Source organism: Streptomyces sp. NPDC025618 (assembly GCF_055558795.1).
In genome coordinates this window covers 1-115,343 of record NZ_JBVHLW010000012.1, presented here as the reverse complement: position 1 = coordinate 115,343, position 115,343 = coordinate 1, and the positions used below count along the sequence as shown (strand labels likewise).

The following is a 115,343-nucleotide window of genomic DNA, read 5'->3' as shown; positions in this document are numbered from 1 at the left end:
GCCACCAAGGGCGTGGCCGCCGCCGTCCCCCTGCTCCTGCACCAGCGCGGCCTGGTCGACCTGGACGCGCCCGTCGGCACGTACTGGCCCGAGTTCAAGGCGGAGGGCAAGGAGCGCGTCCTCGTCCGCCACCTCCTCTCGCACCGTGCCGGCCTGCCCGTCCTCGACACCCCGCTCACCCCGGCCCAGGCCATCGACGGCGTCAGCGGCCCGGCCTCCCTCGCCGCGCAGGCGCCCGCCTGGGAGCCCGGCACCGCGCACGGCTACCACGCGCAGACGTACAGCTGGCTGCTCGGCGAGCTCGTGCTGCGGGTCACCGGCAGGACCGTCGGCGCCTGGGTCGCCGAGGAGATAGCCGCGCCCCTCGGCGCCGGCCTGTGGATCGGCCTGCCCGCCTCCGAGCAGGCGCGCGCCGGGCGGATCGCCGACGTCGAGCCGCCCGCCGACCCCGCCACGGCGGGCCTGCGGATGCGCCCCAAGAAGGCCGTGTCCGACGCCTACGGCGACCCGGCCTCGCTCACCCGCCGCGCGTTCGGGGCCATCGAGCCGCAGGCCGACGAGAACGACCCGGCCTACCGCGCCGCCGAGCTCCCCGCCTCCGCGGGCGTCGCCACCGCCGACGGCCTGGCCCGCTTCTACGCCTCGCTGCTCGGCGACCTCGACGGCACGCGGCGGCTGTTCGCCCCGGCGACGCTGACCCTGGCCCGTACGGAGGAGTCGGCCGGCCCGGACCGCGTCCTGGTCGTGGGCACCCGCTTCGGCCTGGGCTACATGCTGCACGGCGCGGCCTCCCCGCTGCTGGCCCCCGGCTCCTTCGGCCACCCCGGCCGCGGCGGCTCCCTCGGCTTCGCCGACCCCGAGTCGGGGATCTCCTTCGGCTACGTCACCAACGGCATGCAGAAGAACGTCACCGCCGACCCGCGCGCCCAGGCGCTCGTCCGCGCGGTGGCGCTGAGCCTGGATTCCGGACCGCGGGCCGATTAGCGGGCCGAGGCGCGGGCTGTGGCCTTGAGGCTGTGGGCGGGGGCGGAGCCTCAGACCGCCGCCCGGCGGAAGCGAATGCCGCGACCCCCAGCGGGTAGCGATCCCGCATGGCAGCAGCACGCTTCGACGGCTACGCCGTACTGATCACCGGCGCGGGCCGCGGCATCGGCGCGGCGACCGCGCGCCGGTTCGCGGGCGAGGGCGCGCGGGTCCTCGTCACCGACCTGGACGGCGAGCGCGCCGCGAAGGCGGCCGCCGCCCTGCGCGCGGACGGGCTGGCCGCCGAGTCCACCCCCTGCGACGTCGCCGACCGGGCGGCGGTCGAGGCCGCCGTCGCCACCGCCATCGACCGCTTCGGCCGGCTCGACGTCCTCGTCAACAACGCCCTGTCCTGCCACCCCGACGAGCGGTACGTCGAGGACACCTGTGACGAGGACTGGTTCCGCGACCTCGACATCACGCTGACCGGCGCCTTCCGCTGCGTACGTGCCGCGATGCCGCACCTCGCGGCGGCGGGCGGGCGCGGCTGCGTCGTCGGCATCGGCTCGGTCAACGCCGAGCGGGACTTCGGCAACCACGCCTACAGCGCCGCCAAGGCGGGCCTCGCGAGCCTCACCCGCACCCTGGCCGGGCACTGCGCGGCGCGCGGCGTACGCGTCAACCTCGTCGCACCGGGCACCGTCCACACCCCCAACTGGGACGGCCGCGAGGACGTGCTGGAGCGCGCCGCCGCGCACTATCCGCTGGGCCGCGTCGGCCGCCCCGAGGACATCGCCGCCGCCGTCGCCTTCCTCGCCTCGCCCGACGCGTCCTGGATCACGGGCGTCACCCTGCCGGTGGACGGCGGCCTGCTCGCGGCCGACCCGGGCCTGAAGCGGGCGATGCGCGGCGAATAGGCCGCTGCTACGGCATCAGCCAGGGCGCCTTCGGGAGCGGCCGCCCGGTCTCCAGGAACGTCTTCAGATTGGACAGCACCGCCGCCCAGCCCCTGGCGGCCTCGGCGCGCTCGGCCTCGTCCGCGAGGTTCTCGCGGGTCACGGTGAGCCGGGCGATCTCGCCGTACTCCTCGATCCCGAACGTCACCCTGGACGGCCCCTGCGGTGGCTCCCCGCCGGGCAGCGCCCAGGTGCTCACCAGGCGCGTCGGCGGCGTCGCCTCCAGGACCGTGCCGACGACGTACGGCGTGCGTGCCGTCCGCCCGCCGGTGCTCCCAGGCGGAGCCGGGCTACCAGTCGGAGACATTGCCGTGCCCCCAGTACGCGGCCGTCCGCTCGGGCGTGACATGGTCCTCCGCCGCCCCCGCCAGCTTCAGGGCCTTCATGTAATAACGCTGCCCGAGGCCGTGCTCGCGCTCGTACATCGCCATCCAGCCCGTCAGGTACACAAGGTCCGAGGCGGCGGACAGCATGTTCTTGCGGACCTTCTCCGGGGCGGACGCGCTGAGGTACGGAGCGACGGTGTTGACCAGGAACGCCGCCGCCATCGGACGGGCATGGCCGCCGCCGAGCTCGTCGAGGATGTCGGCGATCTTTTCCGTCATGGTGCTGACCGTGGTGACGTCGCTCTCGCCGATGCGTACGGTCCGGCCGGTGGCCGCGCGCCCCGCGCGCCCCGCGAGATCGGGGAAGAGGGGAACCGCCAGAGCCGCCGAGTACACCCCCGCCGTGAGGACGCCCCTCCGAGAAGGGTCCATGTCGGCCCGTCCGGCATCGATGAGATCTTCGAGGTCGCTCCCCTCGTTACCCGCCACGGGGCCTGGGAACCCGGCTTCGGCATGGGTGACCGGCCGCTTCAGGCGCCGGGCCAGGGCTTCGAGGACGACGGGCCTGACCTCGGCTCGTGGTGTCGTGCCGGAAAGCCAGTGGGAGACGGCCGACGGGTCGTAGCGCAGCGTCAGCCCGGCCTCGGCTCCGATGCGGTTCACCGCCCTCGCGAACTGGGTTTGCGACCACTTCGCCTGGCCGAGCAGGCTCGCCAGTCCGGTGTTCGAGGTGCGTGGGCTTGTCGCCATGCTCCAACTCCCCTCGGCCTTGGGGGCTTTCACGTTCACGCCTCCCTCTCACGGTACCGGTCGGGCCTCTTCCCGTAGACACATCGGCCCCGGCTCCGAACCTCGCCCCCGCTCACCAGGCTCGTGCCGCGCCCGCGCGGCCGGCTGCGGTGCCACCGTCGTCCAGGGCGACGGTGAGCTCCGTCACCTGCCCGCCTCCGTGCTGCGCGTCCCCTGTGGGTGGAGTGGAGGCGTCCCTGCGCCCCGTCGAGCTCGGTGACCCCATGTGCCGTACTGCCTCGGAAGCGGGGAAGGAGCCTGACGGCGGCCTTTCCCGGAGGTCCCCCCAAACCCCCCGCGCGCCGTCCCCAGCACTCCCACAGGCCCGTTCCCTACGATGGCGCGGTGACCAGTGACACCGCTACCCAAGCCCGGCAGGGCCCGACCGCAGACGAGTGGCAGCCTCCGTGGCAGCGCAGACTCGGGCGGTTCGGCTATGCGCGCGGGCCGCAGCCGGACGTGCGGGAGCGGCTCGTGCCGGCGTTCCCCGAGCCCGGTACGCGGGTGTGGGAGCGGCTCGGCGCGGGGCCGGGGAAGGCGCGGCTGCTCGCGCGCTGGTCGGGGTGGACCGGGCCGCTGGTCGTCGCCCTGTTCGCCGGAATCCTCCGCTTCTGGAACCTCGGCAGCCCCAAGGCGGTGATATTCGACGAGACGTACTACGCGAAGGACGCCTGGGCCCTGTGGAAGTACGGCTACGAGGCGAAGTGGCCGGACAACATCAACGACCGGATCATCGCCGGTCACGACCAGATCGCCGACGCCCCCGGCTATGTCGTGCACCCGCCGATGGGCAAGTGGGTCATCGGCGTCGGTGAGTGGCTGTACGGGCTGAACCCTTTCGGCTGGCGTTTCATGGTCGCGGTGCTCGGCACGCTGTCGGTGCTGATGCTGTGCCGCATCGGACGCCGCCTCTTCCGCTCCACCTTCCTCGGCTGCCTCGCGGGCGCCCTGCTCGCCGTCGACGGCCTGCACTTCGTGATGAGCCGCACCTCGCTGCTCGACTCGGTGCTGATGTTCTTCGTGCTGGCGGCCTTCGGCTGCGTCCTGGTGGACCGCGACAAGGCGCGGGCCCGCCTCGCCGCCGCGCTGCCCGTGGACGAGGACGGGCTCGCCCGCCCGGACCCCGCCGTCGGCGGCGGCCTGCGGCTCGGCCTGCGGCCATGGCGGATCGCCGCCGGCGTCTGCCTCGGGCTGGCCTGCGCCACGAAGTGGAACGGCGCCGTCTATCTGGCCGCCTTCGGCCTGCTGACCGTGCTCTGGGACATGGGGTCGCGCCGCCTCGCCGGCGCCCGCCACCCCGCCCTGGCCGCGCTCCGGCGCGACACCCCGTGGGCGTTCCTGGCGACCGTGCCGGTGGCCCTGGCTGTCTACCTCGCGTCGTGGACCGGCTGGTTCGCGGGCAGCGGCACGTACAGCGAGCGGGAGGGCTGGCAGCACAGCGGCTACTACCGGCACTGGGCGGAGACCAGCGGCGGCTACAGCACGGACGGCTTCCTGGCCGGTGTCCTCAACCCGCTGCGCAGCCTGTGGTACTACGAGCACGAGGTGTGGAGGTTCAACACCAACCTCTCCTCGCCGCACACCTATCAGTCCAACCCCTGGAGCTGGCTCGTCCAGTCCCGCCCCGTGTCGTACTTCTACGAGTCCCCGGCGCCCGGCACCGACGGCTGCCCCAAGGACGCGGCCGACAAGTGCGCCCGCGAGGTGCTCGCGCTGGGCACGCCGCTGCTGTGGTGGGCGGCCTGCTTCGCGCTGCTGTATCTGATCTACCGGTGGGGGTTCCGGCGCGACTGGCGCGCGGGCGCGGTGCTGTGCGCGGTCGCGGCGGGCTATCTGCCGTGGTTCATGTGGCAGGAACGCACGATCTTCGTCTTCTACGCCGTCGTCTTCGTGCCGTTCCTGTGCCTGGCCCTCGCGATGATGATCGGGGCGATCCTCGGACCGCCGGGCTCCACGGAGCGGCGCCGGGTCCTCGGCGCGATCGGCGCGGGCACGCTGGTCCTGCTCATCGCCTGGAACTTCGTCTACTTCTACCCCCTCTACACCGGCCGCCCCATCCCCATCGAGGCATGGCGCAACCGGATGTGGTTCGACTCCTGGATCTGACGGCGGTCCGACAGCGATCCGACAGCGATCCGGTAGTGACCTGACGGCGCCGTACATGACGGAGTGCCAGACACGGAGCGGTGGATTCCGGCCATCTCCGCCCCTCCTGTCACCGCAGTCCCGTAGAGTCCCCACGCAGAGGTTTTAATCACCTGATTAAAACCGTGGGTGGGGACCTGTAGGGGGATGGGACATGCGTAAGGGAGCGAAGGCCGCGATCGGGGTCGTGGCCGCGGCCATGGCGGGGGCCGCCGGGCTCGGCGCGTACAACGTCGTGAACGCGGTCACGGACACCTCGGGCGGCCAGGCCGAGGCGGCGCCCGTCAAGACCGGGCCGCCCACGGACGCGGAGGTCGGCAGAACCGCGCGCGACTTCCTCGCGGCCTGGGAGTCGGGCGACGCGAGCAAGGCCGCGGCCCTGACCGACAACGCCGCGGCGGCCACCACCGCCCTCACGGGCTACCGCGAGGCCGCCCACATCGAGAAGGTCAGCTTCAGGCAGGGCAGCGCGACGGGCACCAAGGTGCCCTTCTCCGTCACCGCCGAGGTCGTCCACGGCAAACAGCGCTCCACCTGGACCTACGACTCCTCGCTCGCCGTCGTCCGCGGCAGGTCCACCGGAGCCCCCCTCGTCGACTGGCAGCCCGCGGTCGTCCACCCGCAGCTCGCCCAGGGCGAGTCGCTCGCCACGGAGGCGAGCTCCGCCCCGCAGATCACCGCCGTCGACCGCGACGGCGCGACGCTGGACGCCAAGGACTACCCCTCGCTCACCTCCGTGCTGCCGGAGCTGAGCAGGCGGTACGGGCAGAAGGCCGGCGGCGAACCGGGCGTCGAGGTACGCGCCGTGGGCCCCGCCGGCTCCCACGCCGCCCCCAAGACCCTGCACGTCGTCTCCAAGGGCAAGCCCGCGCAGCTGCGTACGACCATCGACGCGGCCGCCCAGCGCGCCGCCGAGAGTGCCGTCGGCCGGCAGACCGACGCCTCGGTCGTCGCCGTCAAGCCCAGCACCGGCGAGATCCTGGCCATCGCCAACTCGAAGAAGACCGAGTTCAACGCCGCCCTCATGGGCCAGACGCCGCCCGGCTCCACGATGAAGATCATCACCGCGGCGATGCTGCTGGAACAGGGCAAGGCCACCCCGGACAAGCCGGTGCCCTGCCCGAAGTACGCCACCTACGGCATGAAGTTCCACAACGTCGAGGAGAGCGAGAACCCCGGCGCCACCTTCGCCCAGGACTTCGCCGCCTCCTGCAACACCGCCTTCATCTCCTTCGCGGGCGAGGTCCCCGACGGCGCCCTCAGCGCCGAGGCCAGGGATGTCTTCGGCCTCGGCCAGGAGTGGAAGACGGGTCTGCCCAGCTACGACGGCAGCGTCCCCGCCGACCCCGACTCCGGCAAGGCGGCGGCGATGATCGGGCAGGGCCGGGTGCAGATGTCACCGCTGAACATGGCCTCGGTCGCCGCGACCGTACGCGCCGGATCCTTCCACCAGCCCTACGTCGTCGCGCCTTCTCTCGACGACCGCCGGCTCGCGAAGGCGTCCCGTGCGCTGCCCGCGTCCGTCGCCCAGCAGTTGCGCTCGATGATGCGGCTCACCGCCGTCTCCGGGACGGGCAGCCGGGCGATGTCGGGGCTGGGCGACGACATCGGGGCGAAGACGGGGTCGGCGGAGATCGATGGCCAGCCGAAGCCGAATGGGTGGTTCGCGGGGTATCGGGGGGATGTGGCCGCGGCGGCGGTCGTCCCGCAGGGTGGCCATGGCGGGGATTCGGCCGGGCCGATCGTGGCGGCGGTGCTCAGGGCTCGTTGATCTTTTGTTTTCGGCTCTTCCGCCTGCGGCGGGCTTTTCCCCAGCCCCGCCCCTTCCCGAAACTGGGGCGCGTGCCCCAGACCCCAGCAACACGCTTCGCGCGTTGTCCTCAATCGCCGGACGGGCTGGATGTGCGGACCGTAGCCAGCACACTCAGCCCGTCCGGCGATTGAGGACGCGGCCGCAGGCCGCTCCCGCCGCTGGGGGCACCTCTGGGGGCGCCCCCGGACGGAGTCTGGGGGAGGTAGCTGGGGGAGGCAACGGACCGGCAGCCGGGGGCCTGGGGCACGCGCCCCGGTTCGGGAAGGGGCGGGCAGGGGAAAAAGCCCACCGCAGGCGCCCCCCACCGTGATCAGGACAACAGCGGCACCCCCACCCACCCCACTACCGTCCCCCACATGAACCCCCCGCCACAAACAACCGCATGACCCCCGCCGTAGCCACAGCAGTCCTCATCGCGGCGATCACACACGCCAGTTGGAACGCCATAGCCCACGGCATCCGACAGCAACTCCTCGCCTTCACCCTCGTAGGCACCGGCGGCGCCGTCTGCGGCCTCGCGATGCTCCCCTTCGTGCCGGCGCCCGCCGCGGCCGCGTGGCCGTACCTCGCCGCGTCCGCCGTACTGCACGTCGTCTACCAACTCCTGCTCATGCGGTCCTTCACACTCGGCGACTTCGGGCAGATGTACCCGATCGCCCGCGGCAGCGCCCCGCTCGCCGTCACCGTGCTCGCGGCGGCCTTCGCCGGTGAGGTGCCCGGCGGGTGGCAGCTCGCCGGGGTCGCCGTGGCCTCGGCGGGGCTGGTGGGGGTCGCCCTGTGGGGCATCCGCGGCAGCGGTACGCGGCCGCGCTGGCCGGCGATCACCGCGGCCCTCGCCACGGGCCTGGCGATCGCCTCGTACACGGTCGTCGACGGCCTCGGCGTCCGCGCCTCCGGCTCGTCCCTGGGCTACATCGCCTGGCTGATGATCCTCGAAGGGCTCGCGATCCCCGCCTACGCGCTGTACGCCCGCCGCGACCTGCTCACCGCCCTCCGCCCTTACGCGGTACGGGGGTTGCTCGGCGGCCTGCTGTCCGTCTTCGCGTACGGCCTGGTGCTCTGGGCCCAGACCCGCGCCGAACTCGCCCCCATCGCCGCCCTCCGCGAATCCTCGATCATCGTGGGCGCGGCCATCGGCACGATCTTCCTCAAGGAACGCTTCGGAGCGCCGAGAATCGCGGCGGCGGGCTTGATGGTCCTGGGCATCGGCTTGATGCTGACGGGCTAGCCCTTTCAGCCCGTCCGGCGTTCGAGGAGGACGCGCGAAGCGTGTCGCGGGGGTCCGGGGCGCGTAGCCCAGGTTCCGGGAAGGGGCGGGGCTGGGGAAAAAGCCCGTCGCAGGCGCCACCCACGCACCCCCCGCCGCGGATGCCCGCCGCCACCCCGCCCCACCCCTGAGAGGATGGAGGCGTGACCGGAACGCTCGTACTCGCAGGTACCCCCATCGGTGACGTCACAGACGCACCCCCCCGCCTCGCCCAGGAACTCCTCGCCGCCGAAGTGATCGCCGCCGAGGACACCCGCCGGCTGCGCCGCCTCACCCAGGCGCTCGGCGTGCACACCACCGGCCGCGTGGTGTCGTACTTCGAGGGCAACGAGTCGGCCCGCACCCCCGAGCTCGTCGAGGCGCTGGCCGGTGGCGCGCGGGTGCTGCTGGTGACCGACGCGGGGATGCCCTCCGTCTCCGACCCCGGCTATCGCCTGGTCGCCGCCGCCGTGGAGCGGGACATCAAGGTCACGGCCGTGCCGGGGCCCTCCGCGGTGCTGACGGCGCTCGCGGTGAGCGGGCTGCCGGTGGACCGGTTCTGCTTCGAGGGATTCCTGCCCCGCAAGGCGGGCGAGCGGCTCGGACGGCTGCGCGAGGTCGCGGACGAGCGCCGGACGCTGGTGTATTTCGAGGCGCCGCACCGGCTGGACGACACTCTGGCCGCCATGGCCGAGGCGCTGGGCGCCGACCGCCGCGCCGCGGTGTGCCGCGAGCTGACGAAGACCTATGAGGAGGTCAAGCGCGGCCCCCTGAAGGAGCTCGCCGCCTGGGCCGCCGAGGGCGTGCGCGGCGAGATCACCATCGTGGTCGAGGGCGCCGCCGAGCCCGGCCCGCAGGATCTCGACGCGACCGAGCTGGTGCGCAGGGTGCGGGTGCGGGAGGAGGCGGGGGAGCGACGCAAGGAGGCCATTGCGGCCGTGGCTGCGGAAGCAGGCCTACCCAAGCGAGAGGTGTTCGATGCCGTCGTGGCGGCAAAAAATGCCGCCCAGCCGGGCCCATCGGCGGGTAAAGGACTATCGTGAAAAGCAAAGCTTAGGCCGCGTGGCCAGGCACTTTGGATAGTGCGCCGCCAAGTTTGCCCCAATTCGGGACAGGGCTGCTGCGTTACCGCCGGGATAGGCGTTCCCTGTACGTGGGACGTCCGATCCCGGAGATAACTTGTCCTCAGGACAAGAGGAGCTGCCATGAGCGAGATCGCAGGAACCTCGAACGGTGTCCGGCCGATAGCCACCCGGCCCCCGGTGCCCGCGCAGGGTGCAGTCGAGCCTGCCCACGAGTCGTACTCCTTCGCGTGCATGCGATGCGGGCACGGCTGGGAGCAGTCGTACGAGATCCAGCACCACACCGACGCCGAGGGCCGGCCCTTCGTGGTCTATTACGCGGACGGCGCGCGCGTTCCGTCGCCGCTGACCAACCCCACCTGCGAGAACTGCGGCGAGCACGTCGTGCGCATCATGCGCTCCGGCCGGGTGTCCAAGATCGCCGATGTGCTGCACGCCCCGGCGAAGTCCGCCGTGCCGGCCACAGGCCAGGCCCCCGCGGGCCCGCTCGCGGCCGCGCCGGGTGAGCCCTCCGGGACGCCGGAGCACGGGCACGAGCACCACTGGCACCTGTCGGACCTGCTGCACCCCTTCCACCACCGGAAGTGAGCCCTCCCCGCCGCGATCTCTAGAATCGCGTGCATGGCGGCGACAGCATCGAACAGCGGCAACTCCGGCGGCAAGCGGAACCAGAACGACAAGGACGTCCCTCCGCCGCTCCCGGAGCCGCTGGCGGTGCCCGTCGCCGACTCCCACACCCACTTGGACATGCAGCAGGGCACGGTCGAAGAAGCCCTGGCCAAAGCCGCGTCGGTGGGCGTGACCACGGTCATCCAGGTCGGGTGCGACGTGGCGGGCTCCACGTGGGCGGCCGAGACGGCCGCCGCGCACGAGAGCGTCTGGGCCGCGGTGGCCCTGCACCCCAACGAAGCCCCCCGGATCGTGCTCGGCGACCCCGACGGCTGGTCCCGGCAGGGTGCCCGCGCGCCCGGCGGCGACGCCGCCCTGGACGCGGCCCTGGAGCGGATAGACGCCCTGGCCGCGCTGCCGCACGTGCGCGGCGTGGGCGAGACGGGCCTCGATTATTTCCGCACCGGCCCCGAGGGCATGGCCGCCCAGGAGCGCTCCTTCCGCCGCCACATCGACATCGCCAAGCGGCACGGCAAGGCCCTGGTCATCCACGACCGCGAGGCCCATGACGACGTCCTGCGGGTGCTGCGCGAGGAGGGCGCGCCCGAGACGGTCGTCTTCCACTGCTACTCCGGCGACGCCGAGATGGCCAAGGTCTGCGCCGAGGCGGGCTACTACCTCTCGTTCGCCGGGAACGTCACCTTCAAGAACGCCCAGCACCTCCGTGACGCACTCGCCGTGGCCCCGCTCGACCGGATCCTGGTGGAGACCGACGCGCCCTTCCTGACCCCGATGCCGTATCGCGGACGGCCCAACGCGCCGTACCTCATTCCGGTCACTTTGCGCGCGATGGCCGGCTACCGCGGCATCGCGGAGGACGCCCTGGCCACGGCGGTCGCCGAGAACACCGCAAGGGTGTTCGGATACTGACGCATGAGTGTGCGACACAGTGTGACGATCTGACTTTGGAGAGTGACCCTCCCTCCGCTACAGTCCCGGGCCGATAGCTCGACCCAGGGGAGTGTCGCGTGACTCATGCACCGGGCAGCCCCCGTGCCGCACGTCGCGGTGCGCCGGAAGCACCGCCGCTTTACGACCTGTACAACCCGTACGAGTCCGCCATGCCGTACGGCACCTACGCCCCGTACGTGCCCTACGACGTGCCCGACGACGACCGCTACGGGATATACGAGCCGCCGGTCACCGGCCCCTACGACCCCTTCCTGCCCGAACCCCGGGAGGCCGGGCCGTACGAGCCGCAGGACCTCCACGACGTCCACGACCTGCCGCACCTGCCCCGCCAGCCGCTCGCCCCGCAGGCCCCCGACGAGCCCGCGGCCGACGCCCAGGAGGCCCCAGAGGCCCCCGAGGCCCCCGTGGGCTCCGCGCCCTCCCGCGGGGCTTCCCGGCGGGCCGCCGGGCGCCGCAAGCGGACCGGTGAGCGCCCCGACGCCCTGCGCAAGCTGCTCCCGCAGGCCCTCGTGGTGGCCTTCCTCGCCGGCGGCACGTCCTCCTTCATCGCCGCCGACAAGACCGTCCGGCTCGACGTCGAGGGCAAGACCCGCACGCTGCACACCTTCGCCGACAACGTCGACGAGCTCCTCGCCGACCAGCACGTCCCCCTCGGCGAACACGACGCCGTCACCCCCGGCCACGGCCACGGCCTCACCGGCGGCGACGAGATCTCCGTCCGCTACGGCCGCCCCGTCGCCCTCACCCTCGACGGCCAGCACCACCAGGTGTGGACCCACGCCCGCACCGTCGACGGCGCCCTGCGCGAGCTCGGCGTACGGGCGGAGGGCGCCTATCTCTCCACCCCTCGCACCGCCCCCATCTCCCGCCACGGCCTCGACCTCGACGTGCGCACCGAGCGCACCGTCACCTTCATGGCCGACGGCCGCGAGCGCACCATCCGCACCAACGCCGCCACCGTCCACGAGGCCGTCGAGGCCGCCGGCATCACCCTGCACGGCCAGGACACCACCTCCGTGGACCCCGACAGCTTCCCCCGCGAGGGTCAGACGATCTCCGTCATGCGGATCACCGGCACCGAGGAGGTCCGCGAGACCCCCATCGACTTCGACACCGAGCGGCACGACGACGCCACGCTCTACAAGGGCACCGAGGTCGTCTCCCAGCGCGGTGAGAAGGGCGTCCAGCGCACCACCTACGCCCTGCGCATCGTCAACGGCGTCAAGCAGAAGCCCACCAAGCTCTCCTCCGAGACCGTCCGCGAACCCCGCACCGAGATCATCAGGGTCGGCACCAAGCCCCGCCCCACCAGCGTCCAGGGCGCCGACGGGCTCAACTGGAGCGGCCTCGCCCAGTGCGAGGCCGGCGGGCGGCCTGACGCCGTCGACCCCTCGGGCACCTACGGCGGCCTCTATCAGTTCGACGTCCGCACCTGGCAGTCCCTCGGCGGCAACGGCCGCCCCCAGGACGCGCCCGCCTCCGAGCAGACCCTCCGGGCCAAGAAGCTGTACGTCAGCCGGGGGGCGACCCCGTGGCCCGTGTGCGGCCGTAAACTTCACGGGTGAGCTCCAGCCCCAGCACAGACGACTCCGGCGCCCTGCTCGGCCCCGCAGACATCCGCGAGCTGGCCGCAGCCTTGGGGGTACGCCCCACCAAGCAGCGCGGCCAGAACTTCGTGATCGACGCCAACACCGTCCGGCGCATCGTCCGGACCGCCGAGGTGCGGCCCGACGACGTCGTCGTCGAGGTCGGCCCCGGACTCGGGTCCCTGACCCTCGCCCTGCTGGAGGCCGCCGACCGGGTCACCGCCGTCGAGATCGACGACGTCCTCGCCGCCGCCCTCCCCGCGACCATCGCCGCTCGGCTGCCCGCCCGTGCCGACCACTTCGCACTCGTGCACAGCGACGCCATGCACGTCACCGAACTCCCCGGGCCCGCGCCCACGGCCCTCGTCGCCAACCTGCCGTACAACGTCGCCGTGCCCGTCCTGCTCCACATGCTCGCCCAGTTCCCCACCATCGAGCGCACCCTCGTCATGGTCCAGGCCGAGGTCGCCGACCGCCTCGCCGCGGCCCCCGGCTCCAAGGTCTACGGCGTGCCGTCCGTGAAGGCCGCCTGGTACGCCCATGTGAAGCGGGCCGGGTCCATCGGGCGCAATGTCTTCTGGCCGGCGCCCAATGTCGACTCCGGGCTTGTGTCCTTGGTGCGGCGCGAGAAGCCGATCGAGACGACGGCGAGCCGGGCCGAGGTCTTCGCGGTGGTGGACGCGGCGTTCGCGCAGCGGCGCAAGACGCTGCGGGCGGCTCTGTCCGGTTGGGCGGGGTCCGCGGCGGCGGCGGAGGCGGCGTTGGTCGCGGCCGGGGTCTCGCCGCAGGCGCGGGGGGAGTCGTTGACGGTGGATGAGTTCGTGGCGATTGCTGAGCACAAGGTGTAGCGGTTTTTGTCTGCGGGTGCGTTGCTGGTTGCGGTTCGGGTGGCCTCAATCGCCGGCCGGGCTTTGGTTGTGGTGGGGTTCGCCGTTGTCCGGTGCGGGTCCGCTCCCGCCGCAGGCGGCGAACCGGCCCGCAGCCGGGGGCCTGGGGCGCGAGCCCCAGTCAGGAACCCGTCGATAACATCGACTCCCACACCGACCCGAGGAGCCAGCCGAAGTGACCGCCGTCACCGTCCGCGTACCCGCCAAGGTCAACGTCCAGCTCGCAGTGGGCGGCGCCCGCCCGGACGGATTCCACGGCCTGGCCAACGTCTTCCTCGCCGTCGGCCTCCACGACGAGATCACCGTCGAGGAAGCCGACACCCTGAAGATCACCTGCGCGGGACCGGACGCGGCGCAGGTCCCCCTGGACGCCACCAACCTCGCGGCGCGCGCGGCGCTCGCACTCGGCGCGCGATATGGACGCGAGCCCCGGGTCCACATCCACATCGCCAAGGACATCCCCGTCGCGGGCGGCATGGCCGGCGGCAGTGCCGACGGCGCGGGCGCGCTGCTCGCCTGCGACGCGCTGTGGGGTACGGGCGCCTCCCGCGAGGAGCTGCTCGACATCTGCGCCGAGCTCGGCAGCGACGTCCCCTTCAGCCTCGTCGGCGGGGCCGCGCTCGGGCGTGGCCGGGGCGAGATCCTCACGCCGCTGCCCGTCGGCGGCACGTTCCACTGGGTCTTCGCCGTCGCCGACGGCGGGCTCTCCACGCCCGCCGTCTACGCCGAGTGCGACCGGCTGCGCGTCGCCTCCGGTACGGGCGCCACCTCCGCCGACGTACCCGAACCCGAGCCCACGCCCGCCCTCCTCGAAGCCCTCCGCACCGGCGATCCGCTCGCCCTCGCCGCCTCGGTCTCCAACGACCTCCAGGCCGCCGCCCTCTCCCTCCGCCCCTCCCTCTCCGCCACCCTCGCGGCCGGTACGGACGCGGGCGCCCTGGCCGCCATGGTCTCCGGCTCCGGCCCCACCACCGCGTTCCTGGTACAGGACGCCGAATCCGCCGAGAAGGTCGCCGACGCCCTCCGCGCCTCCGGTACGTGCCGCGCCGTACGCGTGACCTCCGGCCCGGTCCCGGGTGCGACCGTGCTGTAGCCCGTTCACCCGTGCGGGCAGAATTCCTTCGAATTGGTCCTGTATGCGGCTTGCCCGTGCCTAGCCTCCGTTGGTACCGACGAGGTACGAAGGGCAAGGGTGCTGGCATGGGTGATCACTCGCAGCCGCCGATGGCATGGCGGCTGTCCGGAAACCAGGTCAAGCTGTGGCGGGTCGAAGCGAACATCTCCCGTGAGGAGTTGGCGGAAGAATCCGGCTACGGCGCCGAAACCATCAAGTCCATGGAGCAGGGGAGGCGGCGGCCTACCCAGCATCTCCTGGAGATCGCCGACGAGTTGTGCCGCGCGAAGGGGAAGCTGGCGGCTGTTCACCCGTATCTGGAGCCGGAGCAATTCGTCAGCCGTGTACGTGAGTACATGGAGATCGAGGCCGAGGCGATCGCCTTCCACTGGTACGAGGTGCTGCTGATCCCCGGTCTTTTGCAGACCGAGGAGTACGCGCGGGCGCTCATGGCCGGTCACTGCCCTCCTGTGGATGACGAGACGGTGGAAGCGCGAGTGGTGGCTCGTATGCAGCGCCAGGAACTGCTGAAGAGGGCGACCACCCTGTTCGGTTTCGTGATCCACGAGGCCGCCCTGCGGGGGCTGGTGGGTGGGCCCGGGGTGATGAAGCGACAGCTCGAACATCTGCTGGTGGTGGCGGAGTTGCGCAACGTATCCATCCAGGTGCTGCCCCTCGGTCAAGATACCGGCCCGGGGATCGGTGGTTCGTTCACAGTGATGGAGACCCCGGGGCACAAGATCTACGGCTATCAAGAGGCGCAGGGAGCCAGCACTCTGCACGCAGACCCGGCAAGGACGAGCGATCTCATGAAGCGTCATGTCCTGATCCGCATGCAGGCTCTGAGTACCGAGGATTCGGTGCAGTTCATCGGAAGGGTGGCAGCGGAGCTGTGAGCGCATGGTTCAAGTCCAGCTACAGCGACGAAGAAGGCGCGCAATGCGTCGAAGTCGCCGCCCTCCCCGACACCATCCACATACGGGACTCCAAGCGCAAAGAAGGCCCCAGAATCACCATAGGCACCCACGCCTGGGCAACCTTCGTCACCTACGCCGCCACGAGTGAGCGGTAGGGCTAACCCCACCCCCACTCACCCGCTGTTCCCATGGGCCGGAACCCCGCCGCTCCCTAGCGTGGATCCGTAACCAGGACAGTGAGCAAAAAGGGGCGTGGCCGTCGATGATGGGGAAGCTCGCAGCGAGATCGCTGCGGTATCGAATAGGCGGATTCACCGCCACCTTCCTCGCTCTCTTCATCGGCGCCACGCTCGTCATGGCCTGCGGCGGGCTGATGGAGACCGGTCTCCGGAACAACGTCCCGCCGCAGCGCCTCGCGGGCGCGGACCTGCTCGTCACCGGTGACCGTACGCACGAGGTGCGGACGAGCAAGAAGCACACGAAGAAGACGACGCTTCCCGAACGGGTCGAGATCCCGGCCGAGTTGGCCGAAAGGGTACGGGCTGTGCCCGGGGTCCGTACGGCGGTCGGGGAGCGGACCTTCGACACGGCGGTGCTCGGCAAGGAGGCCCCCGCGAAAGCGGAGGCGCACGGGTGGGAGTCGGCGGCGCTCACCCCGTACGCGCTGACCTCCGGCAGCGCGCCGGCCGAGAACGAGGTCGTCCTCGACGCGGCGCTCGCGCGGCGGGCGGGGGCCGGAGTGGGGGACCGGGTACGGATCGCGGCGCACGGCGGCTCCGCCGCGTACCGCGTGAGCGGTGTGGCCGCCGCGCGGGACGTGCCCCGGGCCACGCTGTTCTTCTCCGCGTCCGACGCGGTGACGCTCTCCGGGCGGCCGGACACGGTCGCCGACATCGCGGTGACCCTCGCGCCGGGCGCGGACCGGGGCGCCGTGCGCAAGGGCGTCGCCGAGGCCCTCGCGGGGCAGGGCGTCAGCCTGTTCACCGGCGACGACCGCGGCGCGGTCGAGCACCCTGAGGTGCTCCAGGGCGGCGAGGACCTGGTCGCGCTCTCGGGGCCGGTCGGCGGGCTGGTCGTGCTGGTGGCGATGTTCGTCGTGGCCGGTACGGTCTCGCTCTCCGCGCAGCAGCGCGGCCGCGAACTCGCCCTGCTGCGGGCGATCGGCACGACCCCGCGCCAGCTGCGGCGCATGCTGCTGGGCGAGACCCTGATGGTCATGCTGCTCGCCGCGGCGGCGGCCTGGCCCGCGGGGCCGGTGGTGGGGCGGTGGCTCTACGGGGCGCTGGTCGACAGCGGCATGATCGCGGACACGGTCGAGTTCAGCCAGGGCTGGATCCCGGCGATGCCGGCGTACGGGGCGCTGCTGCTGACGGCCGTGGCCGGCAGCCTGCTCGGCAGCGCGCGGGCGGTCAAGGCCAGGCCCGTGGAGGCGCTGGGCGAGGCGGCCGCGCCGAAGGACCGGCTGCATCCCGTACGCATCGCCGCGGGGCTGCTGTTCCTCGCCGGTACGGTCGCGCTGGTACTGGTCACCGCGCTCGTCCTGCGCGGCCCGATGGCCGCGAGCACGGCGGGCCCGACGGTGATGTGCTGCGCGATCGGGCTGGCGCTGCTGGGACCGTGGTTCACCAAGGCGGTCACCGTCCTGCTCCACTGGCCCGTACGCCTCCTCGCCGGCGCCTCCGGCAGGCTGGCCGTCCTCAACTGCCGCGCCCGCGCGGCCAGGACGGCGGCGATCGCGACCCCGGTCATGCTGGCCAGCGGCATCGCGACCGGCATGCTCTACCTCCAGACGACCACGGCGGCCGCGACGGACAAGGCGTTCACCGAGAACCTGCGGGCCGACGCGGTGATCACGACCGCGGCGGGCGGCGTGGACCCGGGGCTCCTCGCCCGCGTACGCGCCCTGCCGGGCGTCACGGCCGCCGGGGCGTACGTCACGAGCACCGGCTACACCGGCGGCGACCCCAAGGGCCTGCCCTTGCAGGGCGTCAGCGCGGACGCCGTCACCCGGACCCTCGCGACCGAGGCGACGGCGGGCAGCCTGCGCGACCTGCGCGGCGCGGCGGTCGCGCTCCCCGAGAGCGTCGCGCGCCACCTCCACCGCGCGGTGGGCGACAGCATGCGGCTGCGACTCGGCGACGGCTCCGTGGCGGACGTGCGCGTCGCCGCCCTCTTCAAGCCCCGCGAGGGCTTCGAGACGCTCCTCACCAGCGCGGAACTCCTCGCTCCGCATACGACGGCGGGCCTGCCCTCCCAGATCCTGGTCCGCACCGCTCCGGGCACGGACCTCTCCGCTGTCGCGGGCCCCGGTGTGAAGATCAGCGGCCGCGACGCCGTACTGGCCGCGCACGCGCGCGGCGGCCGGACGCAGGCGTCGGTCAACTACCTGGTCATCGCGATGCTCGTCGGCTACACGGCGCTGTCCGTGGTGAACACCAACGCTGTCTCCGTGGGCAACCGACGGGGTGAGCTGGCGCTCCAGCGGCTTGTGGGGGCCACGAGGTTCCAGGTGCTTCGGGTGATGGCGGTGGAGGCGTTGTTCGTGGCGGGGGTGGGGCTGGTGCTGGGGGGTGTCGCGGCGGCGACGGCGCTTCTTCCCTTCGGGGCGGCGGTCTCCTGTGGGGTGGCCGGGCCGGCGGCGATCTGGCTCGCGGTGGTGGGCGGGGGGTTCGGGGTGACCCTGCTTTCCGTTCTCGGGCCGACGGTGTGGGTGCTGCGGTCCCGGCCGGTGGAGGCGGTGGGGTAAGGGGAGGGGGCTTGGGTGCGGGTCCGTTGCCGCCTGCGGCGGGAGCACCACAGACCACTCCGACTACCCTGGAAAGCCGATCACCCAAAGGAGCGGAATGGCCACCAACCTCGTCAATCTGGAAGCCGTCGAAAAGGTGTACGGCACACGTGCCCTCCTCGACGGCGTCTCCCTCGGAGTCAACGAGGGTGACCGGATCGGCGTCGTCGGCCGTAACGGCGACGGCAAGACCACGCTCATCCGCATCCTCGCCAAGCTGGAGACGGCCGACAAGGGCCGGGTCACCCACGCCGGCCACCTGCGCCTCGGCGTGCTCACGCAGCACGACTCGCTCGACCCTAAGGCCACGGTCCGGCACGAGGTCATCGGCGACATGGCCGATCACGAGTGGGCGGGCGACGCCAAGATCCGGGACGTGCTGACGGGCCTGTTCGGCGGCCTGGACCTGCCCGGGTTCGAGGGCGGTCTGGACACGGTCATCGGCCCGCTGTCGGGCGGTGAGCGGCGCCGCATCGCGCTCGCGAAGCTGCTGATCGCGGAGCAGGACATGATCGTCCTGGACGAGCCCACCAACCACCTCGACGTGGAGGGCATCTCCTGGCTGGCGGCCCACCTGCGGGCGCGCCGCTCGGCGCTGGTGTGCGTGACGCACGACCGCTGGTTCCTGGACCAGGTCTGCACCCGCATGTGGGACGTGCAGCGCGGCGACGTGCACGACTACGAGGGCGGCTACAGCGACTACGTCTTCGCCCGGGCCGAGCGGGAGCGGATCGCCGCGACCGAGGAGGCCAAGCGGCAGAACCTGATGCGCAAGGAGCTCGCCTGGCTGCGGCGCGGCGCCCCGGCGCGTACGAGCAAGCCGCGGTTCCGCATCGAGGCGGCCAACGAGCTGATCGCGGACGTGCCGCCGCCGCGCGACACCGCGGAGCTGATGAAGTTCGCGAACAGCCGGCTCGGCAAGACGGTCTTCGAGCTGGAGAACGTCTCCGTGCAGGCCGGCCCCAAGGAACTGATCAAGCACCTGACCTGGCAGCTCGGTCCGGGCGACCGCATCGGTCTGGTCGGCGTGAACGGCGCGGGCAAGACATCACTGCTGCGCGCGCTCGCCGAGGCGGCCCGTACGCAGGGCGAGAAGCAGCCGGCGGCCGGGAAGATCGTCGTCGGCAAGACGGTCAAGCTCGCGTACCTCTCGCAGGAGGTCGGCGAACTCGACCCCACGAAGCGGGTCCTGGAGGCCGTCCAGCAGGTGCGGGACCGGGTCGACCTCGGCAAGGGCCGGGAGATGACCGCCGGGCAGCTCTGCGAGAAGTTCGGCTTCACCAAGGAGAAGCAGTGGACGCCCGTCGGTGACCTCTCCGGCGGTGAGCGCCGCAGGCTCCAGATCCTGCGCCTGCTGATGGACGAGCCCAACGTCCTCTTCCTCGACGAGCCGACCAACGACCTCGACATCGAGACCCTGACCCAGCTGGAGGACCTCCTCGACGGCTGGCCCGGCTCCATGATCGTCATCAGCCACGACCGCTACTTCATCGAGCGCACCACCGACCGCGTCTACGCCCTCCTCGGCGACAAGGCCCTGCGGATGCTGCCGCGTGGCCTCGACGAATACCTCGAGCGGCGGCAGCGGGTCATCGAGGCTGCCGTACCCGCTGCCGCTCCGGCCGCTGCGGCTCCCGCGAAGTCCGTGAAGTCCGCGGGGGATGCGCGGGCGGCGAAGAAGGAGCTTCAGAAGATCGAGCGGCGGCTCGACCGGATCTCGGACCAGGAGACGAAGCTGCACGCTTCGATCGCGGAGCGGGCCACTGATTTCGCTGCTGTGGCGAAGCTTGACGCGGAGCTGCGGGAGTTGGCGGGGGAGCGGGAGGAATTGGAGCTGCGCTGGCTGGAGTTGGCGGAGGACGCGTAGCGTTGCTTGTTCCTGGGGTGGGCGTGGCCTGCGGGTGCGTTGCCGCCTGCGGCGGGGGCGCCGTTGTCTGGTGCGGGTTTCGTTGCCGCCTGCGGCGGGAGCGCCGTTGCCTTGTGCGGGTTCGTTGCCGCCTGCGGGTCCGTTGCGCCTGCGGCGGGCGGCCTCAAGCGCCGGCCGGGCTGGGTTGTGGGGTTCGCCGTTGTTTGGTGCGGGGGCACGCCCTGCGGGCGTGGCCTCAATCGCCGGCCGGGCTTGGGTGTGTGGTGGGTGCCGGGGGTGGGTCTTCCGGGCTGAGGACCTGGAACGCGGTGCGCTGCGGGTCTCCCGCACTGAGTGCCCCGAATTCGCACCGCGTTCCAGAACCCCACCCTCCAGCCCCACCCCCTCCCACCGGAGGGCACGTGCGGGACGTGTCCGCTTCGGGGTTCGTATTCAGCCCGTCCGGGGTGCTCATTCCGGCCCGGATACGCCGGTCTTTTTCTTTTCAGCCCGTCCGGCGTTTGAGGACGCGGCCGCAGGCCGCTCCCGCCGCAGGCGGCAATGGATCTGCACACGGGGGTCTGGGGCACGCGCCCCAGTTTCGGGAAGGGGCGGGGCTGGGGAACAAGCCCGCCGCAGGCGACAGCAGGCCCGCACCCAGAAGCGGGGAGCCCGCCGCACGGCGCCTGGCCGGAAACCGCCCCGGCGGAAAACCTCGCAACGGTCTCGTCACGGCAAGCCCCCCAACCCCAGTAACCGCACCTGACACCCCGGAATCGGGTGATACAAAAGACATCCGCTCGCCTGCCGCCCGACTGGCGGGATGCGCGCCCGATTCGCTCCTTCCCGGTGGAATTTCGGTCGTTTTCGGCCATGGTCACCGGGAGCGCGGGGGAGAACGGACGGGTGCCGCACCCGCGTAAAGAGGAAGCTGATGTCACAGCCGCCCCAGCCGCCCAACCAGCCGCCAGGGGTCCCCCCGGCGCAGCCAGGCGGAGGCTTCGGAGCGCCGAACCCCTCGTACGGCTACCCGCCGGCGCCGCCGCAGGGCGGGCCGGGCTACGGCTACCCGCCCCCGGCCGCCCCACAGGGCCCGCCGCAGACACCTCCGCCCCCGGCACTCCAGAAGCCCCAGACACCTCCGCCCCCGCCGCCGAGCGCCCCGCAGGGACCGCCGCCGGCCGGCTACGGCTACCCCGGCCAGCCCGGACCGCCGCCCGGTGCGCCGCAGGGATTCGGCGCTCCCCAGCCGCCGCAGGGATTCGGCCAACCGGGCACGGGGCAGGGCTTCGGCGCGTACCCTCCCGGCCCTCCCAGCCCCGGCAACGGCAATGGCGACGGCAACGGCCGCGGAAAGCAGCGCCTGGCGGTCATCGTCTCCGCCGCCGTCGCGCTGGCACTCGTCGTCGGCGGTGGCATCTGGTACGCCGCTTCCGGCAGTGGCGGCAAGGACGATCAGGCCAAGAAGAGCAGCGACAGCTCCCACCCGGGCGGTGACGACAGCAGCGGGTCCAAGCCCAAGGCCGTCGACGGGAAGCTGCTGTTCAGCGTGCCGTCGCAGGACGTCAAGGACATGGTCCACGCCCAGGGCATGTGGGCCACCGACCAGGTCGTCGCCAAGGCGGACGTCTACAAGGTCACCGGCTACGGCCTGTCGGGCGGCAAGAAGTGGGAGATCCCGGTCGACGGCGCGATCTGCTGGGCCAATCCGCAGGCCACGGCCGACGGCAAGGCCGTCATCCTGGTCAGCGACGGCAAGCAGACCGATGACAAGCCCTACGGCGGGCCCTGCACGCAGGTCGTCGCCCTCGACCTGAACAAGGGCACCAAGCTCTGGCAGAAGACCGCCAAGACCGGCGACAAGGACATGACCTTCAGCGAGGTCACCATCGGCGGTGGCACCGTCGCCGCGGGCGGTCCCACCGGTGGCGCCGCCTGGACGCTGGACGGGGGCAAGGAGCTGTGGAAGCCCAAGGACGGTGACGACTGCAAGGACGCCGGCTACGGCGGCGGCGACAAGCTCGTGGCCGTACGCCGCTGCGGCGACTACCAGCGGCCGCAGCTGAGCATCCAGACCCTCGACCCCAAGTCGGGCGGGGTCAAGTCCGAGTTCAAGATGCCGATGGGCCTGAACTACCCGCACATCGCGTCCACCGACCCGCTGGTCGTGGCCGTCTCCGCGGGTGACTCCACCGGCAACGGCGCCTCGGACTTCATGGCGATCGACGACAGCGCCAAGGAAGGCAAGCTGAAGTCGAAGATCTCCACGGGCAACGGCGAATACGAGCCCAAGTGCCCGGCCACGGAGGTGGAGGGCTGCACGAAGATCTCCGTCGTCAAGGACACGCTCTACCTCCCGACCAAGCAGCACTCCTCGGGCGACTCCGACCAGCCCGGCCAGGTCAACGAGATCATCGCCTTCGACCTGAACTCCGGCCAGACCAAGGGCAAGACCGAGGGCGTCCCCGGTGCCCAGCTGATGCCGCTCGGTGTCGACAAGGACGGCTACGCGATCGCCTATCAGAACGCGACCTACAAGGGTGGCGGGCAGGTGCTGCGCATCGACCCCAAGACGTACAAGGCCGATGTGCTGCTGAAGAACGGCGACGATTCGGCCAAGGTCGAGCAGGACCTCTCCCCGCAGTTCAAGCAGGGGATCTGGGCGCAGGGCCGGCTCTTCCTCGGCTCGGACTTCGTCCACAAGCCGACCCCCGGCCTGGACCGCGAGAACCTGATGGCGGTCTTCGGCGGAAGCTGATCCCACCGGGCGGAACGGCCGGTACCGGAAGTTGACGCCGGGGCCGGCCGTACCTCCTGGCGTAGCGCCCGTGCCGTAGTCGTTTCCGATCGCTTGACGCACGATGAAGCACGCTGAAAGTCGTATCCCTGCCCGTCACGCCTCCGTGCCTGAACGATCCGTTTCAGTCTCGAAGTACACGTGATTGGCAGGGATTTCGGCATTCCGGGGGACTTCTCACCGGTAAGGGGCGCGGAACGTCGAACAAGCGTGTAGCTTCCGGGGGACAAGAGGGCCGACGAGAGACGTACGCGGGCGACAGGGGGCAAGCGCATGGGCGTGCGGCTCATGGTGGTCGACGACCACCGACTGCTGGCCGAGGCGCTCGCCTCGGCCCTGAAGCTGCGCGGACACCGGGTGCTGGCCGCGGCGGCACCGAGCGCGGGCGCGGCCGACCTGGTGGTCAGCCGCGCGCCTGAGGTATGCCTGCTGGGCACCGCAGCGCCCGCCGAGCCGGGGGCCTTCGACCCGGTCGTGCGGATCAAGCGCGAGCGGCCGCAGGTGGCCGTCGTGGTGCTCGGCCCGGTGCCGAGCCCGCTGGGCATCGCCGCCGCCTTCGCCGCGGGCGCCTCCGGCTACGTCCGGCACAACGAGCGCATCGAGGGCGTCGAGCGGGCCATGATGAAGGCCCGCGCGGGCGAGGCCGCGGTCGACCCGCAGCTGCTCCAGGGCGCCTTCGCCGAGCTCCTCAACCCCGCCGCCCAGCCCGACGACGAGGGCGCCCGGCTGCTCCAGCTGCTCACCCCGCGCGAGGTCGAGGTGCTCGTGCGGGTCGCCGAGGGCGAGGACACCCGGCTGATCGCGGCGGGCATGGGAATAGCTCCCAGCACCGCGCGCACGCATGTGCAGCGCGTCCTGATGAAGCTGGGCGTGGGCTCCCGGCTGGAGGCGGCGGCCCTCGCGGCCCGTACGGGTCTCCTGGACCGCGCGGCGGGCGCCACCGCCACCGCCGCTGCCGCCCCCGGGGTCACGGGCCGCGTCATCGCTCCGCGTCCTCCGGCGGGGCCGCAGGGCGGAGCCTGAACCACACCAGGAAGAAGACCCCGAGCGCCAGCATGCCCAGGCCCGCCCAGAGGTTGATGTTGATGCCCTGGGCCTTGTCCAGGTCCGCGTCCGAGGCGGCGAGCCCGGCGCCGGTGACGATCACGCCGTACACCGCGAACAGGGCCCCGATGATCAGCCGCAGGTCGAACAGCCGTTGTTTGCGCTTCACGACAACTCCTCGGGCGGGTCAGAAGGAGAACGGGACGTAGCAGGCGGCGGCGAGGACGACGGCGCCCCAGCCGAGCAGGGCGGGCCTGCGGTACCACGCGTCGTCGCCCTCGGCGGGCGGCTCGGGCACGCCGGGCGCGGTCGTGCCGTAGACGAACCCCGCGAGTGACGCGAGGGGCGCGGGCTTCGTGGCGTACGAGACGGCCACCGTCACCACCGCGCCGACCGCGAACGCGACGATCGCGGAGACGAAGTTGGCGCCCTGGTCGGAGGGGATCGGGACGACGCCCCGCTTGTACAGCCAGAAGTAGTTGACCATCGCGGCGACCGTGCCGGACAGCAGCCCCCAGAAGCCCGCCGCGGCGGTGGCCCGCTTCCAGAACATGCCGATGATGAAGACGCAGAACAGCGGCACGTTGAAGAACGAGAAGAGGGTCTGGAGGTAGTTCATGATGTTGCTGAACGACGAGGCGATGAACGCCGTCCCCATGCCCGCCAGCACCCCGATCGCGGTCACCCACCGGCCGGTCGCCAGATAGTGCGCGTCGGGGCGGTCCTTGCGGAGGTAGGCGGCCCAGATGTCGTTGGTGAAGACGGTGTTGAAGGACGAGACGTTGGCCGCCATGCCCGCCATGAAGGCCGCGAGCAGCCCGGTGACCGCGAGCCCCAGCACGCCGTTCGGCAGCAGGTCGCGCATCAGCACGGGGATCGCGTCGTTGTAGCTCAGGTCGCCGCCGGGGCGGCCCAGGGCCGGCTCCATGGCCGCGGCTATCAGGCCCGGCAGCACCACGGCGAGCGGGATGAGGAGCTTGGGGAAGGCGGCGATGAGCGGGGTGCGCCGGGCGGCGCCGAGGTTCTTCGCGGACAGCGCGCGCTGCACCTCGGCGAAGTTGGTCGTCCAGTAGCCGAAGCTGAGCACGAAGCCCAGACCCAGCACGATGGTCAGCCAGTTGGCGCCCAGCGGATTGGAATGGCCGATTCCCGTACCGCCCCAGGCGCTCAGATAGTCGTCGCCGTGGCCGGCCTCGAGCGTGTGGGACAACCCGTGCCAGCCGCCGACCCGGCGCAGGCCCACGACCGTGAGCGGGATCAGCGCGGCGAGGATGACGAAGAACTGGAGCACCTCGTTGTAGATCGCCGAGGAGAGCCCGCCCAGCGTGATGTACGCCAGCACGAACAGGCCCGCGACCACGATCGCCACCCACTGCGGCCAGCCCAGCAGCGCCTGGAGCACCAGCGCCAGCGCGTAGAGGTTGACCCCGGCGATCAGCACCGACGACACCGCGAAGATCACGGACGACAGCAGGTGCGAGGACGGCCCGAAGCGGTGCAGCAGGAACTCCGGTACGGAGCGCACCTTCGAGCCGTAATAGAAGGGCATCATCACCAGGCCCAGGAAAACCATGGCCGGTATCGCGCCGATCCAGTACCAGTGGACCGTGTACGCGCCGTACTGTGCGCCGTTGGCGGCCATGCCCAGGATCTCCGTAGCGCCGAGGTTGGCGGCGACGAAGGCCAGGCCGGTCACCCAGGCGGGCAGCGAGCGGCCCGAGAGGAAGAAGTCCAGGCTGGTGCGGACCGAGCGGCGGGCCGCGAAGCCGATGCCCAGGACCACGGCGAAGTACAGGGCGAGGATCGTGTAGTCGAGTCCGTTGACGGAAAGGCGCAGCCCTTCGGCCAGTTCGCGCATGGGTCACCTCAATCGCTCGCTGTTGACGGCGTTGTTGGGTCATGCTTCCTTGTGTTGAGTTGTGTGTGAAGGTGTTCGGACTGTTCGGTGAGAGAGGTTCCGGATGAAGCGGACGGCCACCCGGCTCGCGGACGGGCGCGAGCTCTTCTACTACGACCTCCGCGACGACACCGTGCGCGACGCCCCCGACCGGCGCCGCCTCGACCCCGTCGCCACCGCCTCCGAGGTCCGCCGCGACCCGCTCCTCGGCGACAGCGTCGTCATCGCCTCCCACCGTCAGGGCCGCACCCACCACCCGCCGCCCGACGCCTGCCCGCTGTGCCCCTCGCGCGAGGGCCGCGACACCGAGATCCCCGCCGCCGACTACGACGTCGTCGTCTTCGAGAACCGCTTCCCCTCCCTCGCCGGGGACTCCGGCCGCTGCGAGGTCGTCTGCTTCACCCCCGACCATCACGCCTCCTTCGCCGGCCTCGACGACGAACGGGCCGCGCTCGTCCTCGCCGCCTGGACCGACCGCACCGCCGACCTCGCCGAACTCCCCTCCGTCGCCCAGGTCTTCTGCTTCGAGAACCGCGGCCGCGAGATCGGCGTGACCCTCGGCCACCCGCACGGCCAGATCTACGGCTATCCCTTCACCACCCCGCGCACCGAGCGCGTGCTCGCCTCCGTGGCCCGGCACCACGAGGAGACCGGCGGGCAGAACCTCTTCGACGCCACCCTGGCCGCCGAGCGCGCCGACGGCCGCCGGATCGTCCTGGACACCGAGCACTGGACGGCCTACGTGCCGTACGCCGCCCACTGGCCGTACGAGGTCCACCTCCACCCCCGCCGCCGCGTCCCCGACCTGCGCTTCCTCGACGACGGGGCGCGCACAGAGTTCCCACAGGTCTATCTGGAACTGTTGCGGCGCTTCGACCGGATCTTCGCCGGGCGGGAAGGCGGGGAGAGCACGGCGCAGGAGCCCACGCCGTACATCTCCGCCTGGCACCAGGCGCCGTTCCGCCATCCCCACCGGAGTGAATTCGCGCTGCATCTGGAGCTCTTCACCGTCCGCCGGGCTCCCGGCAAGCTGAAATTCCTCGCCGGTTCCGAATCCGGCATGAGTGTGTTCATCAACGACGTGCCGCCCGAGGCCGCGGCCGAGCGACTGCGAGAGGTAGCGAGCACATGAGCACATACCTGGTCACGGGCGGCGCCGGATACGTCGGCAGCGTGGTCACCGCCCACCTGCTGGCCGCCGGCCACGGCGTGACCGTCCTCGACGACCTCTCCACCGGCCACCGCGCGAGCGTCCCCGACGGCGCCCGCTTCATCGAGGGCCGCGTGCAGGACGCCGGGCAGTGGCTGGACAGCTCCTACGAGGCGGTGCTGCACTTCGCCGCGTACTCCCAGGTCGGCCAGTCCGTCGCCGACCCCGAGCCGTACTGGCGCAACAACGTCGGCGGCACCGCCGACCTCCTCGCCGCCATGCGCGACGCGGGCGTGCGCACCCTCGTCTTCTCCTCCACCGCCGCGGCCTACGGCGAGCCCGCGGCCGTCCCGATCACCGAGGACGCCCCCACCGCCCCCACCAACCCCTACGGCGCCACCAAGCTCGCCGTCGACCACATGATCAGCGGCGAGTGCGCGGCCCACGGTCTGGCCGCCGTCTCCCTGCGCTACTTCAACGTCGCGGGCGCCCACGGCCACCACGGCGAGCGGCACACGCCCGAGACCCACCTCATCCCGATCGTCCTCCAGGTCGCCCTCGGCGAGCGCGAGTCCGTGGCCGTCTACGGCGACGACTACCCCACCCCCGACGGCACCTGCGTCCGCGACTACATCCACGTGGCCGACCTCGCCGAGGCCCACCTCCTCGCCCTCTCCGCCGCCCGCGACGGCGAGCACCTGATCTGCAACCTCGGCAACGGCAGCGGCTTCTCCGTCCACGAGGTCATCGAGACCGCCCGCAAGGTCACCGGCCACCCCGTCCCGCAGACCGCCGCCGCGCGCCGCCCCGGCGACCCCGCCGTCCTCGTCGCCTCCGCCGAACGGGCCGCCGAGACCCTCGGCTGGCGCCCACGCCGCACGGAACTGGCCGAAATCATCAAGGACGCCTGGGAGTTCGCCCGGCGGGCGGCCGCCGAATGAGCGCCCACGCCACGGCCGCGGCCTTCGAGCGGGCCTTCACCCACCCGCCCGCCGGGATCTGGGCCGCCCCCGGCCGGGTCAACCTCATCGGTGAATACACCGACATCAACGAGGGGTTCGTGCTCCCGCTCGCCCTCCCGCACACCGTACGGGCCGCCGCCTCCCCCCGCGCCGACGGCCGGCTGCGCCTCCACCGGGGCGACGACCCCCGCGCCGGCTGGGCCGAACTCGCCCTCGATGAGCTGGAACCGGGCCGCACCACCGGCTGGGCCGCCTACCCCGCCGGGGTGCTGTGGGCGCTGCGCGAGGCCGGACACGAACTCGGCGGCGCCGACGTCCAGATCGACGGCGACGTCCCGCAGGGCGCCGGCCTCTCCTCCTCGGCGGCCCTGGAGTGCGCCGCCGCGCTCGCCCTCGCGGGGACGGCCGGGATCACCCTCACCCGGCAGGAGACCGCCCGGATCTGCCAGCGGGCGGAGAACGCCTTCGTCGGCGTCCCCTGCGGGATCATGGACCAGACCGCGTCCGTGAGCTGCGTCGCCGGGCACGCCCTCCACCTGGACACCCGCGACCTCACCCACCGCCAGGTGCCCCTCGACCCGGAGGCCGCCGGACTGCGGCTGCTCGTCGTCGACACCCGGGTGAAGCACGCGTTGGCCGACGGCGCGTACGCGAAGCGGCGCGCCGGTTGTGAGGCGGGGGCCCGCGCGCTGGGCGTACGCGCGTTGCGCGATGTGCCCCACGACCGTCTGAAGGACGCCCTGGACCGGCTGCCGGACCCGGGGATACGGGCGCTGGTGCGCCACGTCGTCACCGAGAACGAGCGTGTCCGGCAGGTCGTCGCGCACCTCGACGCGGGCGACGTCCGGGCCGTCGGACCGCTCCTCGACGCCGGGCACGCCTCGCTGCGCGACGACTTCCGGGTCTCGTGCCCGGAGCTGGACCTGGCGGTCGCGGTTGCGAATTCCGCGGGCGCGCTTGGCGCGCGGATGACCGGCGCGGGGTTCGGCGGATCGGTGGTGGCGCTGGCGCCGGCGGAGCGCGCGGCGGATGTGGAACGCGCCGTTCTGGATGCCTTCGCGCGGGCGGACCACGCCCGGCCGCGGGTGTTTGCGGTGGTCGCGGGGGCGGGCGCCCGCCGCCTGGCGTAGGCCGGAGTGCGAAAACCGGCGGGTACATGGACAACATCGAGTCGTTCCATGTCGTTCGCTGTCCCAATACTGAACAGAAAGCTCACCATAAACACGCGGGTCAGGCAGTTTTGCCAATCGGCTTCCGTCGCCGGACCCCCGCCGTACGCTGATGCACAGCGCCGGTGGGGGCCGACGCTGATCAGGGGGCGAGACAGTCAGGTACGACGCCCGGGGGCGGGGTAGTAGCCATGGCACGGCGGCGGCCGTGCGCGCGTGGCGACCCCGGCACCGGGCGCCGTACCCGCACTGCCCGCCTACCCGGGACATGGGGGTGGCTGTGGCACGAATTCGGGTTCTGGTGGTCGACGACCACCGCATCTTCGCCGAGTCGCTGGCCGCTGCCCTCGCGGCCGAGCAGGATGTGGACGTCTCGGCGGCCGGCAGCGGTCCGGCGGCGATGCGCGCCCTGGAGCGCGCGGCGGGCGAGGGGCGTCGCTTCGACGTGCTCCTGATCGACGCCGATCTGGGCACGGTGGCGGCGGACGGCGTGCCGGGGCAGCGCGTGCCCGGCCAGGAGGGCACGCCCACGGAAGGCGCCGTCGACGGGATCTCCCTGGTGGCGGGCGTCCGCAGCGGCCAGCCCGCCGTGCGGACGGTGGTGCTCGCCGAGCGGGACGACCCCAGACGGGCCGCCGCCGCGCTCCAGGCGGGCGCGGGCGGCTGGGTGGCCAAGGACTGCTCGCTGTCCCGGCTGCTGGCCGTCATCAGGGGCGTCCTGCGCGACGAGACGCACCTGCCGCCGGCCCTGCTCACCGGGGTGCTGCGGGAGCTCACGGCCGCGCGCAAGCACCGCACCGAGAGCGAGCGGCTCGTGGAGTCGCTGACCCCGCGCGAGCGCGAGGTGCTGCGCTGCATGGTCGCGGGGCTGGGCCGCAAGGCCGTGGCCGAGCGGCTCTATCTCTCCCCGCACACGGTGCGCACGCACATGCAGAACGTGCTGGGGAAGCTGGGCGTGCACTCCACGCTCGCGGCGGTGGCGCTGGCCCGGCGGGCCGGGGTAGGCCCGGTCGACCTAGCCGGGCACATTGTCGAACGGGGCGGTCAACTGACGTAGCAGATCGGCCAGTTCGCGGCGCTGCCCGCCGGGCAGCCGGGCGAGGATGGCGCGCTCCTGGGCGAGCAGCCCGGCGAGCGCCTCGTCGGCGCGGTCGCGCCCCTCGGCGGTGAGCCGCACCAGCACGCCCCGGCGGTCGTTGGGATCGGGCAGCCGCTCGACGAGGCCGCGCTTGGCGAGCCGGTCGATGCGGTTGGTCATGGTGCCGGAGGTGACCAGCGTCTGGGTGAGCAGCTGGCCGGGGGAGAGCTGATAGGGGTCGCCCGCGCGGCGCAGGGAGGTGAGCACGTCGAACTCCCACGGCTCGAGCTGGTGCTCCGCGAAGACCAGTCGCCGGGCCCGGTCGAGGTGACGGGCGAGCCTGCTGACGCGGCTGAGCACCTCGAGCGGTTCCACGTCGAGGTCCGGGCGCTCGCGGCGCCACGCTGACACAAGTCGATCGACCTCGTCCTCCATGACGATCAGTGTAGTTGGTCTGTCGACATGAAGTCTCTTGACATCAAGAGATCTCGGGGCGGATGCTGGATTCATCGGCGTACGGAACCCGTACGTACGAGGCGCCTCGCGCCCCCTGCCCCGTACGCGCGCCCCGCTCCGGAGGCTTCACCCATGACCAGCGCACCCACCTGGGACCCGCGGCAGTACCTCCGCCACGCGGGTCACCGCACCCGCCCCGTCCATGACCTCCTCGCCCGCGTCCCCGAGCTGCCCGGCGACCCCGCCCGCATCGTGGACCTCGGCTGCGGCCCCGGCACCGTCACCGCCCTGCTCGCGGAACGCTGGCCCGGCGCCCGGATCACCGGGCTCGACAGCTCCGCGGAGATGCTCGCCGAGGCGGAGCGCGTCGCCGGCGGCGGCCGCGTCGGCTTCGCCCGCGTGGATCTCGCCGACTGGGCCCCTTCCGGGCCCTACGACCTGATCTTCTCCAGCGCGACCCTCCAGTGGCTCCCGGGCCACGCGGACCTCTTCCCCGCCTGGGCAGGCGCCCTCGCTCCCGGCGGCACTTTCGCCTTCACCGTCCCCGGCAACTTCACGGCCCCCAGCCACGTCCTGCTCCACGAACTCTGCGAAAGCCCACGCTGGCGCGACCGGTTGGGCGGCCTCCACCGCGCGGGCCACATCCTGGAACCGGGCGCATACCTGGACCGCCTCGCGGGCCTCGGCCTGTCCGTGGACGCGTGGGAGACGACATACGTCCAGCTCCTGTCCGGCCCGGACCCCGTCCTCGACTGGACGAAGGGCACGGCGCTGCGGCCGGTCCTGACGGCGCTGGGCGACGACGCGGAGGCGGTGGAGGAATTCCTCACCTCGTACGGCGCGCTGCTGCGCGAGGCGTATCCGGCGGGGGAGCGGGGCACGGTCTTCCCGTTCCGGCGCGTCTTCGTGGTGGGGCGGCGGGAGGGCTGAGGCGCGGGCCCTGGCTGCGGGTGGGCGGCGCCTGCGGCGGGCTTTTTCCCCTACCCGCCCCTTCCCGGAACTGAGGGTGATCCCCCAGGCCCCCTGCCACACGGCTTCGCCGCGTTGTCCTCAATCGCCGGACGGGCTGGATATGGCTGAGCTCAGCCATATCCAGCCCGTTGGGGGCACCTCCCAGCGGTAGCTGGGGGAGATTGAGGACGCTCCCCCAGACTTCGTCCGGGGGGACCCCCAAGGGCGCTCCCGCCGCAGGCGGCAACGCGCCCGCAGGCGAAAGCCGAGCTACGCCCGACGATGCCCCACAAGCCGAGGCTTGGGCTCCAGCCCGTCCAAGCCGTGCCACGCCAGATTCACCAGATGCGCCGCCACCTCCGCCTTCTTCGGCTTGCGCACGTCCAGCCACCACTGACCCGTGAGGGCGACCATGCCCACCAGAGCCTGGGCATAGAGCGGCGCCAGCTTCGCATCGAAGCCGCGGGCCTTGAACTCCAGGCCGAGGATGTCCTCGACCTGGGTGGCGATGTCGCTGATCAGGGAGGCGAAGGTGCCCGTGGACTGCGCGACGGGCGAGTCGCGGACGAGGATGCGGAAGCCGTCCGTATAGGTCTCGATGTAGTCCAGCAGGGCGAAGGCCGCCTGCTCCAGCAGCTCCCGCGGGTGCCCGGCCGTCAGCGCGCCCGTCACCATGTCGAGCAGCTGCCGCATCTCGCGGTCCACCACCACCGCGTACAGCCCCTCCTTGCCGCCGAAGTGCTCGTAGACCACCGGCTTGGAGACCCCGGCCTTCGCCGCGATCTCCTCCACCGAGGTGCCCTCGAACCCCCGCTCGGCGAAGAGTGCGCGACCGATGTCCAGCAGCTGCTCACGGCGCTCCGCGCCGGTCATCCGCACCCGGCGGGTGCGCCGGGCCCCCGGAGCAGGGGTCCGGGTCTTGCCACTGGTGGAATTGCTGGAATCGCTGTCGGTCGCCACGCTGTCAATCATGCCGCGTGAACGGCGCTTTCCTTCCGCCGGGAGTCGATGCGGTCCGCGTCGGGCCAGCGCACGTCGTACGCCCAGCCCGCCTTCTCCAGCCAGCGGATGATGCGGGCGCTCGAATCCAGCTGGCCCTTCAGCACGCCGTGGCGGGCCGAGGTCGGGTCGGCGTGGTGCAGGTTGTGCCAGGACTCACCGCAGGAGAGCACCGCCAGCCACCACACATTGCCCGACCGGTCACGCGACTTGAAGGGGCGCTTGCCCACCGCGTGACAGATGGAGTTGATCGACCACGTCACATGGTGCAACAGCGCCACCCGCACCAGTGAACCCCAGAAGAACGCCGTCAGCGCGCCCTGCCATGACCACGTCACCAACCCGCCGACCAGCGGCGGGATCAGCAGCGACACCGCCGTCCACAGCACGAACTGCCGCGACACCCGCCGGATCGCCGGATCCTTGATCAGATCCGGCGCGTACTTCTGCTGCGGTGTCTGCTCCTCGTCGAACATCCAGCCGACATGCGCCCACCACAGACCCTTCAGCAGCGCCGGCACGCTCTCACCGAACCGCCACGGCGAATGCGGATCGCCCTCGGCATCCGAGAAACGGTGATGTCTGCGGTGATCCGCCACCCAGCGCACCACCGGACCCTCCACCGCCATCGACCCCATGATCGCCAGGGCGATCTTCAGCGGCCGCCTCGCCTTGAACGCCCCGTGCGTGAAATGCCGGTGAAAACCGATCGTGATGCCATGGCACCCGATGTAATACATCACCACCATCAGCCCGAGATCGAGCCAGCTCACCCCCCAGCCCCATGCCAGCGGGACGGCGGCCACCAGGGCCACGAACGGAACGGTGATGAACAGCAACAGCGCGATCTGCTCCACCGAGCGCTTGCTGTCACTGCCGAGAGTGGCGGACGGGAGCGGCGTTTCCTGGGCCTTCGGCGCGTTTTCGATCACGTCGGGGCTTGCGGTCATCAGATCCCTTAAGGGGGCTCGGGGCAAGGCTACGGGTCCGTAACCTACGGCTACGTAAGTATCGCAGGGCAGGGCCCTGGAGCAAGAGGGCTGTGGACAACCGCGCGTCGGGCGGCGACCTATGCTGGTCACCGTCGGACAGCGCGGTCCGCAAACCCTCCAGACGTGCCAGAAACTCTGCAAGGAGCCGCACCTGTGAGCAGTGCCGACCCCACCAGCCTCGCCGCTGAGGAAACCCCGCGGAACGACGCCGAAGCACAGCGCAGCGCCGCCCTGCGCGCCGACATCCGGCGCCTCGGCGACCTCCTCGGCGAAACCCTGGTCCGCCAGGAGGGCGAAGACCTCCTCGACCTCGTCGAGCGCGTCAGGGCCCTCACCCGCACCGACGGCGAAGCCGCCGCCCGGCTCCTCGGCGACACCGATCTGGAGACCGCGGCCAAGCTGGTCCGCGCCTTCTCCACCTACTTCCACCTCGCCAACGTCACCGAGCAGGTGCACCGCGGCCGCGAGCTCCAGGCCAAGCGCGACGCCGAGGGCTCGATACTCGCCCGCACCGCCGACCAGCTCAAGGACGCCGACCCCGAGCACCTCCGGCAGACCGTCGACCACCTCGGCGTACGCCCCGTCTTCACCGCCCACCCCACCGAGGCCGCCCGCCGCAGCGTCCTCAACAAGCTCCGCCGCATCGCCGAACTGCTCGACACCCCCGCCGGCGCCACCGGCGACAAGCGCCGCACCGACCTGCGCCTCGCCGAGAACATCGACCTGCTCTGGCAGACCGACGAACTCCGCGTCGCCCGCCCGGAGCCCACCGACGAGGCCCGCAACGCCATCTACTACCTCGACGAGCTCCACGCGGGCGCCGTCGGCGACGTCCTGGAGGACCTCGCCGCCGAGCTCGACCGCGTCGGCCTCGCCCTGCCCGCCACCACCCGCCCCCTCACCTTCGGCACCTGGATCGGCGGCGACCGCGACGGCAACCCCAACGTCACCCCCCAGGTCACCTGGGACGTCCTGATCCTCCAGCACGAGCACGGCATCACCGACGCCCTCGAACTCGTCGACCTCCTCCGCAGCGCCCTCTCCAACTCCATCCGCAACAGCGGCGCCACCGAGGAACTCCTCTCCTCCCTCCAGCGCGACCTCGAACTCCTCCCCGAGATCAGCCCCCGCTACAAGCGCCTCAACGCCGAGGAGCCCTACCGCCTCAAGGCCACCTGCGTCCGCCAGAAGCTCATCAACACCCGCGAACGCCTCGCCCGCGACACCCCCCACCAGGAAGGCCGCGACTACCTCGGCACCGGCGAACTCCTCGCCGACCTCCAGCTCATCCAGGACTCCCTGCGCGCCCACCGCGGCGGCCTCATCGCCGACGGCCGCCTCGAACGCGCCCTGCGCACCCTCGCCGCCTTCGGCCTGCACCTGGCCACCATGGACGTCCGCGAACACGCCGACGCCCACCACCACGCCCTCGGCCAGCTCTTCGACCGGCTCGGCGAGGAGTCCTGGCGCTACGCCGACATGCCCCGCGACTACCGCCGCAAGCTCCTCGCCAAGGAACTCCGCTCGCGCCGCCCGCTCGCCCCCACACCCGCACCCCTGGACGCCGGCGGCCAGAAGACCCTCGACGTCTTCCGCACGATCAAGAAGGCCCTGGAAGGCTTCGGCCCCGAGGTCGTCGAGTCCTACATCATCTCCATGTGCCAGGGCGCCGACGACGTCTTCGCCGCCGCCGTCCTCGCCCGCGAGGCCGGACTCCTCGACCTCCACGCCGGCTGGGCCAAGATCGGCATCGTCCCGCTCCTGGAGACCACCGACGAGCTCAAGGAAGCCGACCGCATCCTCGACGAGATGCTCGCCGACCCCTCCTACCGGCGCCTCGTCGCCCTGCGCGGCGACGTCCAGGAGGTCATGCTCGGCTACTCCGACTCCTCCAAGTTCGGCGGCATCACCACCTCCCAGTGGGAGATCCACCGCGCCCAGCGCCGCCTCCGCGACGTCGCCCACCGCTACGGCGTACGGCTGCGCCTCTTCCACGGCCGCGGCGGCACCGTCGGCCGCGGCGGCGGCCCCACCCACGACGCGATCCTCGCCCAGCCCTGGGGCACCCTCGAAGGCGAGATCAAGGTCACCGAGCAGGGCGAGGTCATCTCCGACAAGTACCTCATCCCCGCCCTCGCCCGCGAGAACCTGGAACTGACCGTCGCGGCCACCCTCCAGGCATCCGCCCTGCACACCTCACCGCGCCAGTCCGACGAGGCACTCGCCCGCTGGGACGCCGCCATGGACACCGTCTCCGACGCCGCCCACGGCGCCTACCGCCGCCTGGTCGAGGACCCCGACCTGCCGGCCTACTTCTTCGCCTCCACACCCGTCGACCAGCTCGCCGAGCTCCACCTCGGCTCCCGGCCCTCCCGCCGCCCCGACTCCGGCGCCGGCCTCGACGGCCTGCGCGCCATCCCCTGGGTCTTCGGCTGGACCCAGTCCCGCCAGATCGTCCCCGGCTGGTTCGGCGTCGGCTCCGGCCTCAAGGCCGCCCGCGAGGCCGGACTCGACAACGTCCTGGAAGAAATGCACGAACACTGGCACTTCTTCCAGAACTTCCTCTCCAACGTCGAGATGACCCTCGCCAAGACCGACCTGCGCATCGCCCAGCACTACGTCGACACGCTCGTCCCCGACGAGCTCAAGCACGTCTTCGACACGATCCGCGCGGAGCACGAGCTGACGGTGCAGGAAGTCCTGCGCATCACCGGGGAACGGGAACTGCTCGACTCCAGCCCGGTGTTGAGGCAGACCTTCCACATCCGCGACGCGTATCTCGACCCGATCTCCTACCTTCAGGTCACGCTGCTGCACCGGCAGCGGCTCGCCGCGGAACGGGGGGAACCGGCGGATCCGACGCTGGCGCGGGCGCTGCTTCTCACTGTGAACGGGGTGGCGGCGGGGCTGCGCAACACGGGCTGAGGGGGCGGGGGTTTCCCCCGGCCGCGGGTTCCGTTGCCGCCTGCGGTGGGAGCGCCCTGCGGCCGAGGGGGGGGGGGGGGGGGGGGGGGGGGGGGGGGGGGGGGAGGGGGGGGGAGGGGGGGGGGGGGGGGGGGGGGGGGGGGGGGGGAGGGGGGATGGGAGGCCGACAAAAACGGGGGGGGGGGGGGGGGTTTCCCCCCCCCCCAGGCTTCCTGTGGCCCCCTGCGACCAGCCCGCCCGGCGTCTGAGGACAACGCGGCGAAGCCGTGTCGCGGGGGGCGCGACCCCAGGCAAAAGAGCCCCGCTACGAGTTGTACGTCCCCTGCGCCCGCTCCAGACCGTCGACGATCAGCGTCTCTACCGCATCCGCCGCCCGATCCACCTCGAACGCCAACTCCTTGCGCTCAGGCGACGAGAAATCCTTCAGCACGAAATCCGCCACCTGCATACGACCCGGCGGCCGCCCGATGCCGAACCGGACCCGGCAGTAATCAGGGCCCATCGCCTTCGTGATCGACTTCAGGCCGTTGTGGCCGTTGTCGCCACCACCCAGCTTCAGCCGCAGCTGGCCGAAATCGATGTCCAGCTCGTCGTGGACCGCGACGATCCGCTCCACCGGCACCTTGTAGAAGTCCCGCAGCGCCGCCGTCGGCCCGCCCGACAGATTCATGAACGACATCGGCTTCGCGATGACCACCCGGCGGCTCGACGGCCCCGGCGCACCGAGCCGGCCCTCGAGCACCTGCGCCCGCGACTTGTGCGCCTTGAACTTCGCCCCCAGCCGCTCCGCCAGCAGGTCGGCCACCATGAAGCCGACGTTGTGGCGGTTCGCCGCGTACTCGGGGCCCGGGTTGCCCAGCCCCACGATCAGCCAAGGGCTCGTGTCGTCCGTCATCCGAACATTCTCCTCCACAGCCGACCGCCGCCCCACTCGGCAGGAGTGGGACGGCGGCGGGAAAACGGGGGAAGGGCCTGGATCAGGCCTCGTCGCCCGCAGCCTCGGCCGGGGCCTCGGTCTGGGCGGCCAGCACCTGGAGGACGACGGTGTCGCCGTCGACGGCCAGGGAGGTACCGGCCGGCAGGACGACGTCCTTCGCCAGCACGGAGGCACCGGCCTCGAGGCCCGCGATGTTCGCGACGACGGCCTCGGGGAGGTGGGTGGCCTCGGCCTCGACGGGCAGGGTGTTCAGGACGTGCTCGAGCAGGTTGCCGCCCGGGGCCAGCTCGCCCTCGGTGTGGACCGGAACCTCGACCGTGACCTTCTCGCCCTTGGCGACGACCAGCAGGTCGACGTGGACCAGGAAGCCCTTGAGCGCGTCACGCTGGACGGCCTTGGGGATGACCAGCTCGGTGCGGCCCTCGATGTCCAGGGAGAGCAGGACGTTCGGGGTCTTGAGCGCCATCATCATGTCGTGGCCCGGCAGGGTCACGTGAACCGGCTCGCCACCGTGACCGTAGACAACAGCCGGAACCTGACCGGCGACACGGGCGCGGCGGGCGAAGCCCTTGCCGAACTCGCGGCGGATCTGTGCGGGGATCTTGACCTCGGACATGCGCACTCCTCGTAGAAAAGTAAAAGGATCTGACGGCCGTTACCCGGCCCACGACAGACCTGCTACGAAGAGCGCGTCGATAACGGACCGCCGCACCCAGAAAAAGTGCGGCCTCCCTCGCCGAGCAACTTGTGCAGTGTACCCGGCGGGGAGGCCGCCCAGAAATCGATCAGTCAGCGCGTGACTTACGCCTGCTCCTCGAAGAGGCTCGTCACCGAACCGTCCTCGAAGACCTCACGCACCGCGCGCGCGATCGTCGGCGCGATCGACAGCACCGTGATCTTGTCCAGCTCCAGCTCACCCGGCGTCGGCAGGGTGTTGGTGAAGACGAACTCGCTCACCTTGGAGTTCTTCAGACGGTCCGCGGCCGGACCCGACAGCACACCGTGCGTCGCGGTCACGATGACATCCTCCGCACCGTTCGCGAACAGCGCGTCCGCGGCGGCGCAGATCGTGCCACCCGTGTCGATCATGTCGTCGACCAGGACACACACCCGGCCCTTCACATCACCGACGACCTCGTGCACCGTGACCTGATTGGCGACATCCTTGTCACGGCGCTTGTGCACGATCGCCAGCGGCGCGCCCAGCCGGTCGCACCAGCGGTCCGCCACGCGCACCCGGCCGGCGTCCGGGGAGACGACCGTCAGCTTGTCGCGGTCGACCTTGGCGCCCACGTAGTCCGCGAGGATCGGCAGCGCGAACAGGTGGTCCACCGGGCCGTCGAAGAAGCCCTGGATCTGATCCGTGTGCAGGTCGACCGTCAGGATCCGGTCCGCACCCGCCGTCTTGAACAGATCGGCCACCAGACGCGCCGAGATCGGCTCACGGCCGCGGTGCTTCTTGTCCTGACGCGCGTAACCGTAGAACGGCACGACCACGGTGATGCTCCGGGCCGAGGCCCGCTTCAGAGCGTCGATCATGATCAGCTGTTCCATGATCCACTTGTTGATGGGAGCCGTGTGGCTCTGCATCAGGAAGCAGTCGGCGCCACGCGCCGACTCCTGGAAGCGGACGTAGATCTCGCCGTTGGCGAAGTCGAATGCCTTGGTCGGGACCAGGCCGACGCCCAGCTGGTGCGCGACCTCCTCGGCAAGCTCGGGGTGGGCGCGGCCGGAGAAGAGCATCAGCTTCTTCTCGCCGGTCGTCTTGATCCCGGTCACAGCACAGTCTCCTTGGATGTCGCTTTGTGTGCGCTTATCACGGTACGCCCCGCACGACGCGCCCGTGTCACGGTCACTGTTCGGCGTCGGTCTCCCGACCGTCCTGCTGAGCGGCGGAAGCGGCCTGTGCGGCTGCGCTTCCCGGGCGCTTACGAGCCACCCAGCCCTCGATATTCCGCTGCTGTCCACGTGCGACAGCCAGCGAACCCGGGGGCACATCCTTGGTGATGACCGAGCCGGCCGCGGTGTACGCGCCGTCCCCGATCGTGACCGGAGCCACAAACATATTGTCCGAGCCGGTCCGGCAGTGCGAGCCGATCGTCGTGTGGTGCTTGTTCACACCGTCGTAGTTCACGAAGACGCTCGCCGCGCCGATGTTGGTGAACTCACCGATCGTGGCGTCCCCGACGTAGGAGAGGTGCGGCACCTTGGTGCCCTCGCCGATCACGGCGTTCTTCATCTCCACGTACGCCCCCGCCTTGGACTTCGTCCCCAGCCGGGTGCCCGGACGCAAGTACGCGTACGGGCCGACGCTCGCGCCCTCGCCGATCTCCGCGCCGTCCGCCACCGTGTTGTCCACGACCGCGCCCGCACCCACCGCGGTGTCCTTCAGCCGGGAGTTCGGGCCGACCTCCGCACCCGTGGCGACATGCGTCGCGCCCAGCAGCTGGGTGCCCGGGTGCACGACCGCGTCACGCTCGAAGGTCACCGTCACGTCGACCAGCGTCGACGCCGGATCCACGACCGTCACGCCGTCCATCATCGCCACGTGCAGCAGCCGCTCGTTGAGCAGCTTGCGCGCCTCGGCGAGCTGGACGCGGTTGTTGATCCCCAGGATCTCCCGGTGGTCACCCGCCACGGCCGCGCCCACCCGGTGCCCGGCCTCGCGCAGGATGCCCAGGACGTCCGTCAGATACTCCTCGCCCTGGCTGTTGTCCGTACGGACCTTGCCCAGGGCGTCCGTCAGGAGCTGCGCGTCGAACGCGAACACACCGGAGTTGATCTCCCGGATCGCGCGCTGCTCCTCGGTGGCGTCCTTGTGCTCGACGATCGCGGTCACGGCGCCGGTGGCGGCGTCGCGCACGATGCGGCCGTAGCCGGTGGAGTCCGGGACCTCGGCGGTCAGCACGGTGACGGCGTTGCCGTCGGCGGCGTGGGTGCCGGAGAGGCGCCGCAGGGTCTCACCGGTCAGCAGCGGGGTGTCGCCGCAGACGACCACGACGGTGCCGTCGAGGGCGATGCCGCTGTTCGACAGCTCCTCCAGGCCCATGCGCACGGCGTGGCCGGTGCCGTTCTGCTCGTGCTGCACGGCGGTGCGTACGGCGGGGTCGATCTCGGCCAGGTGCGCCGACACCTTCTCGCGCTCGTGCCCCACGATCACCACGAGGTGCTCGGGGTCCAGCTCGCGGGAGGCGGCGACGACGTGCCCGACGAGGGAGCGGCCGCAGATGGCATGGAGGACCTTGGGGGTCGCCGACTTCATGCGGGTGCCCTCACCCGCTGCGAGGACGACGACGGCTGCCGGGCGGTTGGCGCTCACGGGTGTGCCCTTCGGCTTCGGGTGGTGGACATCCGAAGGATACCGGTGTGTTTGAAGGCCGAAACGCGGGCGGGTCCTGACCTGGGGGTCAGGACCCGATGTCGTCCAACTTGTGAGCTCCCGGGGAAGGAATCGAACCCTCATTCAATGGACCAAAACCATTTGTCCTGCCATTAGACGACCCGGGATGGTTCGTCCGTTATGTCCGATCCTCTGGATCGGGCACACGCGCAGCCACCACTATGCCGTACCACCAGCCTTCGATGCGACGGTATAGGTCAGCACTTCCCAGCACGCGGACCGCGAGGCATCCCCGGTAGTCCTCCCCGACGTTCTTGCGGACGGTCTTCGGGTTGTGCTTTTTGAGGGTCGTTTTGCCGAAGGTTCCGACGCCGTTGCCGACGCGCTCGGCCCAGAAGTGCTCCGTGCCTGTGATGTCGGCCGACTCGTGGACCATCACGTGGAACCGGAGGCGGTCGTCGTCGACGCCGAGCAGGCGAAGCCAGGCCAGGTAGAGGTCGATCATGTCGGGGTCGCTGTTGACGAAGGTGACGCGCTCGCTCGGTGGGTCTTTCGCTTGGAGCCCTCGGCCCAGTAGAGGCCGACGCCGATCAGGAAGAGCTCGCGATCCGAGAGTCTGCCTATCTCGCCCCTCGCGGCGTTCTGGGTCCCTTGGCGTTCCAGGTCCCGGGCCTGGCGGATCGGCCCCCACCGTACTTCGGCCATCGCGCGGCAGTGCTCCTGCACTCGCCGCGTCGGCTTCGGCAGATCCCTCACCCAGAGCGACACCGAGCTCTTCGCCACCCCCAGCTCCGCGACGATCTCGTCGTACGTCCGGCCCGCCAGGCGTAGCTCGCGGGCGCGGGCCTGCAGTTCCTTCTTCGGTTGCGTCATGCACCCAGCGTCATCGTCCATACGCGCACATAGAGCGAAAATGCGTCCCATTCAGCAGTTCGAGGGAAACCTGTGCCTTTCGCCTTCGATCGCGCGCCCCCCGTGCTCCCGCGCGGGCAGGAAAACCGGTGGCGGGCGCCCGTAGTCTGGGTGGTATGACCACAACGGGGGCAATCGCGGAGGCGGGCGCGCGGGGCGCGCCCAGGGGGCCGTGGTGGTGGGAGCGGCGTCGGGGTTTTGTGCTGGACGTGACGCTCGCGCTGTTGTCGGCGCTGGAGTGCGCGCTGGAAGGGATCGTCTTCGCGAACGACGCGGGGCTGCCCGCGCTGGCCGGCTTCGTCGTCGGTGCGCCGACCGGGGCGGTGCTGCTGCTGCGGCGCCGGTGGCCGATAGCCGTGGTGCTGGTGTCGATCGCGATCACACCGGCCGAGATGGGTTTCCTGCTGAGCATCGTGGGGCTCTACACCCTGGCGGCGTCCGACGTGGCGCGGCGGCTGACGGTGGTGCTGGCCGGGGCGTCGGTGGTGGGCACGTTCGCGGTGACGTTCGTGCGGTTCGACCAGGACATGTCGCAGGACGGCTACCACCCGGGCATGTGGCTGACGGTGTTCTTCTCGGCGCTGATGGCGCTGGGGCTGTCCGCGCCGCCCGTGCTGCTGGGGCTGTACGTGGGGGCGCGCCGCCGGCTGGTCGAGAGTCTGCGGGAGCGGGCCGACGGTCTGGAGCGGGAGCTGGCGCTGCTGGCGGACCGGGCGGAGGAGCGGGCGGTGTGGGCCCGTAACGAGGAGCGCACGCGGATCGCGCGGGAGATGCACGACGTGGTGGCGCACCGGGTGTCGCTGATGGTGGTGCACGCGGCGGCGTTGCAGGCGGTGGCGCTGAAGGATCCGGAGAAGGCGTCGAAGAACGCGGGTCTGGTCGGTGACATGGGCCGGCAGGCGCTGACGGAGCTGCGGGAGATGCTGGGGGTCTTGCGGACGTCGTCGGACGGTTCGGTGGTCGCGCAGTCGGCGGCGGCGGATTCGCAGCGGTTGGCGGAGGTCGCCGCGGTGGCTTCGGCGCGGGTGTCGGAGAGTGTGGCGGTCGCCGGGGCGGTGGAGGAGGCCGTGGCCGGTGACGGTCCGTGTCTGGACGGGCTCGAGGATCTGGTGGGTCTGTCGAGGGCTGCGGGCATGGTGGTGGAGCTGTGTGTGGAGGGTGAGGAGCGTTCGCACGGCGCGCGGGTGGAGAGCACGGCCTATCGCGTGGTGCAGGAGGCGCTGACGAATGTGCACAAGCACGCGCCGGGGGCGAAGGCGGTCGTGCGGCTCGCGCACCGGGAGGGTGAGGTGGCGCTCCAGGTGGAGAACGGGCCTTCGGACGGTGGCGCGGATGTGGGTCTGCCGAGTGGTGGCAATGGCCTGGTGGGGATGCGCGAGAGGGTGTCGGCGCTTGGTGGGGTCTTTGTGGCTGGTGTGACGGATGTGGGTGGTTTCCGGGTCTCGGCGGTGATCCCGTCGGGGGAGGGCCGGATGGCGGCCTGAATTAGGCCGGATACCGCCCTGCTTTTGGCTGGTTCTCGACCGTGACGGGGGCGGTGTGCCGGGTGCTACGCGCGCGGTCCCGCCGACAGGCGGGAGGGGCGGGCGCCGGTGACGAGGGTGCCGATGGCGCGGTCGATGTCCGGGCCGAGGTACCAGTCGCCGCTGTGGTCGAGGCTGTAGACCCGCCCGTGGGTGTCGATGGCGAGCAGCGCCTGCCCGTCCGCCTCCTGGCCGAGGGGGCACACCTCGGCACCCAGCGCGCGGCCGAGGTCGGCGACGGTGCGGGCGAGGTGGAGGCCGTGCAGGGGGTCGATGTGGAAGGGCGTCGGCGCGATGTGGCGGCCGGGTCCGGGGGCGGTGATGTGCAGCCCGCCGAATTCGGCCCACGCCTCGACGGCCGCGGGGAAGACAGTGTGCCGGTGGCCGGCCGGGGAGGTGTGGGCGCGCAGCGCGTCGGCCCAGTTCTCGGCGGCCTTGATGTCCCAGCGGCCGGGCTGCCAGCCGGCCTCGCGGAGGGCGGCGTCGACGGCGACGGGGAAGCGGGTGGCGGCGGTGCGTTCGAAGGCGCGCATGGGGTCAGCCCTTGCCGTTGGTCGGGGCGGCGGGGTCCACACTCCGTACGCCGAAGTGGGCGAGGAGGGCCGTGCAGGAGCGGCAGGGGGCGGCGTAGCCGCCGTGCCGGGGGTCGCCGTCCTCGCGGATGTGGCGGGCGGTGAGCTTGGCGTGTTTCAGGGCGCGTTTCGCCTCGCTGTGGGTGAGCGGTTTGCGGGCGGCACGTTTGCTCCGGCCCGCTTCGAAGACGCCGAGGTAGCGGGTGAGGAGCACGGCCTCGGGGCAGCGGCCGGTGAAGCGTTCACGGCGGTCGCTGGTGAGCGTGTCGAGGAAGTCCTGGACGAGCGGGTGGAGCGTCGGCGGCTGGTCGGCCTTGCCCGCGGTGCAGGTCAGGGTCTCGCCGCGGACGGAGAGCGCGGCGGCGACGGCGGGCAGGATGCCGTCCCGGCGGTGGAGCAGCGCCGGCGGTCTGTCCGCGTCGTCGGTGGCGCTCCAGCTGAGCCGGGGGTCTCCGGGTGCGGAGGCGCGTTCGTCCACGGGCTGGCGGTCCTGAGTCGTGTGCATGGTGGTTCTTCCCTCCCGTGCAATCCCCCTGTTGCGGGGATCAGCCTGCCAAATGGGATGGCGGGTGTGGAAGTCAGGTCGGGGTTGGGTGCGTGCCGTGTGGTGTTCATGTGTCGTGTGATCACTATGGGATGCGGTGCCGGGGGACGGCCGCCGGGGCGGGGGCGGCGTGGCGCGGTGCGTGCGGTCGCTGCGCGGTGCCCGCCTTGCCGCAGCGCATAGGCTGTGCCGAACGGGGTGTTCTCGGCCATGGGGACACCGACCGGCCGGGCCGCCCCGTGGCGCGGCCGGTGGCCCGGTGGCCCGCGGTGTCCGCCGCACGTGTCCTGGGCGTCAGGTGACAGAGTCAGCAGGGGGCATCCGCCATGACGACAGGTCGGCTCGGGCAGCACGCCGCGCCACCGAACACGGCCTATGCCGGGCAGGTCGTGCACTTCCCGGATCCGGTCCGTGCCGCGCGCTATCCCAAGGGCGTGCGGGTGGACGAGGACGGTTTCCCGGATTTCTCGCCGTACGCGCGTGCGGCCGCGGAGATCGCGGAGCCGCCGGAGGGCTTCGGCGTCGACGAACTGCGGCTGACGGACTATGTGTCGGCGAACGCCGCGCAGCACGCGGCCGGGCACGAGTTGTGGGCGAGTCTGCCGAGCGTGGCGACGCCGCACGGCTGGACGTGGCACCACGTGGCGGGCACGCGGCGGCTGGAGCTTGTTCCGGTCGAGGTGAAGGCGCTGTTGCGGCATCACGCGGGGCTGGCGACGGCGGCGGTGGACCAGGACAAGCGGGGCACGCGGCCGTTGCAGGAGACGCGTCCGGTGCACTTCGCGCTGCCGCAGCGGGATCTGGCGGTGACGGAGGAGCAGGTCCAGGGTGTCGAGGAGGATCTCGGTTACCGGCTGCCGGGGGCGTACCGCGCCTTTTTGAAGGCGGCGGGCGGCTGTGCGCCGGTGGGTGCCGCGCTGGACGCGGAGCTGGGGCTCCTGATCGACCAGCCGTTCTTCACGGTGCGCGACGACGCGGCCGTCAATGACCTGGTCTATGTGAACAAGTGTCTGCGTGACCACTTCACCAAGGACTATCTGGGCGTCGCCTTCGTGCAGGGCGGTGTCCTCGCGGTGAAGGTGAAGGGCGAGTCGCTCGGCACGGTGTGGTTCTGTCCGTTCGACGATGCCCGTGACCGGGACGGCTGGACGGTGCGGGAGCGGGTGGAGCGGTTGCTGCTGCCTTGTGGTGAGGACTTCGACGCGTTTCTCTCCCGGCTGGCCGGTGGCCCGCCGGAGCTGGAGACGGTGGCGAACCTGATGGTCGACGGTGGCTTCGCGTACGCCGTCCCGGTGGAGGGGTGAGCGCGGGATGGTGACGTTCGCGCAAGCACAGGAGCGCGCGGAGCGCTGGGTCAACGGCGATGTGCCGGCGTATCAGCACCGTGAGGTGCGGGTGCGGGAGTTCGATCTGGGCTTCGTGGTGTGGGCGGAGGACCGCGAGGACGGCCCGACGTCGGACGGCGGCCGGGCCCGTCTGGTCATAGCCCGGGACAGCGGCGAGACGACGCTGTGGCCGGGGCTGCCGGTGGGTGAGGTGATCCGCCGGTACGAGGAGGAGTACGGGGCCGTGGACGAACAACTGCCGCCGCCGGACGGGGCGCCGCCGAAGCGGCTGGACCTGGAGGCGACGTCCTTCCTGCTGAGCCCGCCGCAGTGGCTCCAGGACGCGGCGGACGCGATCGGCATCCCGGACCGGCGGTCGTCGGGTTCGGGTTCGGGTTCGGCGTCCGGTACGCGGGGCGACCGGCCGGCCTCCGCCTGGTCGGACGCGACGTCGGCGCCGGGGACGGATTCGTCCGAGGGCAGGGGAGTGCCGTCGGGGGCCGCGGGTGCGCCTGCGGGTGCGCCTGCGGCGGGCCAGGGTGGTGCTGCTGTGGCGCCGGGTTCGCCGGATGGGGTCGCGCCTGCTGCGGCTGCGACGGATGAGCCCGGTGCTTCGGGCGCGGGTGCGAACGGCGCTGCTGCGATGGCGGGTTCCGGTGGGTCGGCTTGGCCGGATGCTTCTGCCGAGTCAAGGGCGGGTGCGCCTGCGGCGGGTACGGCCGGCACGTCGGGCACGGGCGGTGGCGCCGCGGGTGCGGCTGCCGGGCCGGGTGCCGGTGCGGCAGCGGTGGCCGCCGCGGGTGCGGACGGTGCCGGCAGGGCCGGTGGGTCGGCTTGGCCGGATGCTTCTGCCGAGTCAAGGGCGGGTGCGCCTGCGGTAGGTACGGCCGGCACGTCGGGCACGGGCGGTGGTGCCGCGGGCGCGGACGGTGCCGGCAGGGCCGGTGCGTCCGCCTGGCCGGATGCTCCCTCCGCGCCGGGTGCGGCTGCTTCGGGTCCGGAGCGTGGGGCTACGGGCAGCGCGTCCGCTTGGCCCGACGCTCCCTCCGCGTCGGAGACGGATTCCGCTTCTGTCTGGCCGGACGCGGGCGCGTCCTCGGCCACGAGCGGGGCCGCCGACGCCTCGGCGACTCCCTGGGCCGACGCGAACGCGGACGAGGACGACGGGGACCGTTCCGTCGGGCTGCCCGCCACGGTGCTCGCCCCCGCCCTGTCGGGTGCGGACGAGGACGACTTCCCGGCCCCCGCGGTCGGGCCCGAGGCCAAGACGGCGCTGATGCCGGCGGGCAGCGCGCTGCCGCGTACGGCGATCGCCCCGGCGCTCGAGGACCCGGCGGGTCCGGGGGCGTCGGCCGCGCATGGGCCGGCTCCGGCCGCCCCGCCGGTTCCGGACGCGGGTCCGCGGCCTCCGGGCGCGCCCGGCGTGCCCGGCCAGCCGCCGAACGCCCCGGGTGCGCCGGGTGCTCCGGGCGCCGGTGGGCCCGTACCGCCCGGTCCTCCTGGTGTGCCCAACGCCCCGGGTACGCCGGGTGCTCCGGGCACCAGTGGATCCGTACCGCCCGGACCTCCCGGTGCGCCCGGTGCCGGAGCGGCGCACGCGGCGGCCACGATGCTGGCCGAGCCTGGTGTGCCCGGTGCTCCGGGGGTGCCTGGTGCTCCCGCTGCTCCGGGTGTTCCGGCAGCCCCTGGTGCCCCTGGTGCCCCTGGTGCCCCTGGTGCTTCGGGGCGGTCGGGTGCGCGTGGGGCGCATGTGCCGCACGCTCCTGGCGCTCCCGGTGTTCCGGGGCAGCCTCCTGGGCCGCCTCGGGCTCCCGGTGCCCCGGGTTCCGCTCAGGGCCCGGCCGCCCCGCAGCCTCCGGGTGCCCCCGGAGCTCCCCAGCCCCCGGGCGCCCCGCAGGGCCCCGGCGCCGCGTACGCCGCGACGATGCTGGCCGGTCCGGGCACTCCCGGCATGCCCGCCGCCCCGGGTGCTCCCGGTGTTCCGGCGGCGCCCGGCGCCCCGCAGGCGCCCGGCGCGCCCCAGCCTCCCGGCGCCCCGCAGGGGCCGCCGCAGGGGCCCGGTGGGGTGCACCACGCGGCCACGATGCTCGCCGGGCCCGGTACGCCGGGCGTCGGCGTACCGCACGCTCCCGGCGCCCCGGGCGTTCCCGGGCAGCCGCCCGGTGCGCCCGGCGCGCCGGTGCACCACGCGGCGACGATGCTCGCGAGCCCCGGCACTCCCGGTGCCCCGCAGGGTTACGGCTATCCGCCGCAGCCCGCCGGGGCGCCCACCGTGGGGCCCGGCTATATGGCCGTACTGCGCTACCGCGCCGCCGACGGTTCGGAGCAGCAGCTGATCCGGCGCAGCGCGCCGGGGACGCCGCACCCCGAGTGGCAGATCCTGCACGAGCTGCGGGCGATGAACGTACCGCCGCAGCAGGTGCTGGAGCTGCACACGGAGCTGGAGTCCTGTGATCTGCCGGGCGGTTACTGCGCGCGCATGGTGCGGGAGACCTGGCCGCAGGTGCGGATCAGCCACACCGCCGCGTACGGCCGGGACCTGCCGACGCGGCAGCAGGGCATGCGGCATCTGATTGAGCATCAGGGCGAGCTGCACCAGGTGGCCGACGGCCCGGCGCGGCCGGCGCCGAACCGGGTGCCGCTGTCGGGCTCGGCCCAACTGCCGCCGGTCGGGCCGGATGTCATCGCCCGGGAGCTGGCGGAGTCGTTCGGTCCGCAGGGTGTGTTCCGGTTCGAGCAGCGCGCGGTGTCGCGGCAGGGCGTGCCGGACGTCGTGGCGCAGACGCTCGTGTGGGCGGGTCTGCCGGTGGACCTCGGACCGTTCTTCTGGGGCCAGGCCCAGCCCGGCCGGCCGGTGCCGACGCTGGCGGAGCTGGCGGCGGAGCGCGGGGTGCGCCCGGCGCCGGACGCGGGCTCGTATCTGGTGATGGGCAGTGACTACGGCCGTCAGCTGTGTGTGCAGTACGGCACGGCGCACATCGTGGCCGTGCCGATGGAGGCGGGGGCGGACGGCGGTTCCGTGGCGCCGCAGTTCGTCAACACGAGCCTCCCTCAGTTCGTTCGCTCTTTGGCGCTGCTCGGCAAGATGTGGCGCTGGCGCTACGGTCTGACGCCGGAACAGGCCGGCCGCTGGACCGTGGACTTCCAGGAGCAGTTGGCGGCGCTCGACCCGGCCGCCCTGGCGGCGCCGGAGAATTGGTGGGCGGTGCTGGTGGAGCAGATGTGGGACGGTCTCTTCTAGGGGCCGGCCGATGTGTCGACGACGCGGGGCGTTCGACCCTTGGACGAAGGGGCGGGCGCCCCGCGCCGTCGGTCGGCACAACCTTGCGGGAGGAAGCGGGCGGAGTGTCGGGTTCTGGGCACTCGCGCCGTACGGGAATGATGTGCGCCGGACCGCGTCATTCGGTTGTCCGGGATATGAGGGGCTTCGAGGATGAGTTCATCGGTATCTCCTGACGGTTTCACCGTGGTACGGGGCCGTGGTTACCGCCCTGAACAGGTGGACCGTGCCCTCGTCGAGTGCGAGCGGCGCCGTGACGAGGCGTGGGAGCGCGCGGCGCGGCTGACGGTGCTCGCGCGCGAGATGGAGGACGAGGTCGCGCGGCTGCGGCAGTTGGTGCAGCAGTTGCCGCCGCAGACGTACGAGTCGCTGGGCCACCGCGCGCAGGGCCTGCTGTTCACGGCGCAGGCCGAGGCGGCGGGGCTGCGCGAGCGGGCGGAGGCGGAGGCGACGTCCCTGATGGACGCCGCCGACGCGCACGGGCGGGCGGTGCGGGACGCCGCGCACGCCTACGCGACCGAGGTCCGCGCGGAGGCGGAGGACTGGGCGCGGCAGGCCGGGCTGGCCGCGCTGTCCGTCGCCGACGACGTGCGCGCCGTCGCCCAGCGCGAGGCGAAGGCGCGCCGTGTCGAGGCGGTGACCTCGCTGAAGGAGATGCGCGAGCGCACCGCCGACGCTCTCGCCGAGCAGGAGAAGGACCACGCGGAGCGCTGGGACGCGGCGGGCCACGAGATCGCCGAGCACGAGGCCGCGCTCGACGTCCGCGTCGCCGCCATGGAGGAGTACGGCCGCAACGCCCTCGCCGAGGCCCAGCGCCGCTACGCGGAGGCGGAGGAGGCGGCCCGCCATGGGCAGGAGGACGCGGACGCCCAGGCCGCCGCTCTGATCGCGCAGGCCCGTGTCCGCGAGGAGCGGATCGTCCGTGACACGGAGCGGGTGCTGCGTGAGCATGAGGAACGGCGGGAGGAGTTGCGATCGCACATGGCGCATGTGCGGCATTCTTTGGCGGCGCTCACGGGGAAGCCGGTGGCTGACCCGGCGGATTGAGTTTGGGTGCGGGTTGTTTGTGGCGGGGTGGCTTTCGGGCTCGCCGTTGCCGGGTGCGGGTTGCGTTGCCGCCTGCGGCGGGAGCGCCGCCTTCGGGTTCGCCGTTGTCTGGTGCGGGTTTCGTTGCCGCCTGCGGCGGGAGCGCCCTGCGGGCGCGGCCTCAATCGCCGGCCGGGCTTGGGTTGTGGTGGGTGCCGGGGGTGGGTCTTCCGGGCTGAGGACCTGGAACGCGGTGCGGTGCGGGTCATGCGCATTGGGTGCCCTGAAATCGCACCGCGTTCCAGAACCCCACCCTCCAGCCCCACCCCCTCCCGCCGGAGGGCACGTGCGGGACGTGTCTGCTTCAGGTTCGCCTTCAGCCCGTTGGGGGCACCTCTGGGGGCACCCCCGGACGGAGTCTGGGGGAGGTAGCTGGGGGAGTTTGAGGACAACGCGCGAAGCGTGTTGCGGGGTCTGGGGCGCAGCCCCAGTTTCGGAGCGCGCAACGTTGTGGGGGGCTGGGGGCTCGCCCCCAGTTTCGGGAAGGGGCGGGTAGGGGAAAAGGCCCGCCGCAGGCGCCGACCCACCCGCGCCCGGGGCCTGGGGCACGCCCCCCACGCGGCGGAGCCGCAGATCAGACGCAGCCGGGAAGGGGCGGGTAGGGGAAAAGGCCCGCCGCAGGCGCCGACGCAGCCGGGAAGGGGCGGGGCTGGGAAAAAGCCCGCCGCAGGCGCCGGTCCGGCCGCCGTCGGGGGACCTGGGGCGCGTGCCCCAGGTCGAGGCGGCGGGTGGGAGGCACCCGCCGCCGAGCAGCGACCGGCACCGCCTACGGCTTCGGCACCTCCACCCGCACATCGAGCAGCAGCACCTGCCCGTCCGCCGTCGCGATCTTCAGCCGGTAGGACCCGACCTTCGCGTCCGCGAACATGTCCGGCACGGACGCGATTCCCTTCTCGTCCGTCGGGGCGAGAGCGATCGTCCGTACCTCCTTGCCGTCCTTCTTGAAGTGCGGCCCGCCGGCCGGAGGCGTCGCGTCGTCGGCCGACAGAACCGTGGCCGTCATGCCACCGACACCCGCCAGCGGCTTCCCGTCCTTGCCCAGCGTCTGGACCTGGATCGGGCCGAAGGCGCCGGAAGGCGCGGCCACGACCCGCTCGTTGCCCACGCGCACCACCGACCCCACAGGCGCCGGCTTGACCGTGGCCGCGAAGTCGACCGGTGTGATGTCCCGGCCCTCGACCGTCGCGCGCACCGTGAACGGGCCGGCCTTGTCCTTGGCGAGGACCGCCGGTGCGGTGGCGGTGCCGTCCTTGCCCGCGGTGGTGGTGAAGACCGTGCCGGTTCCGGGGAAGCGGGCCTTGGTGTCGCCGAGGATCTCGAAGCGCACGCGCGTCCCCGCCACCGGCTTTCCGCCGTCGGTGAGAGCCCGTACGCTCGCCTGCTCCTTGAACGTCTCGCCCACCGTCGCCGACCACTGCGCGTCCCCGACCCGCTCCAGCCGGGCGGTCGTGGGCGCCGGAGGCGTCGGCTTCGACGGCTCGGAGGGCTCCGTCGGCTTCGACGGCTTGCTCGGCTCGGACGGCTTCGGCTTGCTCGGGGTGCTGGGAGTGCTCGGCTTCTGGCTGTGCTGCGGCGAGGGCCGCGACGTGCCAGGAGTGCTGGGCGCGCTCGGCGAACTCGGCGTGCCGGGAGCGTTGCCTGTCGGGATCCGCGGAGCGGACGGGCTGCCGGAGCCGTCCGGCAGTGCCGCGACATCGCCGTTCTGGTACGCGCGCATCCACGCGACGACGCTCTTGACGTACGCGCGTGACGGGTTGTAGCTGAGGATCGCCTTGTCGAGATCCCCCGGCTTGTTCAAGTCCCGGCCGCCCGCGCACAGATAGCGGGCGGTGCCGAGGGCGGCGTCGTAGATGTTGTTGGGGTTCTTGTAGCCGCCGTTGCCGTCCGCGCCGATGTGCTTCCAGGTGGACGGTATGAACTGCATGGGGCCGACGGCGTGGTCGTACTGCGTGTCGCCGTCCCAGAAGCCGCCGTCGGTGTCCCGGACCAGGGCGAATTCGCGACCCGTGAGCGCGGGGCCGAGGATCGGCTTGTCGGTGGTGCCGTCGGGGAGGAGGTGGGTGCCGTAGATGGTGCCGTGCTCGGACTCGACCTTGCCGATGCCGGCGATGAGCTGCCAGGGGATGTGGCAGTCGGGCAGCTCGGTGCGGGCCTGGGCCTCGGCCTTCTTGTAGGCGTCGAGGGCGGTCGCGGGGATGCCGGTGGTGCCGTCGGGTTTGTCGCCGCCCGCGCCGGGCGTGCCGGGGAGGCCGCCGGGGGAGTGGGGTCTGAGGTCGGGCAGCGTGAGGTTGGGGGTGCCGTGGGGCAGCGACTGGGGGTTGTCGGGGCCCGGGGTCGGCTCGTCGGCGTCGGCGGTGTGGTGCGGGGGGCTGACGCCGACCGCGGCGGTCAGGCTGGCGACGAGCAGGGCCGTGCACAGGCCCTGCCGGGAGACGCTCGCGGCGCGCGTGGGAAGAATCTTCACGGGCTGCTTCCTTCGAAAGACCGGCGGCCGGTTCGAAGGGGTGGCACGTCGCCCCCCTCGACCATCAAAGCCGAACACTAATTCCCTCTGACCGCAATTGTCTTGCCGCGGGCCAGGCTTCACGCATTCTCCGCGCTTCGTTTCCCCTCGGTGATCTCCCGATGAGCGAAACTGCCCGCATTCCGTACGCTTCGTCCGCTTATATGCAGTTGTCGACCCTGAGGGCGGGGGCGGGCGCAATGGCCCGACCCCTAGGGGATGTTCCCGCACGCCTCCTCCTCGCCCCCGCCCCTCGGTCGTACCGCAGCAGGAGGAACGTCTCCAGATCGCTCCCTAGCCTTTTTCATGACGGCCGGAGCGCGACGGTGGGGCAGGCCCCACCGCGAAGACACCTACAGCCACCAAGGTGGCCGTGGCCGGATTCCAGCAGGCTGAGTACGTACCTCAGTGACGCGCGCACCAGGGCGCAGCGGACACCGCAGACATAGGAGATCCACCGTGACAACCGCCGTATCGATTCCCAGGACCGGGGGCAGTGGAGGGCATGCGGCCGTCGCGGCGAGGGCCCGTCAGGTCGTCAAGGCGTACGGCGCGGGGGAGACCCGGGTCGTGGCGCTGGACCATGTCGACGTGGACATCGCCCGTGGGCAGTTCACCGCGATCATGGGCCCGTCCGGCTCGGGCAAGTCGACCCTGATGCACTGCCTGGCCGGTCTCGACACCGTCACTTCCGGCGAGATCTTCCTCGACGAGACCCAGATAGTGGGGCTCAAGGACAAGAAGCTCACGCAACTGCGCCGGGACCGGATCGGCTTCATCTTCCAGGCGTTCAACCTGCTGCCGACCCTGACGGCGCTGGAGAACATCACGCTGCCCATGGACATCGCGGGCCGCAAGCCGGACCGCGCGTGGCTGGACCGGGTCGTCGAGACCGTGGGTCTGGCGGGGCGTCTGAAGCACCGGCCCAACCAGCTCTCCGGCGGTCAGCAGCAGCGCGTGGCCGTGGCGCGTGCCCTCGCGGCCCGCCCGGAGATCATCTTCGGTGACGAGCCGACCGGGAACCTCGACTCGCGGGCCGGTGCCGAGGTGCTCGGCTTCCTGCGTCAGTCGGTGGACGAGCTCGGCCAGACCATCGTCATGGTCACCCACGACCCGGTCGCCGCCTCCTACGCGGACCGGGTGCTGTATCTGGCCGACGGCCGGATCGTCGACGAGATGTACAGCCCGACCGCCGACGCGGTCCTGGAGCGCATGAAGCACTTCGACGCCCGCGGACGGGTGTCGTGACCATCTTCAAGACCTCCGTGCGCAACTTCCTCGCGCACAAGGGACGCATGGCGCTGTCCGCCGTCGCCGTCCTGCTGTCGGTGGCGTTCGTGTGCGGCACGCTCGTCTTCACCGACACCATGAACGCCACGTTCGACAAGCTCTTCGCCTCGACCGCCTCGGACGTCTCGGTCAGCCCCGAGAAGAACGACGACGCGCAGCAGACCGGCAAGCCGCAGACCCTGCCGGCCTCGCTCCTGGGGAAGCTCTCCAGGGTCGACGGTGTGGCCGGGGTCGAGCCGCACGTCACCAGTCAGCAGATCACCGTCGCGGACCGCGACAACGAGAGCCTGAGCCCCAGCTCCGGCGCCCCCACCGTGGGCACCAACTGGGACGAGGGCCAGAAGAAGTCCGTCGAGATCACCAGCGGCCATGAGCCGCGCGGCGCGGGCGAGGCCGTCCTCGACTCCGACACCGCCGACAAGCACAAGGTCAGCACCGGTGACACGCTCCGAGTGATCGCCGCCCCGGGCGACTTCACGGTCAAGGTCGTCGGCATCGCCACGTACAGGTCGACCAACCCCGGTGCCGCGGTCCTCTACTTCGACACCGCGTCCGCCCAGGCCCGGCTGCTGGGCAGCACCACCGCGTACAGCGGCTACGGCCTGACCGCCGCCTCCGGCGTCAGCGACGAGCAGCTCAAGGAGCGCGTCACGGCGGCCATCGGCACGGGCTACACCGTGCACACCGCCGCGGAGACCAAGGAGGAGAACAAGAAGGACATCGGGTCCGTCCTCGACGTGCTGAAGTACGCGCTGCTCGGCTTCGCCGGCATCGCCGTCCTCGTCGGCGTCTTCTTGATCGTCAACACCTTCTCCATGCTGGTCGCCCAGCGCACCCGGGAGATCGGCCTGATGCGGGCCATCGGCTCCGGCCGCGGGCAGGTCCTGCGGTCCGTGCTGGCCGAGGCGCTGCTGCTCGGTGTCGTCGGTTCCGTCCTGGGCATCGGCGGTGGCATCGCGCTGGCCGTCGGGCTGATGGAGCTCATGGGTTCCCTGGGCATGAAGCTCGACATGGGCGAGCTGACCGTCAAGGCCACGACGCCGGTGGTGGGCCTCGCGCTCGGTGTGATCGTGACCGTGCTGGCCGCCTTCCTGCCCGCCCGCCGGGCCGGGAAGATCTCCCCGATGTCCGCCCTGCGTGACGCGGGCACCCCGGCCGACGGCAAGGCGGGCAAGGTGCGGGCCGCCATCGGCCTGGCCCTGACCGGCCTCGGGGCGCTCGCGCTCGTCGCCGCGGCGAACGCGGACAAGGCGACCGCCGGCGGCGGCCTCATCGCCCTCGGCATCCCGCTCACCCTGATCGGCTTCGTGGTCGTGGCCCCGCTGCTGGCCGGGCTGGTCGTCCGCGTGATCAGCGCGGTCGTGCTGCGGGTCTTCGGCCCCGTCGGCCGGCTCGCCGAGCGCAACGCGCTGCGCAACCCGCGCCGTACGGGCGCCACCGCCTCCGCCCTGATGATCGGCCTCGCGCTGGTCGCCGCCCTGTCGGTCGTCGGCTCCTCGATGGTCGCCTCGGCCACGGACCAGCTCGACAAGTCGGTCGGCGCGGACTTCATCATCCAGGACCAGGGCGGCAACCCGATCACCCCGGCGACGGAGAAGGCCGTCACCTCGGCCGGTCACGTCGACCACTTCACCCGCTACGTCGGTGTGGTCGCCAAGATCACCACGCCCGACGGGAAGACCGGCACCGAGCGGCTCAACGCGACCGACCCGACCTATCCGGACGACCTCCGCTCGGAGATCGTCCAGGGCAGGCTGAAGGACGCGTACGCCAAGGACGCCATGTCCGTGCCCGAGGGCTACGCCAAGGACCACGGCATCAAGCTCGGCGACCGGCTGACCGTCGTCATGACCGGCGGCCGGCCCGCCGAGCTGAAGGTCCGCGCGATCACCTCGGACGACACCAGCATCGACAAGGGCGCGATGTACCTCGACATCGCCACCGCGAAGAGCTACCTGCCCGCCGACAGGATGCCGCTGACCGGCATGATCCTCGCCAAGGCCGCCGACGGGCAGACGAAGGAGGCCGCCGCCTCCCTCAAGGCCGCGGTCGAGGGCTACCCGCAGATCAAGGTCCGCGACCAGTCCGACTACAAGAAGCTCATCAAGGACCAGATCGGCCAGCTGCTCAACATGATCTACGGGCTCCTCGCCCTCGCGATCATCGTGGCCGTCCTGGGCGTCGTGAACACCCTCGCCCTGTCGGTCGTCGAGCGGACCCGGGAGATCGGCCTGATGCGCGCCATCGGCCTCTCCCGCCGCCAGATGCGCCGCATGATCCGCCTGGAGTCGGTGGTCATCGCCCTCTTCGGCGCCCTCCTCGGGCTCGGCCTGGGCATGGCCTGGGGCACCGTCGCCCAGAAGCTCCTGGCCCTGGAGGGCCTCGGGGTGCTGGACATCCCCTGGCCCACGATCATCACCGTCTTCGTCGGCTCCGCGGTGGTGGGCCTGCTGGCCGCGCTCGTCCCGGCGTTCCGGGCGGGCCGGATGAACGTCCTGAACGCGATCGCGACGGACTGACCGACGGGCAGAGCACTGCCCCTTCCACCGGGCCCGGCCCGGACGCGCCACGGGGGTGCGCGTCCGGGCCGGGCCCACCTTTTTCGAGCTTTTTCGAGGGGGGACAAGCTCACAAGTACCCGCCCCAGCAGGGCGATTCGCGCTCAGAAGGGTCAATCGGCGGCGCGGGAGCCGCTAGGGACGTCGACAAGCGCACCGCGGTGCGCTCCCCTCCACGAGGAGTCCCCTTTGAGTCTCGGGCTTCTCGTCCAGGGGGCCCGATCCGGGTCTCCTCCGGAGCGGCCACCGGCAACGGCCGCACCTGTAGGAGGGGAGCGTCCATGGGACGCCACCGCAAGAAGCCTCTGTACGAGCGGATCACCGCGATGATCCGGGAACTGTGGAGGTGGATGCGGGGCCGGTGACCGTCTGGATCAGCCCGCCCCCAGATGTACTAGGGGCGGACTGACGGTTCCCGACTCGGTCCTCGTCCGCGGACTTGCCCTCCGTGGGCGGGGATCACTCCACAGTAGCGCTCCGCGCTCCTCCGCGTCAGCCCACCGGCCCGGGTGGGAACCACGCGTCCCCTAGGGAAGACCTCGTCCCGCGGGCCGAGGCCCCGGCTGTGCTGTCGCGTCGACAATGGGCTTCTTCACCTGATCGTGTCTCAGTAGAAGTCCCAGCAGAAGGAGCCCCCAACCGCCATGGCCCGCCGCCTCGTTCCCCTCGTCGTCCTCTCCTGCGCGGCAGCGGCCGCGCTGACCGCCGGCTGCTCGGTGATCGACGGGCCGACGAAGAGGGCCGAGCGGACGTACACGCTCGACGGCGAGGTCAAGGTCGTCGACGCCGCGACCAACGGCGGGAACATCACCGTCGTCCCCATGGAGGGGAACGGGCCGGCGCGGGTGACGGAGAAGTACGAGTACAGCAGCCGGAAGCCCGACCCCCGGCACAGCCTGAAGGACGGCCGGTTCACGCTGGAGCGCGACGACTGCGGCGGGTCGAACCACCGGTGCACCGTGCACGTCGAGGTGCTCGTGCCCCGCACGGTCGCCGTCGACCTGCGCACCAGCGGCGGGAACATCACCGTGCGCGGCACGTCCGGCGAGATCGCCGCGCACACCAGCGGCGGTGACGTGACCATCGAGGACTCCGCGGCGCGGAAGGCGACGGCGCGGACGAGCGGGGGGAACGTCACGGCGGCCTTCACCCGCGTGCCGGACTCCGTGGACGGCCGCACGCAGGGCGGCGACGTCACGATCCACGTGCCCAGGGACTCCTACGCGGTGGAAGCCTCGACGCAGGGCGGCACGCGCAAGGTCACGGTCCCCACGGACGACCGCTCCGCGCACGGGATCAAGGCGCACACGCAGGGCGGGGACATCACGGTCTCGCCGTCGTGAAAGGAGCCCCGCCGCTCGGAACCGGAAGATCGACTTGAGGTCGGTCCCCACATGCCACCTCCCGCACAGTCGCCGTGATCCGGCCTGGCGGCGAGGCGTCCCGGCAGAATCGTTCAGACGGTGGCTGTCAGCCCCCCGTCGTACGCTGGGAGCCAGCCCCGGCCCGTCATCCACGCGTCGGGCCGTTCGCGTTGCCCACCCCCGGGACGGAAGCCCTTCATGAGTCTGCACGGTCTGCTCGACGCCGTCGTCAATGATCCGGCGCTCGCCGAAGCGGTGAAGGCCGCCTCCGACGGCCACCGGCCGCACGTCGATCTGGTCGGTCCGCCCGCCGCGCGGGTCTTCGCCATCGCCGCGCTCGCGCGGGAGGCCCAGCGGCCCGTGCTGGCGGTGACCGCCACCGGGCGGGAGGCGGAGGATCTGGCGGCGGCCCTGCGCTCGCTGCTGCCGCCGGACGGCATCGCGGAGTATCCGGCCTGGGAGACGCTGCCGCACGAGCGGCTCTCGCCCCGTTCGGACACGGTCGGCCGGCGGCTCGCCGTGCTGCGCCGGCTGGCGCACCCGAGCGCGGACGACCCGGCGGCCGGCCCGGTCAGCGTGGTCGTGGCACCCGTGCGCTCCGTGCTCCAGCCGCAGGTCAAGGGGCTCGGCGACCTGGTGCCCGTCGCGCTGCGCACCGGGCAGAGCGCCGACCTCGGCGAGGTGACCGAGGCGCTGGCCGCCGCCGCGTACGCCCGGGTCGAACTGGTCGAGAAGCGCGGCGAGTTCGCGGTCCGCGGCGGCATCCTGGATGTCTTCCCGCCGACGGAGGAGCACCCGCTGCGGGTGGAGTTCTGGGGCGACGACGTCGAGGAGATCCGCTATTTCAAGGTCGCGGACCAGCGGTCCCTGGAGGCCGCCGAGCACGGCCTGTGGGCGCCGCCCTGCCGTGAGCTGCTGCTGACCGACAGCGTGCGCGAGCGGGCAGCCGCGCTCGCGGAGGAGCACCCGGAGCTGGGCGAGCTCCTCGGCAAGATCGCCGAGGGCATCGCCGTGGAGGGCATGGAGTCCCTCGCCCCCGTCCTGGTGGACGACATGGAGCTGCTGCTGGACGTCCTCCCGGCGGGCAGCATGGCCGTCGTCTGCGACCCGGAGCGCGTACGCACCCGGGCGGCCGACCTCGTGGCCACCAGCCAGGAGTTCCTCCAGGCGTCCTGGGCGGCGACGGCGGGCGGCGGCGAGGCGCCGATCGATGTGGACGCGGCCTCCCTGTGGGGCATCGCCGACGTCCGCGACCGCGCCCGCGAGCTCGGCATGATGTGGTGGTCGGTCAGCCCCTTCGCGGCCGACGAGGAGGGCGACGGCGACACGCTCAAGCTGGGCATGCACGCTCCCGAGAGCTATCGCGGCGACACCGCCCGGGCCCTCGCGGACACCAAGGGCTGGCTGGCCGACGGCTGGCGCACGGTCTTCGTCACGGAGGGCCACGGCCCGGCCGCCCGTACGGTCGAGGTGCTGGGCGGCGAGGGCATCGCGGCCCGGCTCGACGCCGACGTCGACGGCCTCTCGCCGTCCGTCGTGCACGTCTCCTGCGGCAGCCTCGACAACGGCTTCGTCGACCCCGGCCTGAAGATCGCCGTGCTCACCGAGACGGACCTCTCCGGCCAGAAGTCCGTGAGCAAGGACCTGGGCCGGATGCCGGTCCGCCGCCGGAAGACCATCGACCCGCTGACGCTCCAGGCCGGTGACTACATCGTCCACGAGTCGCACGGCGTCGGCCGCTACGTCGAGATGGTGCAGCGCACGGTCCAGGGCGCCACCCGTGAGTATCTGCTGGTGGAGTACGCCCCGGCCAAGCGCGGCCAGCCCGGTGACCGGCTCTACATCCCCACCGACCAGCTGGAGCAGGTCACGAAGTACGTCGGCGGGGAGGCGCCCACCCTGCACCGCCTCGGCGGCGCGGACTGGACGAAGACGAAGGCGCGCGCGAAGAAGGCGGTCAAGGAGATCGCCGCCGACCTGATCAAGCTGTATTCGGCGCGCATGGCCGCCCCCGGCCACACCTTCGCCCCGGACACCCCCTGGCAGCGCGAGCTGGAGGACGCCTTCCCGTACGCGGAGACGCCCGACCAGCTCACGACGATCGCCGAGGTCAAGGAGGACATGGAGAAGTCCGTCCCCATGGACCGCCTGATCTGCGGCGACGTCGGCTACGGCAAGACGGAGATCGCGGTCCGCGCGGCCTTCAAGGCGGTGCAGGACGGCAAGCAGGTGGCGGTGCTGGTGCCCACCACGCTGCTGGTGCAGCAGCACTTCGGGACGTTCTCCGAGCGCTATGCCCAGTTCCCGGTCAACGTCCGCGCCCTGTCCCGCTTCCAGACGGACACCGAGGCGAAGGCGGTGCTGGAGGGCCTTCGGGACGGCTCGGTCGACGTCGTCATCGGCACGCACCGGCTGTTCTCCTCGGAGACGAAGTTCAAGGACCTGGGCCTGGTCATCGTCGACGAGGAGCAGCGCTTCGGCGTCGAGCACAAGGAGCAGCTGAAGAAGCTGCGCGCCAACGTGGATGTGCTGACGATGTCGGCGACGCCCATTCCCCGCACGCTGGAGATGGCCGTCACCGGCATCCGGGAGATGTCGACGATCACGACGCCGCCGGAGGAGCGGCACCCGGTGCTGACCTTCGTCGGGCCGTACGACCAGAAGCAGATCGGCGCGGCCATCCGGCGCGAGCTGCTGCGCGAGGGCCAGGTCTTCTACATCCACAATCGTGTGGAGTCCATCGACCGGGCGGCCGCGCGGCTGCGGGAGATCGTGCCGGAGGCCCGGATCCAGACGGCGCACGGGCAGATGGGGGAGAGCGCGCTGGAGCAGGTGGTGGTCGACTTCTGGGAGAAGAAGTTCGACGTGCTGGTCTCCACGACGATCGTGGAGTCGGGCATCGACATCTCCAACGCCAACACCCTGATCGTGGAGCGCGGTGACAACTTCGGCCTGTCGCAGCTGCACCAGCTGCGCGGGCGGGTGGGCCGCAGCCGTGAGCGGGGTTACGCCTATTTCCTGTATCCGCCGGAGAAGCCGCTCACCGAGACCGCGCACGAGCGGCTGGCCACCATCGCCCAGCACACGGAGATGGGCGCGGGCATGTATGTGGCGATGAAGGACCTGGAGATCCGCGGCGCGGGCAATCTGCTGGGCGGTGAGCAGTCGGGTCACATCGCGGGCGTGGGCTTCGACCTCTACATCCGCATGGTCGGCGAGGCGGTGGCGGATTACCGCGCGTCGCTGGAGGGCGGCGTGGAGGAGGAGGCGCCGCTGGAGGTGAAGATCGAGCTGCCGGTCGACGCGCACGTCCCGCACGACTACGCGCCGGGTGAGCGGCTGCGCCTCCAGGCGTACCGGGCGATCGCCTCGGCCAACAGCGAGGAGGACATCCGCGCGGTTCGCGAGGAGCTCACCGACCGCTACGGCAAGCTGCCGGAGCCGGTGGAGAATCTGCTGCTGGTCGCGGGCCTGCGGATGCTGGCGCGCGCGTGCGGCGTCGCGGACATCACCCTCCAGGGCGCGAACGTGCGCTTCGGCCCGGTGGAGCTGCGGGAGTCGCAGGAGCTGCGGCTGAAGCGGCTCTATCCGCGTACGGTCATGAAGCCGGCGACGCAGCAAATCCTGGTGCCGCGCCCGGCGACCCGCCCGATCGGCGGCAAGCCGCTGGTGGGCCGGGAACTGCTGGCGTGGACGGGCGAGTTCCTGACGACGATCCTCGGGTCGTGACCCGGGCCGCGAGCGGCGCGGGCGGCTACACGCGCTGGAGCACGGCGTAGCCGCCGTCGCTGCCGAGGAGGGCGTAGCGGGCGCCGGGGTGCAGTTTCTCGGCGTCGGCCACGAGGTCGGCGGGCGGTCTGCCGTCGAGGACGTGCTGGGCGACGTAGTCGGGGGTGATGCCGCGGGTGTCGCCGATCCAGAAGACGCGGCAGCGGCCCGCGAGCCGGCTTATGGGGCCGACGTCGGACTCGACGGTGGCATCGTCGGGTATGCGGGCGAGGAGCTTCTCGGCGGCGTGCACGCTCTCGGGCACGCGGTAGGTCTCGCCCTGGGTGAGGGAGTAGAGGGGCAGCGAGGCGGTGAGCGCGAGGGCCGCGGCGAGGACGGCGCCGGGCAGGTGGTGCGCGTAGGAGCGCAGCCAGGGCCGCCGGTCGCGGTGCGCGCCGGTGAGCGCGTCGGTGAGGGCGATGAAGACGACGGGCATGAGGACGGCGCTGTAGTGCCAGTCGGTGTTCCAGTAGTGATCGTCGTGGGAGACGAACCGCCAGCCCAGGGTGGGCAGGGCGACGATCAGCACGGGTGAGCGCAGGGCGAGCAGCCCGGTGGTGGGCAGCAGGGTCCACAGCAGGGTGCGGACCGCGGAGTCGAGGGGAATGACGGGGGCGGGGCCGCCGTCGCCCTTGAGTTTGTTCCAGTAGTCGTACGCGCCGCCGCTGTTGAAGGCCGGGATGATCACGCCGAGGGTGAGGGCGGTGGCGGCGAGCCCGAAGGCGAGCAGGCCCGCGGCGAGGGCGGTCGCGCGGGTGTCGCGGGCGTTGCCGGTGCGCTTGCGGTCGCCGCGCAGCCGGATGAGGACGAGGGCGCCGATGGCGGCGGCGGTGATGCCGAGGTCCTCCTTGACGAGGACGAGCGGCGCGGCCCACCACACCGCGGCCCGCCAGCGCTTGCGGACGACGGCTTCGAGGGAGAACGCCAGCAGCGGCATGGCGAACGCGATCTCGTGGAAGTCGAAGTCGACGGCCCGCTGGACGCCCCAGGAGAGTCCGTACGCGATGCCGATGGCCAGCCCCCGCTTGCGGCCGAGCAGCCCGGCGGCGAGCCGGGTGACGGGTATCGCGGAGAGGGCGAACAGCGCGGCCTGGACGACGAGCAGGGTGACGGGGGAGGGGAAGAGCCGGTAGAAGGGGGCCACGAGCGCGGTGACCGGGCTGAAGTGGTCGCCGAGGATGTTGGTGCCGGGGCCCTTGAGGTCGGCTATGGGCGCCTGGAGGTGGGCGTAGCCGCGTATGGCCTGTTCGAAGATGCCCAGGTCCCAGGACATGGTGAGCATCCTGCGGTGCCGGCACACGGACAGCGCGGTGAAGAGGACGAAGAGGGTGCCGGCCAGCCAGTACGGGTCGAGCCGGGGTGTGCGCAGGCCGGTGGCGCGGGGCCGGGCGGCGGGTGCTTCCTCGGCCGCGCGCCGGGCGGGTGCCGGTCCGGTGGCGGCTGCGGCCGGGTCCATGCGCGTTCCCTCTTCTTCTCCGGTGGTTTCCTCCCCGGACGTCCCGGGGCCTCAGTGAAGTGTCCAGGATGCCGCGCGCGCCTGTGGCGGCTGCCGGAAATCTCCGTGCGGGGACCGCCGGGGGCGGGCCGTCCTCCTGGGAAGGACGAGGGGCCGCCGCGTGCGGTTCGGCCCGATCCGGCCGGTCTCGGTGCGGCCTCGCCCGCCGTCAGGCGGTCTTCTTCCAGTCGGCGCAGCCGCTGGTCTTGAAGTACGCGTCCTGGGGGGTGATCGTCACGATGCCGCTGCCGGTGACGTTCTCGTTGGCCTCGATGGAGTCCGTGCCGTGCAGGGCGTCCTTGTCGCGCTCCCAGTAGCAGCCGGACTTGTTGCCGTCGGCCTTGTAGGTGCCGGGGGCGATGTCGACGCCGACGCGGTACATGCCGTTGCCGGGGACCTCGCTCTTCGGAGTGCCGGTCTTCTCGTCGGTGACGAGGTTCCAGCCCTTGCAGCCGCGGGTCTTGAAGACCTTGTCGTCGGCGCCGAGGGTCACATAGCTGGAGCCCACGACGTTGTCGTTGGCGAGGATCGAGTCCAGTTCGCCCTTGGAGTCCCTGGCCCGCTCCCAGTAGCAGCCGAGCTTGTTGCCGGTGGAGCGGTAGGTGCCGGGCTTGACGTCCTTGCCGACCTGGTAGGTGCCGCTGCCGGACATGTCGGCCTTCTTCTTCGCCTTGTCGCCGCCCTTGTCCGCGGTCTTGTCCGTGGCCGTCCCGGTGGCGGCGGTCTTGTCGTCCCCGTCGCTCCCTCCGGCCGCCGCGCTGCCGATCGCGACGACGGCGACGATCGCGCCCGCGGCGGTGAGCACCTTGTGCCGGGCGAACCAGTTGCGCTGCTTCTGAGGGTGGGCGTGGTGAGCCATGACTGACACCTTTCGGCGTGGAGAAGTTCGTGAACCGATGGGTCAATGACAACAGAAGCTGTGAACCGAGTCAACAAGATTCACATTGATGGGTCGGTTCACGACTGTGAAGGGGGTCCGTCCGGGGTCGCGGGTATGCTCGACGCCACAGCGAATGGCTCGCAGACGATGGGGAGGAGCCCGGTGCCGGACAGCGCAGCCGAGGTGACCGCGGCCGGAATCGCCCGGCTGGCCGGAGTGGGCCGGGCGGCGGTCAGCAACTGGCGGCGCCGCCACGCCGACTTCCCGCAGCCCGTCGGCGGCACCGAGACCAGCCCCGCCTTCGCCCTCGCCGAGGTCGAGAACTGGCTGCGCCGCCAGGGCAAGCTCGCCGAGGTCTCCCCGGACGAGCGGACCTGGCAGCAGCTCACCGGCCACCCCGCCGGAGCGGCCACCGCCCTCCGGCACGCGGGCGCCGTCCTCCTCCTCGTCCGCGACCGGCCCACCACCTGGCTCGGACTGGCCGCTCTCGGTGACGCCGCGCTGGCCGAGGAACTGCCCGCCGCGCTGGACGCCGTGCTCACCGCCCGGCTGGGCGAGGACCACCCCGTCGCCCTGCCCACCGCCGCCGAACTGGCCGTCTCCACCGCCCTCGTACGCGGCGCCGCCGAACTCGCCGCGCAGCGCGGCGCCGGCGGCGTCTACGAGTTCCTGCTCGGCCGTCACCTCGACGCCAACCCCCGGCAGTACACCCTCACCCCGCAGGGCCCGGCCGAGCTGATGGCCGCCCTCGCTCTGGGCGCCGGCCACCAGGGGCGGAGCGGCACCGTCCTCGACCCGGCCTGCGGCACCGGCGGCCTGCTGCACGCGGCGGCCGACGCCTTCGGGGCCACGGCCGTCCACGGCCAGGAGCTCGACCCCGACCTCGCCGCGCTCACCGCGCTCCGCCTCGCCCTGCACACCGACGCTCCCGTGCGCGTCCACGCCGGCGACAGCCTGCGCGCCGACGCCTTCACCGGGACCGCCGCCGACGCCGTCCTGTGCCACCCGCCCTTCAACGAGCGCAACTGGGGCCACGAGGAACTGGCCTACGACCCCCGCTGGGAGTACGGCTTCCCCGCCCGCACCGAGTCCGAGCTCGCCTGGGTCCAGCACGCCCTCGCCCGGCTGCGCGACGGCGGCACCGCCGTCCTGCTGATGCCCCCGGCCGCCGCCTCCCGCCGCTCCGGCCGCCGCATCCGCGCCGACCTGCTGCGCCGCGGCGCCCTCCGCGCCGTCGTCGCCCTGCCCGCGGGTGCCGCCCCGCCCTACGGCATCCCCCTGCACCTGTGGGTGCTGCGCCGCCCCGACGCCCGGCAGTCGCCCGCCCCGCACGTCCTGCTCGTCGACACCGCGGGCGCCGCGCCCGCGCCCGCCGCCGCAGCGGGCCGCGACAAACTGCCCTGGCAGGCGGTGCGGAGCGCCGTGCTCGACGCCTGGGCGGACTTCGACCGCGACGGCACCCTCCCCGAACAGCCCGGCCGCTGCCGCTCCCTGCCCGTCATCGACCTCCTCGACGACGACGTGGACCTCGCCCCCGCCCGCCACCTCCCGCCGCCCGCGCCCGGCGGCGGCACCGCCGAACTCGCCGACGTCCACGACCGGCTCACCCTCGCCCTGCGCCGCACCGCCGAACTCGCCCCCGGCCGGCCCGCCGACCCCGCCGGCCCGGCCCGCTGGCCCACCACCACCGTCGGCGAACTCGCCCGCGCCGGAGCCCTGGTGCTGCGCGCGGGCGGCCCCGGCACCGCGCCCGGCCCCGGCGAGGCGGCCCCGCCCGTCCTCACCGACCACGACGTGAAATACGGAGGCGCACCCTCCGGCACGCTCCCCGAGGGCCCGGCCGAGGAGCCCGTCCTCCTCCGGCGCGACGACGTCGTCGTGCCCGTACTCGGCGACGTCACCGCCGCCCGCGTCGTCGACGAGGCCACCGCCGGGGCCGCCCTCGGGCGCGGGCTGTTCCTACTGCGCCCCGACCCGGCCGCCCTCGACCCCTGGTTCCTCGCCGGATTCCTGCGCGGCACCGCGGGCCGCCGCCAGGCCAGCAGCTACGCCTCCACCGCCACCCGCCTCGACGTCCGCCGCCTCCAGGTGCCCCGCATGCCCCCGGCGGACCAGGTCCGCTACGGCGAGCGCTTCCGCGCGGTCGCCGCCTTCGAAGAGGCCCTGCGCCAGGCCGAACGGCTCGGCGAGCACCTCGTCCAGGGGCTCTACGACGGGCTGGCGGACGGCACCGTCCGGCCGGAGTGATCTGTTACACCGTCCGATCCGTACAACTGGGGTGCCCTCGCCGGAGTCGTAGATAGGCTCAGGTACAACCAGGACCCCAGGAGCAGAGCAATGAACGGCCCAGGCCCCACGCCGCCTCGGCGCCCCAGCAGGGCGACAGCGATCACCATCCGGGTGGTCGTCGTCGTGCTCACCGTGTGCACCGTGGGAGTCCTGTGCTGGGTCCCGGTGCTCCGGCTGGCCATCATGCGCCGACGGGCCCAGGACTGGGCGCTGTTCTGGGCCGTGCTGGCAGCGTCCGTCGGGCTGTTCTCGCTGATGCGCAAGTCGCTGTCCGGCACCGGCTGGGACAGCGTCGGGCTGGCCGGGCTGATGCTCCTCGCCGCCGCCACGCTCACCCTCTACATCCGCGCCGACGTCAGGATCCAGCGGGAAGCGGGCGCCGGGCCGGTCGGCCACGGGCACTCCCAGCAGCCCTACGCCCCCTACGTCCACCAGCAGCTGACGCGGCCTCAGTACGTGATGCCTCCTCAGCCGGTGGCCGCCCCGCGGAACATGGACGAACCGCGCTACGCCGCTCCCCAGCCCCCGCCCCCGCCCCGCCCCCGGCACGCGCGCCCGCGGCCCACGCCCGAGTCGGCGCAGGCCGCGACCGTGGACCAGGCGCCCCCGGTGCCCCGGCGGCCCGGCCCGCCGCAGCCCCCGCCGCGGCCGTACCGGCCCCAGCGCATCGACCAGGTGCGCGCCGAGCTGGACGAACTCAGCGATCTGCTCCGCAGGGAGCCCCGGGACCGCAGGGAGCGCGAGCGGTGAACGGCCGGGTCATCGCCGGACGCTACGAACTGTCCACCGTCATCGGCCAGGGCGGCATGGGCCAGGTCTGGACCGCCTACGACCGCCGCCTCGACCGCCGCGTCGCCGTGAAGCTGCTGCGCCCCGACCGGATGGCCGGGACCGAGGGCGCCGACGAGATGCGCCGCCGCTTCGTCCGCGAGTGCCGCGTCACCGCGCAGGTCGACCACCGCGGTCTCGTCACCGTCCACGACGCGGGCAGCGACGGCGAGGAGCTCTATCTCGTCATGCAGTACGCCCCGGGCGCCGACCTCGCCGACCACCTCGCCGAGCACGACCCCTATCCCTGGCAGTGGGCCGTCTCGGTGGCCGCGCAGCTGTGCTCGGTGCTCTCCGCCGTGCACGCCGTGCCCATCGTCCACCGCGACCTCAAGCCCCGGAACGTCATGGTCCGCCCGGACGGCTCCGTGCTCGTCCTCGACCTCGGCGTCGCGGCCGTGCTGGACACCGACACCACCCGCCTGACCCGCACCGGCTCACCCATCGGCAGCCCCGCCTACATGGCCCCCGAACAGGCCATGGGCGGCGCGGTCGGCCCGTACACCGACCTCTACGCGCTGGGCGTGCTGCTGCACGAACTCCTCAGCGGGGAGGTGCCGTTCGCCGGGTCCACCGCCCTCGGCGTGCTGCACCGCCACCTCTACGAACCGCCCGTACCCGTGCGCAGGCTCCGCCCCGAGGTGCCGCAGGCGCTCGAAGACCTCGTCCTGCGGCTGCTCGCGAAGGACCCGCTGCACCGGCTCGCCGACGCCCAGGAGGTCTACCGCGCCCTCGCCCCGCTGCTGCCCGTGCCGGGCGCGGCCGTCGGCCCGCCGTCCGGGCCGATGGACCCCACCCGCCCCTTCCTCCTGCCGCACGCGCCCTGGCCCGAGCGGGCCCCCGCCGCCTTCGCCCCCGCGCGGCCCGCCGCGACCGCGCTCGCCGGCCCGCCGCCCCCGGCCGCCGGCGGGCCCGACGTCGCCGAGGCCGTGGAAGAGGTCAAGCGCCTGCTCGACCAGGGCGGCATCACCCAGGCCGTCGACCTCCTCGGCGCGATCCTCCCGGCCGCCGCGGCGGAGCACGGCGAGCGCTCCACGGTCGTGCGGACCCTGCGCAAGCAGTACGCGGCCACCTTGATGGACGACGGTCAGTACCGCCGCGCCCTGCCCGAACTGCGGCTGCTCGCCCAGGAGTACGCCCAGGACAGCGGCCCGCAGGCAGACCGGCAGGTGCTGCGCTTCCAGTACGAGGCCGCCCAGTGCCTGGAACAACTCGGCGAGGCCGTCGCCGCCCTGACGGAGTACCGCGCGCTGCTCCCGCTCTTCGAGAACCACCCCGACGACCCCGCCACCCCGCTGGAGATCCGCCGCCGGACAGGCCATCTGCTGCTGTCCCTCGGCGACCGGCAGGCCGCGCACGACACGCTCGCCGCCCTCCTCCACGACGCGGAACGGCTGCACGGACCGCACCACCCGCTGCCCGCCGAGATCCGGCACACCCTCCGGTGGCTGGGCCAGGTGAGGGCCTGAAGCGGCGGCCGAACACCTCAACCACCCGCGAATCGTTGGTCGTACGGGTGGCCCGGATCACAGGGACTCCTTACCATCGATCACCACCAGGTCCAGGTACCGAACGATCTCTGCCGGGAGGCTCCATGATCCGCCGAAGGACCGCGCTCTCCGTCTCCGTCGTCGCCCTCCTCGCCGCGGCCCCCGCCCTCACCGCCTGCGGCTCCGCCCCGCACCCGGGCGCCGCGGCCGTCGTCGGCAAGGACCGGATCACCGTCACCCAGCTCCAGAGCCAGGTCTCGGACGTACGCGACGCGCAGCGGTCCTCCCCGCAGGGGCAGCAGCTCACGGCCAACAGCGCCCGGCTCGGCCAGGACACCCTCATCCGGCTCATCCAGTACCGCATCGTCGCGCGCGCCGGCGCCGACAACGGCATCGACGTGAGCCGCCGCGAGCTCCAGGAACAGCGCGCGGCCGTCGAGCGCGCGAACGGCGGTGCCGACGCGGTACGCAGCCGCTTCCTGACCCTCGGCATCGCCCCCGACCAGATCGACCAGGCCCTGACGATGGACCTCACGCGCGCGAAACTCGACGCGAAGTTCGGGACGGCGCGCACGAACGACATCCTCATGCGGACGTCCGACGCGATGCGGGTCGATGTCAACCCGCGCTACGGCGTCTGGGACGCGAAGCGGGGGACGGCGCAGCCGCTGCAGGAACCGTGGCTGAAGCCGCAGCCGCAGGCTGTTCCTCCGGCGTAGTTCTCCGCGGGTTGTGTGTGGTTTCGGTTCGGGTGGCCTCAATCGCCGGCCGGGCTTGGGTGTGTGGTGGGTGCCGGGGGTGGGTCTTCCGGGCTGAGGACCTGGAACGCGGTGCGCTGCGGGTCTCCCGCATTGAGTGCCCCGGATTCGCACCGCGTTCCAGAACCCCACCCTCCAGCCCCACCCCCTCCCACAGGAGGGCACCTGCGGGTTTCGGGGCGCGCCTGTCTTTTCTTTTCAGCCCGTCCGGCGCTTGAGGACGCGGCCGCAGGCCGCTCCCGCCGCAGGCGGCAACGGACCGGCAGCCGGGGGTCTGGGGCACGTGCGCCCCAGTTTCGGGAAGGGGCGGGGTGGGGAAAAAGCGCTGCAGGCCAACCGACCCGCAGCCGGGGGCCTGGGGCAGCGCCCCCCCACGCGGCGGAGCCGCACATCAGATGCAGCCGGGAAGGGGCGGGGCTGGGGGAAGAAGCCCGCCGCAGGCGGCAACGGCGCCCCGGCCCCGAAGAACCGCACCCAGCGGAAAGCGTACGCTCGACCCGTGAACGACTCCGGCCGCATCATCCTGCTCACGACCAGCCACCGCGTAGCCCCCGGCCTCCTCTCCTGGCCCGCCTGGGAAGCCCTGCGCCAAGCCGGTCGCGTGCTCTGCGCCGACCCCGCCCACCCCCAGCTCCCGTACCTCAGGGAGGCCGGCGTCGACGTGGAGCACGCCACCGCCACCGCCCGCGAGCTCGTGGACCACTGCGTGGCGGGCGGCGGCCGGGACGTCGTCGTCCTCACCACCGCCGAGGGCGACTCCGCGCTCACCGACGGCCTGGCCCGGCTCGCCGGCTCGGGGCGCGAGGACATGCCGGCGCTGGAGCTGCTGCCCGGCGCGTACGACCTGCCCGGCGCCCGCCTCCTCGACCTCGTGCAGGTCATGGACCGGATCCGCGCGGCCTGCCCGTGGACCGGCATCCGCACCCACGAGGACCTCGCGAAGTACGGGCTGGAGGAGATGTACGAGCTCCTGGAGGCCATCGAGACCGGCGACCGGGAAGCGCTGCGCGAGGAGCTCGGCGACGTACTGCTCCAGGTCGTCTTCCACGCCCGGATCGCCCAGGACGACCCCGACGAGCCGTTCTCCGTCGACGACGTGGCGGGCACGATCGTCGACAAGCTCATCCACCGCCACCCGCACGTCTTCGGCGAGGAGAGCGCTGAGACCCCGGAGGACGTCAAGGCGCACTGGCTGCGGACGAAGGCGGACGAGAAGCGCCGCGACTCGGTCACCGAGGGCGTCCCGCTGGGGCAGCCCGCCCTCGCCCTCGCCGCGAAGCTGGCCTCCCGGGTCCGTACGGAGGGCATCGACGTCGCCCTCCCGGCCGGCGAAGGCGTCGGCTACGAACTGCTGGCCCTGGCGGCCCGGGCCGAAGCGGACGGTGTGGACCCGGAGACGGCGCTGCGCGCGGCGGCCCGCACCTACCGCGACGCGATCCGCGCGGCGGAGCGCGCGGGGTAGCGCCGGGCCCGGCGGTGTGAAACACCCGTTCGGCCTAGATGTCGACTTGTCCTGGGGGTCGGGGGGTACCCGAGTTCCATGCGTATCGAGTACACCGACCTCGCCGCCCCCGACTGGCTCGGGGGCATCGTCCAGTTCATCGTCGGCATCTGCGTCGTCGCGCTGCTGATCCTGGCGGTCGTCTACGGCTTCCGGAAGCGCGACAAGGAGCCGCCCCCGCCGTCCCAGCCCCAGCGGCGCCAGGGTGCCTGGCAGACCCGCCAGGAATACGACACGGGCCCGGAGTCGCCCGATCACGGTCCGGGGCACAACGACGAGAACGGTGTGATCGGGTACGTCACCGAGCACCGTGAATCCGACGAGCTCCACCCCGAGGCGGAGGGGGAGCGCGTCCTCCCGCACGAGGTCAGGAACCCCGGCAGCCACCCGGAGGAACTCACCGAGGAGCGCAAGAAGTGGAACCCGGGCGGCAGCGGTGGCTTCGGCAGCGGCGGGGGCGGCCACACGTAGGCCCCGCCGGGCGGGCCGGGACCGGTGGGCCGAGCCTGGCCCCGGGCCCGTCCTTCCGGCCTCCCGGCCGCTGCCGGGAGGGTGACCCGGGCGGGCTTCGATGCCCGTCGGCGTCGGCCGGATCCAGCGCGCCCGGTGGGTGAGGACACCGCCGCGCGGCGGTGGCGCACGCGATGCCACCCGCGCACCGGCCGCCCCGGCCCCAGGTAGCGTCAGTGGACGTGCACGACATCACCCCCGCCACCGTCCCCCCGCTCTTCACCTGGGAATTCGCCGCCGACCCGTACCCCACGTACGCCTGGCTCCGCGAGAACGCCCCCGTCCACCGCACCGCGCTCCCCAGCGGCGTGGACGCCTGGCTGGTGACCCGCTACGCCGACGCCCGGCAGGCGCTCGCCGACCAGCGGCTGTCGAAGAACCCCGTGCACCACAGCGAGTCCGCGCACGGCAAGGGGAAGGTCGGCATCCCGGGCGAGCGCAGCGCCAATCTGATGACGCACCTGCTCAACATCGACCCGCCGGACCACACCCGGCTGCGCAGGCTCGTGTCCAAGGCGTTCACGCCGGGGCGCGTCGCCGAGTTCGCGCCGCGCGTCCAGGAGCTGACCGACGGGCTCATCGACGACTTCTGCGCGCGGGGGAGCGCCGACCTCATCCACGAGTTCGCCTTCCCCCTCCCCATCTATGCCATCTGCGACCTGCTCGGCGTGCCGGCCGAGGACCAGGACGACTTCCGCGACTGGGCGGGCATGATGATCCGCCACGGCGGCGGCCCGCGCGGCGGCGTCGCCCGCGCGGTGAAGAAGATGCGCACCTATCTCGCGGAACTGATCCACCGAAAGCGGGAGAACCCCGGCGAGGATCTGATTTCCGGTCTTATCCGGGCAAGCGACCACGGCGAGCACCTCACCGAGAACGAGGCCGCGGCGATGGCCTTCATCTTGCTTTTCGCCGGTTTCGAAACAACTGTGAACCTGATCGGTAACGGTCTGCACGCCCTCCTGCGCAATCCCGGGCAGCGCGAGCGGCTCCAACTGGCGCTCGCCGAAGGGGACGAGAGCCTGCTCGCGACGGGCGTGGAGGAACTGCTGCGGTACGACGGCCCGGTGGAGCTCGCCACCTGGCGGTTCGCCAAGCAGGAGCTGGTGATCGGCGGTCAGCGCATCGCCGAGGGGGACCCCGTGCTCGTGGTCCTCGCGGCCGCCGACCGGGACCCGGAGCGCTTCACGGAGCCCGACACCCTCGACCTCTCCCGGGCCGACAACCAGCACCTCGGATACGGGCACGGCATCCACTACTGCCTGGGGGCCCCGCTGGCCCGGCTGGAGGGCAGGACCGCGCTCGCGACGCTGCTGCGCCGCCTCCCTGACCTGCGGCTTTCTGTCGATCCGGAGGAATTGCGGTGGCGCGGCGGGCTCATCATGCGCGGACTGCGCACCCTGCCGGTCGAGTTCGGGGCGCACGCCGGATGACCCTGCGTCAACTGACGTGACCACCGCGTGACCTGCGCTACACCGGCTTGTGACTGATGGGGCCGGTGGCTATGTTCGACCACCATATTCGCCGTCACACGAGAGGCCATCACATGCGCTCCGGGAACGGTCGACATCGTCGCCCCCGTCAGGTACCCGCCGTCGTGGTCGCAGCGGGGGTGACGGGGTCGGCCCTCGCCATGCCGCTGCTCGCGGCCACCGGCGCCAGTGCCGCCGACGCCCCCACGTGGGACCGCGTCGCCCAGTGCGAGAGCGGCGGGACGTGGAGCACCAACTCCGGCAACGGCTCCTACGGCGGGCTGCAGATGACCCAGGAGCTGTGGGAGCGGTACGGCGGCCGCGCGTACGCCCCGCGCCCCGACCTCGCCAGCCGTCAGCAGCAGATCGCCGTCGCCGAGGAGGTGCTGAACGCCGGCGCGAGCACCTGGCAGGCGTGCGGCTCCGCCGCCGGCCTCACCAAGGACGGCAAGGCCCCCGAAGTGACGCCCGGCAGCACCAAGGCGCCGACGAACGACGCACCCGCGCCTCGTGCACCGGAGCGCACTCCCTCCGCACCCGCGACGGGCGGCTCCGCGCCGTCGGACTCCACCGCTTCCCCGGCTGCCCCGGCCTCACCGTCCGCAAACCCGGACGCGAAGCCTTCCTCCGGGACCCCTTCGCCCTCCGCGAGCGACAAGGGCGGCAAGCCCGAGAGCGGCAAGCACCGCAAGGACCCGGGCAGCCCGACGACGGGACCGACGGCCGGGCCCACGGGCGACCCCACCGAAATCCCCACGTCGGGCGCGCCGTCCACGCCGAAGCCGGCCGACCCGTCCACCGGCACGCCGGGATCCGCGGACTCCGCGTCCCCGCACGCGCCGTCCACCGGCGGCCCGGCGGAAGGCTCCGGTCCGGACTCCGGTCCGGCTTCCGGTTCGGGCCCGGGCAAGCACCGTGCCGAGCCGCCGCGTTCGGACGACGAGGGCCGCGCCTCGCGCGGCGGGGACGACGCCCGTACGGACAGGCCGGCCGCCGGGGATTACACGGTGCGGCCGGGTGACAACCTGTCAGTCATCGCGGAGGCCCACTCCGTTCACGGTGGATGGCAAACGCTGTACCAGCGGAACGAGAAAGTTGTCGGTTCCGATCCCGATTTGATACTTCCTGGTCAGCGGCTTGAGGTCGGCAAATAGACCGATAGTTCGGGGGGAATGTCCGTTCCAGTCGAAAGTGAGACATGGGTCTCGTTGAACTTCCGCGGAACGGCCCCCTCCAAAACTTGACACACCCGCTCCCACCTGCGGAAATGTCAGGTTTCTATGGGTAACAAGAGGCAACTGTGGCTGGAAAGAGGGGTTTGAACCCGTCGGCCCGGAGTGCTTACCGTCATGACCGCTCGCCAAAGCGAGCACCACGGTCGCCACGCCGAATCCTGCCGGCGACCGGCGGAGTCGTCGCGCAAGCGCCGTAGGCAGGAGCGGGGGAACCAAGGTAGGCGCCGGAACGAATCCACCGGTCGGTGACCGGAGGGTCCGGGACGGCTTGGGGTGAAGCCGAGTGTGCTCGCACACGAGGCCGGGCGAACTCACAGCCCGAACCCGACAGCTCACCTCGTAGGCGTCGGTGAGGAAACGACTCATGTCCAAGGGCAAGCACCGTCGTCCGTCCAAGGCCGTCCGCATCGTCACGCTCGCCGGTGTCACCGGCGCCGCGGTCGCGGCCCCGCTGATGATCGCGACCTCCGCGAACGCCGCCTCCGTCTCCACCTGGGACAAGGTCGCCCAGTGCGAGTCCGGCGGTAACTGGTCCATCAACACCGGCAACGGCTACTACGGCGGCCTGCAGTTCTCGCAGTCCTCCTGGAACGCCGCCGGCGGCCAGAGCTACGCCGACCGAGCCGACCACGCCAGCAAGTCCCAGCAGATCGCCGTCGCCGAGAAGCTCCTCGCCATGCAGGGCCCGGGCGCCTGGGGCTGCGCCGTGTCCGGCATGACCCCCGGTGGCTCGGGTGCCGGCGCGGACACCTCCGGCTCGGAGAAGGCCGACCGCGGCACCTCCACGAAGTCGCACGCCGACCGCAGCGAGCGCCAGGCCGCGCCGAAGAAGACCACCCCGAAGCACGCCGCTCCGCAGGCGCAGAGCTCCGACGAGGACGAGTCCGAGGCCGCCCCGGCCCCGAAGCAGACCGCGCCGAAGCACGCCGCCCCGAAGCCCGTGCAGAAGGGTGACGGCGAGTACGAGGTCAAGGAAGGCGACACCCTCGGCAAGATCGCCGACGCCAACAAGGTCAAGGGCGGCTGGGAGAAGCTCTACGACCTGAACAAGGACGTCGTCGCCAACGCCGATCTGATCTTCCCGGGCCAGCAGCTGCATCTCAGCTGATCCGGTGGGTGCGGCGGTTCTCACCGCCGCACCCGATCGCTCACCGCGACACCGCCCCGCTCCGCCGCGAACCCCGAGCCGCGTTGGAGCGGGGCTTCGCCGTTCGCTCCCGGGGCTGGGGGCAAGCCCCCAGCCCCCTGCAACACGGCTTCGCCGCGTTGTCCTCAAGCGCCGGACGGGCCGAATGGCGCACTCAGATCAGCCAGAACCAGCCCGTCCGGCGCTTGAGGACGCGGCCGCAGGCCGCTCCCGCCGCAGGCGGCAACGGACCGCACCCAGAAGACCAGAAGCGAGCCGCAGGCTTCACCGTTCAGCGAAACATTGCCGCCATTCGCCCCGCGATCACCGCGTTTGTGCCATTTTTCGGCGCATGAGGCGTCCCGACGGCAGAGCGACCCCCCGCCGCCCGTTAGGCTCGTGCTCGCAGAACTCCAGACACACACGAAGGAGACCCTCGTGCCGTCCATCGACGTCGTCGTAGCTCGCGAGATCCTCGACTCGCGAGGCAACCCCACGGTCGAGGTCGAGGTCGGCCTCGACGACGGCTCCACGGGCCGTGCCGCCGTGCCGTCCGGTGCCTCGACCGGTGCCTTCGAGGCCATCGAGCTCCGTGACGGTGACAAGAACCGTTACCTCGGCAAGGGCGTCGAGAAGGCCGTGCTGGCCGTCATCGAGCAGATCGGCCCGGAGCTCGTCGGCTATGACGCCACCGAGCAGCGCCTGATCGACCAGGCGATGTTCGACCTGGACGCCACCGACAACAAGGGCTCGCTCGGCGCCAACGCCATCCTCGGCGTCTCCCTCGCCGTCGCGCACGCCGCGTCCGAGGCATCCGACCTGCCGCTCTTCCGCTACCTGGGCGGCCCGAACGCGCACCTGCTGCCCGTTCCGATGATGAACATCCTCAACGGTGGGTCGCACGCCGACTCCAACGTGGACATCCAGGAGTTCATGATCGCCCCGATCGGCGCGGAGTCCTTCTCCGAGGCCCTGCGCTGGGGCGCCGAGGTCTACCACACCCTCAAGGCCGTGCTGAAGGCCAAGGGCCTGTCCACCGGCCTCGGCGACGAGGGCGGCTTCGCCCCGAACCTGGGCTCCAACCGCGAGGCCCTCGACCTCATCCTCGAGGCCGTCAAGCAGGCCGGTTACACCCCCGGCCAGGACATCGCGCTCGCGCTGGACGTCGCCGCCTCCGAGTTCTACAAGGACGGCTCGTACCACTTCGAGGGCAAGTCCCGCTCGGCCTCCGAGATGACGGACTACTACGCCGAGCTCGTCGCCGCGTACCCGCTGGTCTCCATCGAGGACCCGCTGTTCGAGGACGACTGGGACGGCTGGAAGACCCTCACCGAGCGCCTCGGCGACAAGGTGCAGATCGTCGGCGACGACCTGTTCGTCACCAACCCCGAGCGCCTCGGCCGCGGCATCGAGGAGGGCGCCGCCAACGCCCTGCTGGTCAAGGTCAACCAGATCGGTTCGCTGACCGAGACCCTCGACGCCGTCGAGCTGGCCCAGCGCAACGGCTTCAAGTGCATGATGTCGCACCGCTCCGGCGAGACCGAGGACGTCACCATCGCCGACCTCGCCGTCGCCACCAACTGCGGCCAGATCAAGACCGGCGCCCCGGCCCGCTCCGAGCGCGTCGCGAAGTACAACCAGCTGCTGCGCATCGAGGAGATCCTCGACGACGCCGCGGTCTACGCCGGCCGCAGCGCCTTCCCGCGCTTCAAGGGCTGACACCCGCCGGGGGACGGAAACGAAACCCCCGGGCGATATCCACAGCCTCACCACGTCCCCGGCCACGGTCCCGTACCGTGGCCGGGGACGTACGTTCGCAGGCGAGGCTGTCGAGGGACCACGGGGAGGCGAAGTGGCGGGCGACCGGTTCTCGACCGCGGCCAGACTCAAGGCGCTGGTGCGGGGCCCGCGGGCCCGGGTCTACCGCGCGCGGACCCGCCGCCGGGGCAGGCTCACCGGGCGCGCGGCGCTGCTGGCGCTCGTCGTCTGCTCCCTGGTCGTCGCCCTCGCCTACCCCATGCGCCAATGGGTCACCCAGCGCTCGGACATCGCCGGTCAGCGGCAGCGCACCGAGCAGGCCCGCAAGCAGGTGCAGCGGCTGCTGGACGAGAAGGCCCGCCTGGAGGACCCGGCGTATGTCGAGCAGCAGGCCCGCGAGCACCTGCACTACCTCCGCCCCGGCGAGACCGGCTACAGCGTGGTCGACGGCAGCGGCGCCGCCCGCCGCCCAAAGGACCAAGGCGCCGCCGACCGCCCCTGGTACAGCAATCTCTGGGACGGCGTGGACCAGGCCGACGCCTCGGACGCCCCGGGCGCCGGCCGCTGACCGTACCCCCGGCCCCCCGGGCACCCCCCCCGCACCGAGCTTCACCGAGACCTCCGTCGAGACCGAGTACGAGCGAGCACATGGACACCCCTCCTCCGAAGACCGAGCCCACCGAGCCCACCGACGCGGACATCGCGGCGTTCAAGGAGCAGCTGGGCCGCCCGCCGCGCGGGCTGCGCGCCATCGCCCACCGCTGCCCGTGCGGCAACCCCGACGTCGTCGAGACCCAGCCGCGGCTGGAGGACGGCACGCCCTTCCCGACGCTCTTCTATCTGACCTGCCCGCGCGCGGCCTCCGCGATCGGCACGCTGGAGGCGGACGGCGTCATGAAGGAGATGACGGAGCGTCTGAAGACCGACCCGGAGCTCGCCGCGGCCTATGAGAAGGCGCACGAGGACTACCTCACGCGCCGTGACGCGATCGAGGTCCTGGAGGGCTTCCCCAGCGCGGGCGGCATGCCGGACCGCGTCAAGTGCCTGCACGTGCTCGTGGGCCACTCGCTGGCCGCCGGCCCGGGCGTCAACCCGCTGGGCGACGAGGCGATCGCCATGCTGCCCGAGTGGTGGGCCAAGGGCCCGTGCGTCAACCCGTGCGGAGGCGAGGAGAAGTGACCCGCGTAGCCGCTGTCGACTGCGGCACGAACTCCATCCGGCTGCTCGTCGCCGACCTCGACCCGGCGACCGGTGAGCTCACCGAGCTGGACCGGCGGATGCGGATCGTCCGGCTCGGCCAGGGCGTGGACCGCACGGGCCGGCTGGCGGACGAGGCGCTGGAGCGCACGTTCGCCGCGTGCCGGGAGTACGCGGAGGTGATCCGCGATCTGAAGGCCGAGCGGACCCGCTTCGTGGCGACCTCCGCGTCCCGTGACGCGGAGAACCGCGAGGAGTTCGTGCGCGGGATCGTGGCGATCCTGGGCGTGGAGCCCGAGGTGATCAGCGGTGACCAGGAGGCGGAGTTCTCCTTCACCGGCGCGACCAGGGAGCTCACCGGCCGCGACGACCTGGACAAGCCGTTCCTGGTCGTGGACATCGGCGGCGGCTCCACGGAGTTCGTCGTCGGCGACGGCCACGTCCGGGCGGCGCGCAGCGTGGACGTCGGCTGCGTCCGGATGACCGAGCGTCACCTCGCGGCGGACGGCGTGGTCGTCGACCCCCCGTCGGCCGCCGGGCTCGCCGCGATGCGGGCCGACATCGACGCGGCGCTGGACCTCGCGGAGGAGTCGGTGCCGCTGCGCGAGGCGCGCACCCTCGTCGGCCTGGCCGGCTCGGTCACCACGGTCGCGGCCATCGCGCTGGGGCTGACGGAGTACGACTCGGCGGCGATCCACCACGCGCGGATCCCCCTGGAGAAGGTCCGGGAGATCACGGACATGCTGCTGGCGTCGACGCACGAGCGGCGCGCGGCGATCCCGGTGATCCACCCGGGCCGCGTCGACGTGATCGCGGCGGGCGCGCTGGTGCTCCGCAGCGTGATGGAGCGGGCGGGCGCCGAGGAGGTCGTGGTGAGCGAGCACGACATCCTGGACGGCATTGCCTGGAGCATCGCCTAGAGAGGTCGCCGAAGGGTCGCGCAGGGGCTCCTGAGGGCCCCTGCGGGGCCTTTCGAAGCCTCCGCGGAAGCCCCTCCGGAGGAAAGTTCGTGAAATCCTTCACATGAAAAAACGGGGCGTCGGGCAAGCCGGAGCGCCGTTGTGCCCCGTTTGGGTCGTTCCAAACGTTCGGCAGCCGGATACCGGGCGGTATCTGTCGAGTTAAAGAGACGCTTATGCGAGCCGCCGTACGGCAGTGGTCTACCCCTCGACAGAGCCGCAAGGCCAGTTCAGCGGGGGTCTTCAACGCGCGTGTCCACACCGTGGTTCCCTCTGGGCGCTATGGCATGGGTCACGGGGGCGGCGGAGTGTAGCAGACCCCTCCCCACTCCTTGTGAAGGGGCTCACGAGCACCCCCGTCCGGAGTGCTGGATACTCGAAACATGAGCACCACGGAGCGTCCACGGATCCTCGTAGTAGGCGGTGGGTACGTCGGCCTGTACGCGGCGCGCCGCATCCTTAAGAAGATGCGGTACGGCGAGGCGACCGTCACGGTCGTCGACCCGCGCTCGTACATGACGTACCAGCCCTTCCTCCCCGAAGCAGCTGCCGGCAGTATCTCCCCCCGCCACGTCGTGGTGCCGCTGCGACGCGTGCTCCCCAAGGCGGAGGTCCTCACCGGCCGCGTCACGACCATCGACCAGGACCGCAAGGTAGCCACGATCGCGCCGCTCGTCGGCGAGGCGTACGAGCTGCCCTTCGACTACCTGGTCGTCGCGCTCGGCGCCGTCTCCCGTACCTTCCCGATCCCCGGCCTCGCCGAGAACGGCATCGGCATGAAGGGCATCGAGGAGGCCATCGGCCTGCGCAACCACGTCCTCGAGCAGCTCGACAAGGCCGACTCGACCACCGACGAGGAGATCCGCCGCAAGGCGCTCACCTTCGTCTTCATCGGCGGCGGCTTCGCCGGCGCGGAGACGGTCGGCGAGGTCGAGGACATGGCCCGCGACGCCGCGAAGTACTACCCGAACGTCAAGCGCGAGGACATGCGCTTCGTTCTGGTCGACGCCGCCGACAAGATCCTCCCCGAGGTCGGCCCGAAGCTCGGCGCCTACGGCAAGCAGCACCTCGAGAGCCGCGGCGTGGAGATCCACCTCTCCACCTCGATGGACTCCTGCGTCGACGGCCACGTCGTGCTGAAGAACGGCCTCGAGGTCGACTCCAACACGATCGTGTGGACCGCGGGCGTCAAGCCCAACCCGGCGCTGGCCCGCTTCGGCCTGCCGCTCGGTCCGCGCGGCCACGTCGACACCTCCGAGACCCTCCAGGTCCAGGGCACCGACTACATCTGGGCCGCGGGCGACAACGCCCAGGTCCCGGACATGGTCGGCCGCAAGGCGGGCAACGAGAACGCCTGGTGCCCGCCGAACGCCCAGCACGCGCTGCGCCAGGCCAAGGTCCTCGGCGACAACGTGGTCTCGGGCATGCGGGGCTTCCCGCAGAAGACGTACGAGCACGCCAACAAGGGTGCGGTGGCGGGTCTCGGCCTCCACAAGGGCGTCGCGATGATCGTCATGGGCAAGATGAAGATCAAGCTCAAGGGTCGTCTCGCCTGGTACATGCACCGTGGTTACCACGGCATGGCCATGCCGACCTTCAACCGCAAGATCCGCGTCTTCGCGGACTGGACCCTGGGCATGTTCCTCAAGCGCGAGGTCGTCTCGCTCGGTGCCATGGAGAACCCCCGCGAGGAGTTCTACGAGGCCGCCAAGCCCGCCCCGCAGCTCAAGAAGGACGCTCCGGCCGACAGCACGAAGGCCAAGGCTTCCTGACCTCGGGTCACCGCCGCGCGCGCCGCGGTCAATACGCCGAAGGGCGTCCACCAATCCGTGGGGTGGACGCCCTTCGGCGTATCCGGTGACACAGTGCCGTTCTAATCTGACGGAACGGGACTACCGGCCCTGCTCTTGATGTTTAGGTGTCAGTTGAACGTTTCTCCTGACCTTGCATCATGGAGGTGTGCGACATGGCCGACGCCGCTCGACGGCTCACCACGCTCGTGGAAGACGTACTGGGAGCACCGCTCCCCGTCCGGATCCGCGCCTGGGACCGCAGCGAGTACGGCCCGCCGGGCACCCCCGCCCTTGTCATCCGCCACCGCCGCGCCCTGCGCCGACTGCTCTGGAAGCCCGGCGAGCTGGGCCTGGCCCGCGCCTGGGTCGCGGGTGAGATCGACGTCGAGGGCGATCTCTACGAGGCGCTCGACCTGCTCGCCGGCACGCTCTGGGAGCGCGGCGAGGACTCCGGCCGCAAGAGCGGCCCGGCCGCCCTGCTGACCGCCGTGCGCGACCCGCGCCTGCGGGCCGCGGCCGCCACGCTGGCCAAGCTCGGCGGCCCCGGCCTCCCGCCCCGCCCGCCGCGCGAGGAGGCCCCGAGGACCGGCGGCCGCCTGCACACCCCGCGCCGCGACAAAGAGGCCATCAGTCACCACTACGACGTGGGCAACGCCTTCTACGAGAAGGTCCTCGGCCCCTCCATGGTCTACTCCTGCGCCTACTGGGAGAGCCCGGAGGGCACTCTCGAGGACGCCCAGCGGGCCAAGCTCGACCTGGTCTGCCGCAAGCTCGATCTCCAGCCCGGACAGCGGCTGCTGGACGTCGGCTGCGGCTGGGGCTCGATGGTGCTGCACGCGGCCCGGGAGTACGGCGTCAGCGCGGTCGGCATCACCCTCTCCGAGGAGCAGGCCGCGTACGGCCGCAAGCGCGTCGCCGAGGCCGGGCTCGCGGACCGCGTCGAGATCCGGGTGCAGGACTACCGCGAGATCGCCGACGGCCCCTTCGACGCCATCTCCTCCATCGGCATGGCCGAGCACGTCGGCTCCGTGCGCTACGCGGAGTACGCCGCCGACGTCCACGCCCTCATCAAGCCGGGCGGCCGGCTGCTCAACCACCAGATCGCGCGCCGCCCGCTGAGGGACGAAGAGGGCTACGAGACGGACGAGTTCATAGACCGCTATGTCTTCCCCGACGGCGAGCTGGCCCCGGTGGGCCGGACCGTCGCGCAGCTGGAGGAGGCCGGCTTCGAGGTGCGCGACGTGGAGGCGATCCGCGAGCACTACGCGCTGACGCTGCGTCAGTGGGTGCGGAACCTGGAGGCCCACTGGGACGAGGCGGTGCGCCTGACCTCGCCGGGCCGGGCGCGGGTCTGGCGTCTCTACATGGCGGCCTCCGCCCTCTCCTTCGAGCGCAACCGCATCGGGGTGAACCAGGTCCTGGCCGTCCGCACGCCGGAGTCGGGAGCGTCCGGCATGCCGCTGCGCGCGCGGGACTGGCGTCGGTAGGCCCGTAACCGGTAGGCCCGTGACCGGTCTCCTGGAAACGCCCGACGGGCCGGGTTTTGGGTTGGTGTGGCCGCGGAGAAGGCCCTCGGGGGGTTTTTTTGGGGGGGCGGAAACACCCCCCCCTTCGCGCCAACAAAAGAGTCCGCCCCCCCCCCCCCCCCCCCCCCCCCCCCCCCCCCCCCCCCTCCTCTCCCCCCCCCCCCCCCCCCCCCCCCCCCCCCCGTCGGGGTCTTTCGGGGGCCGCCCGGAACTACTCCGCCTTGATGGCCGAGAGCATGTTCAGCCGCGCCGCCCGCCGCGCGGGCCAGAGCGCCGCCAGGACGCCGACCAGCGCCGCCATCAGCAGGAAGACGGTCATCCGGCCCCAGGGCAGGACCATCTCGTAGGTGCCGAGGCTCTTGCCGATCAGCTCACCGGCCGCCCAGCCGAAGAACACGCCGAGGCCGATGCCGAGCACGCCGCCGAAGAGCGAGATGACCAGCGACTCCAGCCGGACCATGCGCTTGATGCCCTTGCGGTCCAGGCCGATGGCGCGCAGCATGCCGATCTCCTGCGACCGCTCGAAGACGGACATCGCGAGGGTGTTGACGACGCCGAGGACGGCGACGATCACGGCCATGGCGAGCAGCCCGTAGAGCATGTTGAGCAGCAGGCTTATGGCCTTGGCGATCTCGTTGGAGATGTCCTTCTTGTCCTGGATCTGGATGGCCGGGTTGTCGCCGAGGGCCGTGCGCAGGGAGTCCTTGGCCGACTCGCTCGCGCCGGCCTTCGTCTTGACCATGACCTGCTGGTCGTTGACGACGCTCTGGTGCGGGGCGAGGGTCTTGGTGTCGACCATGATGCCGCGCATCAGCTCGTTGCCCTTGTAGACGCCCGAGACGGTGAGCTTGCCCCGCTTGCCGTCCTCGAAGGTGGCGTCGACCGTGGAGCCGAGCTTCCAGCCGTGGGACGTGGCGGTGCTCTCGTCGACGACCGCCTTGCCGGCGGTGAGGCCGTCGAAGGAACCGGCGGTGAAGTCGAGCCGGGTGAGCTCCTCGATGCTCTTGCCGTCGACGCCGGTCAGCTGCTCGTGGTCGCCGTCGATCCGGGAGGCGGACATCCGCAGCGGGCTGCTGGCGGTGACGCCGGGGGCGGTCGCGAGCTTCTTGGCGACCTCGGGGGAGAGCGGGGTGTGGGAGGCCATGGAGACGACGTAGTCGGCCTTGATGGCGGAGGTGGCCATCTTGTCGATGGCCTGCTGGACGCTGCCCGCGATGACCGTCAGGCCGGTGATCAGGGTGAGGCCGATCATCAGCGCGGAGGCGGTCGCGGCGGTGCGGCGCGGGTTGCGGACCGCGTTCTGCCGGGCGAGCTTGCCGGAGATGCCGAAGAGGCGCAGGACGGGCGCCGCGGCGGCGATCAGCGGGCGGGAGAGCAGCGGGGTGAGCACGAAGACGCCGATGAGCAGCAGGCCCGCGCCGAGGCCCATGACGGCCTTGCCGTCGCTCATGCCGGTGGAGGCGAGGACGGCGGCGATGCCCGCGCCGGACAGCAGCGCGCCGATGGTGTTGCGCACGACCAGGGAGCGGGTGGTGGCGACGGCGTGCACGCTGTTCATCGCGGCGACCGGCGGGATCTTCGCGGCGCGGCGGCCGGGCAGCCAGGCGGCGAGCATGGTCACGACGATGCCGACGACCAGGGAGGTGACGACCGTGCCGGGGGAGATGACGAGCGGGCCGTCGGGGACGGTGGCCCCGGCGCCGTTCATCAGGGAGCGCAGGCCCGCGCCGATGCCGATGCCCGCGAGCAGGCCGGTGACGGCGGCGACCGCGCCGACGAGGAACGCCTCGATGAGCACCGAGCGGGTGACCTGGCCGCGGCTGGCGCCGACGGCGCGCATCAGGGCCAGTTCCTTGGTGCGCTGGGCGACCAGCATGGTGAAGGTGTTGGCGATGATGAAGATGCCGACGAAGAGCGAGATGCCGGCGAAGGCCAGCATGCCGGTCTTCATGCCGCTCATGCCCTGGGCGATCACCTTCGCCTGGTCGTCGGCGAGCTGCCGGCCGGTGGCGGCCTCGGCGTCCTTCGGCAGGACCTTGCCGAGGGCGTCCTTCAGGGCGTTCTGCGAGGTGCCGGGGGCTGCCTTGACGTCGATCTCGCTGAACTCGCCGGGCTGGGCGTAGAGCTTCTGCGCGGTGGCGGTGTCGAAGAGGGCGAGGCTGCCGCCCGCGGAGACGTTGCCGTCGTCGGTGGTGAAGACGCCGGTGAGCTTCTTCTCCAGGACCGGGCCGTCGACCGAGAGGCGGACGGTGTCGCCGACCTTGTAGCCGCCGCGGTCGGCGGTCTTGGCGTCGAGGACGAGCTCGTTCGCGTTCCGCGGGGCGCGGCCGTCCTTCAGGGGGTAGCGGGGGTCCTTGCCGTCGGCGCCGGGGTAGTAGTTGGCGCCGGCGGAGTTGAAGCCCTCGCCGACGAGCTTGCCGTGCTTGTCGGCCACCGCGGCGAAGCCGGTGACGGTGCCGGTCGCGGAGGCGGCGCCGGGCACCTTGCCCGCCTGGTCGAGCAGGTGCTGGGTGAGCTTGGGGGCCTCACCGGGGTTGCTCCTGTCGCGGTCCGCCGTGTGGGGCTGGATCGCGACGTCGACGTGGTCGAAGCCCTTCTGGGAGCTCTTCTGGAAGGCGTCCGAGATGGTGTTGGTGAAGACCAGGGTGCCGGAGACGAAGGCCACGCCGAGCAGCACGGCGAGTACGGTCATCAGCAGCCTGGCCTTGTGCGCGAGCACATTGCGCAAGGCGGTACGGAACATGGTCAGTCAGTCCTGTGGGGAAGCCCCTCGCCACCGTGGGGCGGGCCGGGGGAAGCTGGGGTGGGCCGGAGCGGGAGCGGGGCGCTCAGCTCGTACGGCCCTTGGCGTCGAAGCGCTTCATGCGGTCGAGGACGGTGTCGGCGGTCGGGCCGTACAGCTCGTCGACGATGCGGCCGTCCGCGAGGAAGACGACGCGGTCGGCGTAGGAGGCGGCGACGGGGTCGTGGGTGACCATGACGACGGTCTGGCCGAGCTCGCGGACGGAGTTGCGCAGGAAGCCGAGGACCTCGGCGCCGGAGCGGGAGTCGAGGTTTCCGGTCGGCTCGTCGGCGAACATGATCTCGGGCTTGCCGGCCAGCGCGCGGGCCACGGCGACGCGCTGCTGCTGGCCGCCTGAGAGCTGGTTGGGCCGGTGCTTCAGGCGCCCGGAGAGGCCGACGGTGTCGACGACCATGTCCAGCCACTTCTGGTCGGGCTTGCGGCCGGCGATGTCCATGGGGAGCGTGATGTTCTCCAGGGCGGTCAGGGTCGGCAGCAGGTTGAACGCCTGGAAGATGAAGCCGATCTTGTCGCGCCGGAGTCGGGTGAGCTTCTTGTCGCCCAGCGAGGTCAGCTCGGTGTCACCGATGCGGGCGGAGCCGCGGGAGACGGTGTCGAGGCCGGCCATGCAGTGCATCAGCGTGGACTTGCCGGAGCCGGAGGGGCCCATGATCGCGGTGAACTCGGCCTGGCGGAACTCCACGGAGACCGAGTCCAGCGCGACCACCTGGGTCTCGCCGTGGCCGTAGACCTTGGTGAGATCCGTGGCGTGGGCCGCCACCGCGGTGGGGCGGGCGGCGGTCTGGACGCCGAGGGGGGAGCTGGAGGGTCGCACGGTGGAGCGCTCCGATCGGGACGGGGTGCGGGGGACTTATCCCATCGTCCGATGCGGATCGGCCCCGGGGATCAGCCCCAGCTCCCGTTCCCGGGACAGACCACGGAGGTATCCGGGAGCGGCCGTCTCCTCCTTGGGTATGACGAGGACCCTGGCCGGACGGCGGCGAGATTGCGACAATTCCGGTCGATGCCGGGGGTGCGGCACGGAGCAGGGGGTATCGGCCCGTGGCATGTGCCTTTGACGTGGTTCTTGCGCTGATGCTCCCTCAGTTGCCAATAAAATAAGACAACCTCGGGTCCTCGTTCCGCTGTTTGGGGGGCGCTCCCGGGCTAGGCTCATCCTGCTCTCCTTGTACAGAGAGGCTCGCGCGCCTACCCGCTCGCACGCCCGAGAGCCCTGCCCGGATGGTGGAATGCAGACACGGCGAGCTTAAACCTCGCTGGCCCTTCGGGCCGTGCCGGTTCAAGTCCGGCTCCGGGCACTCTTCTGCTTCATGGCGCCCACTCTCCGTAGGGAACCGACTGCCCCCGGTTCTCGTTCTCCTCCTGTGGCAGGGGAGAAAAGATCGTCCCCCGGTACGAGCTCATTCCTTTGCCTACCCATTACCCTGGTTCGCAAGGCCGCGCACGGTGGCCATGGAGGAGTGAGATGAGGAGCAGCAACCCGGTCTTCTCGCGAGGGTTCCGCGACAACAACGGCTACGCGGGCTTCACCGCCGGGCCGCAGGCCGGGACCGCGGCCCAGGGCAGCCCCTACGCGAGCAACCCCTACGCGCAGCCCACCAACCCCTACGCCCAGGGCGGCCCGGACCTCCGGCAGGGCGCCCCCGCGCAGCCCGGCCGGATGACGATGGACGACGTCGTCATGCGCACGGGCATGACGCTCGGCCTGGTCATCCTCGGCGCCGCCTTCGGCTGGGCCACCGACCTGTCGCCGGTGATCGGCTTCGGCGCCGCCATCGTCGCCGCGGTGCTCGCCATCGTCCAGACGTTCAAGGCCAAGCCCTCCCCGGCGCTCATCCTGGGCTACGCCCTCTTCGAGGGTGTCTTCCTCGGCGTCGTCAGCAAGGCGTACAACAATTACGCGGACGGCGCCGCGGTGCAGGCGGTGCTGGGCACGCTGGCGGTCGCCGTCGGCACGCTCATCGCCTACAAGTCCGGTCTGATCCGGGTCAACAACCGCTTCTACCGCGTGGTGACGGCCGCGGCCATCGGCTTCTTCCTGCTGACGATGGTCAACCTGCTCTTCGCCGCCTTCGGCGGCGGTGACGGCCTCGGCCTGCGCAGCGGCGCGCTCGGCATCGGCGTCGGTGTCATCGGCGTGCTGCTCGGCGCGGCCTATCTCGCGATGAACTTCAAGGAGATCGAGGACGGCGTGCAGTACGGCGCCCCTCGCAGCGCCTCCTGGACGGCCGCCTTCGGTCTGACCATGTCGCTGGTGTGGATCTATCTGGAGATGCTGCGCCTGGTCTCCATCCTCCAGGGCGACGACTGACCCCACGGGGCCGGTCCGCGGTGACTGACGAAGGGCCCGGGATCCACCTGCCAGGTGGATCCCGGGCCCTTCGCCGTGGGTGCCCCGTTGCGCGCCGTGGTGTCGGTGGATGGGCCGGGCATTGCGTACGTCCGCTACCGCAGCTTGCGTGCCGCCCGCCGGAGGTCGTACTCGTGGACTATCGCTTTGGCGTGGCCGTAGGCGAGCTCGTGCTCTCCGCGCAGCCAGCTGACCTTCTCCTCGAAGCGGAGGAGAGAGGGGCCCTCGTCGACCGTGCGCAGCCAGTCGGCGACTTCGCGGCCGGTGCAGTGAGGGATTCGGGAGAGCAGATTCCGGTGGGTCTCGTCGGAGAAGACGTGGGACATCGGCGCCTCCGGACGCGTCGGATGATGGTCCTTCCTGTCACCGTGCCTGAGTGTTCAGTCATTGGCAACAGTCCGTCCACAGCGCATAGGCTCACGGCGTGGATGATGTGACGCCTCTTCTGGCCGCCGTGGACGGTTTCGCCGACCGGCTGCGTGCCCTGCCGCAGTCCCGTCTGAGCAGGGGAGCCGCCGCGGAAGCGCTGGCACTCGCTCGTGAGTTGGCGGCGTGGGCCCAGCGGATCGAGGAACCGGAGGCCGGCGAGCCGAGGGAGATGCCGGAAGCGGGCATGTTCGCGGTCGCCGACCAAGTGGCCGTCGCCGGTCACGATTTGGCCGAAGCGCTCACCGCGAACGGCGGGAAGCCGCTGCCCGAGGGGGTCGGGGCGGCCGAGGCGTCGGCACTGATCGAGGCGGCGGCCCAGCGCTGCGGGCTCTGATCCAGCCCTCGGCTACAGCGAGGCGATGACGCGGTCCGCCAGGACGTAGATCTTCTCCGTCGCGCAGCCGAACGTCAGGGTGTACGCGCCGGACACACCGGAGCCGCCCAGCAGCACGGGCGCGTCCCCGGCGCGGAGCGCGTCCGCGAGGCGCTCGGCGGTCTCGCGGTGGCCGGGGGTCATACAGATCGTGGTGCCGTCGGCGAAGACATAGACATCCAGGGTGCCGAGCGGGCCGGGGCGCACCTCGGTGAGCGGGACGCGGTCCTCCGCGAGCTCGCCGAGCCGCTCGACGGTGTTCTCGTGGTCGCCCACCAGCGGCATGGGCGAGAAGTCGGGGTGCGAGGGGTGGCGGCGGCGCGCGGCCGCCAGCTCCGGGGACTCGGCCGCCTCGGCCTCGGCCGCCGCGTCGAGCGGCTCCAGCCCGACGAAATCCGCCTGCCGGGGCAGATAGCCGCCGTACGGGCCCTCGGGGGCGAGCAGGTCGTCACCGAACCCGGGCAGCCCGCCCAGCAACGACGGGGCGTCGGCGGCGGTGCTGAGGTCCCGGCTCTCCTGGGCGGCCCAGAACGCACGGGCCTCGGCCAGCTCCCGCTCCCGCTCCTCTGCGAGGGCGTCGGCGACAGCCGCGCGTATCTCGGAGATCTCCGCCGCGGGCGCCGTGCGCGCCGCGGGCACCGGGGTGACCTCGCGCCGGTCCGGGCCGGCCGCCTCGCGCCGGTCCGCGCCGGCGGCGGCCGCGAGGTCGGCACGCAGGGCGCTGATCTGCCGGCGGAGGCCGCGCGTGCTGTACAGGGCGGCGGCTCCGGCGGCCGTCGCCGTGGCAGCGGCCAGCAGCAGGGCAAGGTTCATGGCGCTCACTGACGTACTCCCGGTTGCGATGGATCCCCCAGATTCCTACCTCAGGTTGACGCCCCGCGCCGTACGGCCCCAGTGCGAAACGTCATGAAACGGACGGGACTCAAGTCCTGGACGTTGTGCCTTCAACATCCCTGACCTGGGGAAACGAATCGCCCTTAGGACGCAGGTCACATCCTGGGGGCGATTCGGTCACGTTCACATACGGAATGGTGCGTGACTGTTCCTGATCAGCTCAGCCGCTCGTGTTTTCGGAGCGTCTTCGCTTCGCCTTCGCTGCGGGCAGGTGCCGCCCTCGTTCCTCGCGCGACCCCTACCCTCCGCTACGGCTCAGCTCAGCCGCTCGATGACCATCGCCATACCTTGCCCGCCACCGACGCACATCGTCTCCAGGCCGAACTGCTTGTCGTGCCACTGGAGCGAGTTGATGAGCGTGCCCGTGATGCGCGCGCCGGTCATGCCGAAGGGGTGGCCGACCGCGATCGCGCCGCCGTTGACGTTGACCTTGTCCAGGTCGGCGCCCAGCGCGCGGTAGGAGGGGATGACCTGGGCCGCGAACGCCTCGTTGATCTCGATCAGGTCGATGTCGCCGATGCCGAGCCCGGCCCGGCGCAGCGCCTGCTCGCTCGCCTCGACCGGGCCGAAGCCCATGATCTCGGGGGAGAGGGCGGAGACGCCGGTGGAGACGATCCGGGCGAGCGGGGTCAGGCCCAGCTCGCGCGCCTTGGTGTCGGACATGATCACCAGGGCGGCGGCGCCGTCGTTCAGCGGGCAGCAGTTGCCCGGCGTGATCAGGCCGTCCGGGCGGAAGGAGGGCTTGAGGCCCTGCACGCCCTCCAGCGTCACACCCGCGCGCGGGCCGTCGTCCGTGCTCACGACCGTGCCGTCGGGTGTGGTGACCGGGGTGATCTCACGCGCCCAGAAGCCCTTCTTGATGGCTTCCTCGGCGAGGTTCTGCGAGCGGACGCCGAACTCGTCCATCTCCTGGCGGGTGATCCCCTTCAGGCGGGCGAGGTTCTCCGCGGTCTGGCCCATCGCGATGTACGCGTCCGGCACCAGGCCGTCCTCGCGCGGGTCGTGCCACCCCTCCCCGCCCTGCTCGGCGCGGGCGGCCGTACGGGCCTCGGCCTCGGCGAAGAAGGGGTTGTGGCTGCCCGGCATGCCGTCGGAGGTGCCGTGCACGCTCCGCGAGACCGTCTCGACGCCCGCCGAGATGAAGACGTCGCCCTCGCCGGCCTTGATCGCGTGCAGTGCCATCCGCGAGGTCTGGAGCGAGGAGGAGCAGTAGCGGGTGATCGTGCAGCCGGGCAGGTGGTCCATGCCCATCTGCACGGCCACGATCCGGCCGAGGTTGTGCCCCTGCTCGCCGCCGGGCAGGCCGCAGCCGAGCATGAGGTCGTCGATGTCGCGCGGGTCGAGCTCGGGGACCTTCGCGAGAGCGGTCCCGATGATCGTCGCGGTCAGGTCGTCGGCCCGCATGTCCTTCAGCGAGCCCTTGAAGGCGCGACCGATCGGGGAGCGGGCGGTTGAGACGATCACGGCTTCGGGCATCACGGCTCCAGGGGGCGTGAGAGGGCTGGACTCTGATGGAAGTTACCCGCGCGTAGGGCCGGGGTCACGGGTGCTTCGCTGTGATGCGGAACTCTTTTCCAAGCGTACGCTCAGGCCGCTGGGGCCGGGGTCGGCGGCGGGGGCGAATCCGGGCCTCGCGTGGGTGGGGCTCGCGTGCGCCTGCGGCGGCTTTTTTCCCACCCCGCCCCTTCCCGGCTGCGTCTGATGTGCGGCTCCGCCGCGTGGGGGGGCGCGTGCCCCAGGCCCCCGGGCGCGGGTCTCGTTGCCGCCTGCGGCGGGAGCGTCCTTCGGGGGCGCGTCCTCGATCGCCGGACGGGCTGGTGGTGCGGACCGTAGCTCGCGGCCCGCTGATGTACGAGCCACGGTCCGTGAAATTCTGCCCGTCCGGCGTTCGAGGACACCGCCGCGCAGCGGTGGTGCACACGAGGCCGGCCTAGCCGCGTGACGCCCGGGACCACATGTGGTGCGGAGTCGCCTCCGTGTGAGACGGCAGGCGACGCCGTTTGCGGTGTTTCAGGAGGGCCCAGCGGCCGCGGGCCGCCGTGACCTCCGTGCCGCCCTCGGACGCCGCTTCCGCCGCCGCGCGGGCGACCGGCAGGATGCCCTCGCGGCGAGCCGCGTCCGGGCGCTCCTCGTCCTCCGGCCAGAGGCCGAGCGCCGCGCAGAGCGTGGGGAGGACGGCCATGGCCGCCGTCGCGTACCCCTCGGCGGAGGGGTGGTAGTTGTCCGGACCGAACAGCTCCCGGGGGTTCTGCTCGAACTCCGGCCCCAGCAGCGCGCCCAGCGAGACCGTACGGCCGCCGGCCTCCAGCACCCCTATGGTCTGCGCCGCGGCCAGCTGCCGGCTCTGCCGCCGGGCCAGCCAGCGCAGCGGCTGGTAGACCGGCTCGATCGTGCCGAGGTCGGGGCAGGTGCCCACCACCACCTCGCTGCCCGCCTCGCGCAGCCGGCGGACGGCGTCGGAGAGCAGACGTACGGAGCGGGCGGCGGGCATCCCGTGGGTGACGTCGTTGGCGCCGATCATGATCACGCATACGTCGGGAGCGCGGACGCCCTCCTCGATCAGCAGGGTCACCTGCCGGTCCAGGTCGTGGGACTGCGCGCCGGAGAGCGCCACGTTACGCAGCTCGACCGGCCGCTCGGCGACCGCGGCGAGCCCGGACGCCAGCAGGGCGCCGGGCGTCTGGCGGGGCCGGTGCACGCCCTGGCCGGCGGCGGTGGAGTCGCCGAGGACGCCCAGGAGCAGCGGCTCGCGGCCCAGCTGGTGGACGAACGCCGAGCCGTAGCGGCCGTCCGCGTGCGGGGGTGCCTCGTGCAGGCCGCCGACGATCCTGCGGGCGAGCCGGGCCTCGGTGAGCAGGACGCCGAACGCGGTGGCGCCGAGCAGGCCGATGCCGCCGCCGCCGTACGCTGCTGCGGCGGCGATGCGGCGGGCTGCGCGTGCCCTCGACATGGACATGGTCCGCTCACCTCCTGCTGCTGGTTCTTTCCCCTGCCACGGGGCTTTCCGAAACGGGGACGCGCCCCGTTGCCGCCTGCGGCGGACTTTTCCCCGGCCCCGCCCCTCCCCGGCTGGGGCATGCGCCCCAGGCCCCCGGCTGCGGGTGGTCGGCGCCTGCGGCGGGCTTCTTCCCCAGCCCCGCCCCTTCCCGGCTGCCTCTGATGTGCGGCTCCGCCGCGTGGGGGCGCGTGCCCCAGGCCCCCGGCTGCCGGTCCGTTGCCGCCTGCGGCGGGAGCGCCCTGCGGGCGCGTCCTCAAACGCCGGACGGGCTGAAAAGAAAGGCGTACCCGCGGGCTGAAAAGAAAAGGCTGGCGCGCCCGCAAGGCGCTCCCGCCGCAGGCGGCAACAGACCCGCACCAGGACAACGCCGAACCCCACCACAACCCAAGCCCCGCCGGCGCCTGAGGGGCAACGAAGATCACCCGCACACAACCCGCCCAGCGCGGACGCGCATAGGCTGGACACACGGGCACGCGACCGACCGCTAGTGCCCCCGACCGCGGAGATCACCGTGCAGTATCACGATTCGATGATCGAGCTCATTGGCAACACCCCGCTGGTGAAGCTCAACAACGTGACCGAAGGCATTCAGGCCACCGTCCTTGCCAAGGTCGAGTACCTCAACCCCGGCGGCTCGGTGAAGGACCGTATCGCCGTGCGGATGATCGAGGCCGCGGAGAAGTCCGGCGAGCTCAAGCCGGGCGGGACGATCGTGGAGCCGACGTCCGGCAACACGGGTGTGGGTCTGGCGATGGTGGCCCAGCAGAAGGGCTACAAGTGCATCTTCGTCTGCCCGGACAAGGTGTCCATGGACAAGATCAACGTGCTGCGCGCCTACGGTGCCGAGGTCGTGGTCTGCCCGACCGCCGTCGACCCCGAGCACCCCGACTCGTACTACAACGTCTCCGACCGCCTCGTCCGTGAGACGCCCAACGCCTGGAAGCCCGACCAGTACAGCAACCCCAACAACCCGCGGTCCCACTACGAGACCACCGGTCCGGAGATCTGGGAGCAGACGGAGGGGAAGATCACCCACTTCGTCGCGGGCGTCGGCACCGGTGGCACCATCAGCGGCACCGGCCGCTATCTGAAGGAAGCCAGCAAGGGCGCGGTCAAGGTCATCGGGTCCGACCCGGAGGGCTCGGTCTACAGCGGCGGTTCGGGCCGGCCGTATCTGATCGAGGGCGTCGGCGAGGACTTCTGGCCGACCGCCTACGACCAGGCCGTCGCGGACGAGATCGTTCCGGTCTCCGACAAGGACGCCTTCCAGATGACGCGCCGCCTGGCCAAGGAGGAGGGGCTGCTGGTCGGCGGCTCCTGCGGCATGGCCGTCGTCTCCGCGCTGCGCGTCGCCGAGGGGCTCGGCCCGGACGACGTCGTCGTCGTGCTGCTGCCGGACAGCGGCCGCGGTTACCTCAGCAAGATCTTCAACGACGAGTGGATGGCCAACTACGGCTTCCTGGACGAGGGCGGCGCGACCGCCCGCGTCGCCGACGTCCTCAAGCGCAAGGACGGCGAGCTCCCCTCGCTCGTGCACATGCACCCCGAGGAGACCGTCGGCGAGGCCATCGAGGTGCTCCGCGAGTACGGCGTCTCGCAGATGCCCATCGTCAAGCCGGGCGCGGGGCACCCCGATGTGATGGCCGCCGAGGTCGTCGGCTCGGTGGTCGAACGGGAGCTGCTGGACGCGCTGTTCGCCAAGCGTGCCTCACTCTCCGACCCGCTGGAGAAGCACATGTGCGCCCCGCTGCCGCAGGTCGGCTCCGGTGAGCCGGTCTCGGGTCTGATGGCCGTGCTCGGCGGCGCCGACGCGGCGGTCGTGCTGGTCGAGGGCAAGCCGAAGGGCGTGGTGAGCCGTCAGGACCTGCTCGCCTTCCTCGCCGAGGACGCGAACGGCAGCGCGGCCAAGTAGGCGCCGCCGTCAGGTGAACGGCAAGAGGCGCGTGCGGCCCGTAAAGGGTACGTATGCGTCACGCGCCCGCAGCACGGACTTAACAACGGCCCGGCATAGTGAGGGGTGTCGGCAGGGAGCACGCTCCCGGGCCGGCACCCCGAAGCGGCGGCAGGACTTCCGGAGCGGCTCCCGGACTCCACGGCCGTCCGGATACGGAGGACCGGCCCAGGCCGGGGCCCGTGTCCTCGCGGGGACCGCCGTCGTCCCGACCCCGGCCCAGGCCGGGGTACGGCGGTTCCCGCGCTTTCCACTCCGCACGGGGCCGCGCCCGGTGGTGGCTCGTTGCCCGGGCGCGGTTCTCAAGGTCTCGATCGCGCGGACCACATCAGCCGTTGGGCCCGTCCGGCACCTGAGGACACCGCCGCGAAGCGGTGGCGCAGGAACCGCGCGGCCCGCGGAGAACCGCTACTTCCAGTCGGAGTCCGGCTTGCGCCGCCCCGGCCAGGGGAACGACGAGGAATTCACGGCGTTGACGCCCACGATGCCCGCCCAGCACACCACCAGACCCGCCAGGTGCGTGTTCGCCACGGCGATGGCCGAGAGCGGGATCGCCAGCACCAGGGAGATCGCGGCGAAGCCGAAGCGCTCGCCGAACCTGCCGCCGCCCGCCCCGGCCGCGCCGGGGCGGGCCCCGCGGGCGACGCTCATCTGCGTCTCGGCGAGCTGCCTGCGCACCCGCCGGTCGATCGCCTCGTCGAGCTTGTGGTCGACCTTCTCCAGGAAGCTGTCGACCAGCTCCGGCTCGTAGTCCGGACCCAGTTCCCTGCGGGTCTGGAGCGTCGCTTCGAGCTCCTTGCGCAGCTCGGGCTTGAAGTCGGGGTCATGGACCGTCATGCCTGTGACGATACGGTCGGAGCCGCCCCGCCGTCGCTGGGGCTAGCACCCGTATCCGCAGTGGGGGAGGTCCCCGGCCGCCGGGCCGCCGCCCCCGTGGAAGGAGCAGTACGTGCACGGACCGACCGTACCCCTGCTTGCGTCCCTCACCGCCGGGACCGATTCCGCCGATGCCCTCACCGTCGCCGGCCGCCCCTGCTCGCGGGAGGAACTGCTGGGCGCCGCCCGGGCGGTGGCCGCCCGCGTCGCCGGCGCGCCCTGTGTGGCCGTGCGGGCGGAGGCCACCCTGGAGACCGTGGCGGCCGTCGTGGGCGGGCTGCTCGCCGGGGTGCCCGTGGTGCCGCTGCCCCCGGACGCCGGGCCCGCCGAACGCGACCACATCCTGCGGGACTCCGGCGCCGCGCTGGTCCTGGGCACCGGCGGGGACGTCCCGGTCGACATACGGGAACGGGCCGACTGGACCGGCCCCGAGGCGGACCCCGCCGCCACCGCCCTGATCCTCTACACCTCCGGCACCACCGGCTCGCCCAAGGGCGTCGAGATCCCGCGCAGCGCCGTCGCCGCGGGCCTGGACGGGCTGGCCGACGCCTGGCAGTGGACCGCCGAGGACATCCTCGTGCACGGCCTGCCGCTGTTCCACGTGCACGGGCTCGTGCTCGGCGTGCTGGGCGCGCTGCGCACCGGCAGCCGTCTGGTGCACACCGGCCGTCCGACTCCGGAGGCGTACGCGGCGGCGGGCGGCAGCCTCTACTTCGGCGTGCCGACCGTGTGGTCCCGCGTCGTACGCGACCCGGCCGCCGCCCGCGCGCTGGGCAAGGCGCGGCTGCTGGTCTCGGGCAGCGCCGCGCTGCCCGCGCCCGTCTTCCGCGACCTGGAACAGCTCACCGGGCAGCGGCCCGTCGAGCGCTACGGCATGACGGAGACCCTGATCACCCTCTCCACCCGCGCCGACGGCGAGCGCCGCCCCGGCTCGGTGGGCCTGCCGCTGCCGGGCGTGCGGACGCGCCTCGCGCGGACCGAGAACGGCATCGGCGAGCTGGAGCTGTGCGGGCCGACCCTCTTCGCCGGCTACCTCGGCCGCCCGGAGGCGACCGCGGCGGCGCACACGGAGGACGGCTGGTTCCGTACGGGCGACATCGCCACCGTCGAGCCCGACGGCATGCACCGGATCGTGGGCCGCGCCTCCACCGACCTCATCAAGTCCGGTGGTTACCGCATCGGCGCGGGCGAGGTCGAGAACGCGCTGCTCGACCACCCGGCCGTGAGCGAGGCCGCCGTCGTGGGCGTCCCGCACGAGGACCTCGGCCAGGAGATCGTCGCCTACGTCGTGGCCGACGGCGTGAGCGAGCAGGCGCTGATCGACTTCGTGGCCGGACACCTGTCCGTCCACAAGCGGCCGCGCCGGGTCCGCTTCCTGGAAGCGCTGCCCCGCAACGCGATGGGCAAGCCGCAGAAGAAGCTGCTTCCGCCCGTGTGAGCCGCGCGCCCGCCCCGGGCCCTGCATAATTCCATGCAGAGCCCGGGATCGGTGAATGGCCGAGGTGGACCGGGACCGCGCACCGCCGACGACCGATGGAGGGCCCGATGAGCGACAACGGAGGCGAACCCGAAGCCACCGCCCGGCTGCAGAAGCTCTTCGAGGGCCACCGGCTGACCCCCACCCAGCGGCGCATCGCCCACTGCATGGTGCGGCGCTCCGCCGACGCGCCCTTCCTCTCCAGCGTCGAGCTCGCCGAGCTCGCCGGGGTCAGCCAGCCCTCCGTGACCCGCTTCGCGGTCGCTCTCGGCTTCGACGGCTACCCCGCGCTCCGGCGGCACCTGCGCGACGTCGTCCCCGCCGCCGCGACGGACGGCGACAGCTCGTACAACGAATACCAGCAGGCCGTCCAGGCGGAGATCGACAACCTCCGCCACCTCTCCTCGCTGCTCGCCGACCCCGAACCCGTCACCCGCGCCGGGCGGCTGCTCGCCCGCTCCCGGCCGCTGCCCGTGCTCGGGCTGCGCGCCGCCACCGCGCAGGCCGCCGGGTTCGCCTACTTCGCGCGCAAGGTCCACCCCGACGTGCGGCTCCTGGACGAGGGCGGCACGCTGCTCGCCGACCGTATCGACGCGGCCGTACGCGCCGGGGCGAGCACCCTGCTGTGCTTCGCGCTGCCCCGGCACCCGCGCGAGGTCGTCGAGGCGCTGGAGTACGCGCGTGGCGAGGGGCTGACGGTCGTCACCGTCGCGGACTCCACCTTCGCCCCCGTCGCACGCCACAGCGACCTCCTCCTCCCCGCCGCCGTCGGCACCGGCCTCGCCTTCGACACCGCCTGCGCGCCGATGCTCCTGGGGCGGGTGCTCCTGGAGTCCATGTGCGACGCGCTGCCGGACGCGCAGGCGCGGCTGGAGGAGTTCGACGCGAAGGCGGCGGCGCGGGGGCTGTTCGTGGAGTAGGTCAGTGCTCGCGGACCATCTCCGGGAAGCGGGCCGAGGGGCCGTCCAGGAGGCGGTCGTCGTGGCCCTTGAGGAAGCGGTCGAAGAACGACACCACGTACGCGCGCTCCGCCGCCACCGCCCGCTCCGGCCGCACGGACCCGATGTCCTTCCCCAGCCGCTCCGCCGTCAGCGCGCCCCGCCCGGCCAGCGCGGGCAGCAGGGAAGGCGCGTCGGTGTACGAGCCGTGCTCCGCTCCCGCCATCTTCCACTCCGCCCGCCAGCCGCGCGCGTGCTCCCGGAACGACGTCCACGACGCCCGGTTGTCCGCCGCCCCCGCGCCGTCCGAGCCCAGCAGGAGGAACGGCCGGTCGACGCCCTCGCGCGCGACGCTGCTCAACGTCTGGCCGGAGGCGTCCGGCAGCGGGAAGTCCATCTGCCCGTCCATGTTGACGCCCGCCTTCACCCGGCGGTCGTCGTGCGCCGTCTGGGCCGCGGTGAACCCGCCCGCGGACTGCCCGGCCATCCCCACGCGCCCCATGTCCATCGAGCGCCCCAGGCCACGCGGCAGGCCCGCCCGCCACTTCGCGTCGTCCAGCGTGTCCAGGACGAACCGGGCGTCGCCCACCCGGGCCCCCATAGCCGTCCGCAGCGTCTCGTCGACCTTCTCCACCGGCGCGCCGGCGAGGGCGGGCAGCACGGACTCGGCCAGCCGGCCGCCGGGCAGGCGCACTTCGGACGCGTCGTAGGTGTGGTCGACGGTGACGACCACATAGCCGCGCGAGGCCAGCTCCTCCACGAGCCCGGTGTTCCAGGTGCGGGGGTCGCCCAGGCCGGACGAGTACAGCACCACCGGCAGCCCCCGGCTCCCGCGCGCCACGGGCGCGTCCACGCGCGCGTGCGTACGCGTGGCCGCCCAGTCGGCGGCGCCCGCCTTCACTCCGTAGTTGAAGACGGCGGCGCCGTGGCCGGAGCCGAAGTGCGCGGCGGAGAGGCTGTCCATCTGTGGGGCGTCGCCGCTTTCGTCCGCCGGATAGAACAGGCTGACCATCACCTCCCGGTCGCCCTGCTTCCACGGGTCCTTGCGGCTGGCGTCCACGAGATGCCGGGTCGTCGTGCCGACGGCGTGGGGGCCGGTGGGGGCGGGCAGCGCTTGCGCTTGCGCGTGCGCTCGGGGGGTGGGGGCGAGGGCGCTCAGGAGTGCCGTCAGTGTGAGCGCTCCTGCGGCGAGGAGGGCTCGCCGCTTCAGTCCTTGATCTTGTACGGCCATGGTGTTCGGCCCCCTTCTGCGGTGTTCGCCGGTGCGGCGAACTTAGGGGGTGGGTGGGGGTGGGGTCGTCATACGGCGGGGCCAAGGGGTGGGTGATACCTGGGTACGACTTTCTTGTGGGGGCGGGTGGTGTGTGGCTGGGGTTCGGGTGGCCTCAAGCGCCGGCCGGGCTTGGGGTTGTGGTGGGTGCGCCGGTCCTTCTTTTCAGCCTCCGGGTGCGCTGTTCTTCTTTTCAGCCCGTCCGGCGTTTGAGGACGCGGCCGCAGGCCGCTCCCGCCGCAGGCGGCAACGAAACCCGCAGCCGGGGGTCTGGGGCACGCGCCCCCCACGCGGCGGAGCCGCACATCAGATGCAGCCGGGAAGGGGCGGGTAGGGGAAAAAGCCCGCCGCAGGCGCCGACCAGCCCGCCCCCCATTCTCAGCCCCCGCTCAGAAACATTCGCTAGCCTGCCGCAGGCAACAAGCCCCCAGAACCCACGCAAAAGGGAGGATTCCAACGATGGGACGCGGCTCACACGCACTGGCCCGAGTAGCAGTGATCGTCAGAGCACCCGCAGCCTGGCTCTGGTGGCCAGGCCTGCTGAGCGCGGCCGTCGGCGCGCTCGTCCCCGGGCTCACCGGGCGGAAGATCGGGCTGCTCGCGGGGGCGGGGCTCTTCCTGATCGTGGCCGGCGCGGTCTTCCTGGCCCGGCGCGGCCGCTACCGGGAGCTCGCGCGCGGCGCGTCCCGCGCGGGCAAGGCGGTCTTCCTCCAGGACCGCCGGGTCACCCTGCGCAACTGGCGGCGCGCCCGCCGCTGGTGGCTGCTGATCGCCTTCCTCGCGGCCGTCGGCTCGTCCTTCGCGGTGCCCGCCGCGGGCGGCCTCGCGCTCGCCGGTGCCGGTGCGGGGCTGTGGGCGAAGGCGCTCTGGATCGGCGGGCTGGAGCGGGACGCCGAGACGCTGTTCTGGGTGCGCGCGGAGTGGGCGCGGTCGGCTCCCGCCGCCAAGCCCGTGCCCGGCTACCTGACCACCGGGCCCGCCGCGGGCGACGCGCTGCCGGGCGGCGCCCGCCGCCGTGGCCGCGGACCGGGCCGTGCCGCCCGTGGGGCGGCCGTCAGCGCAGCGCGCTGAGCGCGGTGGCGTGGGCCGCGCCGCTCTCCGCGACCAGTTCCTCCAGGCGCTGCGGCGCGCGCACGGTGGCGAATCGCGTGTGACCTTCTGCCGACGCGTAGCCGTAAACCCCCGGACGGGGGAGCGAGTTGTACGCGAAGTGGTTCGAGAAGTAGTACGCGCCGGTGTCCAGCAGCGCCACATGGTCGCCCGGCTCCAGCGGCGGCAGCGGCCGGTCCACGGTGATCAGATCGCCCGCGAAGCAGCACGGGCCGGCGACCGTCTGCGGCACCGGGCGGCCCTGTTTGGGGTGCCCCTGCGCGTCGTACGCCACCACCCGCAGCGGCCAGGACTCCGGCGCGAAGACCGTGCGCGTGGCCACCTGCGCGCCCGCGTGCGTCACGGCGATCCGGCGGCCGCCCGCCGTCTTGGTGTACTCCACGCGGGCCAGCACCATGCCGCTCTTCGCGAGCAGTGACCGGCCGAACTCGGTCACCACGCCGTAGCGGCCGTCGAACAGGCCCGGCACCGTGGCCACAAGCAGCCGCGCGTACTCCTCGAACGTGGGCGTGACCGCGTCCGACGCGAAGTTCACGGGCAGGCCGCCGCCGATGTCCAGCGTCCGCACCTGCTGTTGGCCCACCGCCCGGTTGATCTCCTCGGCCAGGCCGTACGTCTCCCGTACGCCCTCGGCCATCAGTGGGGGCGGGCAGCCCTGCGAGCCGACGTGGGCGTGCAGCCGGGTCAGCCACGGGCGCTCCGCGAAGGCGCGCACCAGCCACTCCCGCGCCCCCTCGTCCCGCAGGGCCACCCCGAACTTCGAGGTCTCCGTGGCGGTGCTCAGGGCGGCGATGCTGCCGGTGCCGAGCTGCGGGTTGACCCGGATGCCGAGGGGTGAGGCGGTGGGGGCCTCGGCAGTGAGCCGGTCCAGGCGGGCCAGTTCCTGCCGGTTGTCGGCGTTGACCGCGATGCCGTGGGCGAGCGCCTCGCGCAGTTCGTCCGTCGTCTTGGCGGGGGAGTCCCAGACGATGCGCTCCGGGGGGACGCCGGCGCTCCGCGCGAGGGCGAGCTCGCCGGGGCTGGCGACCTCGCAGCCCACGCGCTCCCCGGCGAGCAGGTGGAGGACCGGGACCAGGGGCGCGGCCTTGACGGCGAAGGTGTGCAGGGCGGTGCGGGGGAAGGCGGCGTGCAGGGCGCCGGCGGCGTCGCGGATGCTCTGGACGTCGAGGAGGCCGGCGAGCGGCTCGCGGGGGCCGACGACGCCCTGGGCGACGGCTGCGCGTACGGCCTGGTCTCTGGAGGTCATGGCGCTCCCTTTCGGTGGCTCCGTACTGATTGCCCCGAAGTCGCGCGGCGAATACCGGTGGCGGCCCCTTTCGTTTCCGGCGGCCACCCCTGTTGACTGGCGGTATTCACTGCCACAATATGTGAAGCGTTCTATTCAAGGTTCTCTTCAGATCACCGGCTAGATCACCGGCACTCCACGGAGCGCCGCCAGGGAGGCAGGGCCCATGTCCGGACCGCGACCCGTCCGAGCACCGCGCGGCACGCAGCTGAGCACTCTGGGATGGCAGCAGGAAGCCGCCCTCCGCATGCTCCAGAACAACCTCGACCCCGAGGTCGCCGAGCACCCGGACAAGCTGGTCGTCTACGGCGGCACCGGCAAGGCGGCCCGCGACTGGCGCTCCTTCGACGCCATGGTCCGCACCCTGCGGACGCTGAAGCAGGACGAGACGATGCTCGTCCAGTCCGGCCGCCCGGTCGGCGTGATGCAGACGCACGAGTGGGCGCCCCGCGTCCTGATCGCCAACTCCAACCTCGTCGGCGACTGGGCGAACTGGGAGGAGTTCCGCCGCCTGGAGGCCCTCGGCCTCACCATGTACGGCCAGATGACGGCCGGTTCGTGGATCTACATCGGCACGCAGGGCATCCTCCAGGGCACCTACGAGACGTTCGCCGCCGTCGCCGCCAAGAAGTTCGGCGGCACCCTCGCCGGGACGATCACGCTGACCGCCGGGCTCGGCGGCATGGGCGGCGCCCAGCCGCTCGCCGTCACCATGAACGACGGCGTCGCGCTCTGTATCGACTGCGACCCGCGCGCCATCGACCGCCGCATCGAGCACCGCTATCTCGACGTCAAGGCCGACTCCCTCGACCACGCACTCCAGCTCGCGGTCGAGGCGCGCGACGCGCGCCGCCCGCTGTCGATCGGCGTCCTCGGCAACGCGGCGGAGCTCGTACCGCAGTTGCTCGCCATGAACGCCCCCATCGACATCGTCACGGACCAGACCTCCGCCCACGACCCGCTCGCCTATCTGCCGGTCGGCGTGGACTTCGACGAGATGGCCTCGTACGCGGCCGAGAAGCCCGCCGACTTCACCCAGCGCGCCCGGGAGTCGATGGCCCGTCACGTCGAGGCCATGGTCGGCTTCATGGACGCCGGGGCCGAGGTCTTCGACTACGGCAACTCCATCCGCGGCGAGGCACAGCTCGCGGGCTACGACCGGGCCTTCGCGTTCCCCGGCTTCGTGCCCGCCTACATCCGGCCGCTGTTCTGCGAGGGCAAGGGCCCCTTCCGGTGGGCGGCGCTGTCCGGCGACCCCAAGGACATCCACGCCACCGACAAGGCGATCCTCGACCTCTTCCCGGAGAACGAGTCCCTCGCGCGCTGGATCAAGATGGCGCAGGAGCGCGTCCACTTCCAGGGCCTCCCGGCCCGCATCTGCTGGCTCGGCTACGGCGAGCGGGACCGCGCGGGCGAGCGCTTCAACGACATGGTCGCCTCGGGCGAGCTGTCCGCGCCGGTCGTCATCGGCCGCGACCACCTCGACTGCGGCTCGGTGGCCTCCCCCTACCGCGAGACCGAGGCCATGCTCGACGGCTCCGACGCGATCGCCGACTGGCCGCTGCTGAACGCCATGGTCAACGTCGCCTCCGGCGCCTCCTGGGTCTCCCTCCACCACGGCGGCGGCGTCGGCATGGGCCGCTCCCTCCACGCGGGCCAGGTGACGGTCGCCGACGGCACGCCGCTGGCGGGCGAGAAGATCCGCCGCGTCCTGACGAACGACCCGGGCATGGGCGTGATCCGGCACGTGGACGCCGGTTACGACATCGCGGAGTCGGTGGCGCAGGACCGCGGCGTCCGCATCCCGATGCGCGAGGGTGACCAGGCGTGACCGGATCCGATGTGCCGCGCCCCGAAAGGGGCGCGGGGAACTGCGCGACCAGCCCCCACCGGCCCGCGGCCGGGCACGAGACGGAACACGCCCCTTCCGTAGCCGCGCCCGGTGAGACACCCGTAGCCGCCCCCGGTGAGGCCCCCGCAGGTCCGTCCTTCCACGAGATGTGGCGCGACCTCGCGCCGATCGGCCGCGACGCGGCCACCCGTGGCTACCGCCGCTACGCCTGGACGGAAGCCGACACCGACTGCCGCGCGTGGTTCGAGGACCAGGCCCGGACGCGCGGCCTCACCTACGAGGCCGACCGCAACGGCAACCAGTGGGCCTGGCTCGGTGACCCCGAAGCGGGCGACGCCGTCGTCACCGGCTCCCACCTGGACTCCGTCCCCGACGGCGGCGCCTTCGACGGCCCGCTGGGCGTCGTGTCGTCCTTCGCCGCCCTGGACGAGCTGCGCGCCCGCGGCGCCCGGCCCGCCCGCCCCCTCGCCATCGTCAACTTCGGCGACGAGGAAGGCGCCCGCTTCGGCCTCGCCTGCGTGGGCTCCCGGCTGGCCGCCGGACAGCTCACCGTCGAGGCGGCCCACGCCCTCCGCGACGCCGACGGGATCAGCCTCCCGCAGGCCATGGAGCGCGCCGGCTACGACCCCGAGGGCATCGGCGCCGACCCCGAGCGGCTCGCCCGCATCGGCGCGTTCGTCGAGCTGCACGTCGAACAGGGCCGGGCCCTCGCGGACACTCCGCACCCCGTGGGCATCGCCTCCGCCATCTGGCCGCACGGCCGCTGGCGGTTCGACTTCCGCGGCGAGGCCAACCACGCGGGCACCACCCGCCTGGAGGACCGCCGCGACCCGATGCTCACCTACGCCAACACCGTCCTCGCCGCGCGGAAGAAGGCCCGGCTCGCCGGTGCCCTCGCCACCTTCGGCAAGGTCGGCGTGGAGCCGAACGGCGTCAACGCCATCCCCTCCCTGGTCAGGGGCTGGCTCGACTCCCGCGCCGCCGACCAGGACACGCTCGACCTGGTCGTCGCCGAGATCGAGAAGGCGGCCGTGGAGCGCGGCGAGCGCGACGGCATCGACGTGACGGTCACCCGCGAGTCCTTCACCCCCGTCGTCGAGTTCGAGCACGCCCTGCGCGACGAGCTCGGCCGGATCCTGGCGAAGGCCGGCCGCGCGGAGCTCCCTGTCCTGGGCACGGGCGCGGGACACGACGCCGGAATCCTCTCCGGAGCCGTCCCGACCGCCATGCTGTTCGTACGCAACCCCACGGGTGTCTCCCACTCACCCGCCGAAACGGCGGCCGAGGACGACTGCCTGGCCGGGGTGACCGCACTCGCCGACGTACTGGAGGGCCTGGCGTGTCGCTGACGAGGCAGACCTACTGGGCGGAGCACGCCCTCCTCGACACCGGGGTCGAGCCCGGTGTGCTCGTGGAGACCGGCGACGACGGCCGGATCGCGGCCGTGCGCCGGGGGATCACGGCCCCGCCCCCCGGCGCGGTGACCCTGCGCGGACTCACGCTCCCCGGGCTGGCGAACGCCCACAGCCACGCCTTCCACCGCGCCCTGCGCGGCATCGTCCAGGCGGGCCGTGCCACGGCCGCCCCCGCGCGGGCGCACGGCGGGCAGGCGGCGGAGGCCGCCGAGCGGACGCCCGGCAACTTCTGGACCTGGCGCGAGGTCATGTACGGCGTCGCCGACCGCCTCACCCCCGAGAGCTACTTCGCGCTCGCCCGCGCCACCTACGCCGAGATGGCCCTCGCCGGCATCACCGCCGTCGGTGAGTTCCACTATCTCCACCACGCCCCCGGCGGCGCGCGCTACGACAACGCCAACGCCATGGGCGAGGCACTGATCGCGGCCGCCGCCGACGCCGGCATCCGCATCACCCTCCTCGACACCTGCTATCTCTCCTCCGGCTTCGGCGCGGAGCCCAATCAGCACCAGCTCCGCTTCAGCGACGGCACCGCCGAGGAGTGGGCCGCGCGCGCGTCCGCGCTCAAGGGCGACGGCAACACCCGGATCGGCGCGGCCGTCCACTCCGTACGCGCCGTGCCCGTCGACCAGCTGGGCACCGTCGCCGCCTGGGCGCAGGAGCGCGAGGCCCCGCTGCATGTCCACCTCTCCGAGCAGACCGCCGAGAACGACGCCTGCGTCGAGGCCCACGGCTTCACCCCCACCGCGCTGCTGTCGGACCACGGCGTGCTCGGGCCGCGCACCACGGCCGTCCACGCCACGCATCTCACCCCCGGTGACATCCGCCTCCTCGGTCACTCGCACACCGGCATCTGCATGTGCCCCACCACCGAGCGGGACCTCGCCGACGGCATCGGCCCCGCCCACCGGCTGCAGAGCGCGGGCTCCCCGCTGTCGCTGGGCAGCGACAGCCACGCCGTCATCGACATCCTCGAAGAGGCGCGCGCCATGGAGCTGGACGAGCGGCTGCACTCCCACACCCGAGGCCACTGGACGGCGGCCCAACTGCTGCGCGCGGCCACCGCCGACGGCCACGCGGCCCTCGGCTGGGACGAAGCGGGCCGCATCGAGCAGGGCGCGCTCGCCGACCTCACCACGATCGCGCTGGACTCCGTGCGCACCGCGGGCCCGCCGCCGCGCCTGGGCGCCGAGACGGCCGTATTCGCGGCGACCAGCGCGGACGTGCGGCACACGGTGATCGGCGGCCGCCACGTCGTACGGGACGGCGCCCACCAGCTCGTACCCGATGTGCCGGGCGCGCTGGCGGAGTCCATCGCGGCGCTGCGGGAGTAGCCCTTGTCCGGGTGCGGCTCGGTCGCCGCCTGCGGCGGGAGTGGCCTTGGGGGTCTCCCCGGACGAAGTCCGGGGGAGCGTCCTCCATCGCCGGAGGGGCCGGAATGCGCACCTCCATCGGCCCGCTCCGGCCGGCCCGGCGCCTGAGGGCACCGCCGCGCAGCGGCCTGTCCCACGCCACCGCCCGCAGAAACCGCCCATAAGATCCGCCCAAGCCGAAGGAGAGCCACACCCCCATGGCGACCACGGTCATCACCGGCATCAGCAACCTCGTCACCAACGACCCCTCCCTCGGTGCGGGCCCCCTCGGTCAGATCCAGGACGCGGCGGTCGTCGTCGACGGTGACCGCATCGCCTGGGTCGGTGCTTCCAGCAAAGCACCCGCCACTGACAATCGCGTCGACGCCGAGGGCCGGGCCGCGCTCCCCGGCTTCGTCGACTCCCACTCCCACCTGGTCTTCGCGGGCGACCGCACCGCGGAGTTCAACGCCCGGATGTCCGGGCAGAGTTACAGCGCGGGCGGCATCCGCACCACCGTCGCCGCCACCCGCGCCGCCTCCGACGAGGCGCTGGAGGCCAATCTCCTGCGCCACATACGCGAGGCGCGGCGCCAGGGCACCACGACCCTGGAGACCAAGTCCGGCTACGGCCTCACCGTCGAGGACGAGGCCCGCGCCCTGCGGATCGCCGCCGCCCACACCGACGAGGTCACCTACCTCGGCGCGCACATCGTCCCGCCCGACTACGCCGAGGACCCGGCCGCGTACGTCGGTCTCGTCACCGGCGCGATGCTCGACGCCTGCGCGCCGCACGCCCGTTGGGTCGACGTGTTCTGCGAGAAGGGCGCCTTCGACGGCGACCAGGCCCGTACGATCCTCACCGCCGGAGCCGCGCGCGGACTGATCCCCCGCGTCCACGCCAACCAGCTCTCCTACGGGCCCGGCGTCCAGCTGGCCGTCGAGCTGGGCGCGGCCTCCGCCGACCACTGCACCCACCTCACCGACGCCGACGTCGACGCCCTCGCGAACGGCAGCACCGTGGCCACGCTGCTGCCCGGCGCGGAGTTCTCCACGCGCGCCCCCTGGCCCGACGCACGCCGACTGCTCGACGCGGGCGCCACCGTCGCGCTGTCCACGGACTGCAACCCCGGCTCGTCCTATACGAGTTCGGTGCCCTTCTGTATCGCCCTCGCCGTACGCGACATGGGGATGACCCCCGACGAGGCCGTCTGGTCGGCGACGGCGGGCGGCGCGGCGGCCCTGCGGCGCACCGACGTCGGCCGCGTGACCCCCGGCGCCCGCGCCGACCTCGCCCTCCTCGACGCCCCTTCGCACGTGCACCTCGCCTACCGGCCCGGCGTCCCGCTGGTCTCGGCGGTCTGGCGGGGCGGCGTGCGGGAGGTCTGACCGCAGGGGGTCTCTCAGGGGTGACCTCTCAGGGAGACCTCTAAGGGTGACCTCTAAGGGGCGGCCGGTGCGGAATCCTTCCTGGTCATGAGCGTGCGGGGCACCGGTGCCGCATAGGTTGACGGAGCATCAGCCAGCCGCCACCGAGAGGCCCCCCGATCATGCGCCGCAGAACCGCCGTCGTCTCCGTAGTGCTCGCCGCCGCGGCCCTCGCGCCCGCCGCCGCACCGGCCGTCGCCGCACCCGCAGCCCGCGGCGCCGACCGGGCCGCGCTCCAGCACGCGCTGGACGCGGTCGTCGCCGCGGGCGTGCCCGGCGCGACAGCCGAGGTGCGGGACGCCGGCGGGGTCTGGCGCGGCGGCAGCGGCGTCGCCGACCTCGCGGACGGGCGGCGCGCGCAGGCCGGGGACCGGTTCCGCGCCGGAAGCGTCACCAAGAGCTTCGTCGCCACCGTCGTCCTCCAGCTCGTCGACGAGGGCAAGGTCCGCCTCGACGACCCCATCGGCCGCCACCTCCCCGGCCTGGTGCCCGACGGCGGGAACGGCGCGCCCGTCACCGTACGGCAGCTGCTGAACCACACCAGCGGGATCGCCAACTACACCGACGTGCTCCGGCGGCTGCCCGACCCCCTGCGCAGCCTTCAGCGCTCCCACTACACGCCTCGCGAGCTGGTGGACATGGCGCTCAAGGAGCCGCGTACGTTCGAGCCCGGCGCGGCGGGCAAGTGGGAGTATTCCAACACCAATTACGTCATCCTCGGCATGCTCGTCGAGAAGCGCACCGGCACCACCCTCGACCAGGCCATCACCCGGCGCATCGTCCGCCCGCTCCACCTCACCGGCACCTCGATACCCACCTCCGCGCACCTGTCCGGCCCGCACCTGCACGGCTACGAACAGCTCCCCGGCGAGAGCGCCCCCACCGACTACGCCGACTTCAGCCCCACGGCCTTCTGGGGCCCCGGCAACCTCGTCTCCACCACCGCCGACCTCAACCGCTTCTACCGCGCCCTCGCCGGCGGCAAGCTGCTCCCGAAGCACCTGTGGCGCGAGATGAACACCCTGCACGACACGGACCGCGGCGAGAGCCGCAAGTATGGTCTGGGCCTGGAGAGCAACTCCGCCTACTGCCCCGGCGAGAAGCCGGCCTGGGGCCACACCGGAAGCGTCCCCGGCTACAACACGTTCAGCTTCACCTCGGCCGACGGCGAGCGGCAGATCACTCTCGCCCTCTCGAAGGACATGAGCAAGACCCCGCAGGCCGATACCGCGGCCCTGAAGGTCCTGTCCACGGCGCTGTGCGCGAAGTAGCCGCTGTCCGCGTCACACGGGCGGGACGACATCCGGGCCGATCGCCGGGGTCTCGTCCTCGTGCTCGTCCCCGCACGGCAGGAACCGCCTGCAGAAGATCCCCCGTCCCCTGCACGCCGGGCACGTGTGCGCCGCCGACATCTCCCCGGCCTGGCCGGACTGACTCACATAGAGCGTGAGCGCCTGGTAATACCCGCTTCCCCGGCACCCCTTGCAGAACTGATGCGGGCCGGTACAGCACTCTTCGCTCATGCGGGTGATGTTCCTCCGAGAGGGCGCTAGGCAGGGATGCTTCGTCCCCGACTCCTCCTTTCCGCGTACGGGCCCCGTCACGCGTGTGCGGCCCGCCGATGCGTCTCCAGTCGCCGGTTCAGGTCCTGGACGACGTCGAAGCGACCTTCCCGGGCCGCTCCGGCCCGGGCCAGCAGGAGCTTCGAACACGCGAGGCAGGACCGGGCGGGCGGTGGCACGGTGCCGCTCACGCGTGCCTCCCGCCGCGGGCGTTGACGGCGGCCACGGCCGCACGGAGGGTGTCCTTCCGGGTGAGGGCCCGGACGTTCTCCCGATCCGTCTCCCACTCGCGGCCACCGCGCTCGGGCCGCAGGAAGATCCGGTTCGCGGTGGTGTCCATGACCACGCCGATGCGGTCGCTCTCGCCGTCCAGCACCAGCGTTCCGGGCGCGGGGATCCCGTCCGGATTCGTTCGCTCCCGCGCGGAGCTCTGCGTGTCATCCATGCCGGTACCGTCACGCACTCCGGAAGGGGAACCCATCCCAAGGCCCTATAGGCCGCCCTATATTCGGATGGTGAGGGATCACATGGTGGACCTTTGGGCTCATCCTCAGCTGGTGGCGGCGGTCGCGGACGAGGACTGGGGCGCCGTCCTGCGGACGTACCGGAAGCTCGCGCGCATCAGCCAGACGAAGGCCGGGGAACTGACCGGGCTCGCGCAGTCCGACGTGTCCGACATCGAGCGCGGGCGGCAGCGCGTGACCTCCGTGGAGGTGCGTCAGCGCATCGCCTCCGGCCTCGGCGTCCCCCCGGAGCTGTGGACGCTCGCGGGGGAGCGGCCCGACGCGGGCGCGGTCCCGAGTCTGCGGCTGCCGGGTTCCGCCCCGGACGCCGATCTCCTGGCGCGGGTGACGAGCGTGGTCGACGGCTCCGCGCGCGTGGACGCCGCCACCCTGGACTGGCTCGACCGGCTGCTCGCCGAGCACCGCCGGGCTGAGGACGTGATCGGCTCACGCCCGCTGGTCGATCTCGTGCGCGGCCAGCTCCGCACCGTCATGGACCTGCACGCGAGCGCGCGCGGAGCCACGGCCGACCGCCTGGTGCTTCTCGCGTCGGAGCACGCCCAGTTCCTCGCGTGGATGGCGCAGGACCAGGACGCCACCGCCACCGCCCTGGCCTGGTACGACCGCTCCCACGAGTGGGCGCTGGAGGCGGGGGACGCCGACATGGCGGCCACGACCCTCAACATGAAGGCGCACATGGCCTGGTCCAAAGGCCGCGCCACCCGGTGTGTGCGGCTGGCCGAGGCGTCGCGGTGGTCGGCACCCGGCAGCTCCCTGGGCGTACAGGCCATGGCCGTGCAGATGGCCGCGCGCGGGCACGCGCTCAACCAGGAGGCCGACGAGGCGCGCCGTCTGCTGGACGAGGGCCGGAAGCTCATGGCCCTCGCCGCCGAGCGTCCCGAGGACCAGCCGCCGTGGATGTACTTCTACGACGAGACGTGGTTCACGCTCCAACGCGGCATGGCCGAGCTGCACTTGCGGGCGTGGCCACGCGCGGTCGAACAGCTCACCGTCGGTCTCGCCGCCCTGCCGGACGATTACCGCCGCGACGGCACGTGGTACCGCGCCTGCCTCTCCCACGCCTACGCGGGAGCGGGGGAGCCGCAGCAAGCCCTCGCCGTCGCCCTGGGCTCCCTGGAGGACGCGGCCGCGATCGGCCGCCCGCACGCCTGGAACGAGCTGCACACGACCGCTGCCCTCCTGATGCGCCGGGGCGCGCCGGAGGGGCGCGGGCTGGCGGCCGCCCTCGGTGAGTACGACTGAGCCACCGTGCCACCGGCGCAGCCGGACGAGCGTACGCCGGACAGAGGTTGCCCCGAAGCGAAGCCTCAGCGCAGGATCCCCTCCAAGAACTCCCCGCTCAGCCGCGCCACCGCCAGCACATCCAGCTGATAGTTGACGTACCGGCCGCGACGGCGCGTCGTGATCAGGCCCGCCTTCTTCAGCACACCCAAGTGGCGCGAGACCTCCGGCGCGCTGATGCCCAGGATGCCGGCCAGTTCGCCCGTCGTGTGCGGCGCGCGGGCCGTGCTGCGGCAGAGCTGGATGCGGACGGGGTGGGCCAGTGCCTCCAGGCGCAGTTTCAGGAGCTCGACCGAGGTCGGCGGTGGCAGTTCGGGCGAGCCGACGGGGTAGTGGACCACCGGACGCCAGCCCGGCCGGTGCAGCACCATCAGGTGCGGCCAGCCGAAGCGCGACGGTACGAACGTCAGGCCCGTGCCCACCGCCGGGTCCACCGCCGACGTGTGTCCCTCCGTCAGTTTGTCGATCCGGACGAGCCTGCCGCCGTCCTCCAGGGTGATCGCGGGGGAGACCTCGGCCAGGGCCTCGCTCAGCCCCTTGCGGCGCAGCAGTTCGCTCTTGTGCCGGGCGTCGGCGGCGAGCGCGGGCTCGCCCTCCCGCCAGAGGGCCGCGAAGAAGGCGTCGTCGCAGTCCTCCAGCAGGCGGCGCACCCAGGCGCGTACGGAGGCGGGGTCCTTCAGCAGCCGCCCGGTGAAGTCCAGCTGCCGGGGGCCGCGGGCGGCGGCCAGCTCCAGTGCCCTGGCGCGGGTGGCCGGGTCGGCGAGCGGGGAGGGGGCGCCCGTGTTGTAGGAGGCGAGGCAGGTGAACTCCAGGGCGGTGGTGACGAACTGGTCGTCGTCCAGCCGGTCCAGCTGGTCGAGCTCCTCGGCGAGCGTCCGGCCCGGCCGGCCGTCACCGCCGCGCAGCCCGGAGTACGGCATGAAGAGGTCGGAGAAGGCGTGCCGCCACAGGAAGTCCGCCTCGCGCAGCCGGTCGGCGAGATCCTGCCGGAGCGCGCCGGCCGTGGCGGTGGCCCAGGCCGCCTGCCCGGGGTGGTGGCCGGGCTCGGACAGGACGTGCAGCGTGATGCACAGCTCTGCCAGCGGGGACGTCTCGAAGACGATGCGCTCGGGCGGCAGGCCGGTGATGTCTATGCTCACGCTCATGGCGACATCTTGCACTTGTTCACATGGTGGGGTCGCCCGGATTGACGGCCGGTGCGAATCGGCGCGGTCGTCCTCGATCGGGTGAGGCCGAAGCCGCCCGCCCGTCACACGCGGCGGCGGGCGGGACGATGCCCGGGTGAACGTCAATCAGAGCCGGCCGCCCCTGGTCGGGTGCAGGCGCTGCGGCAGTCCGATGTGGTGGGACGTCACCTACCCGTACGCGCCCGGGTGGTACTGCTCCACATGCGACCACCCCCCGGAGCGCCGCCGCAGCGCGCACGCCGCGCCGCCGCAGTGCCCCGAGGGGTGTGCGAGTGCCGTGATCCAGACCGGTGACGACGGCAGCCGGCAGTTCGTCTGCCATCGCAAGTGACCCCGGGTCACTCCTCGACCAGCAGCCCCCGGCGCAGTCGCACGAGCGTGCGCGAGAGCAGCCGTGAGACGTGCATCTGGGAGATGCCCAGCTCCTCGCCTATCTCCGACTGCGTCATGTTCGCCACGAAGCGCAGGGAGAGGATCTTCCGGTCGCGGGGCCGGAGTTCGGCGATCAGCGGCTTGAGGGACTCCACGTACTCGATGCCTTCGAGGCCGTGGTCCTCATAGCCGATGCGGGCCGAGAGCGTGCCCTCGGCGTCGTCCTCGGTGGGCTGGGCGTCGAGCGAGCTCGCGGTGTACGCGTTGCTCGCGGCCATGCCCTCGATGACCTCTTCCTCGGCCAGGCCGAGCCGCTCGGCGAGCTCGGCGACCGTGGGGGAGCGGTCGAGCTGCTGCGCCATCTCGTCGCGGGTGCGCGCGAGGTCGAGGCGGAGCTCCTGGAGCCGCCGGGGGACGCGCACGGACCAGCTCGTGTCGCGGAAGAAGCGCTTGATCTCGCCGATGATCGTCGGCATCGCGAAGGTGGGGAACTCGACGCCCCTGCTGAGCTCGAAGCGGTCGATCGCCTTGATCAGGCCGATCGTGCCGACCTGGACGATGTCCTCCATCGGCTCGCTGCGGGTGCGGAACCGCGAGGCGGCGAACCGCACCAGGGCCAGATTGAGTTCGACCAGGGTGTTGCGGACATACGCGTATGCGTGGGTGCCCTCCTCAAGCTCCGCGAGGCGGGCGAAGAGGGTCTTGGACAGGGCCCGCGCGTCGTCCGGCCCCACCTCGTCGTAGGGCGGGATCTCGGGGAGCCCGGCGACAGCGGGCTCGTTCCGTTCGTGCGGGGTCGCCGACGACGCGGTCTCCCGAAGGGTTCCGGTGCGCGGTGCGTCGAGCCGGGGTGACATGGTGTCCTCCATCATTCTCGGCATATGGCCGCCGATGCCTTGACTTCTTGCTGCGGTTTGCGGCGCCTCCAAAGCCGTCCGTGGTGGATGTCCTCTACTAGCCCTACCGGTCTTCACCACCCCCTGGCAAGTCCGTGTTGTCCGACTTTGTCGGTAAATGACGGATGTTCGGCTACCGGACGTCGTATCGAAGGCGTAGTGTTCAGCCGTCCACGCAAGCAACCGGGAAGGGATGCGCATGGACCGCGGGATGGTCGGCAGCGCAAGCAAAGGCCGGCTGAATGTAGAGGTCCGGCGCCACGGAGCCAGTGCGGTCGTGACGCCGGCGGGTGAGCTCGATCACCACACCGCCGAGCTGCTGCGCGAGCCCCTGGAGGCGAGCGTCGCCGGCATCAGCGCGCGCGTGGTCGTGGACTGCTCGAAGCTGGAGTTCTGCGACTCCACCGGGCTCAACGTGCTGCTGGGCGCCAGGCTGGTCGCGGAGGCCGCGGGTGGATCCATCCACCTCGCCGCCATGCAACCGGTCGTCGCCAGGGTCTTCGAGATCACCGGCGCGGAAGCCGTCTTCACCGTGCACGACACGCTGGATGCCGCGCTCTCCGAGTGATGGGTGTCACCCCTCCTATCTGTGCGTAACCCCCGGGTTACCCGTGTCACAGGAGCCGTGCCGAAGAAGTGGGTGTTCCCCTGGATCGGTCGGGCAGGAGTCTGCTGAATCTGTACTGCATCTGTTTTAAGTGCCTGGTATCCATCAAACCCTGAGTCGGTGAATCGGTGAGGTGAAGCGCTGATGAGCACCACGCGGCCGTACCCGCCGCCGGGCGAGCCCGGTCCGGACGCGGACGGCGCCTCCGCCGATGCCCACCCGCCGGCGGGGGGACAGGTCCGCCGCCTCCGCCTCGTCGGGGCCAGCGGCGCCGTTCCCCGTGCCAGGGACTTCACCCGTGAGGCACTCCAGGACTGGGGCTGGCTGCCCGCCGCCACCGCCGACCACCGCGCGGCCGCCGAGGACGTCCTGCTGGTCGTCTCCGAGCTGGTCACCAACGCCTGCCTGCACGCCGACGGCCCCGAGGAACTGCGGGTGAGCTTCGTCGGCAAGGTGCTGCGGCTGGAGGTCGTCGACCCCGGCGTCGGCACCCCCACGCCCCGCACCCCGCACCGCGCGGGCCGCCCCGGCGGCCACGGCATGTTCATCGTGCAGCGGCTCTGTCTGGACTGGGGGGTCGTGCGCAACGAGGCCGGCGAGGGCAAGACCGTCTGGGCGGAGCTCGCCGCTCCGGCCTAGCGCGTGAGATCTCTTCCCTCCTCGAGGTCCCCGGCGTACTGTCGGCGCCCGATCTGATGTGCCGTCAGTGATGCACGGCTACGGCACCGGACGAGAGGGGAACCCGAGGTGTCCCACATCCAGCGCCGACCCGCTCGCCGTACGTCCGCGCTCGCGCTCGCCGCGACCGTGGCCGGAGGAACGGTCCTCCTGCTGGCCGCGCCCGCCGCGCACGCGGACACGGTCGACGTCAACTACCAGTGCAAGACCCCCATCGGCGACAAGAGCGCGGTGTCGCCCATTGACATCAAGGGCGTCGCGAGCGGCGACTCCTACAAGCTCACCATGTCCTTCGAGAAGGGCGTCTCCTCCAGCCCCGTCGCGCTCGGCAAGGGCGCGATGAAGCCGAGCGCCGTCATCAAGCTCGGCGGCGCGGACAGCGGCACGGTGGCCGTGGAGGGCCCCGCCAACTCCGAGGAGATCCCCGCCAACACCCCCATCAAGATCAGCGACTTGTCGGGCACGTACACCCCGAAGAAGAGCGGCACCGTCACCTTCACCGCCTCCACCCTCACGATCTCCGCCCTCGGCACGACGACGACCTGCACGCCGTCCAACAACCCGAAGCCGTCGCTCACGCTGGAGGTCAAGGCGGGCGGTTCGTCGGGCGGCAGCACGACGGGCGGGTCGACGACCGGGGGCTCCACGACGGGTGGTTCGACCACCGGCGGGTCCACGTCGGGTGGTTCGGGCGGTACGGGCGGCTCCGGCGGTACGGGTGGGTCGAGCGGGTCCAGCGGGTCGGCCGCGAGTGGTGGGTCCACCGGTGGTGGGCAGTTGCCGCAGACGGGGCCGGCGGATTCGGCGGTCGCGCTCGGGACGCTGGGTGGGACGGTGTTGCTGACCGGGGTCGCCGGGGCGCTTTGGCTTACGCGGCGGCGGGGCGCTGCGCGCTAGGGGTTGCGGGGTGGGGGCTTGCTTCAGCTTCCGGGTGCGGGCCGGCTTGCGCCTGCGGCGGGCTTTTTCCCCAGCCCCGCCCCTTCCCGAAACTGGGGCTGCGCCCCAGACCCCGCAACACGGCTTCGCCGCGTTGTCCTCAAACGCCGGACGGGCTGAATATCCAGCCCGTCCGGCGTTTGAGGACGCGGCCGCAGGCCGCCCCCGCCGCAGGCGGCAACGGACCGGCAGTCGGGGGTCTGGGGCACGCGCCCCCACGCGGCG

Annotated in this window: 91 protein-coding genes, 2 tRNA genes, 2 pseudogenes and 1 riboswitch (1 of these 96 running past the window's edge); of the genes and pseudogenes, 63 read left to right on the top strand and 32 right to left on the bottom strand. The window is 72.2% G+C overall.

The annotated features are described in order from the left end of the window. Together ACZ4A5_RS14070 and ACZ4A5_RS14065 are read left to right on the top strand one after the other, a co-directional pair. On the top strand, positions 1–984 hold the 3' portion of the coding sequence (locus ACZ4A5_RS14070) for a serine hydrolase domain-containing protein (RefSeq protein WP_467582388.1). It extends 231 nt beyond the left edge of the window; the window shows 984 of its 1,215 coding nt (coding positions 232–1,215); its start codon lies off the left edge, out of view; the stop codon is at positions 982–984. 107 nt (positions 985–1,091) lie between these two features. Next, positions 1,092–1,880 carry an SDR family NAD(P)-dependent oxidoreductase gene (locus tag ACZ4A5_RS14065; protein ID WP_467582386.1) on the top strand — a complete coding sequence of 263 codons (789 nt, stop codon included), beginning with the start codon at positions 1,092–1,094 and terminating at the stop codon, positions 1,878–1,880. 7 nt (positions 1,881–1,887) lie between these two features. On the opposite strand, the gene ACZ4A5_RS14060 is transcribed toward ACZ4A5_RS14065, so the two are convergent. Continuing rightward, positions 1,888–2,226 (bottom strand): SRPBCC domain-containing protein, encoded by a 339-nt coding sequence (locus ACZ4A5_RS14060; protein ID WP_467582384.1) that lies wholly within the window; start codon positions 2,224–2,226, stop codon positions 1,888–1,890. A gap of 1 nt (position 2,227) precedes the next feature. Continuing rightward, positions 2,228–2,995, bottom strand: a pseudogene (locus tag ACZ4A5_RS14055) (hypothetical protein); the annotation flags it as partial. 384 nt (positions 2,996–3,379) lie between these two features. On the opposite strand from ACZ4A5_RS14055, the gene ACZ4A5_RS14050 reads away from it, so the two are divergent. The 15 genes from ACZ4A5_RS14050 (at position 3,380) to ACZ4A5_RS13980 (ending at position 23,856) form a co-directional block, all read left to right on the top strand. Further along, entirely contained in the window at positions 3,380–5,140 is a 1,761-nt protein-coding gene (locus ACZ4A5_RS14050; protein ID WP_467582382.1) for a dolichyl-phosphate-mannose--protein mannosyltransferase, read from the top strand. A 193-nt stretch (positions 5,141–5,333) separates the two neighbouring features. Then, complete coding sequence (locus ACZ4A5_RS14045) at positions 5,334–6,950, top strand: penicillin-binding transpeptidase domain-containing protein (protein WP_467582380.1); 1,617 nt, start codon at positions 5,334–5,336, stop codon at positions 6,948–6,950. Positions 6,951–7,374: 424 nt separating this feature from the next. Beyond that, on the top strand, positions 7,375–8,220 hold the full coding sequence (locus ACZ4A5_RS14040; protein ID WP_467582379.1) for an EamA family transporter: 846 nt from the start codon (positions 7,375–7,377) through the stop codon (positions 8,218–8,220). A gap of 182 nt (positions 8,221–8,402) precedes the next feature. Further along, positions 8,403–9,281 (top strand): 16S rRNA (cytidine(1402)-2'-O)-methyltransferase, encoded by an 879-nt coding sequence (gene rsmI / locus ACZ4A5_RS14035; RefSeq protein WP_467582377.1) that lies wholly within the window; start codon positions 8,403–8,405, stop codon positions 9,279–9,281. Between the two features lie 162 nt (positions 9,282–9,443). Next, positions 9,444–9,908: a hypothetical protein gene (locus tag ACZ4A5_RS14030; protein ID WP_467582375.1), complete on the top strand. Its 465-nt coding sequence runs from the start codon at positions 9,444–9,446 to the stop codon at positions 9,906–9,908. Between the two features lie 33 nt (positions 9,909–9,941). Beyond that, positions 9,942–10,859, top strand: a complete 918-nt coding sequence (locus tag ACZ4A5_RS14025; RefSeq protein ID WP_467582373.1) for a TatD family hydrolase — start codon at positions 9,942–9,944, stop codon at positions 10,857–10,859. Positions 10,860–11,050: 191 nt separating this feature from the next. Then, on the top strand, positions 11,051–12,466 hold the full coding sequence (locus ACZ4A5_RS14020; RefSeq protein WP_467582450.1) for a ubiquitin-like domain-containing protein: 1,416 nt from the start codon (positions 11,051–11,053) through the stop codon (positions 12,464–12,466). After that, positions 12,463–13,335, top strand: a complete 873-nt coding sequence (gene rsmA / locus ACZ4A5_RS14015; protein WP_398870137.1) for a 16S rRNA (adenine(1518)-N(6)/adenine(1519)-N(6))-dimethyltransferase RsmA — start codon at positions 12,463–12,465, stop codon at positions 13,333–13,335. The genes ACZ4A5_RS14020 and rsmA overlap by 4 nt, the downstream gene beginning before the upstream one ends. Before the next feature lie 214 nt (positions 13,336–13,549). Beyond that, on the top strand, positions 13,550–14,467 hold the full coding sequence (locus ACZ4A5_RS14010; protein ID WP_467582371.1) for a 4-(cytidine 5'-diphospho)-2-C-methyl-D-erythritol kinase: 918 nt from the start codon (positions 13,550–13,552) through the stop codon (positions 14,465–14,467). Positions 14,468–14,574: 107 nt separating this feature from the next. Next, positions 14,575–15,384, top strand: a complete 810-nt coding sequence (locus ACZ4A5_RS14005; protein ID WP_467582369.1) for a helix-turn-helix domain-containing protein — start codon at positions 14,575–14,577, stop codon at positions 15,382–15,384. Further along, positions 15,381–15,560 carry a DUF397 domain-containing protein gene (locus ACZ4A5_RS14000; RefSeq protein WP_467582367.1) on the top strand — a complete coding sequence of 60 codons (180 nt, stop codon included), beginning with the start codon at positions 15,381–15,383 and terminating at the stop codon, positions 15,558–15,560. Before ACZ4A5_RS14005 ends, ACZ4A5_RS14000 begins: the two co-directional genes overlap by 4 nt. 107 nt (positions 15,561–15,667) lie before the next feature. Beyond that, a complete protein-coding gene (locus ACZ4A5_RS13995; protein ID WP_467582365.1) occupies positions 15,668–18,151 on the top strand; it encodes an ABC transporter permease in 2,484 nt (827 codons plus the stop codon). Positions 18,152–18,248: 97 nt separating this feature from the next. After that, complete coding sequence (locus tag ACZ4A5_RS13990) at positions 18,249–20,057, top strand: ABC-F family ATP-binding cassette domain-containing protein (protein WP_467582363.1); 1,809 nt, start codon at positions 18,249–18,251, stop codon at positions 20,055–20,057. 913 nt (positions 20,058–20,970) lie between these two features. Next, a complete protein-coding gene (locus tag ACZ4A5_RS13985; RefSeq protein ID WP_467582361.1) occupies positions 20,971–22,794 on the top strand; it encodes a hypothetical protein in 1,824 nt (607 codons plus the stop codon). 312 nt (positions 22,795–23,106) lie between these two features. Next, a complete protein-coding gene (locus ACZ4A5_RS13980; RefSeq protein WP_467582359.1) occupies positions 23,107–23,856 on the top strand; it encodes a response regulator transcription factor in 750 nt (249 codons plus the stop codon). On the opposite strand, the gene ACZ4A5_RS13975 is transcribed toward ACZ4A5_RS13980, so the two are convergent. Beyond that, positions 23,813–24,046 (bottom strand): hypothetical protein, encoded by a 234-nt coding sequence (locus ACZ4A5_RS13975; RefSeq protein ID WP_467582357.1) that lies wholly within the window; start codon positions 24,044–24,046, stop codon positions 23,813–23,815. The genes ACZ4A5_RS13980 and ACZ4A5_RS13975 overlap by 44 nt on opposite strands. An 18-nt stretch (positions 24,047–24,064) precedes the next feature. Beyond that, the gene (locus ACZ4A5_RS13970) at positions 24,065–25,735 is read right to left on the bottom strand and encodes a sodium:solute symporter family protein (protein ID WP_467582356.1); all 1,671 of its coding nucleotides are present in this window, start codon (positions 25,733–25,735) and stop codon (positions 24,065–24,067) included. Positions 25,736–25,838: 103 nt separating this feature from the next. Here ACZ4A5_RS13970 and galT point away from each other — a divergent pair, with 103 nt between their 5' ends. The 4 genes from galT (at position 25,839) to ACZ4A5_RS13950 (ending at position 30,112) form a co-directional block, all read left to right on the top strand. Next, entirely contained in the window at positions 25,839–26,906 is a 1,068-nt protein-coding gene (galT, locus tag ACZ4A5_RS13965) for a galactose-1-phosphate uridylyltransferase (protein WP_467582355.1), read from the top strand. Continuing rightward, complete coding sequence (gene galE / locus ACZ4A5_RS13960; RefSeq protein ID WP_467582354.1) at positions 26,903–27,865, top strand: UDP-glucose 4-epimerase GalE; 963 nt, start codon at positions 26,903–26,905, stop codon at positions 27,863–27,865. The genes galT and galE overlap by 4 nt, the downstream gene beginning before the upstream one ends. Beyond that, a complete protein-coding gene (gene galK / locus ACZ4A5_RS13955) occupies positions 27,862–29,016 on the top strand; it encodes a galactokinase (protein WP_467582353.1) in 1,155 nt (384 codons plus the stop codon). The genes galE and galK overlap by 4 nt, the downstream gene beginning before the upstream one ends. Before the next feature lie 319 nt (positions 29,017–29,335). Next, positions 29,336–30,112: a LuxR C-terminal-related transcriptional regulator gene (locus tag ACZ4A5_RS13950; RefSeq protein ID WP_398870151.1), complete on the top strand. Its 777-nt coding sequence runs from the start codon at positions 29,336–29,338 to the stop codon at positions 30,110–30,112. On the opposite strand, the gene ACZ4A5_RS13945 is transcribed toward ACZ4A5_RS13950, so the two are convergent. After that, positions 30,071–30,568 (bottom strand): MarR family winged helix-turn-helix transcriptional regulator, encoded by a 498-nt coding sequence (locus ACZ4A5_RS13945; RefSeq protein ID WP_467582352.1) that lies wholly within the window; start codon positions 30,566–30,568, stop codon positions 30,071–30,073. The two genes, ACZ4A5_RS13950 and ACZ4A5_RS13945, sit on opposite strands and share 42 nt — an antisense overlap. Positions 30,569–30,721: 153 nt before the next feature. Between ACZ4A5_RS13945 and ACZ4A5_RS13940 the strand changes: the two genes are divergently transcribed. Beyond that, complete coding sequence (locus ACZ4A5_RS13940) at positions 30,722–31,519, top strand: trans-aconitate 2-methyltransferase (protein ID WP_467582350.1); 798 nt, start codon at positions 30,722–30,724, stop codon at positions 31,517–31,519. A gap of 291 nt (positions 31,520–31,810) precedes the next feature. On the opposite strand, the gene ACZ4A5_RS13935 is transcribed toward ACZ4A5_RS13940, so the two are convergent. After that, the gene (locus ACZ4A5_RS13935; RefSeq protein ID WP_467582348.1) at positions 31,811–32,512 is read right to left on the bottom strand and encodes a TetR/AcrR family transcriptional regulator; all 702 of its coding nucleotides are present in this window, start codon (positions 32,510–32,512) and stop codon (positions 31,811–31,813) included. Then, positions 32,509–33,489 carry an acyl-CoA desaturase gene (locus tag ACZ4A5_RS13930; RefSeq protein ID WP_467582346.1) on the bottom strand — a complete coding sequence of 327 codons (981 nt, stop codon included), beginning with the start codon at positions 33,487–33,489 and terminating at the stop codon, positions 32,509–32,511. The genes ACZ4A5_RS13935 and ACZ4A5_RS13930 overlap by 4 nt, the downstream gene beginning before the upstream one ends. A 195-nt stretch (positions 33,490–33,684) precedes the next feature. Here ACZ4A5_RS13930 and ppc point away from each other — a divergent pair, with 195 nt between their 5' ends. Then, positions 33,685–36,456, top strand: coding sequence for a phosphoenolpyruvate carboxylase (ppc, locus tag ACZ4A5_RS13925; RefSeq protein ID WP_467582344.1), 2,772 nt, complete (start codon positions 33,685–33,687; stop codon positions 36,454–36,456). 304 nt (positions 36,457–36,760) lie between these two features. Here ppc and pth read toward each other — a convergent pair whose 3' ends face one another. From pth to ACZ4A5_RS13895, 6 genes and pseudogenes are all read right to left on the bottom strand, one after another. Then, entirely contained in the window at positions 36,761–37,351 is a 591-nt protein-coding gene (pth, locus tag ACZ4A5_RS13920) for an aminoacyl-tRNA hydrolase (protein ID WP_467582342.1), read from the bottom strand. Between the two features lie 82 nt (positions 37,352–37,433). Continuing rightward, positions 37,434–38,009, bottom strand: a complete 576-nt coding sequence (locus ACZ4A5_RS13915) for a 50S ribosomal protein L25/general stress protein Ctc (protein ID WP_467582340.1) — start codon at positions 38,007–38,009, stop codon at positions 37,434–37,436. A 185-nt stretch (positions 38,010–38,194) separates the two neighbouring features. Next, a complete protein-coding gene (locus ACZ4A5_RS13910) occupies positions 38,195–39,172 on the bottom strand; it encodes a ribose-phosphate diphosphokinase (RefSeq protein ID WP_467582338.1) in 978 nt (325 codons plus the stop codon). A gap of 73 nt (positions 39,173–39,245) precedes the next feature. Beyond that, positions 39,246–40,712 (bottom strand): bifunctional UDP-N-acetylglucosamine diphosphorylase/glucosamine-1-phosphate N-acetyltransferase GlmU, encoded by a 1,467-nt coding sequence (glmU, locus tag ACZ4A5_RS13905; RefSeq protein WP_467582337.1) that lies wholly within the window; start codon positions 40,710–40,712, stop codon positions 39,246–39,248. A gap of 117 nt (positions 40,713–40,829) precedes the next feature. Further along, positions 40,830–40,900: transfer RNA gene (locus ACZ4A5_RS13900), tRNA-Gln, on the bottom strand. A gap of 11 nt (positions 40,901–40,911) precedes the next feature. Then, a pseudogene (locus ACZ4A5_RS13895) lies at positions 40,912–41,606 on the bottom strand (hypothetical protein). A gap of 155 nt (positions 41,607–41,761) precedes the next feature. Between ACZ4A5_RS13895 and ACZ4A5_RS13890 the strand changes: the two are divergent. Next, on the top strand, positions 41,762–43,129 hold the full coding sequence (locus ACZ4A5_RS13890; RefSeq protein ID WP_467582335.1) for a sensor histidine kinase: 1,368 nt from the start codon (positions 41,762–41,764) through the stop codon (positions 43,127–43,129). 65 nt (positions 43,130–43,194) lie between these two features. Here the strand turns inward: ACZ4A5_RS13890 and ACZ4A5_RS13885 are convergent, their stop codons facing one another. Together ACZ4A5_RS13885 and ACZ4A5_RS13880 are read right to left on the bottom strand one after the other, a co-directional pair. Then, complete coding sequence (locus ACZ4A5_RS13885; protein ID WP_467582333.1) at positions 43,195–43,701, bottom strand: SUKH-3 domain-containing protein; 507 nt, start codon at positions 43,699–43,701, stop codon at positions 43,195–43,197. 4 nt (positions 43,702–43,705) lie between these two features. Then, positions 43,706–44,245 (bottom strand): YwqJ-related putative deaminase, encoded by a 540-nt coding sequence (locus ACZ4A5_RS13880; RefSeq protein WP_398870165.1) that lies wholly within the window; start codon positions 44,243–44,245, stop codon positions 43,706–43,708. Positions 44,246–44,610: 365 nt separating this feature from the next. Between ACZ4A5_RS13880 and ACZ4A5_RS13875 the strand changes: the two genes are divergently transcribed. The 3 genes from ACZ4A5_RS13875 (at position 44,611) to ACZ4A5_RS13865 (ending at position 49,936) form a co-directional block, all read left to right on the top strand. Further along, complete coding sequence (locus tag ACZ4A5_RS13875; RefSeq protein ID WP_467582331.1) at positions 44,611–45,588, top strand: HNH endonuclease; 978 nt, start codon at positions 44,611–44,613, stop codon at positions 45,586–45,588. Between the two features lie 7 nt (positions 45,589–45,595). Then, positions 45,596–48,850 (top strand): SUKH-4 family immunity protein, encoded by a 3,255-nt coding sequence (locus tag ACZ4A5_RS13870; protein WP_467582329.1) that lies wholly within the window; start codon positions 45,596–45,598, stop codon positions 48,848–48,850. A gap of 258 nt (positions 48,851–49,108) precedes the next feature. Continuing rightward, complete coding sequence (locus ACZ4A5_RS13865) at positions 49,109–49,936, top strand: cellulose-binding protein (protein WP_467582327.1); 828 nt, start codon at positions 49,109–49,111, stop codon at positions 49,934–49,936. An 805-nt stretch (positions 49,937–50,741) separates the two neighbouring features. Here ACZ4A5_RS13865 and ACZ4A5_RS13860 read toward each other — a convergent pair. After that, entirely contained in the window at positions 50,742–52,439 is a 1,698-nt protein-coding gene (locus tag ACZ4A5_RS13860; RefSeq protein ID WP_467582325.1) for a lytic transglycosylase domain-containing protein, read from the bottom strand. 498 nt (positions 52,440–52,937) lie between these two features. On the opposite strand from ACZ4A5_RS13860, the gene ACZ4A5_RS13855 reads away from it, so the two are divergent. The 4 genes from ACZ4A5_RS13855 to mfd all read left to right on the top strand — a co-directional run bounded on the left by ACZ4A5_RS13855 (position 52,938) and on the right by mfd (position 61,419). After that, positions 52,938–53,726, top strand: a complete 789-nt coding sequence (locus ACZ4A5_RS13855; protein WP_467582323.1) for an ABC transporter ATP-binding protein — start codon at positions 52,938–52,940, stop codon at positions 53,724–53,726. Further along, positions 53,723–56,287, top strand: a complete 2,565-nt coding sequence (locus ACZ4A5_RS13850; protein ID WP_467582321.1) for an ABC transporter permease — start codon at positions 53,723–53,725, stop codon at positions 56,285–56,287. The genes ACZ4A5_RS13855 and ACZ4A5_RS13850 overlap by 4 nt, the downstream gene beginning before the upstream one ends. A 683-nt stretch (positions 56,288–56,970) precedes the next feature. After that, complete coding sequence (locus tag ACZ4A5_RS13845) at positions 56,971–57,669, top strand: DUF4097 family beta strand repeat-containing protein (RefSeq protein ID WP_467582319.1); 699 nt, start codon at positions 56,971–56,973, stop codon at positions 57,667–57,669. A gap of 219 nt (positions 57,670–57,888) precedes the next feature. Further along, positions 57,889–61,419, top strand: coding sequence for a transcription-repair coupling factor (gene mfd, locus ACZ4A5_RS13840; RefSeq protein WP_467582317.1), 3,531 nt, complete (start codon positions 57,889–57,891; stop codon positions 61,417–61,419). 25 nt (positions 61,420–61,444) lie between these two features. Here mfd and ACZ4A5_RS13835 read toward each other — a convergent pair whose 3' ends face one another. Next, entirely contained in the window at positions 61,445–62,914 is a 1,470-nt protein-coding gene (locus tag ACZ4A5_RS13835) for a DUF2079 domain-containing protein (protein ID WP_467582315.1), read from the bottom strand. A gap of 208 nt (positions 62,915–63,122) precedes the next feature. Beyond that, positions 63,123–63,812 carry a hypothetical protein gene (locus ACZ4A5_RS13830; RefSeq protein WP_467582313.1) on the bottom strand — a complete coding sequence of 230 codons (690 nt, stop codon included), beginning with the start codon at positions 63,810–63,812 and terminating at the stop codon, positions 63,123–63,125. 168 nt (positions 63,813–63,980) lie between these two features. On the opposite strand from ACZ4A5_RS13830, the gene ACZ4A5_RS13825 reads away from it, so the two are divergent. The 15 genes from ACZ4A5_RS13825 (at position 63,981) to ACZ4A5_RS13755 (ending at position 82,236) form a co-directional block, all read left to right on the top strand. Next, positions 63,981–66,080, top strand: a complete 2,100-nt coding sequence (locus ACZ4A5_RS13825; RefSeq protein WP_467582448.1) for an N-6 DNA methylase — start codon at positions 63,981–63,983, stop codon at positions 66,078–66,080. A 90-nt stretch (positions 66,081–66,170) separates the two neighbouring features. Further along, positions 66,171–66,872, top strand: a complete 702-nt coding sequence (locus ACZ4A5_RS13820; protein ID WP_467582311.1) for a hypothetical protein — start codon at positions 66,171–66,173, stop codon at positions 66,870–66,872. Next, a complete protein-coding gene (locus ACZ4A5_RS13815; RefSeq protein WP_467582309.1) occupies positions 66,869–68,419 on the top strand; it encodes a protein kinase domain-containing protein in 1,551 nt (516 codons plus the stop codon). Before ACZ4A5_RS13820 ends, ACZ4A5_RS13815 begins: the two co-directional genes overlap by 4 nt. 125 nt (positions 68,420–68,544) lie before the next feature. Then, a complete protein-coding gene (locus ACZ4A5_RS13810; protein WP_467582307.1) occupies positions 68,545–69,159 on the top strand; it encodes a SurA N-terminal domain-containing protein in 615 nt (204 codons plus the stop codon). A gap of 538 nt (positions 69,160–69,697) precedes the next feature. Further along, complete coding sequence (locus tag ACZ4A5_RS13805; RefSeq protein WP_467582305.1) at positions 69,698–70,660, top strand: nucleoside triphosphate pyrophosphohydrolase; 963 nt, start codon at positions 69,698–69,700, stop codon at positions 70,658–70,660. A gap of 78 nt (positions 70,661–70,738) precedes the next feature. Beyond that, positions 70,739–71,170, top strand: coding sequence for a DUF6479 family protein (locus ACZ4A5_RS13800; RefSeq protein WP_467582303.1), 432 nt, complete (start codon positions 70,739–70,741; stop codon positions 71,168–71,170). Positions 71,171–71,343: 173 nt separating this feature from the next. Next, a complete protein-coding gene (locus tag ACZ4A5_RS13795) occupies positions 71,344–72,642 on the top strand; it encodes a cytochrome P450 family protein (RefSeq protein WP_467582301.1) in 1,299 nt (432 codons plus the stop codon). A 164-nt stretch (positions 72,643–72,806) separates the two neighbouring features. Next, positions 72,807–73,835 carry a LysM peptidoglycan-binding domain-containing protein gene (locus ACZ4A5_RS13790; protein ID WP_467582299.1) on the top strand — a complete coding sequence of 343 codons (1,029 nt, stop codon included), beginning with the start codon at positions 72,807–72,809 and terminating at the stop codon, positions 73,833–73,835. A gap of 260 nt (positions 73,836–74,095) precedes the next feature. Next, positions 74,096–74,277, top strand: a riboswitch (cyclic di-AMP (ydaO/yuaA leader). 3 nt (positions 74,278–74,280) lie between these two features. Then, positions 74,281–75,024 carry a transglycosylase family protein gene (locus ACZ4A5_RS13785; protein ID WP_467582297.1) on the top strand — a complete coding sequence of 248 codons (744 nt, stop codon included), beginning with the start codon at positions 74,281–74,283 and terminating at the stop codon, positions 75,022–75,024. A 456-nt stretch (positions 75,025–75,480) separates the two neighbouring features. Beyond that, positions 75,481–76,761: a phosphopyruvate hydratase gene (gene eno, locus ACZ4A5_RS13780; protein WP_398870185.1), complete on the top strand. Its 1,281-nt coding sequence runs from the start codon at positions 75,481–75,483 to the stop codon at positions 76,759–76,761. A 133-nt stretch (positions 76,762–76,894) separates the two neighbouring features. Then, on the top strand, positions 76,895–77,368 hold the full coding sequence (locus tag ACZ4A5_RS13775; protein WP_467582295.1) for an FtsB family cell division protein: 474 nt from the start codon (positions 76,895–76,897) through the stop codon (positions 77,366–77,368). An 80-nt stretch (positions 77,369–77,448) separates the two neighbouring features. Further along, entirely contained in the window at positions 77,449–77,979 is a 531-nt protein-coding gene (locus ACZ4A5_RS13770) for a DUF501 domain-containing protein (RefSeq protein WP_467582293.1), read from the top strand. Continuing rightward, positions 77,976–78,917 (top strand): Ppx/GppA phosphatase family protein, encoded by a 942-nt coding sequence (locus ACZ4A5_RS13765; protein WP_467582291.1) that lies wholly within the window; start codon positions 77,976–77,978, stop codon positions 78,915–78,917. The genes ACZ4A5_RS13770 and ACZ4A5_RS13765 overlap by 4 nt, the downstream gene beginning before the upstream one ends. Before the next feature lie 422 nt (positions 78,918–79,339). Continuing rightward, complete coding sequence (locus ACZ4A5_RS13760; RefSeq protein ID WP_467582289.1) at positions 79,340–80,728, top strand: NAD(P)/FAD-dependent oxidoreductase; 1,389 nt, start codon at positions 79,340–79,342, stop codon at positions 80,726–80,728. A 194-nt stretch (positions 80,729–80,922) separates the two neighbouring features. After that, positions 80,923–82,236: a class I SAM-dependent methyltransferase gene (locus ACZ4A5_RS13755; RefSeq protein WP_467582287.1), complete on the top strand. Its 1,314-nt coding sequence runs from the start codon at positions 80,923–80,925 to the stop codon at positions 82,234–82,236. A gap of 250 nt (positions 82,237–82,486) precedes the next feature. Here the strand turns inward: ACZ4A5_RS13755 and ACZ4A5_RS13750 are convergent, their stop codons facing one another. Both ACZ4A5_RS13750 and ACZ4A5_RS13745 read right to left on the bottom strand, forming a co-directional pair. After that, a complete protein-coding gene (locus ACZ4A5_RS13750) occupies positions 82,487–85,018 on the bottom strand; it encodes an ABC transporter permease (protein ID WP_467582285.1) in 2,532 nt (843 codons plus the stop codon). 85 nt (positions 85,019–85,103) lie between these two features. Beyond that, entirely contained in the window at positions 85,104–85,892 is a 789-nt protein-coding gene (locus ACZ4A5_RS13745) for an ABC transporter ATP-binding protein (RefSeq protein WP_467582284.1), read from the bottom strand. A 401-nt stretch (positions 85,893–86,293) separates the two neighbouring features. Here ACZ4A5_RS13745 and ACZ4A5_RS13740 point away from each other — a divergent pair. Both ACZ4A5_RS13740 and ACZ4A5_RS13735 read left to right on the top strand, forming a co-directional pair. Further along, positions 86,294–86,376: transfer RNA gene (locus ACZ4A5_RS13740), tRNA-Leu, on the top strand. A gap of 167 nt (positions 86,377–86,543) precedes the next feature. Further along, a complete protein-coding gene (locus ACZ4A5_RS13735) occupies positions 86,544–87,389 on the top strand; it encodes a Bax inhibitor-1/YccA family protein (protein WP_467582283.1) in 846 nt (281 codons plus the stop codon). Between the two features lie 134 nt (positions 87,390–87,523). On the opposite strand, the gene ACZ4A5_RS13730 is transcribed toward ACZ4A5_RS13735, so the two are convergent. Continuing rightward, positions 87,524–87,754: a DUF4287 domain-containing protein gene (locus ACZ4A5_RS13730; protein ID WP_361525495.1), complete on the bottom strand. Its 231-nt coding sequence runs from the start codon at positions 87,752–87,754 to the stop codon at positions 87,524–87,526. 98 nt (positions 87,755–87,852) lie between these two features. Between ACZ4A5_RS13730 and ACZ4A5_RS13725 the strand changes: the two genes are divergently transcribed. Then, a complete protein-coding gene (locus tag ACZ4A5_RS13725) occupies positions 87,853–88,191 on the top strand; it encodes a hypothetical protein (RefSeq protein WP_467582281.1) in 339 nt (112 codons plus the stop codon). A gap of 12 nt (positions 88,192–88,203) precedes the next feature. Here the strand turns inward: ACZ4A5_RS13725 and ACZ4A5_RS13720 are convergent, their stop codons facing one another. From ACZ4A5_RS13720 to ACZ4A5_RS13710, 3 genes are all read right to left on the bottom strand, one after another. Then, positions 88,204–89,052 carry a hypothetical protein gene (locus tag ACZ4A5_RS13720; RefSeq protein WP_467582279.1) on the bottom strand — a complete coding sequence of 283 codons (849 nt, stop codon included), beginning with the start codon at positions 89,050–89,052 and terminating at the stop codon, positions 88,204–88,206. Between the two features lie 327 nt (positions 89,053–89,379). Beyond that, on the bottom strand, positions 89,380–90,600 hold the full coding sequence (locus tag ACZ4A5_RS13715) for an acetyl-CoA C-acetyltransferase (protein WP_467582277.1): 1,221 nt from the start codon (positions 90,598–90,600) through the stop codon (positions 89,380–89,382). Positions 90,601–91,054: 454 nt separating this feature from the next. Further along, a complete protein-coding gene (locus tag ACZ4A5_RS13710; RefSeq protein WP_467582275.1) occupies positions 91,055–92,080 on the bottom strand; it encodes an SGNH/GDSL hydrolase family protein in 1,026 nt (341 codons plus the stop codon). Positions 92,081–92,633: 553 nt separating this feature from the next. Here ACZ4A5_RS13710 and ACZ4A5_RS13705 point away from each other — a divergent pair. Beyond that, positions 92,634–94,034 carry a cystathionine beta-synthase gene (locus ACZ4A5_RS13705; RefSeq protein WP_467582273.1) on the top strand — a complete coding sequence of 467 codons (1,401 nt, stop codon included), beginning with the start codon at positions 92,634–92,636 and terminating at the stop codon, positions 94,032–94,034. A 447-nt stretch (positions 94,035–94,481) separates the two neighbouring features. On the opposite strand, the gene ACZ4A5_RS13700 is transcribed toward ACZ4A5_RS13705, so the two are convergent. Beyond that, positions 94,482–94,910 carry a hypothetical protein gene (locus tag ACZ4A5_RS13700; RefSeq protein ID WP_467582271.1) on the bottom strand — a complete coding sequence of 143 codons (429 nt, stop codon included), beginning with the start codon at positions 94,908–94,910 and terminating at the stop codon, positions 94,482–94,484. A 112-nt stretch (positions 94,911–95,022) separates the two neighbouring features. Between ACZ4A5_RS13700 and ACZ4A5_RS13695 the strand changes: the two genes are divergently transcribed. Both ACZ4A5_RS13695 and ACZ4A5_RS13690 read left to right on the top strand, forming a co-directional pair. Then, complete coding sequence (locus tag ACZ4A5_RS13695) at positions 95,023–96,387, top strand: acyl-CoA synthetase (protein WP_467582269.1); 1,365 nt, start codon at positions 95,023–95,025, stop codon at positions 96,385–96,387. 107 nt (positions 96,388–96,494) lie between these two features. After that, entirely contained in the window at positions 96,495–97,346 is an 852-nt protein-coding gene (locus ACZ4A5_RS13690; protein WP_390752234.1) for a MurR/RpiR family transcriptional regulator, read from the top strand. Position 97,347: 1 nt separating this feature from the next. Here ACZ4A5_RS13690 and ACZ4A5_RS13685 read toward each other — a convergent pair whose 3' ends face one another. Further along, positions 97,348–98,595 carry an alpha/beta hydrolase family protein gene (locus ACZ4A5_RS13685; RefSeq protein ID WP_467582267.1) on the bottom strand — a complete coding sequence of 416 codons (1,248 nt, stop codon included), beginning with the start codon at positions 98,593–98,595 and terminating at the stop codon, positions 97,348–97,350. Between the two features lie 498 nt (positions 98,596–99,093). On the opposite strand from ACZ4A5_RS13685, the gene ACZ4A5_RS13680 reads away from it, so the two are divergent. Further along, on the top strand, positions 99,094–99,705 hold the full coding sequence (locus tag ACZ4A5_RS13680; RefSeq protein ID WP_467582265.1) for a hypothetical protein: 612 nt from the start codon (positions 99,094–99,096) through the stop codon (positions 99,703–99,705). On the opposite strand, the gene ACZ4A5_RS13675 is transcribed toward ACZ4A5_RS13680, so the two are convergent. Further along, entirely contained in the window at positions 99,689–100,990 is a 1,302-nt protein-coding gene (locus ACZ4A5_RS13675) for a type III PLP-dependent enzyme domain-containing protein (protein WP_467582263.1), read from the bottom strand. The two genes, ACZ4A5_RS13680 and ACZ4A5_RS13675, sit on opposite strands and share 17 nt — an antisense overlap. Before the next feature lie 205 nt (positions 100,991–101,195). On the opposite strand from ACZ4A5_RS13675, the gene hutU reads away from it, so the two are divergent. The 5 genes from hutU (at position 101,196) to ACZ4A5_RS13650 (ending at position 108,346) form a co-directional block, all read left to right on the top strand. Beyond that, positions 101,196–102,860 (top strand): urocanate hydratase, encoded by a 1,665-nt coding sequence (gene hutU, locus ACZ4A5_RS13670; RefSeq protein ID WP_467582261.1) that lies wholly within the window; start codon positions 101,196–101,198, stop codon positions 102,858–102,860. A gap of 167 nt (positions 102,861–103,027) precedes the next feature. Continuing rightward, entirely contained in the window at positions 103,028–104,230 is a 1,203-nt protein-coding gene (locus ACZ4A5_RS13665) for an allantoate amidohydrolase (RefSeq protein WP_467582446.1), read from the top strand. Then, the gene (locus tag ACZ4A5_RS13660; RefSeq protein WP_467582259.1) at positions 104,221–105,630 is read left to right on the top strand and encodes a formimidoylglutamate deiminase; all 1,410 of its coding nucleotides are present in this window, start codon (positions 104,221–104,223) and stop codon (positions 105,628–105,630) included. The genes ACZ4A5_RS13665 and ACZ4A5_RS13660 overlap by 10 nt, the downstream gene beginning before the upstream one ends. A gap of 236 nt (positions 105,631–105,866) precedes the next feature. Further along, the gene (gene hutI, locus ACZ4A5_RS13655; protein WP_467582257.1) at positions 105,867–107,036 is read left to right on the top strand and encodes an imidazolonepropionase; all 1,170 of its coding nucleotides are present in this window, start codon (positions 105,867–105,869) and stop codon (positions 107,034–107,036) included. Positions 107,037–107,197: 161 nt separating this feature from the next. After that, positions 107,198–108,346, top strand: a complete 1,149-nt coding sequence (locus tag ACZ4A5_RS13650; RefSeq protein ID WP_467582255.1) for a serine hydrolase domain-containing protein — start codon at positions 107,198–107,200, stop codon at positions 108,344–108,346. Positions 108,347–108,358: 12 nt separating this feature from the next. On the opposite strand, the gene ACZ4A5_RS13645 is transcribed toward ACZ4A5_RS13650, so the two are convergent. The 3 genes from ACZ4A5_RS13645 to ACZ4A5_RS13635 form a co-directional block, all read right to left on the bottom strand. Then, positions 108,359–108,598: a hypothetical protein gene (locus tag ACZ4A5_RS13645; RefSeq protein WP_467582253.1), complete on the bottom strand. Its 240-nt coding sequence runs from the start codon at positions 108,596–108,598 to the stop codon at positions 108,359–108,361. 77 nt (positions 108,599–108,675) lie between these two features. After that, positions 108,676–108,828, bottom strand: coding sequence for a hypothetical protein (locus ACZ4A5_RS13640; RefSeq protein ID WP_467582251.1), 153 nt, complete (start codon positions 108,826–108,828; stop codon positions 108,676–108,678). Beyond that, positions 108,825–109,082: a hypothetical protein gene (locus tag ACZ4A5_RS13635; RefSeq protein WP_467582250.1), complete on the bottom strand. Its 258-nt coding sequence runs from the start codon at positions 109,080–109,082 to the stop codon at positions 108,825–108,827. Before ACZ4A5_RS13635 ends, ACZ4A5_RS13640 begins: the two co-directional genes overlap by 4 nt. Positions 109,083–109,164: 82 nt before the next feature. Here ACZ4A5_RS13635 and ACZ4A5_RS13630 point away from each other — a divergent pair, with 82 nt between their 5' ends. Next, complete coding sequence (locus tag ACZ4A5_RS13630; RefSeq protein WP_467582248.1) at positions 109,165–110,403, top strand: helix-turn-helix domain-containing protein; 1,239 nt, start codon at positions 109,165–109,167, stop codon at positions 110,401–110,403. A 65-nt stretch (positions 110,404–110,468) separates the two neighbouring features. Here ACZ4A5_RS13630 and ACZ4A5_RS13625 read toward each other — a convergent pair whose 3' ends face one another. Further along, a complete protein-coding gene (locus ACZ4A5_RS13625; RefSeq protein ID WP_467582246.1) occupies positions 110,469–111,587 on the bottom strand; it encodes a DUF5937 family protein in 1,119 nt (372 codons plus the stop codon). 136 nt (positions 111,588–111,723) lie between these two features. Between ACZ4A5_RS13625 and ACZ4A5_RS13620 the strand changes: the two genes are divergently transcribed. Next, positions 111,724–111,960 carry a hypothetical protein gene (locus tag ACZ4A5_RS13620; protein WP_467582244.1) on the top strand — a complete coding sequence of 79 codons (237 nt, stop codon included), beginning with the start codon at positions 111,724–111,726 and terminating at the stop codon, positions 111,958–111,960. Positions 111,961–111,967: 7 nt separating this feature from the next. Here ACZ4A5_RS13620 and ACZ4A5_RS13615 read toward each other — a convergent pair whose 3' ends face one another. Then, positions 111,968–112,870 (bottom strand): RNA polymerase sigma factor SigF, encoded by a 903-nt coding sequence (locus tag ACZ4A5_RS13615; protein ID WP_467582444.1) that lies wholly within the window; start codon positions 112,868–112,870, stop codon positions 111,968–111,970. 226 nt (positions 112,871–113,096) lie between these two features. Between ACZ4A5_RS13615 and ACZ4A5_RS13610 the strand changes: the two genes are divergently transcribed. The 3 genes from ACZ4A5_RS13610 to ACZ4A5_RS13600 all read left to right on the top strand — a co-directional run bounded on the left by ACZ4A5_RS13610 (position 113,097) and on the right by ACZ4A5_RS13600 (position 115,079). Next, the gene (locus ACZ4A5_RS13610; RefSeq protein ID WP_398870263.1) at positions 113,097–113,465 is read left to right on the top strand and encodes an STAS domain-containing protein; all 369 of its coding nucleotides are present in this window, start codon (positions 113,097–113,099) and stop codon (positions 113,463–113,465) included. 183 nt (positions 113,466–113,648) lie between these two features. Further along, complete coding sequence (locus ACZ4A5_RS13605; RefSeq protein ID WP_467582242.1) at positions 113,649–114,143, top strand: ATP-binding protein; 495 nt, start codon at positions 113,649–113,651, stop codon at positions 114,141–114,143. A 108-nt stretch (positions 114,144–114,251) separates the two neighbouring features. Continuing rightward, positions 114,252–115,079, top strand: a complete 828-nt coding sequence (locus ACZ4A5_RS13600; protein WP_467582240.1) for a peptidase — start codon at positions 114,252–114,254, stop codon at positions 115,077–115,079. Positions 115,080–115,343: the final 264 nt, after the last annotated feature.

Excerpts from the sequence above, each read along its gene's own strand:
- ACZ4A5_RS14065 (WP_467582386.1), top strand. The coding sequence starts at position 1,092 with ATGGCAGCAGCACGCTTCGACGGCTACGCCGTACTGATCACCGGCGCG.
- ACZ4A5_RS14060 (WP_467582384.1), bottom strand. The coding sequence starts at position 2,226 with ATGTCTCCGACTGGTAGCCCGGCTCCGCCTGGGAGCACCGGCGGGCGG.
- ACZ4A5_RS14045 (WP_467582380.1), top strand. The coding sequence starts at position 5,334 with ATGCGTAAGGGAGCGAAGGCCGCGATCGGGGTCGTGGCCGCGGCCATG.
- ACZ4A5_RS14040 (WP_467582379.1), top strand. The coding sequence starts at position 7,375 with ATGACCCCCGCCGTAGCCACAGCAGTCCTCATCGCGGCGATCACACAC.
- ACZ4A5_RS14030 (WP_467582375.1), top strand. The coding sequence starts at position 9,444 with ATGAGCGAGATCGCAGGAACCTCGAACGGTGTCCGGCCGATAGCCACC.
- ACZ4A5_RS14025 (WP_467582373.1), top strand. The coding sequence starts at position 9,942 with ATGGCGGCGACAGCATCGAACAGCGGCAACTCCGGCGGCAAGCGGAAC.
- ACZ4A5_RS14020 (WP_467582450.1), top strand. The coding sequence starts at position 11,051 with ATGCCGTACGGCACCTACGCCCCGTACGTGCCCTACGACGTGCCCGAC.
- ACZ4A5_RS14005 (WP_467582369.1), top strand. The coding sequence starts at position 14,575 with ATGGGTGATCACTCGCAGCCGCCGATGGCATGGCGGCTGTCCGGAAAC.
- ACZ4A5_RS13995 (WP_467582365.1), top strand. The coding sequence starts at position 15,668 with ATGATGGGGAAGCTCGCAGCGAGATCGCTGCGGTATCGAATAGGCGGA.
- ACZ4A5_RS13990 (WP_467582363.1), top strand. The coding sequence starts at position 18,249 with ATGGCCACCAACCTCGTCAATCTGGAAGCCGTCGAAAAGGTGTACGGC.
- ACZ4A5_RS13985 (WP_467582361.1), top strand. The coding sequence starts at position 20,971 with ATGTCACAGCCGCCCCAGCCGCCCAACCAGCCGCCAGGGGTCCCCCCG.
- ACZ4A5_RS13980 (WP_467582359.1), top strand. The coding sequence starts at position 23,107 with ATGGGCGTGCGGCTCATGGTGGTCGACGACCACCGACTGCTGGCCGAG.
- ACZ4A5_RS13970 (WP_467582356.1), bottom strand. The coding sequence starts at position 25,735 with ATGCGCGAACTGGCCGAAGGGCTGCGCCTTTCCGTCAACGGACTCGAC.
- galT (WP_467582355.1), top strand. The coding sequence starts at position 25,839 with ATGAAGCGGACGGCCACCCGGCTCGCGGACGGGCGCGAGCTCTTCTAC.
- galE (WP_467582354.1), top strand. The coding sequence starts at position 26,903 with ATGAGCACATACCTGGTCACGGGCGGCGCCGGATACGTCGGCAGCGTG.
- galK (WP_467582353.1), top strand. The coding sequence starts at position 27,862 with ATGAGCGCCCACGCCACGGCCGCGGCCTTCGAGCGGGCCTTCACCCAC.
- ACZ4A5_RS13945 (WP_467582352.1), bottom strand. The coding sequence starts at position 30,568 with ATGGAGGACGAGGTCGATCGACTTGTGTCAGCGTGGCGCCGCGAGCGC.
- ACZ4A5_RS13940 (WP_467582350.1), top strand. The coding sequence starts at position 30,722 with ATGACCAGCGCACCCACCTGGGACCCGCGGCAGTACCTCCGCCACGCG.
- ACZ4A5_RS13935 (WP_467582348.1), bottom strand. The coding sequence starts at position 32,512 with ATGATTGACAGCGTGGCGACCGACAGCGATTCCAGCAATTCCACCAGT.
- ACZ4A5_RS13930 (WP_467582346.1), bottom strand. The coding sequence starts at position 33,489 with ATGACCGCAAGCCCCGACGTGATCGAAAACGCGCCGAAGGCCCAGGAA.
- pth (WP_467582342.1), bottom strand. The coding sequence starts at position 37,351 with ATGACGGACGACACGAGCCCTTGGCTGATCGTGGGGCTGGGCAACCCG.
- ACZ4A5_RS13915 (WP_467582340.1), bottom strand. The coding sequence starts at position 38,009 with ATGTCCGAGGTCAAGATCCCCGCACAGATCCGCCGCGAGTTCGGCAAG.
- ACZ4A5_RS13890 (WP_467582335.1), top strand. The coding sequence starts at position 41,762 with ATGACCACAACGGGGGCAATCGCGGAGGCGGGCGCGCGGGGCGCGCCC.
- ACZ4A5_RS13885 (WP_467582333.1), bottom strand. The coding sequence starts at position 43,701 with ATGCGCGCCTTCGAACGCACCGCCGCCACCCGCTTCCCCGTCGCCGTC.
- ACZ4A5_RS13880 (WP_398870165.1), bottom strand. The coding sequence starts at position 44,245 with ATGCACACGACTCAGGACCGCCAGCCCGTGGACGAACGCGCCTCCGCA.
- ACZ4A5_RS13875 (WP_467582331.1), top strand. The coding sequence starts at position 44,611 with ATGACGACAGGTCGGCTCGGGCAGCACGCCGCGCCACCGAACACGGCC.
- ACZ4A5_RS13870 (WP_467582329.1), top strand. The coding sequence starts at position 45,596 with ATGGTGACGTTCGCGCAAGCACAGGAGCGCGCGGAGCGCTGGGTCAAC.
- ACZ4A5_RS13845 (WP_467582319.1), top strand. The coding sequence starts at position 56,971 with ATGGCCCGCCGCCTCGTTCCCCTCGTCGTCCTCTCCTGCGCGGCAGCG.
- mfd (WP_467582317.1), top strand. The coding sequence starts at position 57,889 with ATGAGTCTGCACGGTCTGCTCGACGCCGTCGTCAATGATCCGGCGCTC.
- ACZ4A5_RS13835 (WP_467582315.1), bottom strand. The coding sequence starts at position 62,914 with ATGGACCCGGCCGCAGCCGCCACCGGACCGGCACCCGCCCGGCGCGCG.
- ACZ4A5_RS13830 (WP_467582313.1), bottom strand. The coding sequence starts at position 63,812 with ATGGCTCACCACGCCCACCCTCAGAAGCAGCGCAACTGGTTCGCCCGG.
- ACZ4A5_RS13825 (WP_467582448.1), top strand. The coding sequence starts at position 63,981 with ATGGGGAGGAGCCCGGTGCCGGACAGCGCAGCCGAGGTGACCGCGGCC.
- ACZ4A5_RS13820 (WP_467582311.1), top strand. The coding sequence starts at position 66,171 with ATGAACGGCCCAGGCCCCACGCCGCCTCGGCGCCCCAGCAGGGCGACA.
- ACZ4A5_RS13810 (WP_467582307.1), top strand. The coding sequence starts at position 68,545 with ATGATCCGCCGAAGGACCGCGCTCTCCGTCTCCGTCGTCGCCCTCCTC.
- ACZ4A5_RS13800 (WP_467582303.1), top strand. The coding sequence starts at position 70,739 with ATGCGTATCGAGTACACCGACCTCGCCGCCCCCGACTGGCTCGGGGGC.
- ACZ4A5_RS13795 (WP_467582301.1), top strand. The coding sequence starts at position 71,344 with ATGCCACCCGCGCACCGGCCGCCCCGGCCCCAGGTAGCGTCAGTGGAC.
- ACZ4A5_RS13785 (WP_467582297.1), top strand. The coding sequence starts at position 74,281 with ATGTCCAAGGGCAAGCACCGTCGTCCGTCCAAGGCCGTCCGCATCGTC.
- ACZ4A5_RS13770 (WP_467582293.1), top strand. The coding sequence starts at position 77,449 with ATGGACACCCCTCCTCCGAAGACCGAGCCCACCGAGCCCACCGACGCG.
- ACZ4A5_RS13760 (WP_467582289.1), top strand. The coding sequence starts at position 79,340 with ATGAGCACCACGGAGCGTCCACGGATCCTCGTAGTAGGCGGTGGGTAC.
- ACZ4A5_RS13755 (WP_467582287.1), top strand. The coding sequence starts at position 80,923 with ATGGCCGACGCCGCTCGACGGCTCACCACGCTCGTGGAAGACGTACTG.
- ACZ4A5_RS13750 (WP_467582285.1), bottom strand. The coding sequence starts at position 85,018 with ATGTTCCGTACCGCCTTGCGCAATGTGCTCGCGCACAAGGCCAGGCTG.
- ACZ4A5_RS13735 (WP_467582283.1), top strand. The coding sequence starts at position 86,544 with ATGAGGAGCAGCAACCCGGTCTTCTCGCGAGGGTTCCGCGACAACAAC.
- ACZ4A5_RS13730 (WP_361525495.1), bottom strand. The coding sequence starts at position 87,754 with ATGTCCCACGTCTTCTCCGACGAGACCCACCGGAATCTGCTCTCCCGA.
- ACZ4A5_RS13715 (WP_467582277.1), bottom strand. The coding sequence starts at position 90,600 with ATGCCCGAAGCCGTGATCGTCTCAACCGCCCGCTCCCCGATCGGTCGC.
- ACZ4A5_RS13710 (WP_467582275.1), bottom strand. The coding sequence starts at position 92,080 with ATGTCCATGTCGAGGGCACGCGCAGCCCGCCGCATCGCCGCCGCAGCA.
- ACZ4A5_RS13700 (WP_467582271.1), bottom strand. The coding sequence starts at position 94,910 with ATGACGGTCCATGACCCCGACTTCAAGCCCGAGCTGCGCAAGGAGCTC.
- ACZ4A5_RS13690 (WP_390752234.1), top strand. The coding sequence starts at position 96,495 with ATGAGCGACAACGGAGGCGAACCCGAAGCCACCGCCCGGCTGCAGAAG.
- ACZ4A5_RS13685 (WP_467582267.1), bottom strand. The coding sequence starts at position 98,595 with ATGGCCGTACAAGATCAAGGACTGAAGCGGCGAGCCCTCCTCGCCGCA.
- ACZ4A5_RS13680 (WP_467582265.1), top strand. The coding sequence starts at position 99,094 with ATGGGACGCGGCTCACACGCACTGGCCCGAGTAGCAGTGATCGTCAGA.
- ACZ4A5_RS13675 (WP_467582263.1), bottom strand. The coding sequence starts at position 100,990 with ATGACCTCCAGAGACCAGGCCGTACGCGCAGCCGTCGCCCAGGGCGTC.
- hutU (WP_467582261.1), top strand. The coding sequence starts at position 101,196 with ATGTCCGGACCGCGACCCGTCCGAGCACCGCGCGGCACGCAGCTGAGC.
- ACZ4A5_RS13665 (WP_467582446.1), top strand. The coding sequence starts at position 103,028 with ATGTGGCGCGACCTCGCGCCGATCGGCCGCGACGCGGCCACCCGTGGC.
- hutI (WP_467582257.1), top strand. The coding sequence starts at position 105,867 with ATGGCGACCACGGTCATCACCGGCATCAGCAACCTCGTCACCAACGAC.
- ACZ4A5_RS13650 (WP_467582255.1), top strand. The coding sequence starts at position 107,198 with ATGCGCCGCAGAACCGCCGTCGTCTCCGTAGTGCTCGCCGCCGCGGCC.
- ACZ4A5_RS13645 (WP_467582253.1), bottom strand. The coding sequence starts at position 108,598 with ATGAGCGAAGAGTGCTGTACCGGCCCGCATCAGTTCTGCAAGGGGTGC.
- ACZ4A5_RS13635 (WP_467582250.1), bottom strand. The coding sequence starts at position 109,082 with ATGGATGACACGCAGAGCTCCGCGCGGGAGCGAACGAATCCGGACGGG.
- ACZ4A5_RS13630 (WP_467582248.1), top strand. The coding sequence starts at position 109,165 with ATGGTGGACCTTTGGGCTCATCCTCAGCTGGTGGCGGCGGTCGCGGAC.
- ACZ4A5_RS13625 (WP_467582246.1), bottom strand. The coding sequence starts at position 111,587 with ATGAGCGTGAGCATAGACATCACCGGCCTGCCGCCCGAGCGCATCGTC.
- ACZ4A5_RS13615 (WP_467582444.1), bottom strand. The coding sequence starts at position 112,870 with ATGGAGGACACCATGTCACCCCGGCTCGACGCACCGCGCACCGGAACC.
- ACZ4A5_RS13610 (WP_398870263.1), top strand. The coding sequence starts at position 113,097 with ATGGACCGCGGGATGGTCGGCAGCGCAAGCAAAGGCCGGCTGAATGTA.
- ACZ4A5_RS13605 (WP_467582242.1), top strand. The coding sequence starts at position 113,649 with ATGAGCACCACGCGGCCGTACCCGCCGCCGGGCGAGCCCGGTCCGGAC.